Source organism: uncultured Oscillibacter sp., from assembly GCF_947654275.1.
Classification (GTDB): domain Bacteria; phylum Bacillota; class Clostridia; order Oscillospirales; family Oscillospiraceae; genus Oscillibacter.
This window is the reverse complement of record NZ_CANTJS010000003.1, coordinates 1-112314: the sequence shown is the minus strand read 5'-3', so window position 1 is coordinate 112314 and position 112314 is coordinate 1. Positions and strand designations below refer to the sequence as shown.

The 112314-nt window shown below is 62.5% G+C and carries 102 protein-coding genes and 1 other RNA gene; 48 read left to right on the top strand and 55 right to left on the bottom strand.

The window, feature by feature from the left end; genetic code table 11:
• Positions 1-74 precede the first annotated feature (74 nt).
• Positions 75-686 carry a DUF1643 domain-containing protein gene (locus Q0063_RS01780; protein ID WP_297870255.1) on the top strand — a complete coding sequence of 204 codons (612 nt, stop codon included), beginning with the start codon at positions 75-77 and terminating at the stop codon, positions 684-686.
• A gap of 113 nt (positions 687-799) precedes the next feature.
• Here Q0063_RS01780 and Q0063_RS01775 read toward each other — a convergent pair whose 3' ends face one another.
• The 6 genes from Q0063_RS01775 to Q0063_RS01750 form a co-directional block, all read right to left on the bottom strand.
• Positions 800-3229: a glycogen/starch/alpha-glucan phosphorylase gene (locus Q0063_RS01775; RefSeq protein ID WP_297870254.1), complete on the bottom strand. Its 2430-nt coding sequence runs from the start codon at positions 3227-3229 to the stop codon at positions 800-802.
• A gap of 9 nt (positions 3230-3238) precedes the next feature.
• Complete coding sequence (gene glgA / locus Q0063_RS01770; RefSeq protein ID WP_297870253.1) at positions 3239-5152, bottom strand: glycogen synthase GlgA; 1914 nt, start codon at positions 5150-5152, stop codon at positions 3239-3241.
• A 182-nt stretch (positions 5153-5334) separates the two neighbouring features.
• Positions 5335-6447 carry a glucose-1-phosphate adenylyltransferase subunit GlgD gene (glgD, locus tag Q0063_RS01765; RefSeq protein ID WP_297870252.1) on the bottom strand — a complete coding sequence of 371 codons (1113 nt, stop codon included), beginning with the start codon at positions 6445-6447 and terminating at the stop codon, positions 5335-5337.
• Positions 6444-7649, bottom strand: coding sequence for a glucose-1-phosphate adenylyltransferase (locus tag Q0063_RS01760; protein WP_297870251.1), 1206 nt, complete (start codon positions 7647-7649; stop codon positions 6444-6446). The genes glgD and Q0063_RS01760 overlap by 4 nt, the downstream gene beginning before the upstream one ends.
• 43 nt (positions 7650-7692) lie before the next feature.
• Entirely contained in the window at positions 7693-9981 is a 2289-nt protein-coding gene (gene glgB / locus Q0063_RS01755) for a 1,4-alpha-glucan branching protein GlgB (protein WP_297870250.1), read from the bottom strand.
• Positions 9959-10183, bottom strand: a complete 225-nt coding sequence (locus Q0063_RS01750; protein ID WP_297870249.1) for a hypothetical protein — start codon at positions 10181-10183, stop codon at positions 9959-9961. The genes glgB and Q0063_RS01750 overlap by 23 nt, the downstream gene beginning before the upstream one ends.
• Positions 10184-10527: 344 nt before the next feature.
• On the opposite strand from Q0063_RS01750, the gene Q0063_RS01745 reads away from it, so the two are divergent.
• The 4 genes from Q0063_RS01745 to Q0063_RS01730 all read left to right on the top strand — a co-directional run bounded on the left by Q0063_RS01745 (position 10528) and on the right by Q0063_RS01730 (position 13081).
• Entirely contained in the window at positions 10528-10848 is a 321-nt protein-coding gene (locus tag Q0063_RS01745; protein WP_297870248.1) for a hypothetical protein, read from the top strand.
• Between the two features lie 215 nt (positions 10849-11063).
• Positions 11064-11873, top strand: a complete 810-nt coding sequence (locus tag Q0063_RS01740) for a sulfite exporter TauE/SafE family protein (RefSeq protein ID WP_297870247.1) — start codon at positions 11064-11066, stop codon at positions 11871-11873.
• 166 nt (positions 11874-12039) lie between these two features.
• On the top strand, positions 12040-12522 hold the full coding sequence (locus Q0063_RS01735; protein ID WP_297870246.1) for an RNA polymerase sigma factor: 483 nt from the start codon (positions 12040-12042) through the stop codon (positions 12520-12522).
• Positions 12515-13081, top strand: a complete 567-nt coding sequence (locus tag Q0063_RS01730; RefSeq protein WP_297870245.1) for a hypothetical protein — start codon at positions 12515-12517, stop codon at positions 13079-13081. Before Q0063_RS01735 ends, Q0063_RS01730 begins: the two co-directional genes overlap by 8 nt.
• A 51-nt stretch (positions 13082-13132) precedes the next feature.
• Here the strand turns inward: Q0063_RS01730 and Q0063_RS01725 are convergent, their stop codons facing one another.
• Positions 13133-14821, bottom strand: a complete 1689-nt coding sequence (locus Q0063_RS01725; RefSeq protein ID WP_297870244.1) for a glutamine--tRNA ligase/YqeY domain fusion protein — start codon at positions 14819-14821, stop codon at positions 13133-13135.
• A gap of 194 nt (positions 14822-15015) precedes the next feature.
• On the opposite strand from Q0063_RS01725, the gene Q0063_RS01720 reads away from it, so the two are divergent.
• Positions 15016-15378 (top strand): hypothetical protein, encoded by a 363-nt coding sequence (locus tag Q0063_RS01720; protein ID WP_297870243.1) that lies wholly within the window; start codon positions 15016-15018, stop codon positions 15376-15378.
• Positions 15379-15483: 105 nt separating this feature from the next.
• Here the strand turns inward: Q0063_RS01720 and groL are convergent, their stop codons facing one another.
• From groL to Q0063_RS01680, 8 genes are all read right to left on the bottom strand, one after another.
• A complete protein-coding gene (gene groL / locus Q0063_RS01715) occupies positions 15484-17106 on the bottom strand; it encodes a chaperonin GroEL (protein WP_297870242.1) in 1623 nt (540 codons plus the stop codon).
• A gap of 299 nt (positions 17107-17405) precedes the next feature.
• Positions 17406-17690: a co-chaperone GroES gene (gene groES / locus Q0063_RS01710; RefSeq protein WP_297870241.1), complete on the bottom strand. Its 285-nt coding sequence runs from the start codon at positions 17688-17690 to the stop codon at positions 17406-17408.
• A gap of 166 nt (positions 17691-17856) precedes the next feature.
• Entirely contained in the window at positions 17857-18102 is a 246-nt protein-coding gene (locus tag Q0063_RS01705) for a DUF6514 family protein (protein WP_297870240.1), read from the bottom strand.
• A 97-nt stretch (positions 18103-18199) separates the two neighbouring features.
• Complete coding sequence (locus tag Q0063_RS01700; RefSeq protein WP_297870239.1) at positions 18200-18844, bottom strand: toprim domain-containing protein; 645 nt, start codon at positions 18842-18844, stop codon at positions 18200-18202.
• Positions 18841-19920, bottom strand: a complete 1080-nt coding sequence (gene holA, locus Q0063_RS01695) for a DNA polymerase III subunit delta (RefSeq protein WP_297870238.1) — start codon at positions 19918-19920, stop codon at positions 18841-18843. The genes Q0063_RS01700 and holA overlap by 4 nt, the downstream gene beginning before the upstream one ends.
• Positions 19921-19924: 4 nt before the next feature.
• Positions 19925-22168, bottom strand: a complete 2244-nt coding sequence (locus Q0063_RS01690) for a DNA internalization-related competence protein ComEC/Rec2 (RefSeq protein WP_297870237.1) — start codon at positions 22166-22168, stop codon at positions 19925-19927.
• Positions 22165-22395 carry a helix-turn-helix domain-containing protein gene (locus Q0063_RS01685; protein ID WP_297870236.1) on the bottom strand — a complete coding sequence of 77 codons (231 nt, stop codon included), beginning with the start codon at positions 22393-22395 and terminating at the stop codon, positions 22165-22167. Before Q0063_RS01685 ends, Q0063_RS01690 begins: the two co-directional genes overlap by 4 nt.
• An 88-nt stretch (positions 22396-22483) precedes the next feature.
• Positions 22484-22714: a helix-turn-helix domain-containing protein gene (locus Q0063_RS01680; RefSeq protein WP_297870235.1), complete on the bottom strand. Its 231-nt coding sequence runs from the start codon at positions 22712-22714 to the stop codon at positions 22484-22486.
• A 905-nt stretch (positions 22715-23619) separates the two neighbouring features.
• Between Q0063_RS01680 and Q0063_RS01675 the strand changes: the two genes are divergently transcribed.
• The 3 genes from Q0063_RS01675 to Q0063_RS01665 all read left to right on the top strand — a co-directional run bounded on the left by Q0063_RS01675 (position 23620) and on the right by Q0063_RS01665 (position 25889).
• Positions 23620-24624 (top strand): biotin--[acetyl-CoA-carboxylase] ligase, encoded by a 1005-nt coding sequence (locus Q0063_RS01675; RefSeq protein ID WP_297870234.1) that lies wholly within the window; start codon positions 23620-23622, stop codon positions 24622-24624.
• Positions 24625-24726: 102 nt separating this feature from the next.
• Positions 24727-25287, top strand: coding sequence for a chromate transporter (locus tag Q0063_RS01670; protein ID WP_297870233.1), 561 nt, complete (start codon positions 24727-24729; stop codon positions 25285-25287).
• Complete coding sequence (locus Q0063_RS01665) at positions 25284-25889, top strand: chromate transporter (protein ID WP_297870232.1); 606 nt, start codon at positions 25284-25286, stop codon at positions 25887-25889. Before Q0063_RS01670 ends, Q0063_RS01665 begins: the two co-directional genes overlap by 4 nt.
• Positions 25890-25962: 73 nt before the next feature.
• On the opposite strand, the gene obgE is transcribed toward Q0063_RS01665, so the two are convergent.
• Together obgE and Q0063_RS14675 are read right to left on the bottom strand one after the other, a co-directional pair.
• Positions 25963-27243 carry a GTPase ObgE gene (obgE, locus tag Q0063_RS01660; RefSeq protein WP_297870231.1) on the bottom strand — a complete coding sequence of 427 codons (1281 nt, stop codon included), beginning with the start codon at positions 27241-27243 and terminating at the stop codon, positions 25963-25965.
• A 336-nt stretch (positions 27244-27579) separates the two neighbouring features.
• Positions 27580-27792, bottom strand: coding sequence for a helix-turn-helix domain-containing protein (locus Q0063_RS14675; protein ID WP_367180311.1), 213 nt, complete (start codon positions 27790-27792; stop codon positions 27580-27582).
• A gap of 100 nt (positions 27793-27892) precedes the next feature.
• Between Q0063_RS14675 and Q0063_RS01655 the strand changes: the two genes are divergently transcribed.
• Positions 27893-28147, top strand: coding sequence for a DUF6809 family protein (locus tag Q0063_RS01655; RefSeq protein ID WP_297870230.1), 255 nt, complete (start codon positions 27893-27895; stop codon positions 28145-28147).
• A 364-nt stretch (positions 28148-28511) separates the two neighbouring features.
• Here the strand turns inward: Q0063_RS01655 and Q0063_RS01650 are convergent, their stop codons facing one another.
• The 5 genes from Q0063_RS01650 to Q0063_RS01630 form a co-directional block, all read right to left on the bottom strand.
• The gene (locus Q0063_RS01650) at positions 28512-28943 is read right to left on the bottom strand and encodes a hypothetical protein (RefSeq protein WP_297870229.1); all 432 of its coding nucleotides are present in this window, start codon (positions 28941-28943) and stop codon (positions 28512-28514) included.
• 66 nt (positions 28944-29009) lie between these two features.
• Complete coding sequence (gene rpmA / locus Q0063_RS01645) at positions 29010-29291, bottom strand: 50S ribosomal protein L27 (protein ID WP_297870228.1); 282 nt, start codon at positions 29289-29291, stop codon at positions 29010-29012.
• Positions 29292-29341: 50 nt separating this feature from the next.
• On the bottom strand, positions 29342-29674 hold the full coding sequence (locus Q0063_RS01640) for a ribosomal-processing cysteine protease Prp (RefSeq protein WP_297870227.1): 333 nt from the start codon (positions 29672-29674) through the stop codon (positions 29342-29344).
• A 2-nt stretch (positions 29675-29676) separates the two neighbouring features.
• Positions 29677-29988, bottom strand: a complete 312-nt coding sequence (gene rplU / locus Q0063_RS01635; RefSeq protein ID WP_297870226.1) for a 50S ribosomal protein L21 — start codon at positions 29986-29988, stop codon at positions 29677-29679.
• 354 nt (positions 29989-30342) lie between these two features.
• Positions 30343-30999: a hypothetical protein gene (locus tag Q0063_RS01630; protein ID WP_297870225.1), complete on the bottom strand. Its 657-nt coding sequence runs from the start codon at positions 30997-30999 to the stop codon at positions 30343-30345.
• Positions 31000-31172: 173 nt separating this feature from the next.
• Here Q0063_RS01630 and Q0063_RS01625 point away from each other — a divergent pair, with 173 nt between their 5' ends.
• Complete coding sequence (locus Q0063_RS01625) at positions 31173-31649, top strand: deaminase (RefSeq protein WP_297870224.1); 477 nt, start codon at positions 31173-31175, stop codon at positions 31647-31649.
• Between the two features lie 71 nt (positions 31650-31720).
• Entirely contained in the window at positions 31721-34060 is a 2340-nt protein-coding gene (locus Q0063_RS01620; protein ID WP_297870223.1) for a polysaccharide pyruvyl transferase family protein, read from the top strand.
• 58 nt (positions 34061-34118) lie between these two features.
• Here Q0063_RS01620 and Q0063_RS01615 read toward each other — a convergent pair whose 3' ends face one another.
• Positions 34119-35087 (bottom strand): C39 family peptidase, encoded by a 969-nt coding sequence (locus Q0063_RS01615; protein ID WP_297870222.1) that lies wholly within the window; start codon positions 35085-35087, stop codon positions 34119-34121.
• Positions 35088-35458: 371 nt separating this feature from the next.
• On the opposite strand from Q0063_RS01615, the gene Q0063_RS01610 reads away from it, so the two are divergent.
• A complete protein-coding gene (locus Q0063_RS01610) occupies positions 35459-37204 on the top strand; it encodes a DHH family phosphoesterase (protein ID WP_297870221.1) in 1746 nt (581 codons plus the stop codon).
• Positions 37205-37417: 213 nt separating this feature from the next.
• A complete protein-coding gene (locus Q0063_RS01605) occupies positions 37418-38350 on the top strand; it encodes a helix-turn-helix transcriptional regulator (protein WP_297870220.1) in 933 nt (310 codons plus the stop codon).
• Positions 38351-38388: 38 nt separating this feature from the next.
• On the opposite strand, the gene Q0063_RS01600 is transcribed toward Q0063_RS01605, so the two are convergent.
• The 6 genes from Q0063_RS01600 to Q0063_RS01575 all read right to left on the bottom strand — a co-directional run bounded on the left by Q0063_RS01600 (position 38389) and on the right by Q0063_RS01575 (position 43726).
• A complete protein-coding gene (locus Q0063_RS01600) occupies positions 38389-38712 on the bottom strand; it encodes a signal peptidase II (RefSeq protein WP_297870219.1) in 324 nt (107 codons plus the stop codon).
• Entirely contained in the window at positions 38594-39172 is a 579-nt protein-coding gene (locus tag Q0063_RS01595; RefSeq protein ID WP_297870218.1) for a signal peptidase II, read from the bottom strand. Before Q0063_RS01595 ends, Q0063_RS01600 begins: the two co-directional genes overlap by 119 nt.
• A complete protein-coding gene (locus tag Q0063_RS01590; protein WP_297870217.1) occupies positions 39166-41847 on the bottom strand; it encodes a translation factor GTPase family protein in 2682 nt (893 codons plus the stop codon). The genes Q0063_RS01595 and Q0063_RS01590 overlap by 7 nt, the downstream gene beginning before the upstream one ends.
• A gap of 76 nt (positions 41848-41923) precedes the next feature.
• Positions 41924-42652: a nitroreductase family protein gene (locus Q0063_RS01585; protein WP_297870216.1), complete on the bottom strand. Its 729-nt coding sequence runs from the start codon at positions 42650-42652 to the stop codon at positions 41924-41926.
• Between the two features lie 26 nt (positions 42653-42678).
• The gene (locus Q0063_RS01580; RefSeq protein WP_297870215.1) at positions 42679-43398 is read right to left on the bottom strand and encodes a heparan-alpha-glucosaminide N-acetyltransferase; all 720 of its coding nucleotides are present in this window, start codon (positions 43396-43398) and stop codon (positions 42679-42681) included.
• A gap of 73 nt (positions 43399-43471) precedes the next feature.
• Positions 43472-43726 (bottom strand): helix-turn-helix domain-containing protein, encoded by a 255-nt coding sequence (locus tag Q0063_RS01575; protein ID WP_297870214.1) that lies wholly within the window; start codon positions 43724-43726, stop codon positions 43472-43474.
• A 470-nt stretch (positions 43727-44196) separates the two neighbouring features.
• Between Q0063_RS01575 and Q0063_RS01570 the strand changes: the two genes are divergently transcribed.
• Complete coding sequence (locus tag Q0063_RS01570; protein WP_297870213.1) at positions 44197-46260, top strand: serine hydrolase; 2064 nt, start codon at positions 44197-44199, stop codon at positions 46258-46260.
• Positions 46261-46376: 116 nt separating this feature from the next.
• Here Q0063_RS01570 and Q0063_RS01565 read toward each other — a convergent pair whose 3' ends face one another.
• Together Q0063_RS01565 and Q0063_RS01560 are read right to left on the bottom strand one after the other, a co-directional pair.
• A complete protein-coding gene (locus tag Q0063_RS01565) occupies positions 46377-46571 on the bottom strand; it encodes a hypothetical protein (RefSeq protein ID WP_297870212.1) in 195 nt (64 codons plus the stop codon).
• Positions 46572-46783: 212 nt separating this feature from the next.
• Positions 46784-47698: a stalk domain-containing protein gene (locus tag Q0063_RS01560; RefSeq protein WP_297870211.1), complete on the bottom strand. Its 915-nt coding sequence runs from the start codon at positions 47696-47698 to the stop codon at positions 46784-46786.
• 299 nt (positions 47699-47997) lie between these two features.
• On the opposite strand from Q0063_RS01560, the gene Q0063_RS01555 reads away from it, so the two are divergent.
• A complete protein-coding gene (locus Q0063_RS01555; protein ID WP_297870210.1) occupies positions 47998-50067 on the top strand; it encodes an elongation factor G in 2070 nt (689 codons plus the stop codon).
• 107 nt (positions 50068-50174) lie between these two features.
• On the opposite strand, the gene Q0063_RS01550 is transcribed toward Q0063_RS01555, so the two are convergent.
• Positions 50175-51317 carry an S-layer homology domain-containing protein gene (locus Q0063_RS01550; RefSeq protein ID WP_297870209.1) on the bottom strand — a complete coding sequence of 381 codons (1143 nt, stop codon included), beginning with the start codon at positions 51315-51317 and terminating at the stop codon, positions 50175-50177.
• A gap of 539 nt (positions 51318-51856) precedes the next feature.
• Between Q0063_RS01550 and Q0063_RS01545 the strand changes: the two genes are divergently transcribed.
• Positions 51857-52402, top strand: coding sequence for an NADH peroxidase (locus Q0063_RS01545; RefSeq protein ID WP_297870208.1), 546 nt, complete (start codon positions 51857-51859; stop codon positions 52400-52402).
• Between the two features lie 124 nt (positions 52403-52526).
• Positions 52527-52682 (top strand): rubredoxin, encoded by a 156-nt coding sequence (locus Q0063_RS01540; protein WP_297870207.1) that lies wholly within the window; start codon positions 52527-52529, stop codon positions 52680-52682.
• Positions 52683-52756: 74 nt separating this feature from the next.
• On the opposite strand, the gene Q0063_RS01535 is transcribed toward Q0063_RS01540, so the two are convergent.
• Positions 52757-53641, bottom strand: a complete 885-nt coding sequence (locus tag Q0063_RS01535; RefSeq protein WP_297870206.1) for a hypothetical protein — start codon at positions 53639-53641, stop codon at positions 52757-52759.
• 169 nt (positions 53642-53810) lie between these two features.
• Here Q0063_RS01535 and Q0063_RS01530 point away from each other — a divergent pair, with 169 nt between their 5' ends.
• Complete coding sequence (locus Q0063_RS01530; RefSeq protein ID WP_297870205.1) at positions 53811-54158, top strand: helix-turn-helix domain-containing protein; 348 nt, start codon at positions 53811-53813, stop codon at positions 54156-54158.
• A gap of 26 nt (positions 54159-54184) precedes the next feature.
• On the opposite strand, the gene Q0063_RS01525 is transcribed toward Q0063_RS01530, so the two are convergent.
• Positions 54185-55192 (bottom strand): LacI family DNA-binding transcriptional regulator, encoded by a 1008-nt coding sequence (locus Q0063_RS01525; protein ID WP_297870204.1) that lies wholly within the window; start codon positions 55190-55192, stop codon positions 54185-54187.
• A 308-nt stretch (positions 55193-55500) separates the two neighbouring features.
• Between Q0063_RS01525 and gap the strand changes: the two genes are divergently transcribed.
• Positions 55501-56517, top strand: a complete 1017-nt coding sequence (gene gap / locus Q0063_RS01520; RefSeq protein ID WP_297870203.1) for a type I glyceraldehyde-3-phosphate dehydrogenase — start codon at positions 55501-55503, stop codon at positions 56515-56517.
• 169 nt (positions 56518-56686) lie between these two features.
• Here the strand turns inward: gap and Q0063_RS01515 are convergent, their stop codons facing one another.
• Positions 56687-56947: a hypothetical protein gene (locus tag Q0063_RS01515; protein ID WP_297870202.1), complete on the bottom strand. Its 261-nt coding sequence runs from the start codon at positions 56945-56947 to the stop codon at positions 56687-56689.
• Positions 56948-57032: 85 nt separating this feature from the next.
• Between Q0063_RS01515 and Q0063_RS01510 the strand changes: the two genes are divergently transcribed.
• The 7 genes from Q0063_RS01510 (at position 57033) to Q0063_RS01485 (ending at position 63045) form a co-directional block, all read left to right on the top strand.
• Positions 57033-57248: a helix-turn-helix transcriptional regulator gene (locus Q0063_RS01510; RefSeq protein ID WP_297870201.1), complete on the top strand. Its 216-nt coding sequence runs from the start codon at positions 57033-57035 to the stop codon at positions 57246-57248.
• A 103-nt stretch (positions 57249-57351) separates the two neighbouring features.
• An RNA gene (gene ffs, locus Q0063_RS01505) (signal recognition particle sRNA small type) lies at positions 57352-57451 on the top strand.
• A 333-nt stretch (positions 57452-57784) separates the two neighbouring features.
• On the top strand, positions 57785-59686 hold the full coding sequence (gene dnaX / locus Q0063_RS01500) for a DNA polymerase III subunit gamma/tau (protein WP_297870200.1): 1902 nt from the start codon (positions 57785-57787) through the stop codon (positions 59684-59686).
• Between the two features lie 30 nt (positions 59687-59716).
• Positions 59717-60085 (top strand): YbaB/EbfC family nucleoid-associated protein, encoded by a 369-nt coding sequence (locus Q0063_RS01495; RefSeq protein WP_297870199.1) that lies wholly within the window; start codon positions 59717-59719, stop codon positions 60083-60085.
• Between the two features lie 163 nt (positions 60086-60248).
• Positions 60249-60503: a PF20097 family protein gene (locus Q0063_RS14670; RefSeq protein WP_367180308.1), complete on the top strand. Its 255-nt coding sequence runs from the start codon at positions 60249-60251 to the stop codon at positions 60501-60503.
• 130 nt (positions 60504-60633) lie between these two features.
• Positions 60634-62484 (top strand): DUF4127 family protein, encoded by a 1851-nt coding sequence (locus Q0063_RS01490; protein ID WP_297870198.1) that lies wholly within the window; start codon positions 60634-60636, stop codon positions 62482-62484.
• A 12-nt stretch (positions 62485-62496) separates the two neighbouring features.
• Entirely contained in the window at positions 62497-63045 is a 549-nt protein-coding gene (locus Q0063_RS01485; RefSeq protein WP_297870197.1) for a hypothetical protein, read from the top strand.
• A gap of 65 nt (positions 63046-63110) precedes the next feature.
• Here Q0063_RS01485 and Q0063_RS01480 read toward each other — a convergent pair whose 3' ends face one another.
• Positions 63111-63860 carry a hypothetical protein gene (locus Q0063_RS01480; protein ID WP_297870196.1) on the bottom strand — a complete coding sequence of 250 codons (750 nt, stop codon included), beginning with the start codon at positions 63858-63860 and terminating at the stop codon, positions 63111-63113.
• A gap of 248 nt (positions 63861-64108) precedes the next feature.
• Here Q0063_RS01480 and Q0063_RS01475 point away from each other — a divergent pair, with 248 nt between their 5' ends.
• The 8 genes from Q0063_RS01475 to Q0063_RS01440 all read left to right on the top strand — a co-directional run bounded on the left by Q0063_RS01475 (position 64109) and on the right by Q0063_RS01440 (position 72579).
• Positions 64109-65173, top strand: coding sequence for an FAD:protein FMN transferase (locus Q0063_RS01475; RefSeq protein ID WP_297870195.1), 1065 nt, complete (start codon positions 64109-64111; stop codon positions 65171-65173).
• Complete coding sequence (locus tag Q0063_RS01470; protein ID WP_297870194.1) at positions 65151-65606, top strand: NusG domain II-containing protein; 456 nt, start codon at positions 65151-65153, stop codon at positions 65604-65606. Before Q0063_RS01475 ends, Q0063_RS01470 begins: the two co-directional genes overlap by 23 nt.
• Before the next feature lie 83 nt (positions 65607-65689).
• The gene (locus tag Q0063_RS01465) at positions 65690-66205 is read left to right on the top strand and encodes a Gx transporter family protein (RefSeq protein ID WP_297870193.1); all 516 of its coding nucleotides are present in this window, start codon (positions 65690-65692) and stop codon (positions 66203-66205) included.
• Between the two features lie 4 nt (positions 66206-66209).
• On the top strand, positions 66210-67289 hold the full coding sequence (locus Q0063_RS01460) for an AAA family ATPase (RefSeq protein WP_297870192.1): 1080 nt from the start codon (positions 66210-66212) through the stop codon (positions 67287-67289).
• On the top strand, positions 67286-68275 hold the full coding sequence (locus Q0063_RS01455) for a 2-hydroxyacid dehydrogenase (protein ID WP_297870191.1): 990 nt from the start codon (positions 67286-67288) through the stop codon (positions 68273-68275). Before Q0063_RS01460 ends, Q0063_RS01455 begins: the two co-directional genes overlap by 4 nt.
• Before the next feature lie 20 nt (positions 68276-68295).
• A complete protein-coding gene (locus tag Q0063_RS01450; protein ID WP_297870190.1) occupies positions 68296-68844 on the top strand; it encodes a DUF6652 family protein in 549 nt (182 codons plus the stop codon).
• 11 nt (positions 68845-68855) lie between these two features.
• Positions 68856-70700 (top strand): hypothetical protein, encoded by a 1845-nt coding sequence (locus tag Q0063_RS01445; RefSeq protein WP_297870189.1) that lies wholly within the window; start codon positions 68856-68858, stop codon positions 70698-70700.
• A 166-nt stretch (positions 70701-70866) separates the two neighbouring features.
• Positions 70867-72579, top strand: a complete 1713-nt coding sequence (locus Q0063_RS01440) for an S-layer homology domain-containing protein (protein ID WP_297870188.1) — start codon at positions 70867-70869, stop codon at positions 72577-72579.
• Positions 72580-73009: 430 nt separating this feature from the next.
• On the opposite strand, the gene nifJ is transcribed toward Q0063_RS01440, so the two are convergent.
• The 3 genes from nifJ to Q0063_RS01425 all read right to left on the bottom strand — a co-directional run bounded on the left by nifJ (position 73010) and on the right by Q0063_RS01425 (position 77448).
• The gene (gene nifJ / locus Q0063_RS01435; RefSeq protein ID WP_297870187.1) at positions 73010-76678 is read right to left on the bottom strand and encodes a pyruvate:ferredoxin (flavodoxin) oxidoreductase; all 3669 of its coding nucleotides are present in this window, start codon (positions 76676-76678) and stop codon (positions 73010-73012) included.
• Between the two features lie 178 nt (positions 76679-76856).
• On the bottom strand, positions 76857-77009 hold the full coding sequence (locus Q0063_RS01430) for a hypothetical protein (RefSeq protein WP_297870186.1): 153 nt from the start codon (positions 77007-77009) through the stop codon (positions 76857-76859).
• Positions 77010-77064: 55 nt separating this feature from the next.
• Entirely contained in the window at positions 77065-77448 is a 384-nt protein-coding gene (locus Q0063_RS01425) for a VOC family protein (RefSeq protein WP_297870185.1), read from the bottom strand.
• 314 nt (positions 77449-77762) lie between these two features.
• On the opposite strand from Q0063_RS01425, the gene Q0063_RS01420 reads away from it, so the two are divergent.
• Positions 77763-79280: a YifB family Mg chelatase-like AAA ATPase gene (locus tag Q0063_RS01420; RefSeq protein WP_297870184.1), complete on the top strand. Its 1518-nt coding sequence runs from the start codon at positions 77763-77765 to the stop codon at positions 79278-79280.
• A 146-nt stretch (positions 79281-79426) separates the two neighbouring features.
• On the opposite strand, the gene Q0063_RS01415 is transcribed toward Q0063_RS01420, so the two are convergent.
• The 8 genes from Q0063_RS01415 to Q0063_RS01380 form a co-directional block, all read right to left on the bottom strand.
• Complete coding sequence (locus Q0063_RS01415) at positions 79427-83584, bottom strand: DNA-directed RNA polymerase subunit beta' (protein ID WP_297870183.1); 4158 nt, start codon at positions 83582-83584, stop codon at positions 79427-79429.
• 92 nt (positions 83585-83676) lie between these two features.
• Positions 83677-87579, bottom strand: coding sequence for a DNA-directed RNA polymerase subunit beta (gene rpoB, locus Q0063_RS01410; RefSeq protein ID WP_297870182.1), 3903 nt, complete (start codon positions 87577-87579; stop codon positions 83677-83679).
• 429 nt (positions 87580-88008) lie between these two features.
• Positions 88009-88194, bottom strand: a complete 186-nt coding sequence (locus tag Q0063_RS01405) for a hypothetical protein (protein WP_297870181.1) — start codon at positions 88192-88194, stop codon at positions 88009-88011.
• Positions 88195-88476: 282 nt separating this feature from the next.
• Positions 88477-89052: a GNAT family N-acetyltransferase gene (locus tag Q0063_RS01400; protein ID WP_297870180.1), complete on the bottom strand. Its 576-nt coding sequence runs from the start codon at positions 89050-89052 to the stop codon at positions 88477-88479.
• Positions 89049-89714: an HAD family phosphatase gene (locus tag Q0063_RS01395; protein ID WP_297870179.1), complete on the bottom strand. Its 666-nt coding sequence runs from the start codon at positions 89712-89714 to the stop codon at positions 89049-89051. The genes Q0063_RS01400 and Q0063_RS01395 overlap by 4 nt, the downstream gene beginning before the upstream one ends.
• Positions 89715-89785: 71 nt before the next feature.
• Entirely contained in the window at positions 89786-90376 is a 591-nt protein-coding gene (locus Q0063_RS01390; RefSeq protein WP_297870178.1) for a nitroreductase family protein, read from the bottom strand.
• A gap of 4 nt (positions 90377-90380) precedes the next feature.
• Positions 90381-90887: a hypothetical protein gene (locus tag Q0063_RS01385; RefSeq protein WP_297870177.1), complete on the bottom strand. Its 507-nt coding sequence runs from the start codon at positions 90885-90887 to the stop codon at positions 90381-90383.
• A 103-nt stretch (positions 90888-90990) separates the two neighbouring features.
• The gene (locus Q0063_RS01380; RefSeq protein WP_297870176.1) at positions 90991-92067 is read right to left on the bottom strand and encodes a branched-chain amino acid aminotransferase; all 1077 of its coding nucleotides are present in this window, start codon (positions 92065-92067) and stop codon (positions 90991-90993) included.
• A 237-nt stretch (positions 92068-92304) separates the two neighbouring features.
• On the opposite strand from Q0063_RS01380, the gene Q0063_RS01375 reads away from it, so the two are divergent.
• A complete protein-coding gene (locus tag Q0063_RS01375; protein WP_297870175.1) occupies positions 92305-92760 on the top strand; it encodes a helix-turn-helix transcriptional regulator in 456 nt (151 codons plus the stop codon).
• A gap of 54 nt (positions 92761-92814) precedes the next feature.
• Here Q0063_RS01375 and Q0063_RS01370 read toward each other — a convergent pair whose 3' ends face one another.
• From Q0063_RS01370 to Q0063_RS01350, 5 genes are read right to left on the bottom strand one after another with little or no spacing between them, the layout of a single operon-like run.
• Entirely contained in the window at positions 92815-93357 is a 543-nt protein-coding gene (locus Q0063_RS01370; protein ID WP_297870174.1) for a 2-oxoacid:acceptor oxidoreductase family protein, read from the bottom strand.
• A 1-nt stretch (position 93358) separates the two neighbouring features.
• Positions 93359-94102: a thiamine pyrophosphate-dependent enzyme gene (locus Q0063_RS01365; protein ID WP_297870173.1), complete on the bottom strand. Its 744-nt coding sequence runs from the start codon at positions 94100-94102 to the stop codon at positions 93359-93361.
• A gap of 1 nt (position 94103) precedes the next feature.
• On the bottom strand, positions 94104-95171 hold the full coding sequence (locus Q0063_RS01360; RefSeq protein ID WP_297870172.1) for a 3-methyl-2-oxobutanoate dehydrogenase subunit VorB: 1068 nt from the start codon (positions 95169-95171) through the stop codon (positions 94104-94106).
• A gap of 15 nt (positions 95172-95186) precedes the next feature.
• Positions 95187-95396, bottom strand: a complete 210-nt coding sequence (locus Q0063_RS01355; protein WP_297870171.1) for a 4Fe-4S dicluster domain-containing protein — start codon at positions 95394-95396, stop codon at positions 95187-95189.
• 18 nt (positions 95397-95414) lie between these two features.
• Positions 95415-96095, bottom strand: a complete 681-nt coding sequence (locus tag Q0063_RS01350; RefSeq protein WP_297870170.1) for a hypothetical protein — start codon at positions 96093-96095, stop codon at positions 95415-95417.
• Between the two features lie 361 nt (positions 96096-96456).
• On the opposite strand from Q0063_RS01350, the gene Q0063_RS01345 reads away from it, so the two are divergent.
• The 6 genes from Q0063_RS01345 to Q0063_RS01320 all read left to right on the top strand — a co-directional run bounded on the left by Q0063_RS01345 (position 96457) and on the right by Q0063_RS01320 (position 104379).
• The gene (locus Q0063_RS01345) at positions 96457-97140 is read left to right on the top strand and encodes a FadR/GntR family transcriptional regulator (RefSeq protein WP_297870169.1); all 684 of its coding nucleotides are present in this window, start codon (positions 96457-96459) and stop codon (positions 97138-97140) included.
• Positions 97141-97411: 271 nt separating this feature from the next.
• A complete protein-coding gene (locus Q0063_RS01340) occupies positions 97412-97927 on the top strand; it encodes a hypothetical protein (protein WP_297870168.1) in 516 nt (171 codons plus the stop codon).
• Between the two features lie 56 nt (positions 97928-97983).
• Positions 97984-99720 carry a carbon starvation protein A gene (locus Q0063_RS01335; RefSeq protein WP_297870167.1) on the top strand — a complete coding sequence of 579 codons (1737 nt, stop codon included), beginning with the start codon at positions 97984-97986 and terminating at the stop codon, positions 99718-99720.
• A gap of 278 nt (positions 99721-99998) precedes the next feature.
• The gene (locus Q0063_RS01330) at positions 99999-100808 is read left to right on the top strand and encodes an ankyrin repeat domain-containing protein (RefSeq protein WP_297870166.1); all 810 of its coding nucleotides are present in this window, start codon (positions 99999-100001) and stop codon (positions 100806-100808) included.
• 661 nt (positions 100809-101469) lie between these two features.
• Positions 101470-102282 carry a ParB/RepB/Spo0J family partition protein gene (locus Q0063_RS01325; RefSeq protein ID WP_297870165.1) on the top strand — a complete coding sequence of 271 codons (813 nt, stop codon included), beginning with the start codon at positions 101470-101472 and terminating at the stop codon, positions 102280-102282.
• A 240-nt stretch (positions 102283-102522) separates the two neighbouring features.
• Positions 102523-104379, top strand: a complete 1857-nt coding sequence (locus Q0063_RS01320) for a VanW family protein (RefSeq protein ID WP_297870164.1) — start codon at positions 102523-102525, stop codon at positions 104377-104379.
• Between the two features lie 66 nt (positions 104380-104445).
• Here the strand turns inward: Q0063_RS01320 and Q0063_RS01315 are convergent, their stop codons facing one another.
• The 3 genes from Q0063_RS01315 to Q0063_RS01305 are packed head-to-tail and all read right to left on the bottom strand — an operon-like array spanning position 104446 to position 107445.
• The gene (locus Q0063_RS01315; protein WP_297870163.1) at positions 104446-105504 is read right to left on the bottom strand and encodes a hypothetical protein; all 1059 of its coding nucleotides are present in this window, start codon (positions 105502-105504) and stop codon (positions 104446-104448) included.
• Between the two features lie 15 nt (positions 105505-105519).
• Positions 105520-106524, bottom strand: a complete 1005-nt coding sequence (locus Q0063_RS01310) for an ATP-binding protein (RefSeq protein WP_297870162.1) — start codon at positions 106522-106524, stop codon at positions 105520-105522.
• A 6-nt stretch (positions 106525-106530) separates the two neighbouring features.
• A complete protein-coding gene (locus Q0063_RS01305; RefSeq protein WP_297870161.1) occupies positions 106531-107445 on the bottom strand; it encodes a DnaD domain-containing protein in 915 nt (304 codons plus the stop codon).
• A gap of 813 nt (positions 107446-108258) precedes the next feature.
• On the opposite strand from Q0063_RS01305, the gene Q0063_RS01300 reads away from it, so the two are divergent.
• From Q0063_RS01300 to Q0063_RS01280, 5 genes are read left to right on the top strand one after another with little or no spacing between them, the layout of a single operon-like run.
• Positions 108259-108591, top strand: coding sequence for a cell division protein ZapA (locus Q0063_RS01300; protein ID WP_297870160.1), 333 nt, complete (start codon positions 108259-108261; stop codon positions 108589-108591).
• Positions 108588-110651, top strand: coding sequence for a U32 family peptidase (locus Q0063_RS01295; RefSeq protein ID WP_297870159.1), 2064 nt, complete (start codon positions 108588-108590; stop codon positions 110649-110651). Before Q0063_RS01300 ends, Q0063_RS01295 begins: the two co-directional genes overlap by 4 nt.
• 50 nt (positions 110652-110701) lie before the next feature.
• A complete protein-coding gene (locus tag Q0063_RS01290) occupies positions 110702-111166 on the top strand; it encodes a hypothetical protein (RefSeq protein ID WP_297870158.1) in 465 nt (154 codons plus the stop codon).
• Positions 111167-111191: 25 nt separating this feature from the next.
• A complete protein-coding gene (locus tag Q0063_RS01285; RefSeq protein ID WP_297870157.1) occupies positions 111192-111617 on the top strand; it encodes a dUTP diphosphatase in 426 nt (141 codons plus the stop codon).
• 17 nt (positions 111618-111634) lie between these two features.
• Entirely contained in the window at positions 111635-112234 is a 600-nt protein-coding gene (locus Q0063_RS01280; RefSeq protein ID WP_297870156.1) for a nucleoside triphosphate pyrophosphatase, read from the top strand.
• Positions 112235-112314: the final 80 nt, after the last annotated feature.

Below are 112314 nucleotides of genomic sequence, written 5' to 3'. Positions count from 1 at the left end.
CTCATTCCTAATTCCTCATTCCTAATTCCTCATTCCTAATTCCTCATTCCTAATTGAAACGAAGGAGGTTTCCCATGCCCCACATTCCCCAAGGTCCCACCGCCGCCCTGGAGCTGGAGCGCTTTCAGCCCGCTCTGGAGGCCGCCCTGCTCCCCTCTCCGGATTACGACGCCGCCCGCTGGCTCTATGTCCCCAACACCTATTCGGAATACCGTTACATTCTGGGCACCCGCGGGAGAAAGCCCCTGATCTGCGTGGGCATCAATCCCTCCACCGCCGCGCCGGACGCCCTGGACCCCACCCTCCAGTCCGCCCAGCGCATCGCCCTGGCCAACGGCTACGACAGCTTCCTGATGTTCAATGTCTACGCCCAGCGGGCCACCCGGCCCGACGATATGGAACGGACCCTGAACCAAGACCTCCACGGGGAAAACCGGAAGGCCTTCCGCTATCTGCTGTCCCTGTCGGAGCGCCCCGCCGTCTGGGCCGCCTGGGGGAACATCATCGAAAAGCGGGACTATCTCATGGACTGCATGCGGGACTTCGCCGCTGACGGGCAGGCCGTTGGAGCCCGCTGGTTTACGGCGGGGCCCCCACTGAAATCCGGCCACCCCCACCATCCGCTCTATCTCAGGCGGGACACGCCCCTGCTGGACTTCGATATCCTGGCCTATCTGGCGCGCTGACGTTCCACGCACTTCCCGCGGTCCCGGACACGGCGCAAAAAGAAGCCTTCCGCTTTCGCGGAAGGCTCTTTTGATTTTGCTATTGATATACTGTTTTCCGGCCGGCAGCCGCCTTAACGGTGGGGCACGTGCCAGATATTGTCCGCGTACTCCGCAATGGAGCGGTCGGCGGCAAAGATGCCGCTGCGGGCAATGTTGTGCAGGCTCATGCGGTTCCACTGTTCGGGATCCGCATAGGTTTCCACCATCTTCCGCTCAGCATCGCAGTAGCTCTCGAAATCCGCCAGCAGCAGATATTCGTCGGCAGGACTGCCGCCCATTCCCTGAAGCAGGCGCTGATACAGGTCTTCGTAACGGACGCCGTCCCGGAACCCGGTGCGCAGGGCATCCATGGCCCGGCGGAGCCGTGCGTCCTTGTTGTAGTAGCGCTGGGGCACATAGCCCTCCCGCTTCAGCTGCTGCACCTCGTCGGCATGGAGGCCGAAGAGGAACATGTTTTCGTCTCCCAGAACACTGTGCATTTCCACGTTGGCACCGTCCAGGGTGCCGATGGTCAGCGCTCCGTTCATCATGAACTTCATATTGCCGGTACCGCTGGCTTCCTTTCCGGCCGTGGAAATCTGCTGGCTGACCTCGCTGGCGGGCATCAGAATCTCCGCCAGGGACACCCGGTAGTTCTCCAGGAACACCACCTGAAGTTTGTCCTTGCAGATGGGGTCATGGGCAATCTGGTCCGCCAGGGAGTTGATGAGGCGGATGATCCGCTTGGCCACCTCATAGCCCGGAGCGGCCTTGGCTCCGAAGAGGAAGGCCCGGGGCTGCTGAATGAAGCCGGGTTCGTCCTGGAGACGCTGATACAGGGCGATGATGTGCAGCACGTTCAGCAGCTGCCGCTTGTACTCGTGGAGACGCTTGGACTGCACATCGAAAATGGCGTCGGGGTTCAGAATCACGCCCCGGCTCTTCTTGGCGTGGGCCACAAAGGCCTTCTTGTTCTCATATTTGATTTCCGCCAGCCGCTTCAGCACGGTCTTGTCGTCGGCGTAGGCGTCCAGCTTCTGGAGAACGGAGGCGTCGGAGAGGTAGGCGTCGCCGCCGGTCAGCTCCTTGATGAGTCCGTCCAAACCGGGGTTGATCTCGCTGAGCCAGCGGCGGTGATCGATGCCGTTGGTCACGTTCTGGAACTTCCAGGGCTCCATCTGATAGGCGTTTTTAAACACGTCCTGCTTCAGAATGTCGGAGTGCAGGCCGCTGACGCCGTTGACCGCCATGCCGCCGGCAATGCAGAGGTTGGCCATCCGCACCTCGCCGTCCCAGATAATGGCCATGTTCTGGGTTTTGCCGGGGTCGTGGTAATAGGCCTCGACCTTTTTCTGCCAGCGGGCGGAAATCTCCTGGATAATCTGGTAAATCCGGGGCAGGCGGCGCTCCATCAGGGTCTGAGGCCAGCGCTCCAGCGCCTCGGCCAGAACGGTGTGGTTGGTATAGGCCACGGACTGCGTGGTGATGCTCCAGGCCTCGTCCCAGTCCATGCCCGTATCGTCAATGAGAATCCGCATCAGCTCCGGAATCACCAGAGTGGGATGGGTGTCGTTGATCTGGATGACGTTTTTCTCATGGAAGTTTTTCAGTGTTCCATAGGTATCCAGATGCTTGGCGGTGATGGACTGGATGGTGGCGGAGACAAAGAAATACTGCTGTTTCAGCCGGAGGGACTTGCCCTCCATGTGGTTGTCCTCGGGATAGAGAACCTTGGCAATGGCCTCGGCCATGGCCTGTTCCTCGGCAGCCTTCAGGTACTCGCCCCGGCCGAAGAGGCTCATATCCATAGCCTTGGTGGGCCGGGCGTCCCACAGACGCAGGACGTTCACATGGTCGGTGCCGTAGCCGGCAATCTCCATGTCATAGGGCACCGCCAGCACGGTGGTGGCGTTTTCGTTGACGGTGTGGAGGTAGCCGTCGGCCCAGAACTCCCGAATGGTGCCGCCAAAGGAGACCTGCTGTGCCTCGGCGGGCTTGGGCAGCAGCCAGGCGGCGCCCAGGTCCTTCCAGTGGTCGGGAAGCTCCACCTGCTGGCCCTCCACAATCTTCTGCTTGAACAGTCCCAGCTCATAGCAGATGGAATAGCCGGTGGCGGGAATCTCCAGTGTGGTCATGGAATCCAGATAACAGGCGGCCAGACGGCCCAGACCGCCGTTGCCCAGGGCGGCGTCAGGCTCCATCTCAAAGATGTCTCCAGACTTGAACCCCAGATGCTCCAGTGCTTCCTTCAGCTGGGGCAGGACCCCCAGGTTATAGGCGTTCTTCATCAGGCTCCGGCCCATCAGGAATTCCATGGACAGGTAATGGACCTGCTTTTTCTTGTTCTGGCGGGTCTTTTTCCGGGTCTCCACCTCCCGCAGAGCCATCACGTCCCGCAGGACCAGCGCACTGGCCCGCATCATCTCGCCGTCGGTGGCCTCCTCCGGCGCTTTGCCGAAGTTGGTCATCAGCTTGGCGTTCAGCGCCTCTTCCAGCGTCTTCGTCGTAAATGCTGTACTCATTCGTCTACCTTATTCCGCCGCTTTTTTCTTGGCGGTTCCTTTCTTCGCGGACTTTGCGCCGGTTTTCCCGGTCTTTTTGGAAGCCTTTTCCCCGGATTTCGCCGCGGATTTGGCGGTCTTGCGGGTCTTTTTGGGAGCTTCTTCCACAGGAGCGGTCTCTATGGGAGCTTCTTCCGCGGGAGCGGTCTCCACAGGAGTCTCTTCCACGGGGGCAGTCTCCACAGGAGTCTCTTCCACGGGGGCGGTCTCTACAGGGGCTTCTTCCACGGGGGCGGTCTCCACAGGAGTCTCTTCCACGGGAGCGGTCTCCACAGGAGTCTCTTCCACGGGGGCGGTCTCCACAGGAGTCTCTTCCACGGGAGCGGTCTCCACGGGAGTCTCCTCCACGGGCGCGGCCTCTACAGGGGCCGGGGCCTCCTCAAAAGGGTGGGCTTCCTCCTCGCCCCGGGCGGTGTCCACCCGGACCGTGTCCTTCCGGACGGGCCACTCAATGCCGGTGATGGTGGAATAAATCCGCAGATATTCCCGGGCGCTTCTGGCCCAGCTGAAGTCCCCGGACATGGCACGCTGGCGCAGACGGCCGAAGACGTCGGGATAATCCTTGTAGAGATAGACGGCTTCCCGGATGACGTGGAGCATGTCGCCGCTGGAGTAGTTGGCGAAGGAGAAGCCGTTGCCGGCGTCCCGCCAGGACTCGCAGGGCTGAACGGTGTCCCGCAGGCCGCCGGTCTCCCGGACGATGGGCACCGTGCCGTAGCGCATGGCGATCATCTGGCTCAGGCCGCAGGGCTCGCTCTTGGAGGGCATCAGGAACAGGTCCGCGCCGGCATAGATGGACATGGACAGCGCCTCGTTATAGTCCAGGTTCACGGACATCCGGCCGGGATACTGCTGGGCGGCCCAGTGGAAGAACTCCTCATAGCGCTGGTCGCCGGTGCCCAGAACCACCATCTGAATGGGCAGCTCCATCATATCGTGGAGCACCTCGCAGATCAGGTCCAGGCCCTTGTGGGACACCAGACGGCTGACAATGGCCACGATGGGCGTGTGGGGCTCCTGCCGCAGGCCCGTCATCCTCTGGAGCTCGGCCTTGCACTCGTCCTTGCCGGTCATATCCTCGGCAGAGAAGTTCTTTTTGATGTGTCCGTCGGTTCTGGGGTCATAGAGCTTCATATCAATGCCGTTGAGCACGCCATAGAGCTTGTTGGAGCACCGGCGCATAATGCTTTCCATGCGGTGGGCAAAGAAGGGCATTTTCAGCTCATTGGCATAGGTGGGAGACACGGCGTTCACCGCGTCGGAACAGAGGATGGCGCCCTTGAGCAGGTTCACATCCCCGTCCATCAGGATGGTGCCGTCATCGGCCCAGCCGTGATCCAGACCGAAGAGGTCCCCCAGGACAAAGGGATTGTAGCGGCCCTGATACTCGATGTTATGAATGGTCAGCACCGTCCGGATGGAGCGGTAGCGGTCTTCCCGAACGCCGTCGTCCTTCAGGTAGATAGGCACCAGGGCGGACTGCCAATCGTTGCAGTGAATCACCTCGGGCCAGAATTTGAGGTGGTCCAGCATCCGGACCACGGCCCGGGAGAAGAAGCCGAAGCGCTCGCCGTCGTCGGCCTGGCCATAGAGCGCGCCCCGGTTGAAGTACTGCTCATTGTCCAGGAAATACCAGGTCACGCCGTCCTGCTCCAGAGAGAACAGGCCGCAGTAGCTGTGCCGCCAGGCCATGTCCACGTAATCATAGCACTCGAATTTCAGCTTGTCGCCGAACCGGGCGCGGACCCGGTCGTACAGAGGCAGGATCACAGCCACCTCGGCGCCCTGTTCCGCCAGGGCGGGAGGCAGGGAACCCGCCACATCCGCAAGCCCGCCGGTTTTGCAGAAGGGAACGGCTTCGCTGGTCACATACAGAATTTTCATACACTTAACTCCTTTTTACAGCTCCCCCGGCCCCGGGCAACCCCTGGAAAAACCGGGCTTGTCAAACAGTCAGGGAACGTTGTCAGTGCGGTGATTCCTATATTATACCAAATCATGGAGGCCGGGTCAATCCGGCCTTTCAATCAGAAAAGGGGGACGAGGCCGCCCCCCTTTTATTGAAATTACACCTTACTGCCCTTGGAGAGGACGATGGGATAGGTGGCATGGCCCATTAAGGTGCGTCCCTCCAGGACCTCCACGTCCTTGTCGGCAATGATATAGCTCAGCTGAGCATCCTTGCGGATGACGCATTCCTTGAAAATCACGCAGTTGCGCACCACCGCGCCGCTCTCCACCGTCACGCCGGGGAAGAGGATGGAATTCTCCACCACGCCCTCGATGGAGCAGCCGTCTCCGAACAGGGAGTTAACGCACCGTCCGTCCGCGCCCACATAGGTGGAGCTGAGGTCGGCGTTCTTGGCCCGGATGGGCCGGCGGGCGTTGAAGAGGTCCGCACGGATGGCGGGGTCCAGCAGCTGCATGCTGCGGTCATAATACTCCTGCACGGAGCGGATCTGCGCGGCATAGCCCTTCCAGATGTAGCTCTGAATCTTCAGCGTGTCCCGCCGGGCCTGGAGCACGTCGGCGCGCCAGCTGATCTGATCCTTGGCGGCGCAGTCGTCCACCAGCTCCAGCAGCAGCTTCTTGGACACGATGTAGGTGCCCAGGCCCCGGAGGCCCCTGGGGGTATGGGGATGGATGAAGACCTCCGTAATCCGGCCGCCCTCGCCCACCTGGAAATAGGTCCCGTCCTCGGTCATGAAGCTGTCGTTGGCGCAGACCACCGTGATGTCCGCACCGGACTTCACGTGGCTCTCATAAATCTCCTGTACGGGCAGGTTCGCCACCAGGTCGCCGTCCATCATCACCACATAGTCCTGGCGGATGCCCTCCAGATAGCTGCGCACCGCGGTCATGGCCTCGATATGGCCCCGATAGGGCATAGCGCCCCAGTCGCCTCTGTAGTTGAAGGGGGGCAGCAGCCGCAGGCCGCCGCGCTTGCGGGAGAGATCCCAGTCCTTGCCGGTGCCCAGATGGTCCAGCAGGCTCTGATAATGCCCATGGAGAATGATGCCCACGTCGGTGGCCCCGGCGTTCACCAGGTTGGACAGGGCGAAGTCCACCGCCCGGAACCGCCCGCCGAAGGGGATGGAGGCGGAGGAGCGGATGGAGCCCAGCTCCTGAAGGTCCCCGCGGCGCTCATAGGCGAAAATGATTCCATGCAGTCCTTTCATTTGGACACCTCCTCACCTTTGCTGTTCAGCATGATGCCGGCCTTGACCGCTCTGCCCTCGGGCAGCTCGCACTGAGGCGCCAGAACCGTCAGCCCCCAGCCCTCAGGCGTGTTCTCCGGCGTGCCGCCCACGTGGCAGTCTCTGCCGATTCTGCAATTCTCACCCAGGATGGCGTATTCCACCACCGCGCCCGGCTCCACAACCACGCCGGGGAAGAGGACGGAATAGCGGACCGCGGCGCCCTCGCCCACCGTCACATTGGGGGAGAGCACGGAATTCTCCACAGTTCCCTCCAGAACGCTGCCCCGGTTCATGGCGCTGTGGGTCACTCTGGACCCCGCGCCCAGGAAGGCCGGCGGCGCGCTGACGGACCGGGCATAGATGGGCCAGGACTGGTCCCGCAGGTCCAGGCCGGACTCAGGCGCCAGCATATCCATGTTGGCGTCCCACAGGGATTCCAGGGTGCCCACGTCCTTCCAATAGCCGTCAAACCGGTAGGCGGCCATCCGCTCCTGATTGTTCAGCATATTGGGAATGATGTTTTTGCCGAAATCGTTCTCGGAACCGGGGTCCGCCTCGTCCTCGGTGAGGTACTGGCGCAGGGCCTTCCAGGAAAAGACGTAGATGCCCATGGAGGCCAGATTGCTCTTGGGCTCCTTGGGTTTTTCCGCGAACTCGGTAATCATGTCGTCGTCGTTCACGCTCATGATGCCGAAGCGGGGCGCCTCGGCCCAGGGCACCTCCATCACGGAGATGGTGCAGGCGGCATTGGCCTCCTTATGGCGGGCCACCATCTTGGAATAGTCCATCTTGTAGATGTGGTCGCCGGAGAGAATCACCACATACTCCGGGTCATACATGTCGATAAAGCCGATATTCTGGTAGATGGCGTTGGCCGTGCCCTTGTACCAGGTGCCGCCCTTGCTGCCCTGATAGGGGGGCAGAATGTGGACGCCGCCGCTGGACCCGTCCAGGTCCCAGGGCTGGCCGCTGCCGATATAGCCGTTCAGCTCCAGGGGGCGGTACTGGGTCAGCACGCCCACCGTGTCGATGCCGGAGTTGGTGCAGTTGGACAGGGGAAAGTCAATGATGCGGTACTTGCCGCCGAAGGGTACGGCGGGCTTTGCCATGTCTCCGGTGAGGACGTACAGACGGCTGCCCTGTCCTCCGGCCAGCAGCATGGCCACACATTCTTTCTTCATGTTTTCGCTCCTTTGACTGTTTTTTCGCCTCGATCTGTTCGCTTCAGCTTTTTTTCACTCTGGACTTGATCGCCTTGGGACTCTCCTTTTCTCGCGCGCTCTCCTTCTCTCTCGCGCCTTCCTTCCCTTCCTCTTCCTTCTTCTCTGCCTTGGGTTTCCTTCCTCTTTTTTTCACGGCCGACGTGCTCTGCTCCAGGGGGGATTCCTGTTCCGCCTTGGGCTTCCGGCCCCTTCTTTTGGCGGGCCCGGCCTCTCCGGCGTCCCTGCTCTCCCCGGCTTTCTCGACCTTTTCGACCTTTTCGACCTTCTCGACCTTTTCAGTCTCCCCGGCCCTGGCGGCCTTGGGGCTCCGGATGGATTTCAGGACCTGGGCCGCCTTTTGGCCTACGGACGCCTTGGCCGTCTCGCTCTCCTCCGCTTCGGTCTCCGCGGCCTTTTTCGATTTTCTGGGCTTGGGAAGGGTTCCCTCACCCCGGAGGAACACCGCGCCGAAGGCGGGAATCTTAATGGCGACGGACTGATCCCTGCCGTGGGACTCCACTGCCTCCACCGTCACGGGCTCCTCATCACCGAAGCCGTCGCCGCCGTAGACCGCCGCGTCGGTATTGAAAATCGGGCGGTACTGGCGGTGGGCGGGAACGCCCAGGCGGTAACCCTCGTAAGTATTGGGGGAGAAGTTCACCGCGCAGAGGATATCCCGGCCCTTTTTATCTTTCCGCAGGAAGACCACCACGTTGTTGTGGTTGTCGTCCACCACCAGCCACTCAAAGCCCTCCCAGCTGAAATCCACCTCCCAGAGGGCGGGTTCCTTTTTGTAGAAGGCGTTGGCATCCTTGAAGAAGCGGTGGAGCTTCTGATTGGAGTCGTTCTCCAGCAGATACCAGTCCAGCTGCTCCTTGTCGTTCCACTCGTGCCACTGGCCCAGCTCCGCGCCCATGAAGAGCAGCTTCTTGCCGGGGTGGGCCAGAAGGTAGGCGTAGAAGCCCCGAGTGCAGCGGAGCTGATTTTCATAGTCTCCCGGCATCTTGCCCACCACGGAGCCCTTCATGTGGACCACCTCGTCGTGGGAGATGGGCAGCACAAAATTCTCCGAAAAGGCGTACATCATGGAGAAGGTGATGTCCTTATGATGGTGCTGGCGGAAGAAGGGGTCCAGCTTCAGGTAGTGGCACATGTCGTTCATCCAGCCCATATTCCACTTGAGGTTGAAGCCCAGACCGCCGACGTCGGCGGGACGGCTGACCATGGGCCAGGCGGTGGATTCCTCGGCAATCATCATCACGCCGGGCTTCACGCCGAAGGCAATGGTGTTGAGCTCCCGGAGGAAGTCGATGGCCTCCAGATTCTCGTGTCCGCCGTATTTGTTGGGGCTCCACGCGCCGCCCTGGCGGTCATAGTCCAGATAGAGCATGGAGGCCACGGCGTCCACCCGGAGTCCGTCGATGTGGCACTCCTCCAGCCAGAACCGGGCGGAGGAGAACAGGAAGCTCTTCACCTCGGGGCGGCCGTAGTCAAAGACCCGGGTGCCCCAGGAGGCGTGCTCCCATTTGTTGGGGTCGCTGTACTCATAGCAGCAGCCGCCGTCAAACTGATAGAGACCGTGGGCGTCCTTGCAGAAATGAGAGGGCACCCAGTCCAGAATCACGGCGATGCCGTTTTTGTGCATGTGGTTCACGAACCACATGAAGTCCTTGGGCGTGCCGTACCGGGACGTGGGAGCGAACCAGCCGGTGGCCTGATAGCCCCAGGACCCGTCAAAGGGATGCTCCAGCACCGGCATCAGCTCGATGGCGGTATAGCCCATCTCTTTGACATAGGCGCCCAGCTCCACGGCAAGGTCCTTGTAATCGTAGAAATCGCCGTTTTCCCGCTTCTTCCAGGAGCCCAGATGGACCTCGTAGATATTCAGCGGGGAATCATAGACCTGGTGCTTGGCCTGTTTGGCCTGAAAAGCCGCGTCCGTCCACTTGAAGCCCTGGATATCATAGAGCTTGCTGGCGGTGTCCGGACGTGTTTCGCTGTGGAAGCCATAGGGGTCCGCCTTCAGGCGGGTCTCCCCGTCCACGCCGGTCACGGCATATTTATAGGCCGCGTATTCCGTCAAACCGGGGATAAATCCCTCCCAGATCTCGCCCTTGCGGACCAGGCGGTGTTCCCCGGTCTTCCAGTTGTTGAAGTCTCCGACCACAGATACCATCTGGGCATGGGGCGCCCAGACCCGGAAGCCCCAGCCCTTCACGCCGCGCTTTTCCGTGGGGTGCGCGCCGAAGTACCGCCAGCCGTCCGTCAGAGCGCCGGAATGGAACCGTTCAGTGGGATTGTTTTTTGCCATAAGTCAACCTCCGTGCAGAGCCGGCCGGCAGAAGAACCGGGAAACGGAGGGCCGTCCCGCCGAAATCCATCTGTCCGCGCCGCGCCGCTTTTGCGGCGAGCGGCCCGCCAATTTCCAGCGCCCTCCCCGGCGCTGTTTTCCGCCCCGCGCCCCTGCGGCGCGGCAGGCTTTTTGTCATTCCTTCCAAATTATTCTTTATCATTATACTTCTTCCTGAAAATACCGTCAAGGATGGACCTGTCGAAAAAACGAGGGCAGTTTTAGTGCAATCCTCCAAATTCAACAGCAAATAGACGGTTTTTTGTCCATTTCCAACAAAATGAGCCCTTAGGTCTAAAAATATTCCTCATTTCTATTTTCAAATCTGCCGGCAAAGGTAAACGATTTTCTGAGATCATACCGCTCTTTTCTTAAATTCGCGGAAGAGGGACCAGGAAAGAGGCACTTGACAGCGTCCGCGATTCCGTCCATAATGATGCCCACAAAGGCGGCGGACAGGCTTTGGAGAAGCCGCCGCAAAAGAACAGTGGAAAAGGAGACAGCGTTATGCAATATCTGATTTTAGCCGTCCTGATTTACCTCGTCATTTACATGCTTGACTTCAAGGGCTACCGGAGAGACGGAAAGCGGTGGCCAAAAATCATAGAGCTGGAACAGTATCTCAGAAAACACGGCCTGCGGCGCAATGCTTCCGAGTATCGCAAGCTGCGGAAGGACGCCCGGAAGAAAGCGAACCTTGCAAGAAATCTCGACGCCTTCGAACAGAGCCTGTGGGAAATCGAGGACAGAAACTACAGCGCGCGAAGGACGCAGGAGTCGCTGAACGAGCTGAACAAGCGGCTGTTTGACCTTCAGATGCGGCTCTAAGAGCCTGATTAAAATCCATCGAAACGCCGTCTCTGGGCATCTTTTTCCGCCGATGCTGCGTTGGTTTGACTTGAAATCTGCCAGGATTCCTGCGTCAAACCGCCTTGCCCGACAAAAAAATCTGCCCCAATCCGGCACTCCGCCGGATTTTAAACAGGCTCTTAGGGGACGCCGTCCCCCATTGTTCAAAGATTTTAAAACCGGGAGGACCGCGCATGGAATTTCTCACATCCGCCGCCCTGGACGGCTTCCCTCTGTGGGTTGTGCTGCTGATTTGCCTGGGGGTGTTTCTGGCGTCCTTCATGGACGCCATTGCCGGGGGCGGCGGCGTCATCTCCGCCCCCACTCACCTGATTGCCTTCGGTGATCTCCCGGCGTCCTACGCCCTGGGCACCAACAAGGTTTCCGCCTGTCTGGGCACCCTGTTCTCCACCGCCCGGTTCATCAAAAACGGCTATGTCAGCTGGCCCCTCTTCGGTCCCTCCATCGCCTTTTCCCTGGCGGGGTCCACGGCGGGGACCTGGCTCCAGCACCGGACGCCGGACGCGGTGCTGAAATACATGCTGCTCCTGGTCCTGCCGGCGGTGGCCTTCCTCACCCTCCGGAATCACGACTGGCCAGACGAGCCGGGGGACATCGACCCCGTCCGGCAGAAGCTCATCGTTTGGTCCGCCGCCTTTTTCATCGGCGGCTACGATGGGTATTACGGCCCCGGCACCGGGACCTTCCTGATGATTCTCTTCATCCGGGCCGCCAGGCTGGACACCCGCCACGCCGCCGGCGGCGTGAAGGTCATCAATCTGGCCTCCAACCTGGGCAGTCTGGCGGTCCAGCTGAAAACGGGCTATGTGTTTCTGGGGGTGGGCCTCACCGCCTCTGTGGCCTCCATCGCCGGGCACTACCTGGGGTCCGGGCTGGCTATTAAAAACGGCAGCAGAATCGTCCGGCCCACCGTCATCATTGTGCTGCTTCTGCTGACGGTGAAAATCGGCAGCGAGCTGCTGTTTCCGGAGTTCTGGGGATAGGCGGCCATGTTTCAAAAAAGGAGCCCTCAGGGGCTCCTTTTTTGAAACATGGCCGGAAAAATTTTTCCCAAATTTTCAGGATGCTGAGATTTTTTGCCCCGCTGATGGATATTCCCTGTAGAAAGGCCTTTCAACCCAAGCCCAAAACAAGCGAGGTGAAGCGCGTGTGACGGATCAGGCATTTCAGGCGGCGGTGGAGCGCTATGCCGACACGGTGTTCCGGCTGGCATACAGTTATCTGAAAAACCGGGCCGACGCGGAGGACGTGATGCAGGAAGCCCTGCTGAAGCTCTATACCGAAGCCAGAACCTTTGAGACCCCGGACCATGAAAAGCACTGGCTGCTCCGGGTGGCCGTGAACGAATGCAGGCGGCTGCTCCGCTCCCCCTGGAGGAGGCGGACCGGCCCTCTGGAGGAGGCGGGGGAGACGGCGGTCTTTGACCGCCCCGCCCAGACAGAGCTGTTCCGGCAGGTGATGTCTCTGCCCCCCAAATACCGGGCGGCGGTATATCTCCACTATTACGAGGGCCACCCCGTCAAGGAGACTGCCGCTCTGCTGGGGACCAACACGTCCACCGTTCAGACCTGGCTGATGCGGGCCCGGGGACAGCTGCAAACAAAACTGAAGGAGGCAGAAGCCTATGATTGACGAGAAACTTTACCGTGAGACATTTTCCCGGCTCCGGGCCTCCGACGAGGCAAAACAGGAGGTTATCATGCGTACTGCTGACATGAATGAAAAGAAGACCCGCCGGCCCCTGAGGGCCCTGAGAGCCGCGGCCATCGCCGCCATGCTCACCGTGGCCCTGGCGGTCACCGCCAACGCCGCCAGCAACGGCGCGCTGTTTGAGAACCTGCGCATCGTCTGGCAGAACGACTCTCAGCTCATGCTGGAGGACAATCAGGGAAATCAGGTGCTGGTCTCCGGCGTCTTCGCGGACGCGGAGCTCCGGGACGGAAAGCTGATGCTGACGGTGGACGGCACGGAAACCGACATCACCCAGGAGATTGAGGAACACGGCGCGTACAACTCCACCGTGAAAACCGCCGACGGCCGGGATGTGGACGTCACTGTCACCGGCACCCTGGAGGACTGCGAAGTTCAGCTGTCTTCCAGGGATGGGGACACGGAGTATCACGTGGCCGCGGAGAGCTCCGCTGCCGCGGAAAGCTACACCAGCGTCGTTACCACCACCGTCACGGATTAAGCGAAAACCGCCGGAGGGCCAAGCCCTCCGGCGGTTCCTCAATATCCGGACTTATTTCTTGAAGCTGTCCTTCAGGCTGACGCTGCGGTTGAACACCAGGTGTCCCGGGGCGCTGTCCCGGCTGTCCAGGCAGAAATAGCCCTGCCGCAGAAACTGGAAATTGGCCGGGGCCTTCGCCTCCGCCAGAGAGGCCTCCACCTTGCAGCCGGTGAGAATCTCCAGAGAACGTGGGTTCAGGCACTCCAGGAAATCCTTGTCGGCGGCGTCGGGGTTCTCGTCGGAAAAAAGATTGTCATACAGGCGCACCTCTGCGTCCGCCGCGTCGGCGGCGTTGACCCAGTGGATGGTGGCCCCCTTCACCTTCCGGCCGTCGGCAGGGTCGCCGCCCCGGCTGTCCGGGTCGTACTCACAGAGGATCTCCATCACATTCCCCGCCTCATCCTTCACGCAGCCGGTGCAGCGGATGAGATAGGCTCCCTTCAGGCGGCACTCCGGGCCGCCGGGATAGAGCCGCTTATACTTGGGCACCGGAGTCTCCAGAAAGTCGCTGGCCTCCACCCAGAGGGTCCGGGAAAAGCTGACTTCCCGGGTGCCGGCGGCGGGGTCCACCGGGTTGTTCTCCACCGTGACGGTCTCCGTCTTCCCCTCGGGATAGTTGGTAACCGTCAGCCTCACAGGCTGCAAAACGGCCATGACCCGTTCCGCCGAGGCGTTCAGGTCCTCCCGCAGGCAGTGCTCCAAAAATCCGTATTCCACCACGTTGGCGGACTTGGCCACGCCGATGCGCTCGCAGAAGTTCCGGATGGACCGGGGCGTGTAGCCCCGGCGGCGGAGACCGCAGAGGGTTGGCATCCGGGGATCGTCCCAGCCGGAGACCCGGCCCTCCTCCACCAGGCGGCGAAGCTTGCGCTTGCTCATCACGGTGTGGTCGATTCCCAGCCGCGCGAACTCAATCTGGCGGGGTCTGGCAGGCAGCTCACAGTTCTGAATCACCCAGTCGTAAAGGGGCCGGTGGGCCTCAAATTCCAGGGAGCAGAGACTGTGGGTTACTCCCTCCAGAGCATCCTGAATGGGGTGGGCGAAGTCATACATGGGGTAAATGCACCACTTCGTTCCGTGGCGGTGGTGGGGCAGATGGTTAATCCGGTAGAGCACCGGGTCCCGCATGTTGAAATTGCCGCTGGCCAGGTCAATTTTCGCCCGGAGGGTCATGGTTCCGTCGGCAAACTCCCCGGCCCGCATCCGCCGGAACAGGTCCAGGCTCTCCTCAATGGGCCGGTCCCGGTAGGGGCTCCGGGCAGGAACGCCGATGCCGCCCCGGTATTCCTTGAATTCCTCCGGCGTCAGCTGGCAGACGTAGGCCAGGCCCTTTTTAATCAGGCCCTCCGCCTGGCGGTAATCCTCCTCAAAATAATCGGACCCGTAGAAGAAGCGGTCCCCCCAGTCGAAGCCCAGCCAATGGATGTCCTCCTTGATGGCCTCCACAAACTCCTCGTCCTCCTTGGTGGGGTTGGTGTCGTCCATCCGGAGGTTGCAGAGACCGCCGTATTTTTCGGCGGTGCCGAAGTCGATGGTCAGGGCCTTGCAGTGGCCGATGTGGAGATAGCCGTTGGGCTCGGGGGGGAAGCGGGTGTGAACGGTCATGCCCTCGAACTGCCCGCCGGGGGCGATGTCCTCGTCAATGAAAGCATGGATAAAGTTCCGGCTCTCGGTTTCCGGCGCTCTGATTTCGTCTGCCATAGCAGCGTCCTCCCACTGTTCAATAAAATGACACTTTATTATACAAGACCGGCGGAGGGATTGCAAGGGGAAGTTTCAAGCGGGGAATGTCCCGCCGGAGCCGGCCGGTGAAACGGATTGACTTCCCCCGGGCCCCGTGGTATAGTTGACGCCGTCAGAAACATCATCGGATGAAAGCATGGGAGGGATTCGGGATGCAGGAACCCGTTCTGAAAATACAAACATTAGGCGCGCCGCCAGAGGGCTTTGAATGCGATGCTTTTCCCGGAGACGAGGGCTTTCCTCCTGATGAAATCCTCAATTTGTGGGAGGACTATCAGGACGCGGCAGACTCCATCACCCGGCCGGTTACATGGGAGGAGGCGGAGATTCTGATAAAATGCTGTCCCACAGATCACATGGCGGGAATTGAATGGACCATTCTGCACAGCATCGAAAGCGTTTTCAAGCCTGAGGCGGCAGAGGACTTCCGGGCCCTGATTGAGACCTGCAACTCGGACATGATGAAGACCATGCTGCTGGAACGGCTTCAAAATTATATCAGCAGCAGGAAATGACCGCTTTCAGTATACCGGCGGCCCGCTCTCGGAGAGAACCGCCGCCCGGAGGCGCAAGAAAGCCGCAGGCCCTTGGGCCTGCGGCTTTGTGTCGCTGATATGCGCTTAGTACATGCCGCCCATATCGGGGGCCGCGGGAGCGGGAGCGGGGGGCTCGGGCTTGTCGGCCACCAGGGACTCGGTGGTCAGCACCATGCCGGCCACAGACGCGGCGTTCTCCAGAGCGCTCCGGGTCACCTTGGCGGGGTCGATGATGCCGGCGGCTACCATGTCGCAGTACTCCTCCTTATAGGCGTCGAACCCAAAGCCCTTCTCGGAGGAACGGACCTTCTCCAGAATCACGGAGCCGTCCAGACCGGCGTTGGCGGCGATCTGACGGATAGGGGCCTCCAGCGCCTTGGCAATGATGCGTGCGCCGGTCTTCTCGTCGCCCTCCAGCTTCTCCACCAGGGCTTCCACGGCGGGAACCACGTTGACGAAGATGGTGCCGCCGCCGGCGACCACGCCCTCCTCAACAGCGGCCCGAGTAGCGTTCAGGGCGTCCTCGATGCGGAGCTTCTTTTCCTTCATCTCGGTCTCGGTGGCCGCGCCCACCTTGATGACGGCCACGCCGCCGGCCAGCTTGGCCAGACGCTCCTGGAGCTTCTCCTTGTCATAGTCGCTGGTGGTGTTGGCAATCTGAGAGCGGATTTGAGCGATCCGGTCCTTGATGGCCTGGGAATCGCCGTCGCCGTCCACGATGGTGGTGTTTTCCTTGGTGACCTTTACCTGACGGGCATGGCCCAGCATGGAGAAGTCGGCATTCTTCAGCTCCAGACCCACTTCCTCGCTGACCACGGTGCCGCCGGTGAGGGTGGCGATATCCTGAAGCATCTCCTTGCGGCGGTCGCCGAAGCCGGGAGCCTTGACGCAGACCACGTTCAGCACGCCCCGCAGACGGTTGACAATCAGGGTGCTCAGGGCCTCGCCCTCCACGTCCTCGGCCACGATGACCAGCTTCTTGCCGGACTGAAGCATCCCTTCCAGCAGGTCCTTGATATCGGTAATCAGGGAAATCTTCTTGTCGGTAATCAGGATATAGGCGTCGTCAATGACGGCCTCCATCTTTTCCATGTCGGTGGCCATATAGGGGGTGATATAGCCCCGGTCAAACTGCATGCCCTCGACCACCTCGCTGTAGGTCTCGGCGGTCTTGGACTCCTCAATGGTGATGACGCCGTCGGAGGAGACTTTTTCCATGGCGTCGGCAATCAGGCTGCCGATTTCCTCGTCGCCGGAGGACACAGCGCCTACCCGGGCGATGTCCTTGGAGCCGTCCACGGTCTTGGCCTGAGCCTTGACCTCACTGACCGCGGCCTCCACGGCCTTGGCCATGCCCTTCTTCACCACGATGGGGTTGGCGCCGGCGGCCAGGTTCTTCAGACCCTCCTGAATCATGGCCTGGGCCAGCAGGGTGGCGGTGGTGGTGCCATCGCCGGCCACGTCGTTGGTCTTGGTGGAAACTTCCTTGACCAGCTGTGCGCCCATGTTCTCAAAGGGATCGTCCAGTTCGATTTCCTTGGCGATGGTCACACCGTCGTTGGTAATCAGGGGAGAGCCGTATTTCTTGTCCAGAACCACGTTCCGGCCCTTGGGGCCCAGGGTGATTTTGACGGTATCGGCCAGAGAATTGACGCCGGTCTCCAGGGCCTTGCGGGCCTCGTCGCCGCGCTTGATAAGCTTAGACATATTGCATCTACCTCCAAATTTTTCTTAAAGAGGGGATTCATCCCCCCTTTCCCCGTTTCAGGGGACGCCGCATCCCTAAGCGGCAGAGCCGCCAAGGGCTGCGCTGTAGATTCTCCCTCACCAGTGACATCGGTCACTGGCGCCGCCGCCCCAGGCGGCTGGGGTCTCGGTATTTTCGCCACGCACATGTCGCGGCGAAAATAATTTCATTTTATTTCTCCGCTTCAGCGGAGAAACCAGGGGCAAGCCCCTTGGAACCCCGCCGCCTGCCGAACAAACGGCGAAGTCCCCCTTGATGTTTACTCGACGATGGCCAGAATGTCGTTCTGACGCACCACGGTGTATTCCACGTCCTCCAGGGTAACCTTGGTTCCGGCATACTGGCTGGTGATGACCTTGTCGCCGGGCTTCACCGTCATGGTGACCTCCTTGCCGTCCACAGTGCCGCCGGGGCCCACGGAAATGACTTCCGCCCAGGCGGGCTTTTCCTTGGCGGAGCCGGTGAGGATCAGGCCGCTCTTGGTGACCTCCTCCGCCTCTTCCACCTTCAGGATGACACGATCTGCCAGCGGGGTGAGTTTCATGGGAAATTCCTCCTTAAAATATAAAAATTTTTAAGAAATAACAATTCGCACTGTTAGCACTCGTTGTCCCGGAGTGCTAACAGTGCTATCATAGTACAGTCTTTTCGGTTTGTAAAGGGGTAACGGAGGAAAAGTTATGAAGAATTTGTAAATGTTGACGGTACACTCAGGCCAGCAGCCAGTCGTCCACCACATCCCGAAGGGCCACAGGCGTCACCTGGCCCCGAATCAGCCCGTCCAGAAGGCCCTGGACCCGCTGGCGGGACGTCGTGATGCCGGAGACCGCCGCCTGTTCCCCGCCCAGCTCCGCCTGAACGCCGTAGAGCGGGCCTGCGGCGGATTCCTCCGTCAGCAGATAATAGCGCAGTGCCGCGTCTTTGCATCTGGATTCCCCTGCCAAACGTCTCTTCATGCCGGCTGCCTCCCATTTGTATCTCAAGATACGGTCAGCATACCACCCGGACGCCGAAAACTCTGTCGAAATTTGTCGAATCCCTGCCGGAAAGGAATCAGGCTTCCTCCAGCTCCGCCAGCGCCGCTTCCAGCTCCTCCCGGCTGTAGAGAAGGTTCAGGGCCTCCAGAAGCCCGTTGGCGTTCAGATGCTCCGGCAGCTCCAGCCGCTTCAGCAGGGCCTGCCGTCTGACGGCGCTGCCCGTTCCGCCGCTGAGCCCCAGGGCAAACAGGTCCGCCTTACTCAACTTTTTGGCTTCCGCTTTTTTTGTTTCCGCCGTTCCGGCGGCCTGCTCCCCGGAAATCTTTTCCGGTCCGGCATCCTCGAAGGTGGCGCCCGCCCGGCGGAGGACCTCCAGCAGCACCGCGGGACTCATGCCCTCCACGCCCAGTTTGCCCTCCCGTCCGGGGCGGCGCTTGCGGCGCTCTTTGCCCCGGACGTCGGGAATATAGGCCTGCTTCACCCGGTCCCCGGGCAGAGCGCCCTTGAGGTAGTTCCGGATGACGAAGCCCGCGCCGTCGCTGTCCGTCAGGACAATCAGCCCCCGCTTTTCCGCCAGCCGCCGGAGAAAGGCCAGCTTCTCCCGGTCGTTGAACACGCCGAAGCCCCCCAGGGTGATGATGGGGGCGTCCACCGTCTGGGCCAGTGTGTTTTTGTCATAGCGGCCTTCCACCACGATGGCCTCCCGGATTTTCACCTTCATGTTCGGCTCGCCCCCAATCGCGCCAGCAGCAGCTTCAGTTCCTCCCCGCTGTCCACGCCCCTCTGGCTCTTCATCCGCCGGTCCAGCACCTGGCACATCTTCACCGCCCCGGCGCACCACTCCGCGTCCGCCCGCCGGGCGGCGGACATCAGGCGGCTGGCCTGGGACTCATATTTCATGTCCCACAGGTCCATCAGCCAATACTTGTCCCGTCCGCTGTCCAGACCAATCCGGGCGGTCCAGATCCGCCGGAGCTGGTTCCCCAGGGCCCCCAGGATGCGGATGGGCTCCGTCTGGGCCTTCAGCAGGTCTCCCAGAATGGACGCCGCCTTGTCGTAGTCCTCCCGGAGCACCGCGTCCGACAGCTTGAACACCTCCGCCGACAGCACCGGAGACGCCACATCGTCAATGTCCTTCTGGGTGACGGCGGGCCCCCTGGCATAGGTGGCAATCTTGGCGATTTCCTGCACCAGTCCCGTCATATGGTTTCCGCAGAGGAACACCAGATACTCCGCCGTCTGCCGGTCGATCTCCTTCCCCTGCTCCCGGAAGTGGCGGCTGACCCAGCCGGTCAGGGCGGCCCCCTCCGTCAGCTGGAATTCCACCGCCTCCACATGGGCCTCCAGGGCCCTGCACAGCTTTTTCATGGTCCGGTCTGGCTTGTATTTGACGGTGTTGTAGACAAACACCACGCAGCAGTAGGGCGGCACGTCCTCCAGAAAGGCAATCAGCTTCTCCCGCTGGTCCCCCGGCAGCTTGAACAGGTCCAGGTCGGTCACTTCCACATAGGTCCGCTCTGCCATCATGGGCATGGCCTCCGCCATGTCCGCCAGCTCCTGGATATTCAGGCCCTTCCCCTCCACGATGTGGCAGTTGAAGTCCTCACAGCCGGCGGGAATCAGCTGCTTCTTCAGCCGTCCCAGATAATACTCCCGCAGATAGCTCTCCTCGCCGTAAAAGATATAGGCGGTTCCGATGGTTCCGGCGGAGATGTCCGCCTTGAGCTTCAGAAAGGCCTGGTTTTCCTTTTTCTCTTTTTTTCTTCCCTTTGTGCTTTTTGTGCTTTTGGCCGCCATGGCGTCATTCCTCCAGATTCCAGGATAGGCGGACGGTTCCCATCCGGTCCGTCCGGCAGACCGTGCAGCCCTGCCGGGCCAGCCGGGTCAGAACCTCCTCCGCGGGGTGGCCATAGGTATTGCTGCCCACGCTGATGCAGACCGTCTCCGGCGAGACCGCGTCCAGCAGGGCCTGAGAGGTGGCGGAACGGGAGCCGTGATGCCCCGCCGTCATGCCCTCCACCTCCGGCAGCTCCCAGCGCTCCAGCAGCCGCCGTTCCGTGGCGGCGTCCATGTCGCCGGTGATGAGGAAATCCCGGTCCCCCACGGAGACCAGAACGGTCAGACCCCTTTCGTTGCTCTCCCCCTCCCCCAGAGGCGGAAAGACCGTCAGCGTCCCCTTGCCGAAGGGCAGGCGCTCCCGCTCCGTCACCATGCGGAGTGCCCCGGCCTCCGCCGTCCCCAGGACGGCCTCCTGCCCTGCTTCTCCCTCCGGAGCCAGCAGGGCTTCCGCATCCAGCCGGGCCAGCAGGCCGGGCACGCCGGAGACATGGTCGCTGTCCCAGTGGGTGAGGCAGAGATAGTCCAGCTTCCCGCAGCCCATGGCCCGGAGCCGGTGGGCAGCGGTCTCCCCGGCGTCCCTCCAGCTGTTGGCGCTGCCGCAGTCCACCAGGGCATAGTCCCCGCCGGAGGCCAGAATCACGCTCTGCCCCTGGCCCACGTCCAGCACCAGAACCTCCAGGTCTCCGCCGTACCGCTCTGCCCCCAGCCTGACCGTCAGCGCCAGGGTCAGAACCGCCAGAGCCGCCGCCAGACTATACGCCCGCCGCCGCGCTCCTCTCCGCCTCATCAGGAGAACGGCGGCAAAGAGCAGATAGACGTAAATCAGCCAGTATTTCATATACGGGTTGGCAAAATACACCCCCTGATGAGGAACCTTGGACAGCAGTCCCGCCACGGAAAGAATATACCGCGTCAGAAGCGCCGCAGGCCAGGCCAGCAGGCGGCCCAGAGGCGGGCAGACCAGTCCGGCCAGCGCGGCCAGCAGTCCGAAGCAGAAGGTCCCGGAGGCCGCCGGCAGGCAGAGCAGACTGCTGAGGGGCGTCAGCAGGGAGAGAAAGCCGAAATACCAGGCGGAGAGAGGCGCGGCAAACACCAGGGCCCCGCAGGTAACCGACAGGGAGCCCCACACCCCCCGCAGCGGGGCCCGGCCCGCCCACTTTTCCGGCATGGCGGCACTGAGCCGGGGCGTCAGCCACAGAATTCCCGTCATGGCGGCAAAGGACAGCTGGAGACTCACCGAGGCGGCGGCGAAGGGATTCGCCAGCAGAATCAGCAGCAACGCCGCCAGCAGGGCGGTGGGTCCGTCGCTCTCCCGCCGGAAGAGGGGCCCCGCCAGCAGCAGCGCCAGCATCATGCAGGCCCGCACCGCCGAGGGGCTGCATCCCGCCATCAGCACATAAAAGACCAGCAGGGGCACGGCGCAGGCAAACAGAGCCCGCCGCCGGTGCCGCCCGATGAGAAGGGAGACTGGGGCCAGCAGCATGGCGCAGTGCATCCCGGACACCGCCAGAATGTGGCTGAGGCCCGCCTCGCCCAGGGCGGCGGAGGCCGCTTCCGACAGTCCGGAGCGGTCCCCGGTGAGAATGCCGGCCAGAAAACCGGCGGCGTCCCCCTCAAACAGCAGGCTCAGCTCCGCCCGCAGAGCCCGGCCCGCCCGGAGAGGCAGCCACCGCCAGCCGCCCGAGGTCCCCGGTCCGGCCTGGGGCGCGTCCCCGCCGTAGACCAGGAGGAACACGCCTCTGGAGGTAAAGGCGGAGATGTCCTCGTCCCGGACACGGGCGGCGCTTTGGAGGCGGACGGGTCCGGTGAGGGTCTGGCCCGGCTCCAGCTCCAGCAGCTCCCGGCCGCCGTAATAGACCGCTTTACCGGGAACGCCCTCCAGCCGCACCGTCGCCCGGGCCCCGAAATCGCTCTCCTCCGGCAGGTCCAGAAGGGTCACGGTGCGGATTCCGTCCTCTTCCTCCAGACAGGCCTCCGCCGCCTGCTGCACCTGGCGGACATACAGCCAGTCATAGCCCAGCCCTATGGCCAGCGCCGCCAGAAACGCCACCGCCCGCCGCCGTCTCTCCCAGGGCAGGGCCAGCGCCAAAAACGCCAGCCCCAGGGCCGCAAAGGCGCAGAACAGCCCCCGGTCTCCCGGCAGTCCGTACCGGGCCAGGAACACGCCGCCGGAAAAGCCCCCGGCGAACCAGGCCAGCCGCCTCACCGCCGCCGGGAGGGCGCGGGAGGCGTGGGGTCGTCGGTGCGGCCCAGGAGATAGTCGGTGCTGACCTGATAGTATTCCGCCAGCTTGATCACTGCCCAGGTGGGAATCTCCCGGACGCCCTTTTCATAACGCCAGTAGACATTGCGGCCCATGTTGAGGTAGTCCGCAATGGCAATCTGTGTCTTGTCATGGTCCACGCGTAAATCTTCAATCCGCTGGAAGTGCATAGCATCACCTCGGAATCATGCTACCAAACGGTAGCATTCCCGTTGCTATTCTCATCCATACGGATTCACTTCCGCGTGGGACACACTTCTATCGCCGCTTCAGCGGAGACGGCTGAGCAGGGTCATCGGTGCGGCCCAGAAGGTAGTCGGTGCTGACTTTGTAGAAATCCGCCAGCCTGTCCACCACCCACACCGGTGTTTCCCGTTCCCCCGACTCATAACGACGGTAAACGCTGCGGTGCATATTCAAATAGTCGGCAACCTTTTGCTGAGAGAGGTCATGGTCCTCCCGCAGGTCCCGCATACGCCTGAGCTCCATATCACATCACCCCAAAAATGCTACCAAACGGAGTCATCCGCCGAATGATATTGTGCCCATGTGAGGCCAGCCCATGTAGTATATCACAGACTTGTCAAAAAAGCTATCACAAACAATGTCCTTGCCGGCAGAGCCATGACGATGGCCGAATTTCACGCTGATGCGCAATCCGCTTTCGCAGGAACCACTGCCATGGGGGCTCACTCCCGTAAGGACCGCTTTCGCGGGGAACCAGAGAGGCCTTGCCTCTCTGGACTCTCCACCAGGGGGAGCGCCCCCTGGAACCCCCCAATAATTGACAGCGGGGGACGAGGGACGCGCAAGAATTGCTGATGGCTTATGACGAAAGTCTTCAGCCCGCGGCTCAGTGCAAGCGGGGTTTTGGCGATTATCGAATGGACTTCCCTTTCTTTCCGCTGCCGCTGATGCGGTGGTAACCGAAAGAGAAAACGGTAAACAGGAAGACCGGTAGAAGAGCCGGGTAAGCGGCAGCGGGGAGAGAGGGACAGGCCTTGCGTCAACCTCCAAAGCCCCCGCCCGCACCACGCGGCGGGCTGGAGACTTTCGTAAAAAACGGAAGCAGCTCTTGCGGCAAGCGGTTTTTCTCTTTTGGACCGTGCACGGCCCGTTTTCTCTTTTTGGCGCAACCAAAAAGAGAAGATGGGGGAAAGCGGCGAAGCGCCGCCGGTGGCGGAGCAAGCAAGCCGCTTTCGAGGAAGCGGCACGATTTGCGGCCTTTCGGAACCGCAAATCGTATCGCCGCGACGGTGGTCTGCAATGGACAAGCTGACATGTCAGCTGTTGTCTCCTCCGCCCAAAATCCCCGGTTTACACACAGGAAAAAATATGCTATACTACACACGCTGTTTTTCAGAGGCTTTTTTTGCCGGAAGGGAGGGACCCGCATGAGCCGGAAACAGATTCTGGAGCTGCTGCGAAGCGAAGAGGGCTTCCTCTCCGGCCAGGAGCTGAGCCGCCGTCTGGGGCTGAGCCGGGCGGCGGTGTGGAAGGCGGTGGAGGCCCTGCGGAGGGACGGATATGAAATCGAGGCCCGGACGGGTCTGGGCTACCGCCTGTCCGCCGCGCCGGACGTGCTGACGGAGGCGGAAATCCGAAGCCGCCTGGGCCCCACGGAGACGGTGGGCCGGACGCTGTGCTGTCTGGAGCAGGTGGACTCCACCAACAACTACGCCAAGCAGCTGGCCCAGCAGGGGGCCCCGGACGGCACGGCGGTGCTGGCGGAGAGCCAGACGGCGGGCCGGGGGCGGATGGACCGCTCCTTTCAGTCCCCCAGGGGGGAAGGCATCTACCTGTCCGTCCTGCTGCGGCCCCAGGTGGCGCCGGAGCGCCTGCCGCCGGTGACGGCTCTGGCGGGGGTGGCGGTGTGCGCCGCCGTGGAGCGGGTCTGCGGCGTGAGGCCCGGGCTGAAATGGCCCAACGACCCGGTGTTAAACGGGAAAAAGCTCTGCGGCATCCTGACAGAGGTCTCTCTGGAGGCGGAGACGGGGCGGCTCCAGTCCCTGGTGCTGGGCATCGGCGTCAACGTCCTTCAAAGGGCGGAATCCTTCTCGCCGGAGGTCCGGGAGGTGGCCACCTCTCTGCTCCAGGCGCTGGGAAGGCCGGTGTCCCGGCCCCTGCTGGCGGCGGCGCTGCTGGAGGAGCTGGACCGGATGAACCGGGATCTCCGCGCCGGAGACCTGTCGGAGTGGCTGGCGGCCTACCGCCGGGACTGCGTGAACCTGGGCAGGACCGTTCAGCTGATTCCCTTCGGCGGCGGGGAGCGGGAGACAGCGGAGGCCGTGGATATCGACGGGGAATTCAGCCTGGTGGTCCGCCTGCCGGACGGCGGCGTCAAAAAAGTCCGCTCCGGAGAGGTGTCCGTCCGGGGCCTGTACGGCTACACGGAATAAGGTCAGGAATGCCGGGCCGCCTTCCCGGCCCGCGATCTCATTCCTGATTCTTAATTCCTAATTTCTCATTCCTAATTCCTAATTCTAACAGGGGGTTTTGCTATGGAAAGCAAAAAAGGCTCCGGGGGTCTCTGGAGCTTATTCTGGACCTTCGCGAAAATGGGGGTCATGACCTTCGGCGGCGGCATGGCTATGCTGCCCATCCTCCAAAGGGAGGTTGTGGACAATAAGGGCTGGGCCACCGAAGAGGAGCTGACGGATTACTACGCCATAGGCCAGTGCACACCCGGCATCATCGCCGTCAATACGGCCACCTTCATCGGCCAGAAGTGCGGCGGCATGATGGGGGGCATCATGGCAACGCTGGGCGTGGTGTTCCCCTCTGTGGTCATCATCTCCATTCTGGCGGGACTGATTTCCAACTTCGCGGACCTGGCCTGGGTGAAGAACGCCTTTGCCGGCATTCAGGTCTGTGTCTGCGTGCTGATTTTCAACGCGGTGATGAAGCTGCTGAAAAAGTCCGTGGTGGATAAGCGCACCGCCGTGATTTTCCTGCTGGTGCTGGCAGGGGGCCTGTTCCTGAAGCTGTCCCCGGTGTGGTTCGTCATCGCCGCAGCTCTGGCGGGCATTCTCTTGAAGAATCTGGAGGCGAAGCAGGCATGATTTATTTACAGCTTTTCTGGGAATTTTTCAAAACCGGCCTCTTCGCCGTAGGCGGCGGCATGGCCACCCTGCCCTTTCTCCAGGCCATCGGAGAATCCACGGGCTGGTACACCTACACCGATCTGATGAACATGCTGGCGGTATCCGAGTCCACCCCCGGCCCCATCGGCATCAATATGGCCACCTATGTGGGCTTCACGGCGGCGGGCATCCCCGGGGCCGTCATCGCCACTCTGGGCGAGGTGACCCCCTCCATCATCGTGATTCTGATTGTGGCGGCGGTGCTCCAGAGCTTCCGGAACAACAAATACGTGGACCGGGCCTTTTACGGGCTCCGTCCCGCCTCCACGGGGCTGATCGGCGCGGCCTGCGTGTCGGTAATCCTGGAGGTGCTGACCGGCGTGCGGCTGGCGCTTCTCACCGGCATTGTCAAGGCCCCCGTCCTCAGCGGGGAAAGCCTTCTGAACATACCGGGGCTGCTGCTGGCGGCGGCGCTGATCGTGCTGACCAATTATGTGCCCAAGGTGAAGAATCTGCACCCCATTGTCTTCATCGGCCTGTCCGCCGCGGTGGGGGTTGTATTCCGCTTCGCGGGAGCATGACGGGAGAGTGGAGCGTTAAGATAAAAAAAGGAGATCATGTCCCTCATCGGGGCATGGTCTCCTTCCTTTTCTCTCACCTTTGGTAGTCGAATTCAAATCCGTCGATGGAAACGGTGTCCCCGTCGGCTATGCCCATCTCCTCCAGCCGCTGGAACAGGCCCGCCTCCCGGAGCATCCGGTCGAACCACATGCGGCTCTCGTAGTCGGAGAAATTGACGTTGGCAATGAGCCGCTGAATCCAGGGCCCGCCCACGAGCCAGACGCCGTCCTCGTGCTGAATCTCCGGCGGCGCGGAGGCGTCCAGCGCCGGGGGCTTTGGAACGTACTCCGGTTCGTACACGGCCACAGGGGGCAGGGTGGACAGCCGTTCCGCCGCCAGGCCGACCAGCTCCCGGGTCCCCTGGTGGGTCGCGGCGGAGAGCTGGACCAGGGGATAGCCCAGGGCCTCCACATGGGCCCGGAGGGCCTCCAGCAGGGCGGGGTCCTCCATCACGTCGGTCTTGTTGGCGGCCACAATCTGTGGCCGCTCCGCAAGCTCCGGGCTGTAGCGCTTCAGCTCCTCGTTGATGGCGTCGAAATCCGCCACAGGGTCCCGGCCCTCGCAGCCGGACACGTCCACCACATGAATCAGCAGGCGGCAGCGGTCGACGTGCCGCAGGAAGTCGTGTCCCAGGCCCGCCCCCTCGCTGGCGCCCTCGATGATGCCGGGAATGTCCGCCATGACGAAGCTGACGCCCTCATCCACCCAGACCACGCCCAGGTTGGGGAAGAGGGTGGTAAAATGGTAGTTGGCAATCTTGGGCCGGGCCTTGGTGACCACGCTGAGGAGGGTGGATTTGCCCACGTTGGGGAAGCCCACCAGACCCACGTCCGCCAGCAGCTTCAGTTCCAATATGACCTCGTGGCTCTCGCCGGGAAGGCCCGCCTTGGCGAAGCGGGGAACCTGCCGGGTGGGGGTGGCGAAATGGCTGTTGCCCCAGCCGCCGCGGCCGCCGCGGCAGAGGACAAAGGGCTCGCTGGAGCTCATGTCCGCCATGATCTCGTTGGTCTCGGCGTCCCGGACCAGGGTGCCCCGGGGAACCCGGATCACCAGGTCCTCGCCGTTTTTGCCGAATTTCCGCTTGCCCTGACCGTCCATGCCGTTGGGCGCGGTGTATTTGCGCTTGTAGCGGAAGTCCATCAGTGTGGACATATTATCGTCCACCTGAAGGATGATGGACCCGCCCCGGCCGCCGTCTCCGCCGTCGGGTCCGCCGGCTGCCACATACTTCTCCCGGTGGAACGACACAACGCCGTTTCCGCCGCTGCCCGCCCGGACGGTGATGCGGGCCTTATCTACAAATCCTGATGCCATAGATTCTCCTTCTTCCCCCGTTGGGGGGGCTTTTACTCGCCCTTCGGGCGGGGTAGACTGGATGCTGGCCGGTCCAATGTATCCCCGTTTTCCCGGGGAACCACTGCCGTGGGGCCGCCTTCCGGCGGGACCGCTTTCGCGGGGAGCGCTCCCGCGTGGGGCCAAAGGGGCCAGCCCCTTTGGAATCCCCGTCAGGGGGGACACCCCCCTGAATCCCCCCGATAACGGGGGATTTTACAGCGTGGTCCCGTTTCCCACGCCGCCGGTTTTTGACGCAAGTCATCGGGCCGGGGGGTGGCAGTTGTCGAATGGCCTGCCGTCCTCTGCCGGCCTGACTCAAAGCGGCAGCGGCTCCAAACCCGCCAGCTGATCCAGAGTTACGTTGTAGAATTTCGCGAAGGCGCAAAGGACCGACAAGCCCGGTTCCCGCTGGCCGGTTTCATAGCGCCGGTAAGAGCTATAGGAAATGTTACATTTTACAGCTACAAGCTCCGCACTGAAATGATGGCTCTTTCGTAGTGTGAACAAATTTTCTGAGAAATCACTCATAGTTTCTCCCTCACCTATTGACAGACCGACTTGGCCCGGGTATAATGTCTTTACGGATTAGTCCAAACGGAAAACCCCAAATAGAAAGCCGGCTGATTTTATGGAAGCTCTTCTTCATACGCTATACTTCTATGCCCAGGAAAACCAGGTTTTCCGCCGCCTCCAGACGCCGGAATACCGGCGGGCCGTCTCCGAGACAGAGGAAAGCTGGGAGGCATTCCGGTCCACGCTGACAGCGGAGCAGGGTGAACGGCTGGACGCGCTTTTGTCACAGAACGAAGAGATCGCGCATTTAGAGGATGAAGCGTCCTTTTGCTGTGCCCTCTCCATGGGTATCGCGTTGGGCCGCCTGTAAAACGGCCAGTGCGGCGGCAGCGAAAAGAGAGGAACAGGCCATTCGTCAACCGCCCCCCGCCTGCGGCGGGCCGCCCCACCTCCCGCATGAGGTAATCCAGGGCCGGTTCCACGGTCTCCACCCCCATCCGGGCCATGACGCACAGGGTTCCGTCCCGGACGGTCACGGGATAAATCACGTCCCCCGCCTTCAGGCTGGCGATGGACGGCATCGCCGTGTGAGGACCGCCGTAGACAACGGACAGGGGCCCGCCGTCCCCGGCCCGCTCCAGGCGCCGGATATGTTCCCTGGACCAGTAGGTCATATAGCCCGCCATAAAAACCGCCCCTTTCTCCCGCTATTGTACAGGACCGGGGGAGATTCGTCAACCACGGCTGCTGATGAGAAACAGCCCCAGCCCGCAGACGGCCATACCGGCCGCCTGCCGGAGGGTGACGGTCTCCTGATACACGGCCACGCCCACCAGAAGCAGCACGCAGGCGAGAATGATATTCGCGGTCAGAGAACACAGGGACACTGGCCAGCCCGCCCTGTAAGCGGCCACATAGCCGAATTCAAGGCCGGTTATTGCGCCGCCCAGTATCAGAGACGCCCAGTTCAACTGACCCAGCGCCGCCGGAAGGTTCCTCTCGGGGCTGGTCAGGAGGAACAGCGTCAGCGACACCCCGGCGGCCGCCAGGTAGGTGACGCAGAGGGACGCGAAGGGATTGGCCTGACCGGGAATGGCCTTGGTACAGATATTGTATAGCGTATTAGACGCCACAATTATGGCGATGGGCCAGATCAGATACAGCATTTCAAACCGCCTCCCCGAACAGAAAGAGGTCCGGACCTGCGTCCGGACCTCGTCTCATAAAAATGCTCACTCAGCCTCGTAAACAGAGACCTGCTTGCGGTCCTTGCCCAGCCGCTCAAAACGGACCGTGCCGCTGGCGGTGGCAAAGAGGGTGTCGTCGCTGCCGCGGCCCACGTTCACGCCGGGGTGAATGTGGGTGCCGCGCTGGCGGACCAGGATGTTGCCGGCCAGAACAAACTGACCGTCAGCCCGCTTGGGTCCCAGGCGCTTGGCCTTGGAGTCCCGGCCGTTCTTGGTGGAGCCGCCGCCCTTCTTGTGGGCGAAGAACTGTAATCCAATGTGAATCATGTCAGGAACCATCCTTTCTTGAGAGATTTTCAGATGGAGAGGAGGACCCTTCAGTCCGCCTCCAGAACTTCAATGTTTTCGGGATACTCGTCGTGGAGCATGGTGAAATAGAGCATCAGCCCTGTCAGAAGAGACTGGCAGGTGCTCTCCGCCGCCGCATCCAGCCCGCCGGGCAGACGCAGGGAAATCAACGCCCGGGCTTCGTCCACCTTCACCGCCGCCGCAAGGCCCAGCACGTCGTTGACGGTGGCCTCTACCAGGGTGACGGCCGCGCCGATGGACGCGCAGAGAAGATCCTTCCCCGCGTCATCCCAGCCGCTGTGGCCCTCGGCGTCAAAGCCGGTGATCCGGCCCTGTTCCGTGTGGAATGTGACGCTGGTCATGCTCAGACGGAAATCTTGCCGATTTCAACCTTGGTGTAGGGCTGACGGTGGCCCTGACGCTTGCGGTAGCCCTTTTTAGGGTTATACTTGAAGATGCGGATTTTCTTGCCCTTGCCGTTTTTGACAATTTTGGCCTCCACGGAGGCGCCGGCCACAGTGGGAGCGCCAAAGGTGGCCTTCTCGCCGTCCAGAATGGCCAGGACCTGGTCAAACTTCACGGTGTCGCCGGCCTCGTTGGGCAGCTTCTCGATGAAAACCACGTCGCCCTCGGCCACCTTGTACTGCTTGCCGCCGGTTACGATGATTGCGTTCATTTGCGTTTCAACTCCTTCATTACGGGCTCGCTGTCGGGGGCGGCGTTTTCCTGCATTCCTGCATTCCTGCATTCCTGCATTCCTGCACTCCTGCACTCCTGCACTCCTGCACTCCTGCACTCCTGCACTCCTGCCGGAGCACGCACTTTTACAAACCCATTCAAAGCGGCTTCCCTAGTATATCAGCGAAAATCGGGCTTGTCAATGGGGTTTGGAAGGTTTTTCTGCCTTTTTTGCTTTTTTGTTTTTTCATTTTTGCCGGCTTTGCCGGTTTCAAGAGAGGATTCTGCTTCCTCCGCGCAAATAAAGCCCTGACAGACTGAATATTGCGGTGCTCTCTGATTGCCGGAGTCTTTAAAAATCCGGACCGGGCTGGAATTCCTCTGTCACGTTGATGTACACACCGCCGGATTTCCGATACATCCGCTGATTGGTTCGGGGGCTGCTTAAAGGCCCCAGCTCAGGCCGGTAGCTTCCTGTTTTAATGTAATCAAATGTTTCCATCCATTCTTCAATAAATGTATCTCTTCCGGAATACAGGCAGGTCTTTAAGCCCCTCGTATGCGCGTAGGCGGAGTACAGCACCAATTCCTTGCGCTCCGAAAGCGTACCCCGCCCCTCCCCTAAAAAGCACACGCAGGATGCCGCTCTCCAGTACAAATCCAGCATTTTCCGGTAATTTTCTAACAATGGATAACCGTAATCTGGCCTTTGCAGTTCCGGGTAATGACAGTTTTCGCAGTGATTCCGGCAGCCGGATATATAAATGCAGAGTGATCTTTCGTCGGGAACTTCGCGATGGCTCAGCCCGAATTCAACGTAATACAACATCTTTTTTCTCCCGCATGGGTTCTGCTGTCTTAAACGAAAGGAAGGTTTAAGCGGCGGCTGAGCTTCGGCCTTGATGAACACCGCTCTGTCACTGCCATCATAGCACCCACACAAAGCCGGTTCAACCCCTTTTCGCAAAGCCGGCGGCGCGCCTGGCAGGTCCCGTTTTTTGGAAGGCATCCTGCCGCCCTTTTTCTTGCCAAACCGCCGTTTCTGTGTTAAAATAGACAAGCCGGAGGCCCGGCGAAGGCGTGGAATTGGAAGTTCGTGAGAAAACCGCCCTCCGGGCCGGCCGGACGGCGTGCGGCGGTTATGAATACAGACTCTAAAAAGCCGGAAAAGGAGAGATGTCTATGGAGCGCATCAGCAAGGAAAACTACTATCTGGACATTGCCGAAACCGTTCTGGAGCGGGCCACCTGCCTGCGCCGGGTCTACGGAGCCATCATCGTCACCAACGACGAAATCATCTCCACCGGCTACAACGGGGCCCCCAGGGGCCGGGCCAACTGCTCAGAGCTGGGCTACTGCTCCCGGGAGGCGCTCCAGGTGCCCAGAGGCCAGCGCTACGAGCTCTGCCGCAGCGTCCACGCCGAGGCCAACGCCATCATCTCCGCCTCCCGCCGGGACATGGCCGGCGGAACGCTGTACCTGGTGGGCCGGGACGCCCAGACCGGCGAGCTGCTGGGGGACGCCACCTCCTGCGCCATGTGCCGGAGAATGGTCATCAACGCGGGGCTGGCCCGGGTGGTCATCCGGCGGACCAGAACGGAGTTTGACGTGGTGATGGTCTCCGACTGGATTGCCGAGGACGACGCCGCGGGCGGCTGAGCCCTGTCAGCGCATAGATTCCGCCGGAGACCCGGCGGGGCCCGGACACCGGGAGAAAGGAAGGGGCTTCTTTGAACGCGGGACTTGTCACCTTTTACCATATTCATCACTACGGGGCGCTGCTCCAGGCGGCGGCGACCCAGAGGGCCGTGGAGGCCCTGGGGGGCAGCTGTGAGATTGTCGATTATTTTGTCAACCAGGACAACCGGCTCTTCCGCCCCCCCGTCCGGCCTGCCGCGGCGGCGTCAGACGCCCATACCGCCCTGCATTACCGGGCGCTGCGGGACCGCTGGCGGCGGTTCGAGGCCTTTTCCCGGGCCCACCTCCGCATCAGTCCCCGCCGCTTCCAAAGTCTGGAGGAGCTGCGGGAGGCGGACCTGCCCTATGACGTCATCCTCTCCGGCAGCGACCAGATCTGGAACCCCCTGATTTTTCCGGACCGGCGCTTTGACCCCGTATTCTTCGGGGCCTTCTCCGGCTGCCGGAAGATTGCTTACGCCCCTTCCTTCGGCCTGCCCCGGATTCCCCCGGAGATGGAAGAGGAGCTGCGGACCTATCTCTCTGCCTTCACCCATCTCTCCGCCCGTGAGGCCCAGGGCCGGGATATCATCCGGGACCTGACGGGGCGGAAGGTTCCGGTGGTGCTGGACCCCACCCTGCTGCTGACGGCGGACCAGTGGTCCGCCATGGCGGAGCGGGTCCGCCGGAAGGACGGCGGCTATATCCTCTGCTACTGCGTCAGCGCCCCTGGGGCCCTGACCCCCTATCTCCGGCAGCTGGCGGCGGTGACAGGGCTGCCGGTGGTGCAGCTCTGCGGAGCCCGGAGGAAGGCGCACCCCAGGGCCCGGCTGGTGCTGGACGCCGGTCCGGCGGAGTTCCTGGACTGGTTCCGCGGGGCGTCTTACGTCTGCACCAACTCCTTCCACGGCACGGTATTTTCCATCCAGTTTCAAAAGCCCTTCTTCGCCAGCCTCTCCCCCTCGGAGCTGGCGGAGCCGGAGCGCTCCCGGACCTTCAGCCTGCTGGACCGGCTGGGTCTGACGGACCGGATTGTGGGCCGGGGAAGCACCGCCGGTCTTCTGGAGCCCGTCGGCTGGGACGGCGCAAACGTCCGGCTGGAGGCCGCCCGGCGGGATTCCCTGGCCTATCTGAAGGCCGCGCTGGAAAATGCGCCGCCGGAGGGGGACTGCCAGGGCACGGAGTCCCGGGGAGAAGAACCGTCTCAGAAAAAGCGTCCGGCGGCGGAGGCGGACAAGCTGGCGGGAGAGGGCAGCTGCACCGGCTGCACCGCCTGTCAGGCCATCTGCCCCCGGGACGCCATCTCTATGGTCCGGGACCGGGAGGGCTTTTCCCGGCCCAGGGTGGACCCGTCAAAGTGCGTGGACTGCGGCCTCTGCACCGCCGTCTGCCCCGCCCTGCATCCGGCCGCCCCCGAAGACCGGTCCCTTCCCGCGGCCTTTGCCGCCTGGAACAGGGACGGCGAAATCCGGCGGGACTCCACCTCCGGCGGCGTGTTCTCCGCCCTGGCGGAGGACGTACTGGAGGGCGGCGGCGTGGTGTTCGGCGCGGCCCTGGACGGGAAGCAGCACCTGCACCACATCGCCTGCTTCCGGAAGGAGGACCTCTGGCGTCTCCGGGGGGCCAAGTATGTTCAAAGCGACCTGGGAGACATCTTCCGGGAAGTCAAAAAGTGCCTGGAAACCCGGCCCGTCCTGTTTTCCGGAACCCCCTGCCAGGTGGACGGGCTCTACCGCTATTTGGGCCGCCGGCCGGAAAACCTCATCACCTGCGACCTGGTCTGCCAGGGGGTCCCCTCCCCCGGCGTGTGGGAGGACATGGCCCGGCTGATCGAGGCGCGGAAGGGCCGGGACCTTCAGACCGTGCGCTTCCGCAACAAGGTGGAGGGCTGGAAAAACAGCCACTTTACCGCTGTCTTTGAGGGCGGCGGCGTGGACAGCCGTCCCCTGTTCAGCACGGAGTATGGCCGGGCCTTCGGCCGGGCGCTGTTCCTGCGGCCCTGCTGCTACCGCTGTCCCTATGCCGGCCTGAACCGGCCCGGGGACTTCACCCTGGGGGATTTCTGGGGGCTGGCCCCCGGCGAGCTGCCGGAGCAGCAGGTCTGGGGCGTCAGCCTCCTGCTGGTGAACACCGCCCAGGGCAGCCATATGTTCGACCGTCTCCCTCTGGGCCGGAAGCCCTTCCCTGTGGAGCGGGCCATCGCCGGGAATCCCCGTTTGGCCTCCCCCATCGCCCAGCCCGCCGACCGCTGCGCCTTTTTCGCCGCCTATGCCCTGGAGCCCTTTGAAAAGGTTCTGCGGGACTACTGCGCCCTGCCTCCCCTGCCGGTGCGGGCGGCCTCAAGGGTCCTCTCGCCGGAGGTCAAGGCAAGGCTCAAAAAGCTGCTGAAGTGAACAGAGACAGAAACGCCCTTCCATACAATAGTATGGAAGGGCGTTTTGGCTTCTGCATCTATTCGTGGACTTCGCCGGCTCTGGACAGAATCCACAGCGGCGCGCCGTTGGTCCGGCTGGGGGACAGCTCCTCCAGAATGAGGGACAAATCCCAGGGAATCAGGCTCCGTTCCCGGCTGGCGGGGTCCGCCACCAGAATCTCACCCCCCAGGGTCACGCCCCGGAGGAGGATGAAGTGGCCCCCCCTGGTAAAGTGGCCGTCGGTCATCAGCGCCACCGCCAGGTCCCCCCCGGCCAGGCGGGCATAGAGGGCGTCCTCATCCAGCAGCGCCGGGTCCAGGGGCTCGCAGATCAGGCCGTAAGCCTCCGCCACGCCCTGAACGATGGAGAGATAGGAACCGTGGCTTCTGCACCAGTAGCCCCGCTTGACGCAGAGCCTGGCCATGTCCTCCGGGTCCACGGTTGTCTCCGTCAGGGTGGACACCGCCATGGCCATGGCGGTGGGGCCGCAGCCGTGGCTGCTGAGGGGGTCGCTGCCGTATTTCTGGCCGGACCGGGCCTCGTCGGTCTGGTTGAAGTAAACCACGTCCACGCCGCCGCCGGTGAGGTATTCCAAGCCGTCCTCCCGGGCCTCCAGGTCGCTGATGAGGGGGTCCAGCATGGAATAGGGCGGGGCGATGTCCGGCTGCTCCAGCTGCGTGGAGAGGGCCTCCTCCTCCGGCTGGGGCTCGGGGGGGCGGTTCAGCTCCTCCAGCTTCAGCCGCAGGGTCTCCCCGGTCTCCCGGACCCCTGTCCACAGGGCTTCCCCGGCCTCACAGGCCCAGTCCCAGACCGCGCCCCCCGCCAGAGCGGCGGCGGCGGCCCCCCGGCGGACCGGCGCGGTGACCTCCTCGTACAGCTCCGGTTCCATAGCCCGGCAGGCCAGCAGCTCCGCCCCGACGACGCAGACCATAGCCAGCAGCAGCACCGCCGCGGTGCGGAACCGGCGGCGGGGCGGTCTGGGGGATGAATTGTTGGAGTCGGCCATGGCATTTCTCCTGTTCCAAGACGGCGGTAAGGCGTTTCAAACAAAATTGAATTGATTATACCACGAAAACAGGCGTCTGTACAGAGCTTTGGGCATTCCCTTTTCTGGAAGCCCTCTTCCACACCAACGCGCCAAGCCCCCGAACTCCCGTATCCGAAGCCGGCGGTGGCCCGGAAACCCCGTCCCCGGGAAGACGGACCGGCCCCCGGGTCCCGCCTTCTGCTGAAACGGATAAAAGGACGCGCCCCGGGGCGTTTGCGGACTTGACACCCTCTGCGGCGGCTGATAAAATGGGTATCATTTTCGCCCGACGGCCGGGTTCGGAAGGCCGGGGACCTGGGGGCGGAGACCGCGAAAGGGGACGTTTTGAATTGAAGCTGGCGGATCTGCTGAACTATGATGAAATTATAATCCAGTGCCATGACAACCCGGACGCGGACGCCATTGCCAGCGGCTTTGCTCTTTGGGAATTCCTGGACAGCCGGGGGAAGCATCCCCACCTTGTATACGGAGGGGACCGGCCCATTTCCAAGCCCGACGTAAAACTGATGTGCGACCTGTGCCGGATTCATCTGAACTACCTGCCGGAATTCAGAAAATCCAGGCGGGCCCCCAAAGCCCCGGAGCTGCTGATTACCGTGGACTGCCAGCCGGGGAACAGCAACGTCGCCGCCCTGGAGGCGAAGCAGACGGCGGTGATTGACCATCACAAGGTCTTCGACCCGGCGCGGCAGACACCGCTGTGGGAAATCCGGGACTATAACGCCTGCTGCACCATTGTATGGGACCTGCTGCGGGAGGCGGGCTGCGCCTCCCTGACCAGGGAGCTCTCCACGGCGCTGTACTTCGGGCTGTACATGGACACCGTCTATTTCCAGGACCTGAGCCACCCCGTGGATCTGGAGATGAAAAACGCCCTGGAGTTCGACCGGACCATTTTCGACCAGCTGAAATCCTCCAACCTCTCTCTGGACGACCTGATTATCTGCGGTCAGGCGCTGTCCAACCCCCACTACAGCGCCGAATACCGCTTCGCGGTGGCGGAAGCGCCCTCCTGCGACCCCAATCTGCTGGGCGTCATCAGCGATATGATGATGGGCGTGCAGTCCGTGGACGTGTGCATCTCCTATTGCCTCCTGCCGAAATACGCCAAAATCTCCGTCCGCAGCCACGAGCCCAATATTCCGGCGGACCAGCTGGCGGAGTGGGTAAGCCGGGACATCGGTGAATACGGCGGACGGGGCGAGAGCGTGGCCGGGGGCAAGCTGTTCCGAAAAGAGCTGGAGCAATACTGCCGGAATGACTGCTGGGACGGTCTGAGCGGCGCTGCCGGCCGGCTGATTTACAGCCGGATCACCTCTTATTACGAAGCCCTGCTTCGGCTGGGCGTGGGCGAATTCCGGAGCGAGGAAAAAGGCGGAACGGAGAACCTGTTCGAGCTGCTGGCCCGCCGGGCGGAGCTGGGGGAACCGCAGTCCCAGTACCGTCTGGGAACCCTCTATGCCCAGGGCAGGGAGGTCCCCCAGGACTGGACCCGGGCCGCCGCCCTGTACGCCCAGGCGGCGGAGGGCGGAAACGCCGCCGCCCAGCACAGTCTGGGTCTCTGCTATGCCTACGGCAGAGGCGTGAACCGGGACTGGGCCCAGGCCTTCCGGCTGTATGCCCAGGCGGCGGAACAGAATTACGCCGCGGCCCAGAAGGAGCTGGGCGTCTGCTATGCCAAGGGCCGGGGCGTCTCCCAGGATTGGCGTCTGGCCGCCGTCTGGTACCGCAGGGCGGCGGAAAACGGAAACGCGCAGGCACAGTACAATCTGGCCCAGCGCTACTACAGAGGCGAGGGCGTGGAGCAGTCCCTGACGCTGGCGGCCAGCTGGTTCGGCAAGGCCGCCCGGCAGGGATACGGCTGGGCCCAGTACCGGCTGGGGAAGTGCTATGCCCGGGGGGACGGCGTTTCCCAGGACTGGAAGGAAGCCTTTTACTGGTATGAGCAGGCGGCGGAGCAGGGCGTCCAGGAGGCCAGGGCCAGGCTGATTGACTGTCTGGAAAACGGCCGTCCGGGGGTGCCCAGGGACCCGGCCCGGGCCGCCTATTGGCGGGGCCTCCGCCAGAAGCCCTGACCGTCTCCCTTCCGCCGGATTCCCTGCGGCGGGCCGTCCTTCCCGGCCTGTCAGGAAGCGTCCGCGGGAAAACCTCAGGAGTCTCTTTCCTGCCGGACTCCGAAAACATGGCCGCAACAAATCGTTGCGGCCTTTTTTTGCTGTTTTTTGCGAAAATTGCTTGGAAAAGCGCCGGTCTTCTGCTATCCTGACGGACAGAAAGGATGTGCTGTGATGGAAGGACCCAACATCTATGAGAGCTTCGGCCTCCGGCTCTCCGCCCTGCGGCGGGAGCGGGGCCTGTCCCAGCAGGCTTTGGCGCACGCCCTGTCCGTCACCCGGCAGGCGGTGAGCAACTGGGAGCGCGGACAGACCACGCCGGACCTGGGCACGATGGAAGCCCTCTGCCGGCTCCTGAATGTGGACTGGAACCGGCTCTGCGGCGGAGAGCCTCTCCCGGCCCGGCGGCGGCTTCCCGTTCCGGCACTAGCGGCAGGGGCGGCGCTGCTGGTTCTGGCCGCCGCCCTGTTCCCCCGGACCCCGCCGGCTGGCGGGGAGTCCTCCGCCTCCTGGGACGGCTATCGGGGCCAGGTGCTGCGCTCTCATTTGACCACGGTCACTGAGTCGGGCCCCGACGGCCCCCGGAAGCAGGCGGCCCGGGCGCTGGCGGAGCTGCTGGCGTCCCTGGACGGCGAGGGGCCGGTCCCTCTGACGCCGGAGCTGCGGCAGGCCTTTGATCTGGCGGCGGAGGCCTGCGCATTCCTCTTTCTGCCCGCCTGCGAGGAGGGCGTTTTCGAGGACCGGGACGACGTGCTCACCTGGCTCTACCGGGGTCTTTCCCGGGGCGGCCCCATGACGGAGGAACAGACGGACCGGTGGCTGTCGGCCTGGTTCGGCGCCTCCGTCCGGTGGACCCACGGCTCCACGGAGCACTATACTCTGGAGGACGGCCGGTATTGGCCGGAAAGCGCCTGGGGCGGGTCCTGCGCCTATACCCTGGAGGCGCTGGAGCGCCGGGAGGACGGCGGCTTTTGGGCCCGGCTGGGGCTTTCGGAGACAGACGGAACCGGAGCCCCTCTGCCGGAACGAACGCTGACGCTGTCGCTGACCGCGGAGGAGGGACAGATCTGTTTTTCCTCCGTTGCCTGGGAGGAACCCGCCGAATAGACAGAGAGAGCTCCACGGAGCTCTCTTTTCCTGCCGCCTCACCGGCGCTTCCGCCGCATCAGCAGGGCCAGCCCTCCGGCGAGAATGGCGAAGTCCGCCAGATTGAACACATAGCGGTTCAGAGGCCGGGGGGCCCGGGGAAAACGGACATAGTCATAGACCCGGCCCCGGCGAAGCCGCTCCCGGAGGTTGCTGAGACCGCCCCCCAGCGCCAGGCCCGCCCCTACGGGACACCGCCTCCGGTCACACCAGAGCACCGCCAGAACTGCGCCGGAGGCGGTGGACAAAACCCGCTCCGGTATGGGCAGCCCGAAGGCCGCCCCCGGGTTCCACAGCGCCGTCAGCCGGACCCGGCCCCCCAAAAATTCCGTCTCCCGGCGGCTGGTCCGGTCCAGATACCGGCGGGCGGCGGCGCAGCCGCCCCATCAGCAGGGCCAGCCCTCCGGCGAGAATGGCGAAGTCCGCCAGATTGAACACATAGCGGTTCAGAGGCCGGGGGGCCCGGGGAAAACGGACATAGTCATAGACCCGGCCCCGGCGAAGCCGCTCCCGGAGGTTGCTGAGACCGCCCCCCAGCGCCAGGCCCGCCCCTACGGGACACCGCCTCCGGTCACACCAGAGCACCGCCAGAACTGCGCCGGAGGCGGTGGACAAAACCCGCTCCGGTATGGGCAGCCCGAAGGCCGCCCCCGGGTTCCACAGCGCCGTCAGCCGGACCCGGCCCCCCAAAAATTCCGTCTCCCGGCGGCTGGTCCGGTCCAGATACCGGCGGGCGGCCACGCAGCCGCCCCATACGGCCAGCGCGGCGCAGACAGTCAGCATGGTTCATTCCTCCTCTTCGTTTTCCGCTCCTCCGCCCGCTCCATGGCGGAACGGAGGGCCCCGGCGGTCCAGGACCGGCTGTTGTTCCGGGCCAGGGCCCCGGCAATCTGCCCCTGCACCTGCTCCAGCTCCTCCCGGAAGGCGGAGGCGGAGACCCGCAGAGCCCCGTGGCCCAATATAATCAGCTGCTCCGGCCCGTCGGAGGTGGCCACCTTCACCCGGTGCTCCCTGCCAATCTCATAGGTGGCCCGCTCGATATAGGCGTCCGCCGTCTCCGCCTCCCTGGTGTAGACCACATGGATGTTGTGGTACTTCTCCACGGAGCCCAGGCCGCCCCGGACCTTATAGGCGTCAAAGACGGCGATGACGTGGCACTTCTGATAGCCCTGGTAGTTGCACAGCAGGTCGCACAGGGCTTTCCGGGCGGCGTCCAGGCTGTCCCGGGCCATGCTCTTCAGCTCGTCCCAGGCGAAAATGATGTTGTACCCGTCCACCAGCAGATATTCCGGCCCCGACGCCTGCCGCCGGATGGGAACTTTTCCCCCCGCCTCCCCGGCGGCGGAGACGGGCCGCCTGGGCGGCTTCGGCGGCAGGAAGTCCCGGCGCTTCACCTGTCCGTAGGTCCGCTCAAAAATGGCCTGGAGCTCCCTGTCCTGCTCAATGGTTCCGGCATAGGAGCCGGACCGCCGGCTCCGGGGCCCGGCCTCCTCCTCCGGCTCCTGCCGGTTCAGCCGGAGGCCGCTGTCCACATGGGCGCAGGCGGGGACCTCGCTCCACTTCACCGTATAGCCCGCTCCCCGGGCGCAGAACACGGAGTCCGGCGTGTTCTCCACGTCCCGCTCCGGGTCATAGCCCATGGCGGCAATCACCGCCTCCGCGCCGGCGCAGGGGCGGAAGCCGTCGGGCCGGAGGCTCAGGCGGCCCTGGCCCCTGGTATAGGCCGCCGTCTCCCTGGCGTAGTCCCGCAGGGCCGCCACCGGGGCGGCTCCGGCGAGGACGGCCTCCTCCCCCAGAGTCTCCGGCGGCTCCGTTTCGCCGCCCATCTGCTGGATATCGCTGAGGGCCCGGCCCAGCTGGGCCCCGGGCAGCTCCAGCCGGAAGGCGTACCAGGGTTCCAGCAGGACGCTCTCCGCCCCCATCAGCCCCTGCCGGACGGCCCGGTAGGTGGCCTGGCGGAAGTCGCCGCCCTCGGTGTGCTTCTCGTGGGCCCGTCCCGCCGTCAGGGTAATCCGCATGTCGGTGATGGGGGACCCGGTGAGGACCCCCAGATGGGACTTCTCCCACAGATGGGTCAGGACCAGGCGCTGCCAATGGCCGTCCAGCTGGTCTTCGGGGCAGACGGAGCCAAAGCGGAGTCCGCTGCCCCGGGGCAGGGGCTCCAGAAGCAGGTGCACCTCGGCATAGTGCCGCAGGGGCTCGAAGTGGCCCACGCCCTCCACGGGGGCGGCGATGGTCTCCCGGTACACCACCTGCCCCACGCCGAAGGAGGCCTCCATGCCGAAGCGCTCCCGCAGCCGCCGCCCCAGAATTTCGGTCTGGACCTCCCCCATCAGCTGGACCCGGAGCTCCTTTGCCCCCTCGTTCCACACCACATGGAGCAAGGGGTCCTCCTCCTCCAAAAGCCGGAGATTCCGCAGGGCCGAGGAGGGGTCCAGGTCCGTTTCCACCCGGTAGGTCAGAACCGGCTCCAGCACCGGCACGGTCCAGGCGCTCTCGCAGCCCAGACCCTGGCCGGGCACGGTGCGGCTCAGCCCCGTCACCGCCGCCACCGTTCCGGCGGGAATCTGCTCCGCCGTGCGGAATTTCGCCCCGGAGTAAATGCGGATCTGGTCCGCCTTCTCCTCCCAGACCTGGTCCTCCGGTATGTCGGGGCGGCGGTTGGTCAGGGGGGCCTTGACCCGGAGGACGCCGCCGGTAACCTTCAGATAGGTGAGCCGGGTCCCCCGCTCGTCCCGGGCCACCTTGAAGACCCGCGCGCCAAATTCCTTGGGGTAGGTCCGAAGAGGCGCGAAGCGCTCCAGGGCGGACACAAATTCCTCCACCCCCTCCAGCCGCAGGGCAGACCCGAAGAAGCAGGGGAACAGCTTCCGCCCGGCAATCAGGGCCGTCAGGCTCTCATCCGGCATCCGTCCCGTCTCCAGATACTCCTCCAAAACGGCCTCGTCGCAGACGGCGGCCTCCTCCGCCAGGTCCCCGGCGGGCAGGGAGAAATCCGTGCATCCGCCGCTCAGCCGCTGCTTCAGCTCCGCCAGAAGCGCCTCCCGCCGGTCCGGTCCCGCCAGGTCCATCTTGTTTATGAACAGGAATACCGGCACGCCGTAGCCCTCCAGCAGCCGCCACAGGGTCCGGGTATGGGCCTGGACGCCGTCGCTGCCGCTGACGACCAGAACGGCGCAGTCCAGCACCTGCAAAACCCGCTCCGCCTCAGCGGAGAAATCCACATGGCCGGGGGTATCCAGCAGGGTGACGGACAGGTCCCCCAATTCCAGCTCCGCCTGCTTGGAAAAAATGGTGATGCCCCGCTCCCGCTCCATGGCGTCGGTGTCCAGAAAGGCGTCCTGATGGTCCACCCGGCCCAGACGGCGGATGGCCCCGCTGTGATACAAAAGGGCCTCGGACAGCGTGGTTTTCCCCGCGTCCACGTGGGCCAGAATGCCCATGACCAGTTTCTTCATCTCCGCTCCAGCTTCCTCAAAATTTCAGGTTTTTTCCCGGTCTCGCTCCGGGGACCGGACTTTCGTACCCGCTTCCTCACTCCGGGCCCGCCGCCCAGGCAAACCGCTCCCGGCCCGCTCCCAGCTCGAAGTGATACTTCCCGATGCCCAGATCCACGCCGGAAAACGCGCCGTTGTCACAGGTCATGAAGACCCGCGCCCCGCTTCCTTCCCGCGCGTCGCTTCCTTCCCGCGCGCTGCTTCCCTCTCGCGTTCCACTTCCCCGAATCGTAAAGGCCTGCCTGTTCAGGGCCGTGGGAGCCAGCAGAACCGCCTCCACCCCCGCCGCAAACCAGTCAGGCCACTCGCCGTCATAGGCGGCGATCTCCTCCGGCCTCCTGGATTTGTGGGGCTTCCCCTGGCTCGCGCCGTAGCCCACGGCGATCAGACCCAGGAGCCTTTCCCCCTCCGGGACGTGCTTCCCCACGCCGCTCCGGCTGTAGGTGCCTCCCACCCACCAGGTATTCAGGCCCAGCGTCTGGGCAAAGAGCGTCAGGTCCGCGCCGCTGTACCCCACGGCCTCGCCGGTCTCCGGCCGGTCCGGCCCCGTCAGGACGATGTAGTTCCGCACCCCTTTCGCCAGAACCAGACGCAGCAGGGGGCCGAAGGCGTCCCCGCTGTCCGTCACCAGCTTCAGGGAGAGGCCCCGGGCCTGATTATGGGTCTGAATCCGCCGGGTCAGCCGGTCCCGGACCTCCTCCGGGAGCCTTTGGTCCGTATAGCGGCGGACGGTGTGCCGCAGCCGCATTGCCTCCTGCATGGTCATATCAAAACAGCCTCCTTGTGTTGTGCTCAGCGGAACAGGACGGACAGGACTCCGTAGACAACGGGCTGGTGGAGCATGTAAATCAGCAGAGACCGCCGTCCCATGGCCGCCGCCAGAGGAATCCGCCGGGTTTCCCGCCCCTCCGGCGGATGGAGCCGAAAGAGAAAATACCCCGTCAGGAAGAGGAACAGCCACGGCAGCAGGGAAAAGTAGTCCGTGGAAAAGAAGTCCGCCGGGGGAAATCCCAGGAAGGCGGTGAGGCGGTTCCGGTACAGCCCTTCCGGCAGGCGGAGCAGCCGCAGCCCCTCAAAGCCCAGACAGCCGCTGTTGACATTCCGGAGGAGCAGGAACAGCGAAAAGCTCCCCGCCAGTCCCGCCCGGGCGGGAAGCCGGGACAGCAGCGGCGCCAGCCCCCACAGCAGAATGGAGGCGCTCCCCAGCAGGGTCAGCACGCCGAACTGCACCAGATTTCCCGGCATGAACAGCCAGGTGGCGGCGGTGACAAGGGCGCCGCAGGCAAACACCGTCAGTCCCCGCCGCAGCTGCCGCCGCCCCAGGGACCAGCAGTAGCCCGAGAGCAGAATGAAGGTCCAGCAGATGCTTTGCTGCCAGACATAGGCCCCCATGCCCCGATACCAGGGCCAGTCGGCGCCGAATATATACACCATGTCCCAGGCGGCGTGATAGAGAATCATGCTGGCCAGGGCACAGCCCCGGACGGCGTCCAGCGTTTGACGGCGCTCCACGGCAAAGCCTCCTTTCCGGCATTTTGCACCCATCATCGTATTCTTTCCCTTCCGGCGGAAAACTCCCCCGGACCTATTGGCCCCCGGTGTCTGATTTCACCAGCCAGTCCATGGAAACGCCCAGGACCTTTGCGAAGACCATCAGCTCATAATCGGTTACAAAGCGGTCCCCCGTCTCAATCTTGCTGATGGCCTCCCGCTCAATCGTGACGCCGTTGACCTGCATACGGGCGGCCAGGTCCGCCTGGGACAGCCGCATGGCCGTCCTCGCCCGGTGAATACAGTCGCCGGAGACATTTTTCGCTCCGTCAAAATCGTATATTTTCAAGACGCCGCCCTCCATTTCCCGGGGAGTGTCCCATCCGGAGTTTTTTTGTTTTTTGTTTTTTTTGCTTTTTTGCATGTTTGCATTTGCATAAGATTTCCTGCATAAAATTTCCTGCGGGGGCCTGTCCCGGCCCCTCTGCCGGAAGCCCGGCATCGCCGGAAGAAGGAGCGCACACAGGAGCCCGCCTCTGCAGGCGTTGCCGCAGGCGCAAGGCAGGACACGCCCGCTTCCTGAATTTCCTTGACAATACCATGTTCCCGGAGTAATATTGTAATAAAGATTTACAGTTTGTAAGAAAACAAAACAGAAAACCGCCGCAGGCTGTAAAATCATACGCCACCGCCGGAAGAAGGACTGAAAATTTACAAAATGTACTTGACATTCCCCCTGGTGGAAGGTGTACCCTGACAGGGTGCCAAGAGGAACCCGAGATTGGACGGAAAGAACGGAAAGAAAGGAACGAAGAAACCATGAAGCAAACACGGCAATTCATGAAAAGGTCCGCGGCTCTGCTGCTGGCTCTGGCGCTGTGCCTGAGCCTGTCGGTTTCCGCCCTGGCGGCGGAGCAGCAGGAGGAAAAATCCCTGGAGGAAACAGCCCGGGAGGCCGCCGCCGCCGCCATGACCTACGGCGAGGCCGCCAGCATCAGCTGGGCGGTGTGGAACGGCAAGATTGTGGAGCAGGGCGCTCTGGCAGCCAACGGCGGGGCCGCCGCGACGGACGGCGTTTACTGCATCGGCTCCGTCAGCAAGATGTACACCACGGCGGCGGTGATGCGCCTGGCCCAGGACGGGAAACTGGACCTGGACAAGCCCGTCACCACCTATCTGCCGGACTTCAAAATGGCGGACGGGCGGTACAAGGATATCACCGTGCGGATGCTGCTGAATCACTCCTCGGGCCTCATGGGCTCTTCCATGGGCAGCGGGCTGCTGTTTGACGATTCCAGCACCCAGGCCACCGATCAGCTGCTGGAGCGCCTGTCCCGCCAGCGGCTCAAGGCGGACCCGGGGGCCTACAGCGTCTACTGCAACGACGGCTTCACCCTGGCGGAGCTGGTGGCGGAGGCAGTGTCCGGGCAGGAGCTGATGGACTATGTGAGAACCACCTTCCTGAACCCCGCCGGACTGACCCATACCTATGCCCCCGGCGACGAGTTCGGCGGACAGGCCCCCATCTATCACGCCGGCGATGACCGGCCCCTGCCCATGGACTGTCTGGGCGTGGTGGGCACCGGCGGCATCTACGCCACGGCGGAGGATCTGGCGGTCTTCGGCGGCTGGCTGGCGGGACCGGGGGAGCTGAACGAGGCTTCTCTGGAAGCCATGGCCCAGCCGGAGTATCAAAAGGGCCTCTGGCCCGATGAGGATGCGCCGGACGCCCTGGCCTTCGGCCTGGGCTGGGACAGCGTGGAGTGGTTCCCCTTCCATCAGAACGGCATCACCGCTCTGGTAAAGGGCGGCGACACCCAGTATTACCACGCCGCCCTCGTGGTCCTGCCGGAGCACAACATGACGGCGGCGGTGCTGAGCTCCGGCGGCGTGTCCACTTACAATGAGATGGCCGCCTCTCAGATGCTGATTGCCGCACTGAGGGAAAAGGGCGTGACGGTGGACGAAACCGCTCCCGCCCTGCCGGAGGCCAAGCCCGCCGCCATGCCCGAAGAGCTGCTGGAGAACGCGGGATACTACGGGTCCCTGCTCCCCTACAAGGTGGACCTGACAAAGGACGGCACCCTGACCATGGGCTACCTGGGCATGGAGGTTCCCCCGCAGACCTTCACTTACCATGACGACGGCACTTTCCGGGACCAGACCGGCACCGCCCTTCTGAAATTCGTGAAGGAGTCCAACGGGCAGACCTATCTCTATCAGCGGGCCTTCTCCCAGCTCCCCGGCCTGGGCGGCCTGGGCACCTCCAATTACGCCGCCGTGAAGCTGCCGGAGAATCCGGTCTCCCCGGAGCTTCAGGCCCAGTGGGACGCCTTTGTGAACCATACAAGCCTTCTCCCCATGAACGAGCGGTACAGCTCCCAGGTCTATCTGGCCATCAGCGGCGCTCCCGCCACGGAGACCGTGACAGAAACCGCCCCGGGCTATGAGGGCGCTTTGAAAATCGCGGGTGAGAACCGCCTGGAATACGTGGTGCAGATCCCCGGCAACGTGGGCCGGGACGGCAGCGACACCGAGCTCCGCCGGGATGAGAAGGGCGTCCTCTGGACCTACTCCTCCAACGGAACCGTCTGCATGGAGGAATCCGCCGTGCCCGACCTCTCCACCGGAAAGGACAACCGCGCCCGCTGCACCATTCAGCCCGACGGCTATGCCCGCTGGTACGGCGTGGGAGATAACGCCGCCGGGAAGACCATGACGGTGCAGCTGCCGGAGAACGCCGGTTTCTGGGTCTATGACGGGGACATGAAGCTCACCGCCTCCTCCGTGCTCTGGGGCGACCGCTCCGCAGAGCTGCCGGAGGACGGCCTCCTCGTCTTCGCCGGGGACCCCGGCGCGGTGTTCCAGCTGACATTCCAATAACTGAATCCCCCGCTCTCAGCCGCCGGGCCAAGACAAAAGCCCCCTTCTTTTCAGAAGGGGGCTTTTCCGCCGCCGGAAAACCAGCGTTTTGCCGGACCGGTTTTCAGGCGTGCCGGCTATTGCAGCAGACCGTCCACACAGGCACGCATCTCCTGTTTGGACTGGGCCGACCGGGCCCGCCGGATCAGGGCCTCCTGCTCCTCCGCCGGAAGAGCGGCAAAGCGCTCCATAGCGGCGGGTGACCGGGCCATGGCCGCGCCCAGGCCCTGGGGCAGCTCCATGTCCGAGGACAGCTCTTGTGTCTCGCGCATCTTCCTTCACCTCCTGGACAGCTTGCCCGGAATCCGGGAAATGATACGCCCAAAACCTGTATTTACAACCGCTGAACGCTGTCTGGACGGCTTTTTTCCGCCATACCGCGTCGATTTCCTTTGGAATCTGTCAGGATTGCCGCGAAAAAGTTCCTTGTCTGACAGGAAAATTTCCCGCCCATCCAGCATCCCACGGCTATGAATGCAGGCTCTTATTTGACAAAATACACGTTCAGCCAATAGCAGAGGTCCGAAGCGGGGAGATAGGTCACGCCCTGCTCCAGGACGCAGGGGCTCTCGAGGCCCGCCTCGCCCAGGGCCGTCATGACGGTGTCCGTCCCCGGCTTGGCGGTGAGAACGGTCTCGCCCTCCCGGCTCACCACCACGCCCAGCTCCTTGTCCCAGCGCACGTCATAGCCGGCGGCCTCCGCCACCGCCCGGACGGGCATCAGGCCCTCCGGCTTACCTTTGACAGACAGGGCCTCGTTGTTGAAGAGCACGGTTCCGTCCTCCCGGCAGGAGGCGAAGCCCCGATAGGAATAGGCAAACACCAGCACCTTTTCCGCCTTGCCTTCCGCGTCCTTCCAGACCAGCGCCCGGGCGCCGGGAATCAGGTCCGCCTGGCTCACAATCTGCCTGGTCAGCCAGGGGCTGTAAGCGGTCTTCTCTGTGACCTCCAGGGTCCCGCCGTCCCGTGTGGGGAAGCGGGCCGCCCCGTCTCCGCCGGGAGCGGGGACCACGGCCTCACCGGCAATCTCCACATACTCCGGCGCGGCGGCGTCCGCGGGAATGTTGCCCACGGCCACAATGGCGCTGGCCTGGGGCGGCAGGCTCAGGGCCATGGCGGGGCTGACCCAGACATACAGGGTGTCGCCCTCCTTGATGGTCTCAGGGTCCAGGGGCAGGCCCGTGACGGCGTCCACCACCGGGGCGTCTCCCAGGTGGACCACCACTTCGTTCATGGGGTCGTCCGGATTGTCGTTTTTCAGCAGAATTCCCTCGCCTTCCCAGGGGGAGACCTGGCCCCAGACCCGGGTGGGCGCGGGGGTCTCCACCGCTGCGGCGGTGAGACACAGTGCGGCGGCGCAGACCGCCAGAAGCAGGATCTGTTTCAGCAGTTTTTTCATCTTCATTCTCCTCTGTCGACCAAATTTTCAAACATGTGCCGGAGCAGGCTCCGGGTTTGCGTTTATATAGACGGAGGAGCCACGAAAAAAGTTCCATCATATTATCGGAATGGAAAAAGTTTTTTGGATTTCCGGCAGAACTGCTGAAAATCCCTTTGCTTTTTCTCACCTCCCGCTTAAAATGTGTAACCTGCCAAAATTTCTGTTGTATTTGGCGGCGGAACGTTGTATAATTCATATATTGGACGCTTGCGGCTCCCCGCCGCACGGTGCAGTATACAATAAGGAGTGGAACGACCATGAGCTATTCAGTACAGAACATCCGCAACGTCTGTCTGCTGGGCCACAGCGGCAGCGGTAAAACCGCCCTGGCGGAGAGCCTTCTTTATATGACCGGCGCCATTGACCGGATGGGCCGCGCCGCCGACGGAAACACCGTCTGCGACTATGACCCCGAGGAGGTCAAGCGCCAGATTTCCCTCTCCGCCTCCGTGGCGCCCCTGGACTACAAGGGCAGCCGCATCAATCTGATGGACACCCCCGGCGCGTTTGACTTCGCCGGCGAGGCCATGGCCGCCCTCCGGGCCGCCGACGCCGCCATCATCGTCTGCTCCGCCAAGGACGGTATATCCGTGGGTCTGGAAAAGGCATGGAAATACTGCGAGGAGCGGAACATGCCCCGCTTCATCTACATCTCCAAAACCGATGAGGACAACAGTGACTACAACGCCACCTTTGATGCCCTGCGGGAGCGCTTCGGCAAGAAAATCGCCCCGGTGGTGGTGCCCATCTGGGACGCCGGCAAAAAAGTCACCGGCATCATTGATGTGCTGAACAAGCGGGCCTATGAGATGCAGAAGCTCAAAAGAGTGGAAATTGAGCTGCCCGCCGATAAAGTGGACGTCATCACCGAGTTTAACGACGCGCTGAAGGAATCCGTGGCGGAGACCAGCGAGGAGCTGATGGAAAAATTCTTCGGCGGCGAGGACTTCACCTATGCCGAGATGATCCAGGGCCTGCGGCAGGGCGTCCGGGAGCTGAGCCTGTTCCCCGTTCTCTGCGGCTCCGCCATCAACTGCCTGGGCTCCCTGATGCTGATGGACAACATCGTGGACCTGCTGCCCAACCCTGTGGAAGGCAACTACCACAAGGCCACCAAGGCCGACGGCGAGACCGAGGAGTTCGTGGTCTCCCCCGGCGGCGTGCCCACTGCCTTTGTTTTCAAAACCATCTCCGACCAGTACGGAAAGTACTCCTTTGTCAAGGTGCTCTCCGGCGCCATTACGCCGGACATGCCCATGGTCAACGCCCGCACCGGCGACAAGGTGAAGCTGGGCCGGCTCTACACCATCCGGGGCAAGAAAAACACCGAGGTCAAGGAACTGGTCTGCGGCGACATCGGCGCCATTGCCAAAATGGACATCAAGACCGGGGACACCCTCTGCGACGAGCGGAAGGTCGTCACCCTCAAGCCCATTCCCTTTGCCGAGCCCTGCTACTCCGTGGCCATCGTCCCCAAGACCCGGGGCCAGGAGGACAAGATTGCCCAGGGTCTCTCCCGCCTCAACGAGGAGGACCCCACCTTTACCGTGACCAACAACGCCGAAACCCGCCAGATGGTGATTTCCGGCGCCGGCGACATGCAGATGGACGTGCTGGTGAGCAAGCTGAAAAGCCGCTTCAACGTGGAATCCGAGCTGAAGCCTACCCGTGTCCCCTACCGTGAGAAAATCCGCAAGACCGTCCAGAAGCAGGGCCGCCACAAGAAGCAGACCGGCGGCAGCGGCCAGTTCGGCGACGTGTGGGTCCGCTTCGAGTACAACCCCGAGCAGGAGGACATGGTCTTCGCCGAGGAGGTCTTCGGCGGCTCCGTGCCCCGGAACTTCTTCCCGGCTGTTGAGAAGGGCCTCCGGGAGGCCTGCCTCCACGGTCCTCTGGCCGGCTATCCCCTGGTGAACCTGAAGGCCGTTCTGTACGACGGCTCCTATCACCCGGTGGACTCCTCCGAAATCGCCTTCAAGACCGCCGCCCAGCTGGCCTACAAGGCCGCCATGCCCGAGGCCAACCCCGTGCTGCTGGAGCCCATCGGCGAGCTGAAGGTCACCGTGCCCGAGAGCTACGCCGGCGCGGTCATGGGCGACGTCTCCAAGCGCCGGGGCACCCCCATGGGCATGGACCCCCTGGGCGACGGCACCCAGCTGATCACCGCCGAGGTCCCCATGGCCGAGATGGGCAGCTACGCCATTGATCTCCGGGCCATGACCCAGAGCCGGGGCTCCTTCACCTTCCACTTCGTCCGCTATCAGGACTGCCCGCCCGACGCCCAGGCGAAGGCCATTGCCGAGGCCAAGGCCATGGCGGAGCAATAAGCGTCCCCAGGGGTTCTTTCCCCGGACGACCCAGGCCCTTTGAAAAGGCCTTGCGCCCAGGCTTCAGCAAAGGACCCGCTCCCAGGAGGAGCGGGTCCTTTTTCGAGTTATTTGCTGGCGCGGTAGAGGAAGGTGACAATCTGGCCCCGGGTACAGGTTTTGTCAGGGGAAAAGGTGGTCGGGGTCGTTCCTTTGGTAATACCCTGTTCCACCGCCCAGGAAACCGCCTGCGCGTAGTTTGCGCCGGAAGGGACATCCGCGAACACGGCGGATTTTGTGGGAGCGGGCCTGCCCGCCGCTATCCACATGAGCACCACCGCTATGGCGCGGGTGCAGGGAAATCCGAGATCCCCGTCGTCAAGGTTCAGGGAATTGGCCCACGCGCCGACAGCAGCCCGTTCGTTCTCATTGCCCGCTCCGTTCTCCGCCCGGTACAGGAAGGTCAGGATATGGGAGATGGTGCAGGTGTCCCCGGGGCCGAAGGAGGATGCAGTTTTGCCCTTGGTGATGTCCTGCTTCACCGCCCAGTCAATGGCGGCCCTGAAGGGGGAATCGGCGGGGACGTCGGTGAAGCCGGCGGAGGCGGCGGAGACCGCCGGGGGCTCAGAAACTTCCGCCCCGGGGCCGGGCGCTATGCGCACATAACAAGCCTGACGAAAATAAAGGCTTTGGTCATAAGAGTTCTCCTGCTCATAAGCCGGATATCCGTCGTAAATCATACCAGAGCCCGTATCATCAAAATACTCCTCTTCTCCGGACAGCAGCGTGAGGGGATAGCTGTCCCCGGCTTCCTCTCCGCCCGTCAGGACCAGACCATCTCGAAGGGCAAGCGTGATCCCCCGGCCATAGGATAGGGGCTTATCCAGAGCCCCATCGGGTGAGAGCTCCAATTGGCCGCCGCCCTCAAATGTGATGCTGTGGGATTCATAATTTAAGCCTTCGCGCCTGTCCCCGTAAAAGGACATCCGATGAAGAAAGTTCTTGCTGCCGTTCGCCAACTCAATCACCATATCCTGCGTGGGTGCGCCCGCGAGGAAATTTCCGGTAAACCCGTTCAGCGTCAGTTTGCTCCCGCTCCAGCTCCAGCCGTTTCCACTTTGCGGAGCACCTGGCCAGAGTAAGGCGGTCCCCTTACCAAGTCCGACCCCATCCGCTGTCAGCATCATAGGCCCCGGCTCGTCTGCTAAAACGGGAACAGCCAGCCCCACACACAGGACTAACGCCATGAAAAATGCCACGACTTTTTTCATACTTTTTCCTCTTTTCCTCAAAATTTCCGGCGAACGGGACCCCGGCCAGACAGGGAAGGGAACAGCTCAGGAGGCAAAAACTCCCCACCCGGCCGGCGTCCGCCGGAAACACAAAAGCGGCGCCGAGTTTTGTAACCCAGCGCCGCTTAAAATCCATGCGAACGCACGGCCTTAAAACCCATCCCCCACTTGCACTTGCAAAAATCCGGCGGAATGGATATAATAGGCCCGTGGTGCAATTCATCATTGCTGTGCTGAGTGCCCGTTCACTCGTACAGGGCCGCGGGGTGTTGCTACCACCCTGCGGCCTGCCGCATTTTATGTTTCCGCTTCCTATTTTACCCGATACATCCAGAAAATGCAAGCGCTTTTCCGAAAGTTTGAACAAACGGTGAAATCTCGCGTATTTTTTCAAAATGTCGCATTTGCAACTAGCAGTTTCCCGGACTTCCTGTTATACTGATACCAGTTCAGCAAACAGGGAAAAAATCCCAAAATCCGATGAGTCGGTTTTTTAAATTTTAAGGAGGATCATCTATATGAAAAAGTGGGTTTGCCAGGTATGCGGTTATGTGTTCGAGGGCGAGAATCCCCCCGAGAAGTGCCCCCAGTGCGGTGTTCCCGCCTCTAAGTTCACCGAGCAGAAGAGCGGCGAGCTGACCTGGGCCGCCGAGCACGTGGTGGGCGTGGCCAAGGGCGTGGACCAGGAGATTCTGGACGGCCTGCGCGCCAATTTCGAAGGCGAATGCTCCGAGGTAGGCATGTATCTGGCTATGGCCCGGGTCGCCTTCCGGGAGGGCTATCCCGAGATCGGCCTGTACTGGGAGAAGGCCGCCTATGAGGAGGCCGAGCACGCCGCCAAGTTCGCGGAGCTGCTGGGCGAGGTTGTGACCGATTCCACCAAGAAGAACTTGGAAATGCGGGTTGAGGCCGAGAACGGCGCTACCGCCGGCAAGATGGCCATTGCCAAGAAGGCCAAGGAGCTGGGTCTGGACGCCATCCACGACACCGTCCATGAGATGGCCCGGGACGAGGCCCGCCACGGCAAGGCGTTCAAGGGTCTGCTGGAGCGGTATTTCGGCTGATTCAACCGACGGAAATCCAAATGCAAGCCAGCAAGGCGTTTGCGTTTGGGAGAGGACGAGCATCGAAGTGAATGCGCCTTTATGCTTGCGCAAAGGCGACCGATACGAAGATTGTGAGGACGATATGGACAAGTATGTATGCCCCTGCGGCTACGTCTATGATCCCGCCGTGGGCGATCCCGACAACGGCGTTGCCCCCGGTACTCCCTGGGAGCAGGTTCCCGAGGATTGGGTCTGCCCCACCTGCGAGATGGGCAAGGACGTATTCGAAAAGGAATAAGCGCATAGCAACAGGCGGAGCCGAAAGGCTCCGCCCGTTTTGCGCATTTCATGGCGGCCATGACCGCCGGCCTTTTATTCGGAAAAGCGTATGGAATTGGTGACGGTTTCACAGAGGGTAAAAAACTCCTCCTGGGCCGTATCCTCGGGCACAGAGATTACCAAGACCAACTTTATAATGCCGCCATCATCCACAAAGCCTCCATAGTTTTTATATCTGTATCCCATCTCCGTATCGAGTTCCCCAAAGAAATCGTATGCCGCGATATAGGAAAAACCATAACTTTCAGGCGTGGAAAAGCTGTCCAGCAAATCAAATGTCTGATACATCTCACTCCAGCTGGTAATTTCGTCTGCCAGGTCCAGAGTTTCAAAATCTTCATACAAAATAGCAGTATCTTTTCCCGCCAAACGAACGATTTCCTCAGCCCTGCTCAAAGAAGATATCCGAGAACACATCAATACAACAGCGCTGTCCTCGGTACTTATACCATAACTTACTTCATCTTCCGCAACCACCTTGGCTTCCCCCTCCGTGCCGAAAGCCACGGGGCAGTCAAACGCAATGCCAAAGAAGGGGATTTCATGGGTTTGGCACTCAATGGCCTCCTCCTTCACCGGCACGTCCACCACCGCCGGCACATCCTCCTTTGCCGGCGCGTCCTCTTCCTTCACTGGCGCGTCCACCACCGCCGGCACATCCTCCTTTTCCGGCACGTCCTCTGCCGTCGGCGCGTCCTCTTTGTTCTCTGCCGGCTCCGAGCTTTCACTGGCTGGTCTCCGCTCTGCCGGCGGTTCTGTTTCCGCCCCCCACATCAGCCCGCCTGAAAGCATAACCACGCTCAGCAGCATCCCAACCACCGGCGGAACCTTGGATTCCCAGTTTCGGATGCGGACAACCAGCCAGATCAAATACCCGATAACGCCGGCGGCCCCGGTCAAGGTCAGCAGTCCTCCCATTTTATGCGCTCCTTCTTCCCATTTTTAGATTTCACCTTTTCGCCGCAAGGCTTCGGTGGAATGCACACTACTATAGCACAACTATAAGTTGTTTTCAAGCCCATTTAACAACAAAAGGGATTTATATTTTACACCCTTTGGTTGTTATGATATTTCCGGGGTGATTCACGTGGTAAAAAATCTGCGGAAGCTGCGGCTGAGAATGGGCGTCAGCCAGCAGCAGCTTGCGGATGTAATCGGGACCAGTCAGCAGTCCATCAACAAATATGAAAACCATAACGTGGAGCCGGACATTGCCGCCCTTGTAAAACTGGCGGATTATTTTGGGGTAAGCCTGGACGATTTGGTGGGCCGCGCCCCGGCGGCGGACCGCCGCCTCCCGGAGGATCTGGAGCTGTCCCGCGAGGAGACGGCCCTGGTCCGGGATTACCGAACCCTGTCGAAGGAGGAAAAAAGCAGCATCCTGCTGGTGCTGAAAAACTATCTGAGGAACAGGAAAAAACCGCCGGAACCCTGATGTTCCAGCGGCTTTTTGCAAATGGCTTACGGTTGGCCGGCTTCGCCCTCCCCGCAGGGCCGGTATTCCGACGTCAGCACCCGTTCCAGCACCGGTGCGTCCGGCTTCTCGATGCGGCGGAGAATCTGTTCCCCCGCCGTCCGGCCCAGCTCCTCCACGGGCTGGATAATGCGGTCCACCTGGTCATAATAAAGATCGTAAGATTGGATATTATAATCTACGAAGCTGACCAGAGACAGGTCCCGTCCCGGCAGCAGGCCCTTTTTCCGCAGATAGGACAGGGACACCGACGCCATCAGACCCTGACAGATGACAATGCCGTCGCAGTTCTGCTCCAGCAGGGCGTCCAGACAGCGGGGGGCCCCGGCTTCCATGGAATCCCCGTACTGAATCAGGCCGGGGTCCATGGTCAGCCCGCAGTCCGCCGCCGCCTCTCTGTAGGCGGAAATCCGCTCCCTGGTGGTGGACAGCCGGGGAATGCCGCCGATGATGCCCACCCTGCGGCAGCCCCTGGCCGCCAGGCGGCAGACGCTGCGGTAAATAGGCTGAAAATTGGAGACGCAGACGGACGCATACTTTTTTTCCTCAAAGGTCCGGTCCACCAGCACCACCGGGAACCCGGCGGGCACCAGCCTGTCCAGCCGCTCAAAGCTCTCCATGGTGCTGGCCACCAGCAGCCCGTCCACCAGACCCGCCGTGAGGATGCGGATGCTGCTCTCCTCCCGCTCCATGCTCTCTTTGGTGTTGGCAATAATCAGGTGGTAGCCCTGGGCGGAAAGGCAGGTCTCCACGGACTCAATCATGGTGGCGAAAAACTTGTTGGAGATGTCCGGCACAATGAAGCCGATGGTTTTCTTCTTGCCGGTGCGGAAGCTCCGGGCGGAGGCGTCCGGCGTATAGCCCAGTTCCGCAATGGCGCGGTAGACCCGGTCCTTGGTTTCGGCGGAGACATACCGCGTATTGTTAATGGTGTGGGAGACGGTGGCAGTGGAAACTCCTGCCAGCCGGGCCACGTCGCTGATGGTTACTTTCATGCTGTCTGCCCTTTGCGTAACTATAAATTTGTTGCGTAATTCGAGTGTCTTTACAAGTATAGGACAGCACGGAACATCCGTCAAGGTCTTTTCCGGCCTTTTCCCCTTCACGGCGGAGAAAACCACGCAAATTTTTAAGGATTTATTATAAAATTTTCACAATCGGGGCCGCTGATTGTTATTTGAAATGACAATTGCCAAAAACTTCACAGCGTGGTACGATATCCCATGAAAACAGCAGAGAAACGCTTACGCAATCGTTTATACGGCACGCTCACGTGCCCGAGTATTGAAAGGAGTAAATTATCATGAAAGCGAAAATCGGTATCAATGGATTTGGCCGCATTGGCCGCGTTGTCTTCCGCGCCGCTCTGGGCCGTGACGATGTTGAGGTCGCCGCTATCAACGATCCCTTTATGAATCCGGAGTATATGGCCTACATGCTGAGATATGACAGCGTGCACGGCCGTTTCAACGGGGAAATCACCTACACGGACGACGCCCTGGTCATCAACGGCAAGGAGTTCAAGGTCTTCACCGCTATGGACGTCAAGGACATTCCCTGGGCCTCCGTGGGCGCTGAGTATATCTGCGAGTGCACCGGCAAGCACCTGAGCAAGGACCTCTGCAAGGGCCACATCGACGCCGGCGCCAAGCACGTCGTCATGGGCGCTCCCTCCAAGGACGACACCCCGATGTTCGTCATGGGCGTCAACAATCAGAAATACACCTCTGACATGACCTATGTTTCCAACGCCTCCTGCACCACCAACTGCCTCTCCCCCATCGCCAAGGTTCTGAACGAGAAGTTCGGCATCATTGAGGGCCTGATGACCACCGTCCACTCCGTCACTCCCACCCAGAAGCTGCTGGACGGCCCCTCCATGAAGGACTGGCGCGGCGGCCGTGCCGCCACCGGCAACATCATCCCCTCCTCCACCGGCGCCGCCAAGGCCGTGGGCAAGGTCATTCCCGAGCTGAACGGCAAGCTGACCGGCATCTCCATGCGCGTCCCCACTCTGGACGTGTCCGTGGTGGACCTGACCGTCCGTTTGGAGAAGCCCGCTTCCTATGAGGACATCTGCAAGGCCATGAAGGAAGCCAGCGAAGGCGAGCTGAAGGGCGTTCTGGGCTATACCGACGAGGATGTTGTTTCCTCCGACTTCCTGGGCGATCCCCGCACCTCTATCTTCGACAAGAAGGCCGGCCTGTCTCTGACCGACAACTTCGTGAAGGTCGTTTCCTGGTACGACAACGAGTGGGGCTATGCCAACAAGATGGTGGAGCTCATTGCTTATATGTTCTCTGTGGACAGCAAGCAGTAATTCACAAGCCAACCCGCCCGCCGGAGCTCCGGCGGGCGGGTTTTTGATTTCCGGCGGCGTGGATTTTCGCAGTCTGATTGCTATTTGACACCGCCCTCTCCCCATCCCGTCATTTCCTTGATGCGTCCCGGCGGAATGAACATGCTGCGGATTTGGAGATTTTTCAGCCTCACCAATCATGCCGCGCTGTTCCAAGTCCTCTGGATTCAAATTCGGTTACAATCCGCTCGATCCGCCAGAAACAGTTCGGGTCCTCCGCCGTATCATCATCTAAAACCCGGCGTATTTCCTCCAACGCCTGCACGGCCTCCGATTCCGCTGTCTGGAAAAGCGCCTCCAGACGCCCCTCCTCTTTTAAGAACTTGATTACTTCATACCCAATCGCCTGAGCCATCAGACGTTCCAGAACAGACCATTCCACATTTTTCACCCCCTCCCGCATTATACCCGATATCTCGGGTATATTCAATATAAATCAGGGAAAATATAATAGAAATCACAAGGAGGTGCTTCTTGTGATTTCATACCGTCCCCTTTGGGAGACCATGCGAAAGAAGAATGTGACCACCTACACGCTGATTAAGGACTATCATTTCAGCAAGGGGACGTTGGACGCATTGAAGCACGAGCGGAACATCTCCACCGCCACATTGGATGATATCTGCCGGATTCTGGATTGCAGGGTAGATGAGGTATTGGTCTATCTGCCGGATGGGTCTCGGAAGGCATGAAGGGAAGAATTGCAAAAGAGTTTATCCCGGAGTGAAATTTCCTGTTGCCATTTGGGAAAGAATATAGTAAAATAACAAAAGCAGTCCTCCGCAGGCAGCTGCGGAGCCGGTCTCGCGCAATGGATGCCCGCGAACCATGTCAGGCGGGGAACCGAGCAGCATTAAGCGGGATGTTTCATGTGCCGTGAGGGCGCCGGCTCCGCAGCTGCGTACGGAGGATTTTTTTGTGCCGCGCCTCGCAATCGACCTGTGTTTCAGCCTGTCCCGCGCGCACGAAAGCCGGCCTTTGCGAAAGTCTGACCTCATCTTGTGCCGCGCTTTTTTAGTGTCGCGCATCGCAATCGACCTGTGTTTCAGCCTGTCCCACGCGGGCAGGGGACATTTCTCAGTGAGATTCCATTCTTAATTCCTAACTCCTAACTCCTAATTCCTCATTCCTAATTGAGGCCGTGTCCGCGCGGTCCGGCTTCCGGGACCGCCTGGCTCCGGCGCGGCGCAAAAAATTCCTCATTCCTAATTCCTGAAGAGGTGATCCGGTGTATCAGGCACTCTATCGAACATGGCGGCCCAAAACCTTTTCCGACGTCATCGGCCAGGAGCACATCACCGAAAATCTCCGCCGTCAGGTGGCCGAGGGCCGAACCTCCCACGCCTATCTCTTCACCGGCACCCGAGGCACCGGCAAGACCACCTGCGCCAAAATTCTGGCCAAGGCCGTGAACTGTGAGCACCCTGTCGACGGGGACCCCTGCTGTCAATGCCCTTCCTGTCTGGGCATTGAGAAGGGGGATTTCCTGGACGTCTGGGAGCTGGACGCCGCCTCCAACAACGGCGTGGACCAGGTCCGGGAGCTGCGGAGCAAGGCCATTTACTCCCCTGCTCAGGTGAAAAAGCGGGTCTACATCATCGACGAGGTCCACATGCTCACCGACGCGGCCTTCAACGCCCTGCTGAAAATTCTGGAGGAGCCGCCGGAGCACCTGATGTTCATTCTGGCCACCACGGAGCTCCACAAGGTCCTGCCCACCGTCCTCTCCCGGTGCCAGCGCTATTCCTTCCGCCGCATTCCGCCTCAGGCCATCGCGCAGAGGCTGCTGTATGTGGCCGGACAGGAGCATATCCAGCTGACCGCCGACGGCGCGGAGCTCCTCAGCCGCCTGTCGGACGGAGCCCTCCGGGACGGCCTGAGCCTGCTGGACCAGTGCGCCGCCAGCGAGGGCGTCGTCGACAGCGCCGCCGTGCTGGAGGTGCTGGGCCTGGCGGGGAATCTCCAGACCGCCCGGCTGATGGAGCACATTCTGAACCGGGATCCCCAGTCGGCCCTGCTGCTGCTGGACCAGCTCTACAGCGGCGGAAAGGACATGGGAGCGGTTCTCTCCGAGCTCTCCACCCTCACCCGGGACCTGCTGCTGCGGAAGACCGCCCCTGAAGGCGGCGGCGCGCTGCTGTCCGGCGGCTATGACGCCGCCGCTCTGGACCGGCTCAGCCGGAAGGCGGCGGGAAACCGCTTCCTTTATATCGCCTCCACCCTCCAGCAGGCGGCGGCGGAGCTCTACAACAGCGCCAACCGCCGCACGGACACGGAGCTCTGCCTGCTCCGCCTGTGCGACGAAAGCCTCTCCGGGGACCTGTCGGCCCTGGACGCCCGCATTCAGCGGCTGGAGGACCGCCTTGCCGCCCGGGCACAGCTGGCCGTTTCCTCCCCGGCGGAACCGCCGCCCCCTGTCCATTCCCGGGACGAGGCCCCGCCCCTGTCGGAAAGGCCGGGAAAGGCGGAAAGAACGGAAAGAACTAAAAAACCCCCGGCAGACGGCCCCCGGAGGGTCCATGACAGCCTGGACGAGGAGCTGCCCCCCCTGCCGGAGGAGCCCCCGCCGCCTCCCGAGGAGGAGGACCGGAAGATTTATGACGTCCCGGAGGAGCCTCTCCCCAAGGCGTCCTTCATGCCGGAAGCCCCTCCGCCGCCGGAAGCTCCGCCGTCTCCCCGGGAGGCGGACCGGAGCATTCAGGACATGCCGGAGGAGCCCCTTCCAAAGGCCTCTCCAGCGCCGGAGCCCCCGCCGCCGAAACGCCCGGACTCCCCGCCGTCCGGCGGCAAGGCCTCCGCTCCGCCCCTCCAGCTGGAGGCAAACTGGTGGCGGACCCTGACGGATATCTGCAAGAACCGCCTGCCGCCTATGTACAGCTCCTTCCTGACCATGTGCGGCGGCGTTTTCTCGGACGGCCTGCTGACCGTCTACGCCCCGGACGAGGTAACCCTGGGGCGGCTGGACAACGACCGGGTGCGGAGCATTCTGGGGGAGGAGCTGGAGAAGCTGGCCGCCGCGCCGGAGCGCATCCTTTTTCAGGAGGGCGCGCCCCCCAGCGCGGACCCGGAGGAAAACCGGAAACGGCTGCTGCAGTTCGGCAGTCAATATGAAAATATCCACATTGATTAAAACGCAAACGCACAGAAAGGAGAAACGATTATGGGTTACAGCGCACGCCGCGGCTTCAGCAGCGGCAGCATGAAAGCCACCGGCGCACAGCGTCAGGCGGAGGTCCAGCAGAAAATCGCCCAGATGCAGGAGGCGATGAACACCGCTCAGGAGGAGGTGGAGGCCCGCACCTTCACCGCCAGCGTCGGCGGCGGCGCGGTGGAGGCCGTGGCGAACGGCAAAAAAGAGGTGGTCTCCCTCTCCATCAAGCCCGAAGCCGTGGACCCGGAGGACGTGGAAATGCTTCAGGACCTGGTGGTCTCCGCAGTCAACGAGGCCCTGCGCCAGGCCGGGGAGGCCATGGATGCAGCCATGGACAGCGTGACCGGCGGGCTGAATCTGGGCGGCTTCGGCCTTTAAACCCTTCAGGAATTAGGAATGAGGAATTGACTGGTTCAGAATTCCTGGTTCCTAATTTCTTGTTTTTCAGGCCCGGTTTCTTTTCGTGTTCCCGCCCCCCTTGGGGCCGAAAACACAAGAGTATCCCTGATATCAGAAACGCCAAAACGGAGGAGATTATTCCATGAACTGCCCCAATTGCGGTAGCACAATGGAGCCAGGCTCTGTGTATTCCCCTCGCGGCTACCTGTTTTGGACCCCCGAACAGAGAGACTTTAAAAATTTCCAACGCCCCAAAGACACCGTCCGTCTGCGTCCCATCGGAGACAACTCCACGTCCGCTTTTTCGCCCAAGTCCCTCTCCGCGCTCCCCTGGTATTCCGGTTCAATCTGCCGTAACTGCGGCACCATACTGTTTTCCTTTGAAACCCAGGAATAACCGCTTGTCACAAAGCCCGGTTTCTTTTCGTGTTCCCGCCCCGCGGTGAGCGGGAAGCACAAGGGTATCCCTGATATCAGGAGCACAAAAGCGAATCGGGACATTTTTTACAGGATAGAAAGAGGTTTTGATGAAAAAACGTTTTCTTTCGCTGCTGCTGGCCCTTTTGACCCTGACGGGCTGCGGCGCGGTGCGGACAGAACCGGAACCGGACGCCTCCGGAGACGGGAGCGGAAAAACTGTGGCCTATGTGCCTCTGGACGACCGGCCGGATAACGTGGAGCGGGTGGTATATCTGGCGGAGTCCCTGGGCTATGCCCTGACCATGCCGGACCGGGACCTGTACCGCACCGCCCTGGACGGTCAGCCACTCAACGAGAACGGCACCCAGTACGGCGACCGGGCAAAGCTCTTCCAGTGGGTGCTGGACCAGGAGGCGACGGGCTGCGACCGTTATATTCTCTCCCTGGACCAGCTTCTTTACGGGGGACTGGTCAGCTCCCGGGATTTATCCCCGGAGGCCTGTGTCCTCCCCCTGCCGGAGGGCGGCTCCGTCCACGTCTCCCAGCTGCTGGAAAACCTGCTGGCGGTGCTGGCGGAGGACCCGGACAATGTGGTCTGGCTGCTGGATTCCGTCATGCGGCTGGCCAATGTCACCGTGGGCTATCAGGGGGCCCGTCTGGAGCACTACAACTGGATGCGGGCCTTTGGGGCCCAGCCTCGGGAGACACTGGCGGAGACGGATCTGACCATCGAAAACGTTCTGGAAACCTACTGGCGGGGCCCCGGCGGGGCGGACCCCTACGACGGGGCGGCCCGGCAGATGGAGGCGGTCAGCGCAGATGACTATTTCCAGCCCCAGCGCTTTGTCTCCCAGTTCATCCAGTCCCGGGAACAGAAGCTCCGCCTTTCCGACGAGGTCCAGCGGATTTTGAGCCAGCCGGGCCACGAGGGATTCCGGCTTCTCATCGGCATCGACGATTCCTCTCTGGAGGACTGCATTCAGAAAAATGAAATTGCCTACCTGCGCAGGGGGCTCCGGACCGGCGCAGACGGGGAAGCCCTGGACTGGCTCCTCTCCGGGGTGGACGACCTGGCCTTTAAGGCGGTGGCCCGGATGTATCTGGATGAGTCCGATTCCCGTGTCCCGTGGAGCGGCACGGCGGCGGTGCGGTATTTCGGCGGCGCCGAGGACCGGCCCGCCTGTGACTACGATTTCCAGCCCCTCACCGAAATCATGGCGGAGCACTTCGCCTTCTTCCGCCTGACGGACCAGTCCTCTAACCATCTGTCCGCCGGTTTGCAGATTCTGGTGCTGACCCAGCCCGTTGAAGAGGGGCAGAAGAAGGCCTACTACACCGAGCTGATTCAGGCCCTTCAGGACAACCGGGCGAACCAGCGGCCCACCGTCCTCATCGACGCCAGCAACGGGACTTACGGTACTGCCTTCCACCAGGCCCTGACGAAGGAATGCGAATTGGGCTGGCTCCTCAGCTACGCGGGATTTTTGGACATGGCCATTGTCACCGGCACCGCCCTGAGCCACGGCGCGGCCCGGTATGCCGCCCTGAATCGCGGGGCCGTGACGGACTCCATGGACCGGGCCTGGGCCCGGACTCTGGCGGACAGCGTGGTCAAGGATTTCTGCTACAAGAACATCGTCCGGAACGATCTGCTGACCTACATCCGGAACGATCTGGCAGGGGACCCCAACAACTTCTGGGTTCCCGATATCGACCGGGCCGCCATTCAGACCCGGCTGGAGACCGGCATGGACGCCGCCGCCGGGGACGTCCTCCGGAATCTGGAGCGGAGCAACTTCGCCGTCTCTCTGGAGCCCTATGAGGAACGGGGCTGGGGCGGCACGGCTCTGGAGGACTACCGCTTCCCCTGGGACCGGGCCTTTGAGATCGGCATGGATATTCAGCTGGGGGCCTTCACCGAGCCCCATAAAAAGGTGATGGGGCTGTACGTGCAGTGACGGAGGGATGAGATGCTGGAGCTGAGCGCTTACATCGGCCACGCCAAACAGCGAAAAAAGCCGGATATCTCCCTGAGCGGGTGGCTGGAGGCCTTTGTGGGCCATTACTATGTGTCCGGCGAGGGGGGCAGCAATCGGGACTTCCACTGGCTGGCCGTCTACTGTGACCCCGCTGTGGACGACCTGACGGAGGCGGTAGAGACGACGCCCGCCAACCTCACGGCCTGCGTCTCCTCCGGGTATGAATGGGCCTTTGTGCTGGAGGCGCGTCTCCAGACCTTCCGGGAGCACACGGCGGATTACGGCATGGTCTATATCCCTCTGGCTTCTTTTGAACAGGAGCTGCTGCAATGCGCCTGCCCGGAGACCCTGCCGGAGCCCTTTTCCAGGCTCCTCTGGATTGACGACGGTTTTCTGGACGACGAGACCCTCCCCTTTGACTTCCACCTCTTTTCCCTGATTGACGAGGGGGTTCCCTATCTGAACCCCCGGCATTTCTCCGCCGCCCGTCTGATGGAGCTCACAGGGGGCGGGGGCTCTTGGCTCGTCCGGCACAGCTGAAGCAAAAAACAGGGAACCCCCGCCGTCCCGAAGGACAGCGGGGGTTTTTTTGATTGCTTTCGGCCTTACAGCAGCTTCACCGTGTAATACACCGCCAGGGCGAATGCCACCACGCCCAGGCACCACATGGCATAATAGGCGGCGGTCGCACTGAACAGCGCCACCAGAATGGTCAGGGCGGAGAGGCCTCCGGCGACGTAAATGGGAAGGACGTCGGCATTGGTGGGCAGCAGCATGCCCAGCTTCCCCTGCTTCGCCAGCCACACCAGAGCCGCCACCGCCAGCAGGTAAATCACCGCAATGATGCGGACGGGCGTCCCCAGGGCTATGCTGCCAATCAGCTTCCGGCAGACCCAGACCACAATCAGGGAGGCGCAGAGAATGGTAATCGACACGGAGCACTCCCGGTCATACAGCGCCCAGAGGATGCTGAGCACCATGGTCACCGGAACCACCACGCTGAGAAGGGTCACGGCAGAGCTCTCATACATCCGGATCAGAATGCTGCCCGCGGCAAAAAACGCGCCCAGAGCCCCCAGGGCCCAGCCGAATACGCGCTTTCCGGCGTCCTTCTTCCAAAGCACGCTGAGGGCCACGCCCGCCAGCAGCGCAGCAACGCCCGCCCCGGCGAATACCTTCAGCCGCTCGTGCCAGAGAAGGGCCTCGTCAATATAGCCGTTGATATAATACCGGCGGACCGCCCAGAGGAACACCTCCGCGATACACCCGGCCACAAAAAAGATCATTCCGCCGGTGAGGGCATCATCCCGCTTGATGGATTTGGCTTTGTTTTTGTTATTCGGATTCTTTGCCATTTATCAAGACCTCCAAGGTGATAATTTCTTTGGAAAACAACCGGCGGAAAGACGGCCCCGCCGACACGCTTTAATAGTATATCAGACTTTTTTTTCTTTTGCAAGGGCAACATCCCGCATCTTCGCATTTTTTCGCGGAAAGCTCCAATTTCCCCGTTGAGATGCGGCGTGAGCCGTGATATACTAAGGGTTAACGACAAAAAAGGAGGCTTTGCCCCGCTGGAGCAGAGCGGAAAAGGATTTTTGCTATGAAAGGTCGCATCTTTTGTCTCTGGACGGCGCTGCTTCTGGCGCTGACCGGCTGCGCCATGACGCCGGCGGACCCGGACACGGCCCGGGAGAGCATTCAGGTCATCGCCATGGACACCGCCATGCTCATCACCACCTACGGCGAACGCTCCCCCGCCGCCGCCTACGCCTGCGAGGACGCCATCCGGGAGCTGGAAGCCCTGTTCTCCCGGACGGACCCGGACAGCGCCGTGTCCCGGCTCAACGCCGCCGGCTCTCTGGAGCTGAGCGAGGAGGAAACGGAGCTGGCCGGCATCCTGCGTCAGGCGGGGCGGTACTATGAGCAGACCGGCGGGGCCTTTGACATCACCGTGGCCCCGGTGGTCTCCGCCTGGGGCTTTACCACTGACAGCTTCCAGGTCCCGGCACAATCGGAGCTGGACCGGCTTCTCCCTCTGGTGGACGGCTCCGCCGTGACCGTGGAGGACCGGGCCGCCGCCCTGGGGCCGGGGCAGTCCATCGACCTGGGGGCCATTGCCAAGGGCTACGCCGCCGGGCGGCTCTGCACCGTCTTCAACGAGTACGAGGTGCCCAGAGCTCTGGCGGACCTGGGGGGCAACGTCCTGGCCTGGGGAGACCGCCCCGACGGGACCCCCTGGCGGGTGGGCATTCAGGACCCGGCCCATCCCGATGACAAGGAGGCCCTGGTGGGCGTGCTGGAGCTGGCGGACGCCTTCGCCGTTACCTCCGGCAGCTATCAGCGTTATTTTGAGCAGGACGGGAAGCGGTATCACCACATCATCGACCCCGCCACAGGAAAACCGGCGGACAGCGGCCTCACCTCCGTCACGGTGGCGGCGGGCACGGAGGCCGGAAACGGCGCCATGTGCGATGCCTATTCCACCGCCCTCTTTACCATGGGGGAGGAGAAGGCCCTGGAGTTCTGGCGGAGCCAGGAAAACGGGGCGCTGTTCAGCATGGTGCTGGTGACGGAGGACGGGCGGGTGGTAGTGGCCGATCAAATCGGGCGCTTCGCCTTCACCCCCAACGAGGACAGCGGCTATGTCTATGAGACGGTCTCCTGAGCTCCGGCCCACGGTCTGGGACGGCCTCACGGCGCTGGCGGTGCTTTTGCTTGCCCTGGGGCTGGCCTTCTTCCAGTGGCGGGGCGGCGGAGAGAGCGGGGAGCTGACGGCGGTGGTCACCATCGACGGGGAGGAGGCGGACCGCTTCGCCCCGGCGGAGCTGCTGAACGCCCCCCGGACCTATACCCACAACGGCTATACCCTGGAGGTGGTTCTTGGGGTCGATTATGAGAACCCGCCGCTCAATGCCCTGCCCCCCGTCGGAACGTCGGGAATCTGCGTGGCGGTCTCCGACTGCCCCACACGGGACTGCGTCCGCACCGGCATCATCTCCCGCGGCGGCCAGAGCATCGTCTGCCTTCCCGCCCGGGTCATCATCCGGCTGGAGGGCGGAGCGGCGGACCCGGACGCTCCGGACGCGGTCCTGGGATAATCAGGAATGGGGGGTTCGGAATGAGGAATTTTCCGCCGCCTCAGTATTCCTGATTTCTCATTCCTGGTTTTAAGGAGGGAATCATGCGGCTGACTACCAAGCAGTTAACAACCTGTGCCCTGCTGACGGCCCTGGCCCTGGCCCTGAGCTGTCTGGAAAACCTCTTTCCCCTCTCCCTGGCCATTCCGCTGCCGGGGGTAAAGCTGGGGCTTGCCAACATTGTGACCCTCTTTGCCCTCTATGTGCTGGGGCCTGTTCAGGCGCTGATGATCTTATTTTCCCGGTGCTTTCTGGGGGCCCTCTTTGCCGGAAACATGAACGCCGTGCTCTATTCCCTTCTGGGCGGGTTCTCGGCTATGGCGGCGATGATCGCCTTGTCCCACAGCCGGCGGCTGTCCATCTACGGGGTATCCATCGGCGGGGCGGCGGCCCACAGCTGCGGCCAGATCGCCGCCGCTGTGCTGACGCTGGGGAATGGGGCTCCCCTCTATTATCTGCCGGTTCTGCTGGGGGTATCCCTGTTTAGCGGCACGTTGACCGGGTTGGCGACAGCCTGCCTCTTTCAGGGGCTGGCCCATACCGATTTGCTGAAAGGATAAAGATATGGACAAACGGGACAAAAAAGACGAAATCATCCTCCAGCAGCTGGAGGTCATCCAGACCCTGACGGAACACAATCTCCGCCGGATGGGGTCCGACTTCTGGGGCCCGTCTCCGGCCTCCGCCGGAACGCCGCCTTCGCCCCATGAGGAGAAGAAGGAGCCCCCTTCGGCAGAACCCGCCGGGGCCGCGGAAGCGCCCGCCCGGCAGGAGGAAGCGCCCCCTGAGAAGCTGGAGGACCTGCAAAAGGAGCTGGACAGCTACATCGGATTGGCGGCGGTGAAAAAGGAGGTCAGGAACCTCATCAACCTGGCTTCTGTCCATCAAATGCGGAAGGAAAACAACCTCCCGGCGGCGGAGCTGTCTCTGCACATGGTGTTCTCCGGCAATCCCGGCACCGGCAAAACCACCATCGCACGGCTGATGGCCCGGATCTACCACAGCCTGGGCATTCTCTCCAAGGGGCAGCTGGTGGAGGTGGACCGCAGCGGACTGGTGGCGGGGTATGTGGGCCAGACCGCCCTGAAAACCGGCAAGGTCATCGAAAAAGCCCTGGGGGGCGTGCTGTTCATCGACGAGGCTTACGCCCTCAACGGCCGGTCGGACAACGACTTCGGTCAGGAGGCCATTGACACGCTGTTGAAGGCCATGGAGGACCACCGGGACGATCTGGTGGTCATCGCCGCCGGGTACGACGGGCTGATGGATGACTTCGTCCGCTCCAATCCGGGACTTGAATCCCGGTTCAACCGCTTCCTCCACTTTGACGACTACAGCCCCGACGAGCTGCTGGCCATTTTCCGGATGCAGTGCGGAAAGGGCTGCTATGAGCTGGACGAAGACGGGGAGGAGGCCCTGAAGCAGCTTCTGGAGCGGGAGAGCAGGGAGCATTCCGTCTCCTTCGGCAACGCCCGGGGGGTGCGGAATATCTTTGAAAAGCTGCTGGTCATTCAGGCCAACCGCCTGGCGGGCCTGCCCTCCGTCAGCCGGGAGGACCTGACCCGCATCACCGCCGACGACGTAAAAACGGCCTCCGGCGCTCCGGAGGAGCCCCGGAAAAAATCTCAGGAGGACCCCGCATGAAGGTACTGGTTGCTACTCCGAAATTCCGTTACGACACCTTCGCCCCGGATACCCCGGCCTTCCGGGCGGCGGAGCTGATTTTCTGCGACCGCCGGGGCACGGAGGCGGACTGGCTGGCGGCGGCGGGAGACGCGGAGGCCATTTTTGTCTCTCCCATCACTCCCATCCGGGAGTCCCTGATCTCCCGGATGCCCAACCTGAAACTGATTCACAGCGAGGGCGTGGGCTTTGACCTGATTGACCTGGAGACCGCCCGGAAGCGGGGCATTTACGTCTGCAATAACGCCGGGTGCAACGCCGGGCCGGTGGCGGAACAGGCGGTGATGATGATGACCATGCTCCTCCGCCGGACCCTGTGGGGCCACCGGATGGTCCTGGAGGGCCGGCAGGGGGAGGCGGTGCCCGCCCTGGAACGGAACGTGCCGGAGGACCTGGCCAGCTCCACCGTCGGCCTGGTGGGCTTCGGTACCATTGGCCGGGCCACGGCGGAGCGCCTGCGGGTCAACGGCAGCAAGCTCTGCTACTGGTCCCCTCACCGCCGGGACCCGGCCACGGAGGCGGCTTTTGACATGGAATACCTGTCCCTCCACCAGCTGGCGGAGCGCAGCCACATCGTCAGCCTCCACATCCCCGCCAACCGGGAGACGGAGGGGCTCATCGGCCGGGACTTTTTCAGCCATATGCGGCCCGGCTCCTATCTGGTGAACACCGCCCGGGGCGGCCTCATTGACAACGAGGCCCTGGGAGAGGCCCTGCGCTCCGGCCGTCTGGCGGGAGCGGCCTTTGACAACTACGTCCCCGAGCCGGTGCCGGCGGACCATCCTTTGGTACTGCTGGCCCGGGAGTTCCCGGACCGGATTCTCCTCTGCCCCCATCAGGCGGGCATCACCCAGACCGCTTTCCGGAACGTGTACCGGATGCTCTTTGAGAACCTGGGGGAGCTGATGGCGGGACGGCGGCCTCAGCGGATTGTCAACGGCCTTTGAGGGGCCAGGGAGGGCGCTTCATGAAAACCGCGCGGCTTTTTCTCGCCGGCATGTACCTGCATCTTGCCCTCAGCGTGGCCGTCCCCGCCGGCATCCCCCTTCTGGCGGGCCAAGGAGACGGCTGGAACGGCCTGTGCACCGGACTGCTGCTGCTCTATCTGGCGGCGGTCCTGCTGGTGCAGCTGGCCGGCTGGGCCTGCGCCCTCTCCGCCCGGCGGGCGGCAAAGCGGGGAGAGGAGGACCTTCTGCGGACCTGGTGGCTCTTTCTGAAGCTGTGTTCCATCCCCTTTTACATCCTGAATGTTCTCTGGAGCCTCTTTGTCTGGGGCCTGTTCCTCCTGGCCTCCCGGGGCATCCTTCTGGCCCTGCTGCCGGTTTCCTTTGCAGTCACCTGTCTGATGGCGGTCCAGACCGGACTGGTGGGCCTCTGCTATCTCCGGCTCCAAAAACGGCAGGGGAGGCCGGTCTCCGGCCTTCATACGGTCTGCCAGCTGCTGCCGGTGCTGGACGTAATCAGCACCCTTCTGCTGGTCCGCCGCCTGCGCCATTCCCCTTATCCACCCCATTGAAGGAGTATGCTATGCGAACCATTTCCAGATTCCTGATTGTTCTTGCCCTGCTGCCGGCTCTGCTGGCGCCGGCCCGGGCGGCGGACAGCCGTTATCCGGAGAAGGAACACCTGCCGGTGGACTACGCCGACATGGACGCCTCCGGCTTTGACGAAACGAAGCTCCAGGCCGCCCTGACGGCCCTGGAAGAGCTGTGCGCCTCCCCCCAGGGCCAGGAGGAAGATGTCCGAACCCAGGCCCAGGACCTCTACGATGAGATTCTGACGGAGCTGAACGTTCTGTCCACTCAGTCCTCCCTGATTGGGATTGCCTATGACGCCCAGGCCGCGGGCCCCAGCGCGGAGGCGGCGGCTCAGGCGGCGGAGCACATCGCCACCCAGAGCGACCGGCTCTTTGACCGCGTCTATTCCGTCCTGGCCCTGCTGGCGGACACGCCCTATTGGGACATCATCGACGCCGAGGCCGGCGAGGGCGCCGCGGAGGCCCTCCGGGACTACGAGCCCCTGACGGAGAAGGAGACCGCCCTGTATCAGGAGGAAACCCGGCTGACCCTGGAATATGACCAGATTATGGCCCGGGCCGATCTCTCGGAGGAGGAGCGGGCCCGGCAGGCCGGGGAGCTCTACCGCCAGTTGGTTCAGCTGCGGACGCAGATTGCCGTGATGAACGGCTATGAAAACTACGCCGAGTACTCCTATGAGGTGGAATACAGCCGGGATTACAGCGTACAGCGGGCCCAGTCTCTGCAAAAGGCCGTCAAGGCATACATCGTGCCCCTCAGTGAACAGGTTCTGGACCGCGTGGGCAGCCGGGAGCTTCGGGAGCTGTCCCGGCGGAGCCGGGCCGATGGAGAACAGATTCTGGACGACATCCAGCCCTTCATCCGCCGCCTGGACCCGGAGCTTGGCCGTACCTTCGACTTTATGCGGGACCATCACCTCTACGACATCGAGGCCAGTGACTCCAAGCTTCCCACCGGCTACACCATCGGCCTGCCGGCCTATGGTTCCGCCTTCATCTTCAACAGCCCCTACGGAACCTGTCAGGACTACAGCGACACCGTCCACGAATTCGGCCATTTCAACGAGACCTTCCACGCGGCCACCCACGAGCTTTGGGCGGGCTTTAACATCGACGTGGGAGAAATCCACTCCCAGACGCTGGAGCTGCTGTTTACCTCCTGTGCGGACCAGGTGTTTGGAGAGGAATACGGCGATACCTACGCGACGGTGATTCTCTCCAACATTCTGGATTCCGTCCTGGAGGGCTGCATGTACGACGAGTTCCAGACGGCTGTCTATCAGGACCCGGACATGAGTCTGGAGGATATCAACCGCCTGTTCAAGCAGGTCTCGGAGCAGTACGGCTACGTCTATGCAAAGGACCAGGAGGAAAGCGCCGCTTGGGTGGAGGTCTCCCACAACTTCCAGAATCCCCTGTACTACATCAGCTACGCCACTTCCGCCCTCTCCTCTCTGGACCTGTGGCTCCGGGCTCAGGAGGACTGGGACGAGGCAGTGGACCTCTACATGGACCTGACCGCCCTCTCCCTGGATGTTCCCTACCGGGCGGCCATCCGGTATGTGGGCCTGACGGACATCTTCCGCCGCGGGGCGGTGGAGGAGCTGGCGGAACGGCTGGAGGCCCATCTGGACCGGCCTGAGTCCCACTCCTTTCTGCTGTTCATTGCGGCGGCGGCCGTTCTGGCGGTCTTCGTCCTCATCCTCTGGGCCCTGATTATGCTGGTCAGCACGGTGGTTCTCCGTGTCATCATCAGCCGTCACTGCCAGAGGGTCCTGGAGGACTGCCGGGCCGCCGCCCGGGGGAACGATGCGCCTCACGATCCCGGCGGCTGAGTCCAAAAGCGCATACAGCAGGCCCCGGAGAATCCTCCGGGGCCTGCTTTTTTTCGGTACGGCTGAAGAATTTCCGCCGGTTCCGCCGTATAAAAAAGAGGGCTTGACTTTTCAGCTCTTCGGTTGTACTATTGTATTATTCGATTAGCAAAGGAGAGGAATCATCATGAAGCACACTCTGTTCCGGCGGGTCCTGGGGCTCTGCCTGGCGGCACTGCTGATTATTCCGGCTATGGCGGCGGAGCCGCTGAAGGCCGGACAGCGGCAGGAGGACCTGGACTTTCTCTATGAAAAGGTTCTGCTGGAGGCCCATCCGAACGCCTTCGCCAACACGCCGGAATCCGAATTCCTGGCCCTGAAGGCGGAGATTGAAGCCCGGCTGGAAACCGAGAGCGACACGGAATTCCTGCTGGATCTCATGCGCCTGACGTCCCTGACGGGGGACTCCCACACCTCGGTCTCCGTAGGAGGCGCGGCGAGCTTCCGGGCCTATCCCTTCGCCATGGTCTGGCGGGGAGAAAGCTGGTATCTCTCGGCGGCAAAGCCGGAGGACCGGGACCTGCTGTGCCAGGAGGTGACGGCGCTGGCGGGAAAGCCAGTGGCGGAGGTCGTGGAAACCTTCGGCACGCTGTTTTCCTCCGACAACCCGGTCCATCTCCGGCGGCAGTTCCGGCAGGCCTGCAATGTGGCGGACATCTATGAGTACCTGGGACTGGTGAAGGCCGGGGAGCCCCTGACCGTCACCCTGAAGAACGGCAAAACCCTTCGTCTGGAGCCCATGGATATGGAGGCCATGAACAAGCTGGAGATTGCCCTCATCTCCGAGCTCATCAAGGGCCAGCCGGAGACGGCGGCGGCGGACGCCAATTACCTGGCCAAGGCCCTGACGGATTCCGTCTACTATATCCAGTACAATGTCTGCCGGGAGGCGGAGGATCTTCCCATGGAGGACTTCGCCGCCGCCGTGGCCAAGGACCTGGCGGCAGGGGACTATGACCGGGTGCTGCTGGACCTCCGCTATAACGGCGGCGGGTCCGACGGGGTCATCTGGCCTTTGTTTGAGGTGCTGCGGAAGGCCATGGACAACGGCGTCACGCTGGTGGGACTCATCGGAGAGGCCACTTTCTCCTCTGCCCTGATTAACGCCGTAGAAATCCAGGAGATGGGCGGCGTTCTGGCCGGGGAGGCCGCCGGGGGCAGCGTCTGCCACTTCGGCGCAGTGCATACCTTCACCCTGCCCAATTCCAAGGTCCGGGGACAGGTGTCCAGCAAATACCTGGATCTGAACACCCTGCTGGACGCGGCGGCGGGCCGGGGCGTGGAGGCTTTGCAGCCGGACATTTTGGTTTACCAGACTCTGGAAGATACGCTGGCCGGGAAGGATACCCTTGTGGAGGCCTGCCTCTCCGCTCCGGACCAGCAGCTGACGCCCGCCAACCACTACGACGCACCGCTGACAAGGGGCCGGTTGATCGGGCAGCTGTATGAGGCCTGCGGAAGTCCTGCGGTGGAAATCGGAGAGGAACTGCCCTTTGCCGACAGCTTCGGCATTGAGTGGTATCTCCCCGCCCTGGCCTGGGCCAAGGAAGCGAAAATTACCCTGGGCGCGGCGGACGGGACCTTCTCCGCCGCCCGGCCCATCACCTGGAAAGAAGCCTCCGCGTTTTTGACCCGTGCCGCCGATGTACTGAACCTGGAAGCCGCCCCCGGTCATCGTTCCGGCCCCATCCCGGCGGCGCTGGCTCAGGGCGGCAGCCAGGAGGCTGTGACCCGGGCCTGGGACCTGGGACTGCTTCCGGCGGACGCGGATTTTGCCCAGGGCCTCACCCGGAGCCAGGGGGAAGAGCTGGCTGCCGGGCTGAAAGCCCTGCTTGATTGAATGGCCGGCACTGAGGGAATGGCCTGACCAGGGGGGTCAGGCCCCAGGCTGTCGAAAAAGTATTTTCGACAGCCTGTGCAAGTTTTCAGAACCCGTGAGAAGTTCTGAAAACTTTTGATTGAAAACGAAAGGAACCCCTGATGGGTTCCTTTCGTAGCTATCTTCCTTTCCGACACTTTTACAAATACTGTTTTTTGACAAGCTGTGGCCTGACCAAGGGGTCAGGCCCTACAACGAAAATACTCCGGCCTGCCGGTCATCTGAAGAATTTCGCTCCAGCTTCCAACCATTCTTTCACACAAAAGAGGACCACGGGCAATGCCCGTGGTCCTCTCTTTCATTCAGAATCTTTCTGCGCTCCTGCGCTCCGGCCTTCGCCGCCCGCAGGGGTGAAGCTGTTCACAGGAAACGGAGCGGACTTTGCAGCGCCTCAGTCGGCGTACAGCTCCTTGAGCTTCAGCAGGTGCTGATAGCGGTCCATAGCCGCCTTCTCGTTGCGCTGGAACAGCTCGCTGGCCCGGTCGGGGAACTCGCGGGTCAGGCGGCTGTAGCGGGCCTCGTTCATCAGGAACTCCTGATATCCGCCTGCGGGCTCCTTGGAATCCAGGGTGAACTTGGCGCCCTCGGCAGCCGGGTTGAAGCGGAACAGGTTCCAGTAGCCGCACTCCACGGCCTTCTTCATTTCGGCCTGGCAGTTCATCATGCCGCCCTTGATGCTGTGCATCTCGCAGGGGGAGTAGGCGATGATCAGGGACGGGCCGGGATAGGCCTCGGCCTCCTGAATGGCCTTGAGGGTCTGGGCGGGATTGGCGCCCATGGCGATCTGAGCGACGTACACATAGCCGTAGCTCATGGCGATTTCCGCCAGGGACTTCTTCTTGATCTCCTTGCCGGCGGCGGCAAACTGAGCCACCTGGCCGATGTTGGAGGACTTGGAGGCCTGGCCGCCGGTGTTGGAATAGACCTCGGTGTCGAACACGAAGATGTTCACATCATTGCCGGAGGCAAGGACATGGTCCACACCGCCGAAGCCGATGTCATAGGCCCAGCCGTCGCCGCCGAAGATCCACAGGGACTTCTTGGACAGGTATTCCTTATCCTTCAAAATCTCCAGGCAGAGCTTGCAGGCGTCGCAGTCGCAGTACTTCGCGCCGCTGTCCTTCAGCTCCTTGGCGTGAGCCTGGAACTTGGGCAGCTGGTCGCCGAAGACCTTGGCGGCCTCGGGGCTGCCGGTGAAGGCAACGATATCGTCCACGGTCATGACGCTCTCTTCCAGGAGCTTCACATACTCGCGGGTTGCCTCGGCGTTGGCCTTGCCGTCTTCCATGGTATCCAGCCACTTCTGAGCGGCGTCCTTCAGTCCCTGATAGGCGTGAGGCACCGCAATGAGCTGCTTCGTCAGGTCCGCCAGACGGTCCCGGATGGCCTTCTGACCCAGATACATACCCAGGCCGTGCTCGGCGTTGTCCTCGAACAGGGAGTTGGACCAGGCGGGGCCGTGGCCTTCCGCGTTGGTGCAGTAGGGAGAGGTGGCCGCAGGACCGCCCCAGATGGAGGAGCAGCCGGTAGCGTTGGAAATATACATCCGGTCACCGAAGAGCTGGGTAACGAGACGGGCATAGCTGGTCTCGGCGCAGCCGGCGCAGGAGCCGGAGAATTCCAGCAGAGGCTTGTGGAACTGGCTGCCGGGCACCGTGTTGTCCTGGAGGTCCTTCTTCTCGGTGACCTCGGCCACACAGTAGTTGAAGACCTCCTGCTGAGCGGACTCCTGCTCCTGGGGAGCCATCTTCAGGGCTTTTTCGCCCTTCTTGCCCGGGCAGACGCCCACGCAGACGCCGCAGCCCATGCAGTCCAGAGGAGACACGGCGATGGTGAACTTATAGCCCTTGCCCTTGCCGGTCTTGTCGACAACCTTGGCGGCGGCGGGAAGCTTGGCGGCTTCCTCCTCCGTCATGGCGTAGGGACGGATGGTGGCATGGGGGCAGACATAGGCGCACTGGTTGCACTGGATGCAGTTCTCGGGCATCCAGGTGGGAACGGACACCGCCACGCCCCGCTTCTCATAGGCGGCAGCGCCCAGCTGGAACTGACCGTCCACGTGCTTGACGAAGGCGGAGACGGGGAGGCTGTCGCCGTCCATCTTGCCCACGGGATTCAGAATGGTCTTGACCTGCTCCACCAGCTCGGGACGGCCGGTGAGGACGGTGGTGTCGGGGGCGTCCTGGGCATCGGCCCAGTCGGCGGGAACCTCGAACTTTTTGTAGGCGGTAGCGCCGGCGTCAATGGCCTTGTGGTTCATATCCACCACGTCCTGTCCCTTTTTCAGGTAGGAGTGGGTAGCGGCGTCCTTCATATACTGGATGGCCTCGGCCTCAGGCATCACCTTGGCCAGGGAGAAGAACGCAGACTGGAGGATGGTGTTGGTCCGCTTGCCCATGCCGATTTCCCGGGCCAGGTCAATGGCGTTGATGGTATAGACCTGGATATTGTGGGCGGCAATATAGCGTTTCGCCACGGCGGGCATGTGCTTGTTGACCTCTTCATCGGTCCACTGGCAGTTGATGAGGAAGGTGCCGCCGTCCTTCACGTCCCGAACCATGGGGAAGGCCTTGACGATATAGGCGGGCACATGGCAGGCCACGAAGTCGGCCTTGTTGATATAATAGGGGGACCGGATGGCCTTGTCGCCGAAGCGCAGGTGACTGACGGTAACGCCGCCGGTCTTCTTGGAGTCGTACTGGAAGTACGCCTGGACATATTTGTCGGTGTGGTCACCGATAATTTTAATGGAGTTTTTGTTGGCGCCCACGGTTCCGTCGCCGCCCAGACCCCAGAACTTGCACTCGATGGTGCCCTCTGCGGCGGTGTTGGGGGCGGGCTTCTCCTCGAGGGACAGGTTGGTGACGTCGTCCACGATGCCAATGGTAAACTGGCGCTTGGGCTCGGCCTTGGTGAGCTCCTCATAGACGGCGAAGACGCTGGCGGGCGGGGTATCCTTGCTGCCCAGACCGTAGCGGCCGCCGATCACCTTGATGTCGGTTCTGCCGGCGTTGGCCAGAGAGCTGACCACGTCCATATACAGAGGCTCGCCCAGGGAGCCGGGCTCCTTGGTGCGGTCCAGAACGGCAATGCTCTTGCAGGTGGCGGGGATGGCCGCCAGGAGCTTCTCAGCCTTCCAGGGGCGGTACAGGCGGACCTTGATGAGGCCGACCTTCTCGCCGTGAGCGTTCATATAGTCGATGACTTCCTCGGCCACGTCGCAGATGGAGCCCATGGCGATGATGACCCGCTCGGCGTCGGCGGCGCCGTAGTAGTTGAAGAGCTGATAGTCGGTGCCCAACTTGGCGTTGACTTTGGCCATGTATTTCTCCACCACGTCGGGCAGCGCGTCGTAGTAGGGGTTGCAGGCCTCGCGGTGCTGGAAGAAGATGTCGCCGTTCTCGTGAGAGCCCCGCATGTTGGGCCGCTCAGGATTCAGGGCGTGCTTGCGGAAGGCGTCCACGGCCTCCATGTCGCACATCTCTTTCAGATCGTCATAGTCCCACACGGCCACCTTCTGAATCTCGTGAGAGGTCCGGAAGCCGTCGAAGAAGTTCACGAAGGGAACGCGGCCCTCGATGGCGGCCAGATGGGCCACGGGGGAGAGGTCCATGACCTCCTGCACATTGCCCTCAGCCAGCATGGCGAAGCCGGTCTGGCGGCAGGCCATGACGTCGGAGTGGTCGCCGAAGATGTTCAGCGCGTGGCTGGACACGGTCCGGGCGGACACATGGAACACGCAGGGCAGCAGCTCGCCGGCGATTTTGTACATGTTGGGAATCATCAGCAGCAGGCCCTGGGAAGCGGTGTAGGTGGTGGTCATCGCGCCGGCGGCCAGAGAGCCGTGAACGGTGCCGGAGGCGCCCGCCTCAGACTGCATCTCCACCACCTTCACGGTGGTGCCGAAAATGTTTTTCTGACCGGCGGCAGACCACTGATCCACCAGGTCCGCCATGGGGGAAGACGGGGTGATGGGATAGATCCCCGCCACCTCGGTAAACGCATAGCTGACATATGCCGCCGCGTTGTTACCGTCCATGGACTTGAACTTTCTTGCCATAAACTTACCTCCTGTAAATTCGCCGCCTGAGGCGGCATCTCTCCAAGACAGGAAATCCGGTCTCTCTCCCCGCCGAATCTCCATGCTCTGTCATTATATCACGAGATCTTTTTGCTGTAAACCGGCACTTTGTTATTTTTTGCACAAATTTTCCCGGGGATTCTTGACGGCCGAAGCGTCAGGGAACGTCCGGCACATAAAATCCCCAGACGCAGCTGCTGAACTCCCCGGCGGCGAAATAGTCAAATATACGGACGCCGAACAGGGTCACGCTCCCCTCCGTGCCGCCGGTCTCATACCTCCACCGGATTTCTTCTGAGTCTTTGCGCATGTTCATTCCTCCTCCGGCCTCTTCCAGGACGCCGCCGGCATACACCCGGCCCTTTTCAGACGGTTATTTCAATCTGATTGCCCTCCACTCCGATGACGCAGCTCTCATAATAGCCGTCTCCGGTGACGCGGGGGCCGCTGAGCACCTCATATCCGTCCTCTCTCAGCCGCCGCGTCAGCGCGTCCACGGCCTCCCTGCCTCCGGCGGAAAAGGCGAGATGGATGTACCCCGTGCGGGCCAGGTCCTTCTCCCGATCCGTCATTCCGGGGCGGCTCATCAGCTCCAGCCGCGCCCCTCCATCAAAGGACAGAAAACAGGAGCGGAAGTCCGTTGTGGGGTTGTAGTACCCTGCGCCGGCCTCCGCTCCCAGATACCTGACGAAAAACGCCTTCGCGGCCTCCAGGTCCTGCACATACATGGCGGCATGCTCGATCTTCATGGCATATACCCTCCTGCATAGATGATTCTGCCGGGATTCTATCACAAGAGCCCCGCGGGACTCAAGAGGCTTTTGCTCTCGGGAGCGTCCATTCACGCATTTTATAACAGGGACGCCATGTAGGGAAGGGGCTCTGTCCCCTCCCGTTCTTCCGGGCTCTCCATGCTTTCGGGGGACGGGACAGAGCCCGCCCCCTGCATAAAATCTCCGAAAAGGACACTCCCAATTTCTCCACTTTCCATTTTCCGCCCTTTGTAGTATAATGCTTCATACAGAAAAGAGCGGCCCCGGGCCGCAGGCGGGAGGTTTCGATTATGGTTGTCACCGTGCGTTCCCTTGGCTTAAACGGCGTGGCCGGCTACGCCGTCAGCGCCGAGTGCTTTTTGTCCGGAGGCCTGCCCGCCTTCGACGTGGTGGGCCTGCCCGACGCCGCCGTCCGGGAGGCCCGGGAGCGGGTCCGGGCGGCGGTGAAGAACGCCGGGGCCAAATTCCCCGTCAGCCGCATCACGGTGAACCTGGCTCCGGCGGGGCAGAAGAAGGCAGGGACGCTCTACGACCTGCCGATTTTCGTGGGCCTGCTGGCCGCCGCCGGGGACCTGCCCGTCCCGGAGGAGGACGCGGCCTTTATCGGGGAGCTGTCCCTGACCGGGGCCCTGCGCCGGGTAAACGGAGCCCTGCCCATGGCCCTGGCGGCGGAGCGGGCGGGCATCCGGACCCTCTTCGTCCCGGCGGAGAACGCCGCCGAGGCCAGCCTTGCCCAGGGGCTGACGGTCTACGGCGTGCCGGACGTCGTCTCTCTGTCCGCCCATCTCCGGGGAGAACAGCGTCTGACCCCCGCTCCGGTGTGGACGCCGGAGGAGGACGAGGCGGGACTTTTGGACCTGCGGGACGTCATGGGGCAGGAGAATGTGAAACGGGCATTGGAAATCGCCGCCGCCGGGGGACACAATCTGCTGATGATCGGCTCTCCCGGCGCAGGCAAATCCATGCTGGCCAAGCGCCTGCCCTCCATCCTGCCGGCCCTCAGCCGGGAGGAGGCCCTGGCCGTCTCCGGCGTGTGGTCCGTGGCAGGTCTGACGGACCCCGGACACCCGCTGCTGACCCGCCGGCCCTTCCGCAGTCCCCATCACTCCACTTCCGCCTCCGCCCTGGCGGGAGGCGGCCCCGCCATGCGGCCCGGCGAGATCTCCCTGGCCCACAACGGCGTCCTGTTCCTGGACGAGCTGCCGGAGTTCCGCCGGGACGTGCTGGAGGTCCTCCGCCAGCCCCTGGAGGACGGAGAGGTCACCGTGGCCCGGGCCGGGGGCACCCTGCGGCTTCCCGCCCGGTTCCAGCTGATCTGCGCCATGAATCCCTGCCGCTGCGGCTGGCGGGGCCACCCGGACCGCCAGTGCACCTGCTCTGACCGGGACCGGGCCCGGTATGTGGAGAAAATTTCCGGCCCCCTGCTGGACCGCATTGATCTCCATGTCACCGTCCCCTCCGTGGAATACGAGGCCATGCGCCGCCGGGATACCCCGGAGTCCTCAGCGGAGGTCAAGGCCCGGGTGGACGCCGCCCGGGCCATTCAGTCCCGGCGTCTGTCGGACTCCGCCGCGGCCTGCAACGCCCAGATTCCCCCCTCCGAAATGGCGGCGTTCTGCTCCCTGGACGCCGCCGGGGAGGCTTTGATGAAAAACGCCTTCCAGCGGCTGGGCCTCACCGCCCGGTCTCACGACCGCATCCTCCGGGTGGCCCGGACCATCGCTGACCTGGAGGGGGAGGCGGACATCGGCGCAGCCCATCTGGCTGAGGCCATCCAGTACCGGAACACGGATATTCTCAGGGGATAATTCCCGGCAGAGCTCCGCCCCAGGCCCGCCATTCACAGCGGGGGGAGAGAGAGATGGGCGTTTTCCCCCCAAGAGGGAAAAGGAAACCCTCCGGTTTAAGCCCGCAAAAAAACAGAGGTTCCTTTCGGAACCTCTGTTTTTCGGTTTTACTGGGCCATCGCAGGAACTTCCTCCTCGTTGGCAGGGGCGTCCGCTGTCTCGGGAATCAATTCCTCGGCGGCATTGTGGTAGGCCTGAAGGCCCGTGCCCGCGGGAATCAGCTTGCCGATGATGACATTCTCCTTCAGACCCGTCAGACGGTCGCTCTTGCCCTTGATGGCGGCCTCCGTCAGAACCTTGGTGGTCTCCTGGAAGGAGGCGGCGGAGAGGAAGGAGTCCGTAGCCAAAGAGGCCTTGGTAATGCCCATCAGCAGCTGCGTGCCCGAAGCGGGACGGAGGGGCTCGCCGCTCTCCTGCCGTTCGCCGTTGGCGTTACGGCGGGCAATCTCCTCGTTGGCGGCATCCAGCTCCAGAACATCCACCATAGAGCCGTCCAGCAGACTGGTGTCTCCCGCGTCCTCCAGGCGGACCTTCCGCATCATCTGGCGGACGATGACCTCAATGTGTTTGTCGTTGATATCTACGCCCTGCTGGCGGTACACCCGCAGGACCTCCTGAATCAGGTAGTTATACACCGCGTCGGCGCCCCGGATGCGGAGCACGTCATGGGGGTTCAGCGCGCCGTAGGTCAGCTGGCGGCCGGCCTCAATGACGTCGCCGTCCTTCACCTGGAGACCCGTGTGGGGCACGGCGTAAGTCCGGGTGTCTCCGTCGGGGGCGGTGACAATGATGTTCAGCAGGCTGCCCTTGGTGGCTTCCTCAAATTTGACCGTGCCGCCGATTTCCGCCAGAGTTGCCATACGCTTGGGCTTCCGGGCCTCGAACAGCTCCTCGACACGGGGAAGACCCTGGGTGATGTCGCCGCCGGCAATGCCGCCCGTGTGGAAGGTACGCATGGTCAGCTGGGTGCCGGGCTCACCGATGGACTGAGCCGCGATGATGCCCACGGCCTCGCCGGGGCCTACGGGCTGCTGGGTGGCCAGGTTCATGCCGTAGCACTTGGCGCACACGCCGCTGGGGGCCTTGCAGGTCAGGACGGTGCGAATCATCACCGTGGGCTTTTTGCCCGCCTCGGGACCGTCGGGATCAAACTCGCAGCGGTCGCCGGGGTTCTCCTGGACCCATCTGCGGCTCTCCAGAAGCCGGGCTTCCTCCTCGCCCTTCATCATCACATGATTGGAAATCAGCACCTCGCCGGTTCCGGCGTCCACCACATCGCCCACCAGGAAGCGGCCCCGGAGCCGGTCGGCCAGACGCTCGATGGTCTGTCCGTTCTCCTCGATTTCGGAGACCTTGATGCCGTGGCTGACTCCGCAGTCCTCCTCCCGGATGATAACCTCCTGGGAGACGTCCACCATGCGGCGGGTCAGATAGCCGGAGTCGGCGGTCCGCAGGGCGGTGTCCGCCAGGCCCTTCCGGGCGCCGCGGCTGGAAATGAAATACTCCAGCGCCGTCAGGCCCTCCCGGTAGTTGGCCTTGATGGGAATTTCGATGGTCCGGCCGGCGGTGTTGGCGATCAGGCCCCGCATGCCCGCCAGCTGGCGAATCTGCTTCATGGAGCCTCGGGCGCCGGAGTCCGCCATCATGAAGATGGGGTTGTAGCGGTCCAGGTTCTTCTGCAGGGCGTTGGAAACGTCGTCAGTGGTCTTCTCCCAGGACGCGACCACCTGCTTATAGCGCTCCTGGTCGGTCATAAAGCCCATCTTGTACTGCGCTTCGATGTCCAGAACCTTCTGCTCCGTATCCCGGACCATGTCGTACTTCTTGGGAGGAATGGTCATATCCGCGATGGACACGGTAATGGCGGCCTGGGTGGAATATTTATAGCCGGTGGCCTTGATGGCGTCCAGCACCTCGGCGGCCATGGTGAAGCCGTGCTTGTTGATGGTCCGGTCCACGATCCGGCCCAGCTGGTCCTTGCCGCAGGTCTCGGTAATCTCGTAGTCGCAGACGTGGGCGGGGTCGCTCCGGTCCACATAGCCCAGGTCCTGGGGGATGTTGTGGTTGAAGATAATCCGGCCCGGGGTGATCTCCACCACCCGGGTGTACTCCGCGCCGTCCACGGTCTGGGTCCGGCGGACCAGAATGGGGCAGTGGGGGCCAATGACGCCCTCGTTGTAGGCCATAAGGGCCTCGTCCTCGTTGGCGTACATATGCAGGGGCTTGTAAGCCGCTTTTTTCTTTTCAGTCAGCTCCTCCATGGGGGCGAAGGAACCGGCATACGGGGCGGCGGTCTCCTTGGTCTTCTTGCTTTCTTCCTCAAAGTCCTTGATCGCCTTAATGGCCTTATCCAGAACCGCATTGGCGGCTTTCAGCTTCTCCGGCAGGGGGCCGTTCTCCGCCTCCTTGGCCCGGCGGGCCTCGTCCAGGGCCTCCGCCGCCATGGCGGAGATCTTCTCGGCCTTGCCGGCGGCCTCGCCGGCGGACTGGAGCACCCGCCTCAGCTCGCTTTCCCTGGTCTTGCCGTCTTCTTTGGCTTTTTTGGCCGCTTCAATGGCTTTATTTCCCTTTTGGATGGCCTCGTTGGCCTTACCGACGATTCCGTTCATTTTCCCGACGGTTTCATTAACGGCCAGGAAATCGTCGGCGCTTACAACGCTCCCGGTGGTCAGGTCCGTGTCGCCGGCGTCCTGGCACCAGATTTCCTCCGCGCCCTTCTCGGCCGCGCCCATACGGTCCATGGTCAGGTAATAGCTGCCCAGCACCATGTCCTGTGTGGGGACGGTGACGGGGCCGCCGTCCTGGGGACGGAGCAGGTTATTGGCGGAGAGCATCAGGATACGGGCCTCGGCCTGGGCCTCGGCGGAGAGGGGCACGTGAATGGCCATCTGGTCGCCGTCGAAGTCGGCGTTGAAGGCCGTGCAGTTCAGAGGATGGAGCTTCAGGGCCCGGCCGTCCACCAGCACCGGTTCAAAGGCCTGGATGCCCAGACGGTGCAGGGTGGGAGCCCGGTTCAGCATGACGGGGTGGTCCTTGATGATGACGTCCAGAGCGTCCCAGACCTCCGTCTCGCCCTTATCCACTTTTTTCTTGGCGGATTTAATGTTGTTGGCTGTACCGTCTTCCACCAGTTTTTTCATGATGAAGGGACGGAACAGCTCCACGGCCATCTCCTTGGGCACGCCGCACTGATAAATTTTCAGCTCGGGGCCTACCACGATAACAGACCGGCCGGAGTAGTCCACCCGCTTGCCCAGAAGGTTCTGGCGGAACCGGCCCTGCTTGCCCTTCAAAAGGTCGGACAGGGATTTCAGCGCCCGGTTGTTGGCGCCGGTGACGGCCCGGCCCCGGCGGCCGTTGTCAATCAGCGCGTCCACGGCCTCCTGAAGCATCCGCTTTTCGTTGCGGACAATGATATCCGGGGCGTTGAGCTGAATGAGCCGCTTCAGGCGGTTGTTCCGGTTGATGACCCGGCGGTAGAGATCGTTGAGGTCGGAGGTGGCAAACCGGCCGCCGTCCAGCTGGACCATGGGCCGCAGCTCCGGCGGAATCACGGGCAGCACGTCAATAATCATCCACTCCGGCTTGTTGCCGGAGAGACGGAAGGCGTCCACCACCTCCAGCCGTTTGACGATGCGGGCCTTCTTCTGGCCGGAAGAGCCCTTGAGCTCGGCGTGGAGCTGGGCGGAAAGGGCGTCCAGGTCCACATCCGCCAGCAGCTGCTTCACGGCCTCGGCTCCCATGCCGGCCTGGAAATCGTCCTCGTACTTCTCCCGATAGTCCCTGTATTCCTTTTCGGAGAGAATCTGATTGCGGCTCAGGGGCGTCTCGCCGGGGTCGGTGACAATATAGTTGGCAAAATACAGCACCTTTTCCAGAATCCGGGGGCTGATGTCCAGCAGCAGGCCCATCCGGGAGGGGATGCCCTTGAAATACCAGATGTGGCTGACGGGGGTGGCCAGCTCGATGTGGCCCATCCGCTCCCGGCGGACCTTGGCCCGGGTGACCTCCACGCCGCAGCGGTCGCAGATTTTGCCCTTGTAGCGGATTTTCTTATATTTTCCGCAGTGGCATTCCCAGTCCTTTGTGGGTCCGAAAATGCGCTCGCAGAACAGCCCGTCCCGCTCAGGCTTCAGAGTGCGGTAGTTGATGGTTTCCGGCTTCTTCACCTCGCCATAGGACCAGGCGCGGATCTGCTCCGGAGAGGCCATGCCAATTTTGATGGCGTCGAAGGCAATGTTATTGCCGGTATTGTTTTCGCCCATAGTGCGCGTTCCTCCTTCAATGCTCCGGATTCTGTCGTTGGGACTCTGGCTTGCCGCCTGCCGCCCCGGCCTTCGCCGGGGCGGAGAGGCGCTCACTCATTGTCTTCTTCGTCATCGCTGTAATCGGCGCCGATATCCGCGCCGGCGTCCTCGGGGGCGTCTTCAATATCAAAGCCGGATTCCTGGAGTTCCGCCTCCATCTCCTCGGTAACAGACCGCTGGCGGTCGTCCTCCGCGTCCATCCGGGCCAGGTTGAAGGTGTCCATGGCGTCCTCGTCCTCCCGGAGCTCAATGGCGTTGCCCTCGGCGTCCAGCACCTGGATGTCCAGGCACAGGGACTGCAGCTCCTTCACCAGCACCTTGAAGGACTCCGGCACGCCGGGCTGGGGCACGTTGTGTCCCTTGACAATGGCCTCATAGGTGCGGACACGGCCTGTCACGTCGTCGGACTTCACCGTCAGGATTTCCTGGAGGGTGTAGGCCGCGCCGTAGGCCTCCAGGGCCCAGACCTCCATCTCGCCGAAGCGCTGGCCGCCGAACTGGGCCTTGCCGCCCAGGGGCTGCTGGGTCACCAGGGAGTAGGGGCCGGTGGAACGGGCGTGAATCTTGTCGTCCACCAGGTGGTGGAGCTTGAGGAAGTAGACATAGCCCACGGTAACGGGGTTGTCGAAGCGCTCGCCGGTGCGTCCGTCGTACAGGACGCTCTTGCCGTCGGCAATCTGAAGAACGCCCTCGCTCTGCCACTTCTCCAGCTGCGCGGTATCCGCCAGCTCCTCTTCCGTCAGGGGACGGATGCCGCCCTCCTCCAGAAGACTGAACCGCTTGCTCTTTCCGCCGATGCTCAGGGGCTCGCCCATCTCCACCGTGCGGAACATGCCGCCCTCGGCCAGCATGGCGGTGATATCCTCTTCCCGGGCCCCGTCAAAAATGGGGGTGGCCACCTTGCAGCCCAGGGCATGGGCGGCGCAGCCCAGATGGACCTCCAGCACCTGGCCGATGTTCATACGGGAGGGCACGCCCAGGGGATTCAGAACGATATCAAGGGGCGTGCCGTCGGGGAGGAAGGGCATATCCTCCTGGGGCAGCACCCGGGAGACCACGCCCTTGTTGCCGTGGCGGCCGGCCATCTTGTCGCCCACCTGAATCTTCCGCCGCTGGGCGATGTAGACCCGGACCACCATGTTCACTCCGGGGCCCAGCTCGTCGCCGCCCTCACGGGTGAAGACCTTGGTGTCCAGCACAATGCCGCTCTCGCCGTGGGGAACCTTCAGGGAGGTGTCCCGGACCTCCCGGGCCTTCTCACCGAAAATGGCCCGAAGAAGGCGCTCCTCGGCTGTGAGGTCGGTCTCGCCCTTAGGCGTGACCTTGCCCACCAGGATGTCCCCGGCCTTGACCTCGGCGCCTACCCGGATGATGCCGTTTTCGTCCAGGTCCTTCATGGCGTCCTCGCCCACGTTGGGGATATCCCGTGTAATCTCCTCGGGACCCAGCTTGGTGTCCCGGGCGTCAATCTCGAACTCCTCGATGTGAATGGAGGTATAGAGGTCTTCCCGGACCAGGCGCTCGTTCAGAAGCACGGCGTCCTCGTAGTTATAGCCCTCCCAGGTCATGAAGCCCACCAGGATGTTCCGGCCCAGGGCAATCTCGCCCTGTTCGGTGGCGGGGCCGTCCGCCAGAACCGTGGGATCAACAGGCTGGCCGTCGGGGCCCACGCCCCGGCCATGGACCCGCTCGCCCACCTCCACAATGGGCCGCTGGTTGATGCAGGTGGTGTGGTTGGAGCGGAGGAACTTGATGAGCTTGTAGCTCTTCTTTTCGCCCCGGATGGAGGCGGGATTGGACTCGCTGCTGTCATACTGCACCGTGACATGGCGGGCGTCCAGGTCTGTGACCACGCCGTCGCCCTCCGCCAGGACCACAATCTCGGAGTCCACGCAGATTTTGTGCTCCATGCCGGTGCCCACGATGGGGGCCTCGGGCCGGAGCAGAGGCACGGCCTGACGCTGCATGTTGGCGCCCATCAGGGCCCGGTTGGCGTCGTCGTTGGGGAGGAAGGGAATCATGGCGGTGGCGATGGAGACCATCATCCGGGGGCTGACGTCAATGAAGTCAATCAGCTCCCGGTCCACGTCCACAATCTCGTCCCGGTGCCGTCCGGTGATACGGGCGTTGACGAGGCAGCCGTTTTCGTCCACGGGCTCCGCCGCCTGGCCGACAATGAAGTTATCCTCTTCGTCGGCGGTCATATAGGTGATGGTGTCCGCCACCTTTCCGGTGGCCTTGTCCACCGCCCGGTAGGGCGCTTCGATGAAGCCGTATTCATTGATGCGGGCGTAAGTTGCCAGATAGGAGATCAGGCCGATGTTGGGACCTTCCGGGGTCTCAATGGGGCACATGCGGCCATAGTGGCTGTAGTGCACGTCCCGGACCTCCATGTTGGCCCGCTCCCGGGAGAGGCCGCCGGGGCCCAGGGCGGAAAGACGGCGCTTGTGGGTCAGCTCCGCCAGGGGGTTGGTCTGGTCCATGAACTGGCTCAGGGGGCTGGAGCCGAAGAACTCCTTGATGGCCGCAGTGACGGGGCGGATGTTGATGAGGCTCTGGGGGGTGACAATGTCCATATCCTGGATGGTCATGCGCTCCCGAATCACCCGCTCCATCCGGGAGAAGCCGATGCGGAACTGGTTTTGCAGCAGCTCGCCCACGCAGCGCAGGCGGCGGTTGCCCAGGTGGTCGATGTCGTCCTTGACGGAAATGCCCCGGGCCAGGCCGTTCATATAGTTGATGGAGGTGAGAATGTCGTCCACCAGAATGTGTTTGGGCACCAGGGCGTCCTTGTGGAGCTTGATCTGGTCGATCAGCTCCTCGCCGCTGTACTGGCCCAGCAGCTCCTGGAGCACGGCGTAGCGCACCCGCTCCTTGATGCCGCAGGTCTCCAGGGGGTCGAAGTCCACATAGCGGCTCATGTCGCACATGCCGTTGGAGGTCACGCGCAGGGGCGTGCCGTCCACGTCGATGGTGACGTCGCAGACGCCTGCGGCGTCCAGCAGCCGGGCGTCCTCCTTGCTCAGCAGATGGCCCTCCTCAAAGAGGATTTCGCCGGTGGCGGGGTCCGCCGCCGGGTAGACCAGCTTCCGGCCGGTGACGCGCTGCCACAGGGACAGCTTTTTGTTGAACTTGTACCGGCCCACCACGGACAGGTCATACCGCCGGGGGTCGAAGAAAAGGTTGTTCACCAGGGTCTCGCTGGCCTCCACCGTGGGGGGCTCGCCGGGACGCAGCCGCCGGTAAATCTCCAGCATGGCGTCCTCATAGCTCTTGCAGGGGTCCTTTTCCAGTGTGGCCGTGACCCGGGGATCGTCTCCGAAGCGGTCCAGAATGTCCTGGTCTGTTTTCAGGCCCACAGCCCGGAGCAGGCAGGTGACGGGGAGCTTGCGGTTTTTGTCGATGCGGACCCAAAACAGCTCGTTGGCGTCGGTCTCATACTCCAGCCACGCGCCCCGCTGGGGGATGACCTGGGAGGTGAGGATGGGCATGTCGGTCTTGATGTCGGTCTCATACCCGTAATACACGCCGGGGGACCGGACAATCTGGGAAACCACGACACGTTCCGCGCCGTTGATGACGAAGGTGCCGGAGTGGGTCATCAGGGGAAAGTCTCCCATGAAGATGTCCTGCTCCTTGATTTCCTCGGTCTCCTTGTTCCGCAGGCGGACCTTGACCTTCAGAGGGGCGGCATAGGTGGCGTCCCGGGCCTTGCACTCCTCCACGTCATACTTGGGATCGTCGTCCATCCGGTAGTCGATAAAGGTCAGCTCCAGGTTGCCCTGATAGTCCGCGATTGCCCCTACGTCGGCAAATACCTCCCGCAGGCCGGTGTCCAGAAACTCCTGATAGGAATTTTTCTGAATCTCCAGCAGGTTCGGCATGGGAACGACTTCCTCGTACCGGGCAAAGTTTTTCCGGGGGGTCTTTCCGTAATATTTTTCTTTGGCCATCGTCACATTCACCTTTCTTCCGCCCCGTCCCGACAGGCGGGGGGCAAAGCTGGCCGCCGGCCGGCGGCGAAAAAGTGGGAGTCCGCAAGTAGGATACGCCAGGCGCCGTTGTTAAAAATGCTCTTTCCCGCTCTTGCATTCTTCTGGGAAATGTGCTATCCTGTTCTCAGGATGAAAAGTGGAAGGGTATCCCTCCAGATTGTATAAGCAGTTTATTTTACCATGGCATTCCAGGAATGTCAAGGGTTTTTTGCACGTATTTCTGCCTGTATTTTCGTCCACAAATTTAAATTTTTCAGCCGTCCGGTTTTTCCGGCGGACCCGCGGCCCAGACCGGAAGGGCCGCTTTTTTGTTTCCTTCCCGGACGGCCCGATTTATGACGAAAAGCCCCTGTCCTGACGGACAGGGGCTTTTCCGCTCACGCCGCTTCAGGCATACAGCTCCTCGTCGGCGTAATCGTCATATTCAGAGCTGAATCTCTGGCGCAGACGGTTTCTCATGCCGCAGCAGCCCACGCTCAGGTCGTGCCATCCGCCAATCAGCAGGCAGACAACAGCGGCGAAGGCCAGGCTGGCGCCGATGATCTTCATAACCATACTCGCGGTTTTGCTCATAGCAAGATCCTCCTGTTTTTCATATTTGAGTTCATGCAGAAACTATGATACACCATTTTGAAGAATTTTACAAGGGTTTTCTTGGTGCGGGGAGTGTCCAAACGCGCATTTTATTCGGAAGAAGGTACAGGGGGCGGGCCTCTGCGCCCGCCCGTCTCCCAATGGTGCTGGGCTTCCGGCAGACGGGCCATGTATTCCGGAGACAAATTCAGAACTTGGCGGTTCCCGGGGGCCAAGACAGAGCCCGGCCCCTACAGATGGTTTACACAGGCCGGCCCGTTTTCAGTCCCCCGCAGGCTTCAAGGAGCCGGTTTTTCCCAACGTCCCCGCGTCCGCACTGTCTTCCGGCAGGCGGAGGACCGCATAGCGGTCATGGGGCATGTCGATGCCCCGATAGTGCTTGACCCAGCTGTCCCGGACCGTCATGCCCAGCCGGACAGCCACTTTTTGGGAGGCGGTATTTGTATCTCGGATGATGGAGCAGACCTCCCCGGCGTCCAGGGTCTCGAAGGCGTACCGCTTGCAGGCCGCGGCGGCCTCCAGGGCGTAGCCCCGATGCCAGTGAGTCCGCTGGAGCAGGTAGCCAATTTCCAGCACCTCCCGGCCCTTCCAGGGCTGCATCGTCAGTCCGCACTGTCCAATCATCTCCCCGGTCTCCTTCAGGTCCGCCGCCCACAGGCCGAAGCCCCACTTCCGGTAACGGGCCGTCTGCCGTTCCAGCCATTCCCAGGCCTCCGCGCCGCTGAACGCCCCTCCGTAGGCGTACATGGCTTTTTCGTCCTGCAAAATCCTGCACAGTGCCGGATAGTCAGCCGGCGTCAGCTCCCGGAGAATCAGCCGTTCTGTCTCCAGAATCACAGGGGCCTCCCTCCGCCGTCCGCCTGAAACATCTCCAGGAAGGATTCTATGTAATAATCCGACAGCCGCCGGACCTCCTCCTGCTCCGGCTCCGAGGGGTCATACACCGCCGCCACCCGGAAGCCCGCCGCCTTGGCGGTGCGGACGGCGTGAATGGCGTCCTCGAACACCACGGTGTCCTTCTTGTTGGACCGCAGCCGCCGCAGAGCCCGCTCGTAAATCTCCGGGCCCTCCCGCTTGCTCTGGCCCGCCTCCCGGCTGGTAATCATGCCCCGGAAATAGTCCTCGATGCCGGCGCAGCGCAGGGCGGCCTCCGCCAGGGGCCTGTCCGTGGCGGTGGCTATATACATCCAGACCCCTTCCATTTTCAGCAGGGAGAGGAATTCCACCACGCCGGGCTTGGGCCGCACCTCATGGCGGTAAAAATGCTCAATCTGGTCCCAGACCTCCGCCACCAGCTCCTCCACCGTGCCGGGAAGGCCGCAGACCTCCTTGCAGTAGGCGGTGCCCTCCCACAGGCCCAGGGCCGCCACCCTCAAATCCAGCTCCGGCGGGGGCTCCGCCCCGTGGCTCCGGGCCAGCCTGCCTCCCAGACTCCGCCACATGCCCATGGAGTCCAGCAGAGTGCCGTCCATATCAAAAATCGCGCTTTGCAGTCTCATCGCCCTTCGCTTCCTTTCCTCACGTTGCTGAATGATGATTCTACCATACTTCCTCCGAAATGACAAGGCGCTTACGTCCGCCACTCCGTCACGGTCTCCACAGGCTTCCGGGGCCGGGGCGGCGGATTTTCGGCGGCATAGCCCACCGCCAGAGCCGCCAGCAGCCCGCCCTTTGCATTCAGCCACTCCGTCAGCTCCTGATATGCGAAAAAGACGTCGCAAATCCACAGGCTGCCCAGACCCAGCTCCGCCGCCGCCAGGGTCATATTCTCCAGCGCCGCGCCGGCGGACTGGATGTTGCACAGCTCAAAAATACGCTCCTCCGGCGTCAGCGGGGCGTAGAGGTCCAGTCCCAGGGGATTGAGGACGAAGATCACCGCCGGGGCCTGTTCCATGATCTCCCGGGTCCGTTCCGCCCCGGCCAGATGCTGCCGGCTGTCCGGCAGAAGCGGCGCGGTTTTCTCCCGCTCCAGTCCCGCCTTCATCACCGCCAGCATCTCCGCCTTCGCCTGCCCCGTGACCACCACGAAGCGCCAGGGCTGCCGGTTTTTGGAGGATGGGGCCAGGGTCCCCGCTCTCAGAATTTCCTCCAGCAGCTCCCGGGACACCGGCCTGTCCTCATATGCCCGGATGCTCCGCCTCTGCTCCATTGCCTCTATCATCTCTTCATCCTCCCGTTTTCTGCCGGACTGCATAGAAGAAAAAAACCGCCGCCAGCCCCAGCGCCGCCAGCAGGCACCACAGCAGGTCCCGTTTCAGATACTCGTCCCGGCGTGAGGGCGGAGCCAGGCAGAGAATCAGCACCTGAAGGACCAGAAACGCCGCCGTGTCCAGACAGGCCAGGCCGTTGAGGACCTCCATCAGCGCCGAACGGGGGGCGGCCTTCGGCAGGGAATTATAGGGATAGGCGATGATCCCCAGCAGGAGAAAAATTCCCAAAAACCACTTCCAGCTCCTCCGGCTGAACCCGCTCAGCCGGTCATAGAGGCGGCGGTTCCGCCACTGGCGGTCCCGCTCCGCCGCCTGGGCCCTCCGCCGCGCCTCCAGCAGCGCCGTCAGGGCCTCCCGCTCCGGCGGCAAAAGAGGGCGCTTTTTAATAAGGGTCCCGGCGGTGCCGAAGTCGCCCCGGAGAATCAGGCTCTCTATCTTTTCGTAATCCAGACCCTTCTTCACCCTGTTTCCTCCCTTTGGGTCCCGTTTCCTCCGCCCCCGCCGGACGGGGAAAGCGGGGGAATCCCGCCGGACTCCCCCGCTTTTTCTCATAAAACGCCGGTTCTCAGCCCTTGCACACAGGCACGGTCCAGCCCTTGGTGTCGGCAATCTTGCCCCACTGGATGCCGGTCATGGTGTCATAGAGCTTCTGGGTGATGGGCCCGATCTTTCCGTCGCTGATAAAGACCTTTTCGCCCTTCCAGTCCAGCTCCTTGACGGGGGAGACCACGGCGGCGGTGCCGGTGCCGAAGACCTCCTCCAGCCGGCCTTCCCGGCCGGCCTTCATCACATCGGCAATGTCCAGAGGTCCCTCCACGACCTCATAGCCCCAGTCCTTCAGCAACTCGATGCAGCTGCGGCGGGTGACGCCGGGGAGCACGGTGCCGGTGCAGGCCGCCGTGTAGATTTTCCCGTCAATCTTGAACATGATGTTCATGCTGCCGACTTCCTCGACGTATTTCTTCTCAACGCCGTCCAGCCATAGCACCTGAGCAAAGCCCTTCTGCTCCGCCAGCTCGCCGGCCTTGATGGACGCGGCGTAGTTGCCGCCGCACTTGGTGAAGCCCGTCAGGCCCGGGGCGGCCCGGATGTACTCGTCTTCCACGTAGATGCGGACGGGGTTGATGCCCTCGGCGTAATAAGCTCCGGAGGGGGCGCAGATGATGGCGAACAGATAGTGCTTGCTGGCGTGAACGCCCAGTCCCACGTCGGTGGCGAAGACGAAGGGCCGGATGTACAGGGAAGCGCCGTCAATATGAGGCACCCAGTCCTTTTCCAGCGCCACCAGCGCCTTCACGGCCTGGACAAAATCATCCACGGGAATGGTGGGAATGCACATCCGGTCGGAGGAGTCCTGCATCCGCTGGCCGTTGCACTCCGGGCGGAAGAGCTGGATGTCGTTGCCGGCGGTGCGGTAGGCCTTCATGCCCTCAAACAGCTCCTGGGCATAGTGGAACACCACCGTGGCGGGGTCCATGGGGAAGGGACCATAGGGGACAATGCGGGGGTCGTGCCAGCCCTGGCCCTCTGTGTAGTCCATCAGGAACATATGGTCCGTAAAAATCTTGCCGAAGCCCAGCTTTGTTTCGTCGGCGGGTTTCGCCTTGGGGGCGCTGGTCCTGGTGATTTTGATATCCAACATGATGAATCTCTCCTCTTCCATAAATATCTATAGGCGTCTCCGCCCCGCCGGGCAGGGCAGGGAACCGCCCGGTTTTTTGCTTTAAATGATTATATGCCCCCGTCCCGGCAAAGTCAATGTTTTTCTCCGCCGGGGGAATTGCCGGGAAAACGGGCGGAATTGCAAGGTCTTTTTGGTGGTGCTTCCGCCCCGGGTATGTTATGCTGTCAGCAGAACTGAACGAAGGAGGCATGTCCCATGAATTTAGGCGAAAGTCTGTTTAACGCCAGGAAGAGCAGGGGGCTGACCCAGGAGGAGGCCGCCGGGAAGCTGGGCGTCAGCCGGCAGACCGTTTCCAAGTGGGAGATGGGGGAAACCCTGCCGGATATCCGGCAGGCAAAGCGTCTGGCGGTGCTGTACGGCGTTTCCCTGGACGAGCTGATTGACTTCGACGTCAGCGTGCGGGAGATTCAGGACGTCATCGACCGGACCACGGAGGAGGTCTCCGCCAAAATCGACTGGACCAAGGCGTGGAGCCGGCAGTATCCCATTCTCGGGCGCTACCGGGACGAGGTGGACGTCTCCCGGTATGAGACGCCCCTGCTCCGCCTGCTGGACGAGCTGGAAGCGGACTGCCGTTACAGCGCGCTGGACGCCTTCCTGGTCCTCAAGGACATTCTGGGCGGGCTCTGGAATCAGAAGAACAGCCGGTGAAAGCAGGCAGGGGAGGGCCGCGGAAGTCCCTCCCCTGTCTGTTTACTTTGCGTCTCAGGCGGGCTTCCCGCACTCCATGCCTCTGCGCAGAGCCTCCAGATTCAGGGGGACCAGCTTGGCCTTCTTGCCGGTGAACATCTCGGCAATCATGGTCTCGATGGTCTCCTGCTTCAGCGCTCCGGTGGCAGCCACGTAGGCCCCCAGCATGACCATGTTGGCAACCTTGGCGTTGCCCAGCTCCGCAGCGATCTCGTCACAGGGGACGTAAACCGCCTGGACGTCCTCCCGGCGCACCTTGTCCGGAATGATGCTGCTGTTGACAAACACCGTGCCCCCGGGGGCGGCGGAGGACTCAAACTTCGCCAGGGCCGCCCGGTTCATGGCGATGACTTCGCTGGGCCGCTCCACCAACGGCGCACCGATCCGCTCGTCGCTGATGATGACCGTGCAGTTGGCGGTGCCGCCCCGCATCTCCGGGCCGTAGGAGGGGACCCAGGACGCTTCCAGATCTTCCGCCACGGCGGCTTCCACCAGGTTCTTCCCGATGGACATGACGCCCTGACCGCCGAAGCCGGAGAGAATCACTTCCTTTTTCATCTTATTTCGCCTCCGTATCCTTGATGACGCCTAGGGGATAGTAAGCGGCCATGTTCTCCATCAGCCAGCGGTTGGACTCGTCAATCTCCATGCCCCAGTTGGTGGGGCAGGCCGCCAGCACCTCGATGAAGGTGAACCCATCCCCGGCCATCTGCCTTTCAAAGGCCTTTTTCAGAGCCTTTTTGGTCTTGTTCAGGTGGGGAATATCTGTGACGCAGACCCGCTCGGCGTAGACGCAGCCCTCCAGCGTGGCCAGCATCTCGGCCACCCGGATGGGCATGCCCGCCTGTTCCCTAGTTCGGCCCAGGGGGGCGGTGGTGGCCCTCTGTCCGATGAGGGTGGTGGGGGCCATCTGGCCGCCGGTCATGCCGTAAATGGCGTTGTTGATAAAGATGGTGGTGAATTTCTCCCCCCGCATGGCGGCGTGGACAATCTCCGCCGCGCCGATGGAGGCCAGGTCTCCGTCGCCCTGGTAGGTGAAAACGGGCTGGTCCGGATGGGTCCGCTTCACGGCGGTGGCTACGGCAGGAGCCCGGCCATGGGCGGCCTCGATGGTGTCGAAGGAGAAATAATTGCCCGCGAAGACAGCGCAGCCCACCGGGCAGATGCCGATGGCGGTGTCCAGAGCGTTCATCTCCTCCAGCACCTCGCCAATCAGCTTATGTACAATGCCGTGGGCGCAGCCGGGGCAGTAGTGGAGTTCCGTATCCTGGAGACCCTTGGTTTTCTGATAAATCGTCGTCATATCATTTGACCTCCTTCCAGGCTTCCAGAGCCGCCTGCTCCACCTCGGACACATGGGGGATGGCGCCGCCGCAGCGGCCGTAGAACTTCACGGGCTTCCGCTCGGCAACGGCCAGGTTCACGTCGTCCAGCATCTGGCCCAGGCTCATCTCCACCGTCAGGAAGGTCTTCACCCGCTCCAATCCGGCAATCTCCCGCAGGCGCGCGTAGGGATAGGGCCACAGGGTAACGGGGCGGAACACGCCGGCCTTCACGCCCTGTCTGCGCAGATTCTCCGCCGCCGTCTGGGCCACCCGGGAGGGGGTGCCGTAGGCCACGATGACCAGCTCGGCGTCGTCCAGCATGATTTCCTCCCAGCGGCACTCGTTCCGCTCCATCTCGGCGGTCTTTTTCGCCAGCTCCAGGTTATGGGCCTCGCAGGCGGGGGCGTCAATCAGCAGGGAGGTGACGAAATTGCTGTGGTCCCGGCCCCTCCGGCCGGAGGCGGCCCAGGTCTTTTCAGGCAGCTCCCTGGGGGTGCGCTCCTTCCAGACAATGGGCTCCATCATCTGTCCGATGAGGCCGTCCGCCAGCAGAATCACGGGGTTGCGGTACTGGTCGGCAATATCAAAGGCCTCCTGCGTCAGGTCCACGGCCTCCTGAATATTGGCGGGGGCCAGAACCACCGTGCGGTAATCGCCGTTGCCGCCGCCCCGGGTGGCCTGGAAGTAATCCCCCTGGGCGGGCTGGATGGACCCCAGGCCGGGGCCGCCCCGCATGACGTTCACCACCACGGCGGGCAGCTGGCAGGCGGCCATATAGCTGATGCCCTCCTGCTTCAGGCTGACGCCGGGAGAGGAGGAGGAGGTCATGGCCCGGACGCCGGAGGCCGCCGCGCCGTAGACCATGTTGACGGCGGCCAGCTCGGATTCGGCCTGGACAAACACGCCGCCGCTCTGGGGCATATGGAGGGACATGTACTCGGGAATCTCATTCTGCGGGGTGATGGGATAGCCGAAGAAGCAGCGGCAGCCAGCCCGGATAGCGGCCTCGGCAATGGCCTCGCTGCCCTTCCAGATTTCTCTTTTCATGGGACGCGGCTCCTTTCAGTCTTTTTGGATGGTGATGATGGAATCGGGGCACATCTTCGCACAGCTGGCACAGCCGATGCAGGCGGCTTCGTCCGTGCAGGTCACAGGGTGGTAGCCCTTCACGTTGGTGCCGCCGTCCAGGGCCAGAATATGCTTGGGGCAGACGCTAACGCAGAGTCCGCAGCCCTTGCAGCGGTCCTGGCGGAAGGTGAGATGGATCGCCATGGTGTACTGTCTCCTTTCTTATTCCCAGGGTTTTTTCATGCGGATGGCAATGGCAAACACAGGTTCTTTCAAACCAGCAAGCTCCGGGACGAAACGCGCCTCCGCCACATGGCAGAGGAGGGGAATCCCCGTCTCCCTGGAGACGGCCCCGCCCAGCTCCGCCCCGGCGCGGATCTCCTCCGGGGTGGTCTCCCCGCAGAGGTGGGTATTGTTCACAAGACCGGTGCAGGTCAGGCCGGTCATCGCCTCAATGCCCCGGAGACAGGCAATGGTCTGCTCCGCCGTCCGGACCTCGGGGCGGTTGGCGTTCAGAACGTACAGCAGCTGATAGTCCTCTTTCAGCAGCCTGGGTCGGAACCGGGCCAGCACCCGGGCCCCGGAGGGGTCGCCCCCCACGTCCAGCACGCCCCGGACGCTCCGGTCCTCCAGCACGGTGTGAAGCTCCGCCGGAAGGGCGGGCACATCCGCATCGGCCAGGGCCCGGGGCGTGGCCACCAGCCGGACCCCCGCCTCCTCCAGCAGGTCCCGGCGCTCCCGGCTCCGGAAATAGGGGTTCACAATGTCCAGGTCCGCCAGCATCACCCGTTCCCCTCCGGCGGCCAGCGCCAGGGCCAGGTTCACGGCGAATTCCGTCTTTCCCGTTCCATAGTGGCCGGTGACTACGGTCACCCGGTGGGAACAGCACTCCGCGGCAGTCAAGTCAGACGCCTCCTTTTCCTCCGGCTCCCCTTCGCGTCCCCCGGAACAGGGGCGCTCCGCAAATCCCACAGGGCCCGAAAAAATATGTTGTCTTATTTCATCTTTTGTTGTATGATGTCATTGTACACTGCGGAACATATGATGTCAAGGGCTTCTTGTCTTTTTCTCAAGATGAGTATATGATACAGTCAGCACAGTTAAAAACCGGCACATACCGGCTTTCAAGCGGCGGCCGGAATGCCGTCCGGATTTTCCTGTGTGCTGACTGAGGATTCCGCCGCAGGGCCGGTTTGCGGCCTGTGCGGTGATGACAGGGGCCGCCGCGGCTCTGCCCGGCCCCGCCGGAGGATGGAGGAGCATCATGATGGAGAACAGACGCGCAAAGCTGTCGGAGCAGACCTCCGACCGCCTGTATGAATGGATTGTGGAGGAAAAGCGCTATCCCCCTGGCAGCAAGCTGCCCAACGAAAACGAGCTCAGCGAGGCCCTGTCCGTCAGCCGCACCACCCTGCGGGAGGCCATTTCCTTCCTGGTGGCCCAGGGCGTGCTGGAAATCCGCCGGGGGAAGGGCACCTTTGTGTCGGAGGACCTGCCCGACCCGGGGATGGACCTCTCCGCCCTGGCGGGCATCCGTTCCCGGGTCCGGGCCAAGGACCTTTTTGAAATGCGGTTGATTTTCGAGCCCGCCACCGTGGCCCTGGCCTGCCAGCGGGCCAGCGACGAGGAGCTGGAGCAGATTCTGAACAAGGCCCGCCGGGTGGAGCAGGCCGCCGCCCAGGGAGGCGACTGGCCCCTGGCGGACCAGGAATTCCACTGGGCCATCATCCGGGCCTCTCACAACGAGTATATGCGCCGCCTCTATCCCATCATCAACGGAGCTGTAGACGAAATCATGCAGATTGCCCAAAACCGCCAGCACATGCAGGACATCGCCCTCAGCGACAATCTCATGATTCTGGACTTCCTGCTCCAGCGGGACGAGGCCGGCGCCCGCCACGCCATGAGCATCCATATCAAGCACCTGATTAACACCCTGCGTGATTGAACTTTCTGTAAGGCCGCTGAAATTTTTGCTTTTTTGCACAAATTTCAGCGGCATTTTTCGTTTATATCGTCAACTACTTCTGCGTCAACCCCCGGTTTTCTTTGCCGAATCTCACAAAACAGCGGGTTTATTCACAAATTGTACACAAATTTCCTCAGACCCTCTTAACAAACCCGCTGTGAAGGTGTATAATGCAGACGCATCCAAAAGCCTGCGGCGGCGCGCCCCGAAGCGGGGAACGCCCTTCTGCCGGGGCAGAAAGGCGGACCCTATGGAGGAGCTCACCCCTCAGTCATGTCTGGAAACCCTGCTGAACGCCTATTCCCACCAATACGATATCACCCGCGGCGTAACGGCGGAGGGGGGCAGCTTCCCCGCCATGGCCCATTTCTTCCTGCGGGATGAGCATTACCTTGTCCGGCGGGATAAGCAGTTTTACGCCACCGAGCAGCACGATTATACCTACTTTTATACCGCGGACCGCCTGGACGCCGGGGAGGCCCGGGCCCTGGCGGACCTGACTCTGAAAACGGGCCTGTCCCAAATCAAGCCCCACAAGGAGCATATGAGCTCCTACGTGACCCTGGTCATTCTGGCGGGGACCATTGACCCGGAGGCGAAGAAGCTGCTGAAGCGGACCCGCTTCCACAAGAATTTCAGGCTGTCGCTCCATGGCTGGATGGAGTATCACATAGCCGCAATGGAATGTTCCACAAGAACGTTCTTCTCCAATCCAGCCGGGAGGGGAGCCCGCAAAACCCTGGAGGCGAATTTCGCCCCCAAATGAACCTGGAGGCGGTCCGCCTCCGAAACCAAGACTCATAAAAGAGGGAGAGTGTTTTCATGAACGGATTGGTACTTCTGATTATCAGCGTCGCTGTGCTGGTCTGCGGCTATATCTTCTATGGCCGCTGGCTGTGCAAGCAGTGGGGCGTCGGTGAGCTTGACAAGCCCACCCCGGCCCACACCCTGGAGGACGGCATTGACTATGTCCCCGCCAAGGCCCCCATTCTGATGGGACATCACTTCTCGTCCATCGCCGGCGCGGGCCCCATCACCGGCCCCATCGGCGCCGCCGGCTTCGGCTGGCTGGCCTGCACCCTGTGGATTCTCGTGGGCGGCATTTTCTTCGGCGGCGTCCATGACTTCGGCGCCCTGTTCGCCTCTGTCCGCCACGACGGCAAATCCATCGGTGAGATTATTTCCACCAACATGAGCAAGCGGGCCAAGATGCTGTTCCTGATCTTCGCCTACCTGACTCTGATCCTGGTGGTGGCGGCCTTCGCCTCCATCGTGGCCGGCACCTTCGGCGCCACCTTCACCGAGGCCGGCGCCGTGGACCTGGCGGCCTCTCAGGCCAACGCCCGGGTGGCTATGGTCTCCCTGCTGTTCATCCTGATCGCCATTGTCTTCGGCTTCCTGGTGTACCGCCGGAACGCCCCCATGAGCGTGGCCAGCGTCATCGGTGTCATTGCCATTGTGGCGATCATCGCCATCGGCATGAACTTCCACCCCATTTACCTGAGCAAGGACGCCTGGATGTGGATCTGCGGCGCTTACATCGCCGTGGCCTCCGTCACCCCCGTGTGGATTCTCCTCCAGCCCCGTGACTATCTTTCCAGCTTCCTGCTGTACGCCATGCTGGCTCTGGCCGTGGTGGGCGTGGTGCTGGCCCGGCCCGACATGGGCAGCATGGCCACCGTCAACACCTTTGTTGTGACCAACCCCGACACCGGCGCAGGCAACCCCATTTTCCCCGTGCTGTTCACCACCATCGCCTGCGGCGCAATCTCCGGCTTCCACTCCCTGGTCTCCTCCGGCACCACCTCCAAGCAGCTGGATAAGGAGTCCGACGCGAAGCCCATCGCCTACGGCGGCATGCTTCTGGAGTGCGTCCTGGCGATTCTGACCCTGTGCGCCGTGGCTTATGCCTACAGCTGGAACGCCGCCAACCCCGACGCCACCCTCAGCGGCGCCACCGCCATCTTCGGCGGCGGCCTGGCCCACATGATTGACGACTCCATCCCCGGCACCTACAATATCCTGTACACCCTGCTGGTGCTGACCTACTCCGCCTTCTGCCTGACCTCCCTGGACACCGCCACCCGTCTGGCCCGGTTCATGTTCCAGGAATTCTGGCTGGACTCCAGCAAGGGCGAGACCCCGGAGAACGTCACCGGCTACAAGAAAATTCTCTCCAACATGTATGTCTCCACCGCCATCACCGTGGTGCTGGGCGTGGTGCTGGGCCTGAACGGCTATGAGAAGATCTGGGCTCTGTTCGGCTCCGCCAACCAGCTGCTGGCGGGCCTGGGCCTGCTGGCCGTGGCTACCTGGCTGGGCAACATCGGCAAGAACAACAAGATGTTCCTGATTCCCATGGGATTCATGATCTTCGTCACCATCTGCTCTCTGCTGATCAACACCAAAAACCAGATGGCTCTGATCTCCGCCGGCGGCGCGGACTGGGGCCCCTATGTCCAGGCCATTCTGGGCGTGCTGCTGGTGGTCCTGGCCGTCATCCTGGCCATCGAGGGCGTCGCCACCATTGCCCATCCCAAGCAGAACCAGAAGGCGTAATCCGCAAAAGCCGGTTTTCCGGTCTTCCGCAGACATCCCATAGAGAAGGCCCGGCGCGAAGCTCGCGCCGGGCCTTCTCTTATCAGATACCCCGGAGATCGGGGACGCCGGGCCGTCAATCCCGCCATGTCCATCTCGTCAGAGTGGCACAGGCCGGAAGAGCGGCGGGCCAAACGGCTTCCATCATATCCACATCAGGGCTTAAAAATGAACGTAGACTGTCCCCTGCGGCAGTGGTATACTTTTCCCACAGCCATTCAGCAAAAGGAGGACCTGCCATGAAAAAGCTGTTTACCATGATTCGCCGGGGCAATCTGGAGGAGGTCGCGGCCATTCTGGACAGAAAACCCGACCTGATCTCCTGCCTTGCCAAAGCCCCGCCCAAGAAGGACGACGGCCAATCCCCCCTGATGGTAGCCATCAAGAGCGACAACCTGGAGGTAGCCCACCTGCTCCTGGACCGGGGGGCGGACGTGAACTTTGCCGACGCCGTCAACCCCTATGGCAGCAATTTCGGCGCTCCTATATGGTACGACGCCATTGGCCAGTGCTTTATGCGGGCGGGGCATACGGTGGGCCCCGGCCCGGAGCGCAGTAAGGGCTACTTCCTGCTTCTCCGCCGCCTGCTGGACATGGGCATGGACCCCAACCAGCAGACCTCCCACGGTCTTACCGCCTGGCAGCACGCCCTGGAGGAGTACGACCAGTTTGCCCGCAAGTCCTATCCCAGCTACTACGTGGAGGAGAGCAAGCAGGGGAACCGCCAGCTGCGGGAGATGCTCAAGGCGGTGCTGGACGAGCTTCTGAAACACGGGGCGGACATCCACGATTTCAGACCGCCCAACAAGGACGGTCTGCCCAGCAGTTCGGTGATCCTGCGGAATATGGAGGAGGGCCGGGAGCTGCTGGACGGCCTGTATGGCCTGGACCCGGATTCCAGCGCCTTCAAGCCCTACACTATGAAGTACCGGGGAAAGGAACGGCTCGTCACGCCCTACTACACCGTGGAGGACTACCGCCAGCAGTACGAGATCAAATGGCGGGAGCTGGAACCGGTGCTTCGGGCCTACTATAGTCACCGCAGTTGAAAAGAAGCATCCGCTTCTTTTCAACAAGCGCGGCGATGATTCGCCGCGCAGGCCGCAAAACGGCCTTGCGGTGGACTTCATAGCCGGCACAGGGGGCCTTACCCGTCAGCGGCTCCGCCGCTGCTTGAAAATCGGTATCTGCCGATTTTCAACTGTGCCGGCTATATAAAAAGACGCCCTGAGTTCCCAATTTTGGGGGGATTTCATCCTTTGGGTGCAGGGTCCCATTCGGAGGGTTTATGCGGGGGCCTCCGCGCCGCCCTTTTGTCTCCCTTTGTAGGGGCCGCCCCCTTGGGCGGCCCGATGTGAGGCCCTTGTACCAGCGGGCCGCCGAGGGCGGCGGCCCCTATATCATGGTCCTGTTATAAAATGCGTGAATGGACATGCCCGGAAGCAGAGGCCTGTCCAAAGCGAAGATTTTATGTAGGGGCCGGGCTCTGTCCCGGCCCGGTTCCCGAAAGCATAGAGGAAAAACGGGCGGGCACAGAGGCCCGCCCCTACAGGTGTTACCGTAGGGGTCAGGCTTCAATCCTGCCCCTTCTTTCTGAATAAAATGCGTAAACGGACACGCCCTGTCCCCTATTTCCGGCCTCCGACAGATTTCCTATGGATTTTCGCCAACCATCCTGTAAAATAGGACAAATTGGAAGGAGGCGGTCCCATGGGGGCACAGGAAGAAAAGCGGGTGCTGCGGCTGGATGTGTCGTCCATCCGCCCCAATCCCCGTCAGCCCCGGCGCATGTTCGACGAGGCGGGCCTGCGGGAGCTGGCGGCGTCCATCCGCCGCCACGGCATCCTCCAGCCCCTGACGGTCCGCCGTCAGACAGGCGGCTGGGAGCTGGTGGCGGGAGAAAGGCGGCTGCGGGCCGCCCGGCTGGCGGGACTGGATACGGTTCCCTGCATCGAGGCGGAGGTGGACGAACGGGAATCCGCCCTGCTGGCGCTGGTGGAAAATTTACAGCGGCAGGACCTCCATTATTTTGAGGAGGCCGCCGCCATTGCCGACTACCTCCGCCGCTCCGGAGCCACCCAGGAGGAAGCAGCGGCCCAGCTGGGCCGGTCCCCCTCCGCCGTAGCCAACAAGCTGCGGCTTCTGCGGCTCTCTCCCGCCTGTCAGGCCCTGCTGCTGGAAACGGGCCTGACCGAGCGCCATGCCCGGGCCCTTCTGCGGCTGGAGGACAACGAGGAACGTCTTGCCGCCGCCCGGCACGCCGCCCGGCACCATCTCAATGTGGCCCAGACGGAGCAGTACATCGAGCGCCGCTTGGCGGAGCTCCAGTCCACCCCCTCCAGCCGGCGGCGGACCTACATCATCAAGGACGTTCGCCTGTTCCTCAACTCCGTGGACCGGGGCCTCCGCATCATGCAGGAAGCGGGGGTCTGCGCCTCCTGCCGCCGGGAGGACACGGAGGAGGACATTCTGCTGACCATCCGCATTCCCCGCCGGGGCGCTTCCGCGCCGGAAAAAACATAGGCGGAGCCCTGCGCGTCCCCGGTGCTCTATTGCAAAATTCCCTCCCCTTACCCGCTTTCCCCCGCGAAGGAGCCGGCGGCTTCCGTTGACGCCGCCGGCCGGCGCGGAAACAAAAAAACCTTGTTACTGGATTGTAACCGATTTTTTGACGAAACTGTGCTAGAATATAGTTTCAGGACCGCGGCCCCTTGTGTGTGGCGGCCGCGCCGAGAACCAAACGGCAGCAGGAGGGACTTCTTCGTGACAACCAATGAAGTCAAAGCATCCAACGCAGGCGGGACGCGCCTGCGGAAGGGCGGCGGCGGAAGCGCCGTGTTTGCAGCCCTGGGACTGACGGCGGCCATTCTGGCCGGGGCTTACGGCGGCGTCAGCGCCTATGCCCATACCCTGGATACATTTTATCCCCATCATACCATCAACGACGTGGACGTAGGGGGCCTTACGGTGGACGAGGCCGGCGCGGTTCTGGCGGAGCAGCTCCCCCGGCAGCAGCTGGAAATCACCGTGAGCCGCCCGGTGGACAGCGCCTGGCCCGAGGGGGCGGACGCCCCTGTCTCCGTCACCCTGGAGGAACTGGGCTACACCGCGGAGCGCTGCCCCGACATCGCCCGGCGGTGCTATGACCAGCAGCGCCAGGGCAGCGTCCTGGGGGCGGGACTGCGCTTTCTCAGCGCCGCCACCTCCATTTCTCAGGACCGGCTGACTCTGGAGGACCGGGACGAGGCCGTTTTCAGTGAGACGGCAGAGCGTCTGGAAAAGGAACTGAGTATGGAGCCCCTGGACGGCTCCTATGAGGTGGACGGCGCTTCTCTCACCATCACCAAGGCCGCCGACGGCCGGGACGTGAAGGCGGAGGACATCCGGGAGGCTCTGGAGCAGAAAATCCAGCTGGCCCGCCCTCTGCTCGAGGGTTCGGCCCTGGTGAACTGCGCCCGGCGGAACGCCAAGGCCATCACCGCCCAGGCCGTTCATGACGCGGTTTCCGGCGAGGTAAAAAACGCCGGCTATGACGCCGCCACCGGGACCATCATCCCCGAGCAGGTGGGTGCGGATTTCAACGTGTCCGCCGCCCAGAAGGCTCTGAACAACGCCGCCCCCGGGGAAACCATCACGGTTCAGGCGGACATTCAATACCCCTCCGTCACAGCGGAGGTTCTGAAGGACGTGCTGTTCCGGGATCTTCTGGGAGAGTGCACCACCCACGTCGGCGGCAGCGCCGCCCGGATCAGCAACGTTCGCCTGGCCTCCTCCGCCTTTAACGGGACGGTGATGAACAGCGGCGACGTCTTTTCCTATAACGAAACCGTGGGCCAGCGGACGGCGGCCAAGGGCTACAAGCCCGCTCCCGCCTATGTGCAGGGGGAGACGGTGGACGAAATCGGCGGCGGCGTCTGCCAGCCCTCTTCCACCCTGTATTATGCCTGTCTCCTGTCCAACATGGAAATTACCGAGCGCTATGCCCACCGCTATATTCCCGCCTACATCACCCGGGGCATGGACGCCACGGTCTCCTGGGGCGGACCGGACTACAAGTTTACCAACAATACGGATTATCCCATTAAAATTGTAGCCACCTACTCCAAGAACTACCTCACCGTCCAGCTCTGGGGAACCAAGACCAGTGACACCACCGTGAAGATGACCTATGAAACCCTGTCCACCACGCCCTTTGAGGAGGTGGAGCAGGTGGATCCCACCCTGGCCCCCGGCGCACGGACGGTGAAGGTCACCCCCTACACCGGCTATAAGGTCCGGACCTACCGGAACGTCTACGCCGGAGACGGCACCCTGATTTCCAGCAAATTTGAAGCCACCAGCGATTATAAGTCCCGGAACCGGGTGGTCCTGGTGGGACCCGAGGCGGAGGAGACCGGAGGCGGCGCCGTCATCCCCGGCACGCCTGCCGACACGACGCCGGTCACACCCCCGACGCCCGCCAATCCCTCCGTCACCACGCCCACGGAGCCCCCGGTTACGGAGCCGGGCACCGAGGTAACCGGCCCGGCGGAGATTCCCGCCACGCCCCCGGCGGAGCCGGAGCCGCCGGTTGAGGAACCCTCTGTGCCGGTGATTGTGGTGCCGGAGGGCGGGGAATAATCCCCTTTCAACCCCTTCAAAAGCAGGGACCTGCGCCTTTTAAGACGCAGGTCCCTGTTTTGTCCTCTATTTCTTTCTGCCCTTGCTGTCTTCAAAGCCCGCCAGCCTGGAAAAAGCCCGGTGCGCCTTTTTCACAAAGTCCTCCGGCAGATCTCTCTGTTCACAGCGCCAGCACAGGGGCACATCGTCAAAGGGCAGAAAATAGGGAAAGCGGTATAAATATACCTCTCTGGCGGTTCGTTCCTCGTCCCGGTAGTCCGGGGATTTGTTGAAGGCGTCAAACCGGAGCGCCGCCCCGCAGCCCCGCACCTCGTCCACCACATGAAAGGAGAGCACATAATAGCCGTTATTTTCGTTCCCCTTCCGCAGGCGCTGGCCGGCGGCGGAGGCCATCACATGCTTCTGTTTCAGAAGAGCGCCCGAAAATATGGAAAAGTCCAGGTCCTCACGTTCTCCCTTCTCCTCCCACGGCTCCGCCCTGTGCTCCAGACGCTCCAAAAGCTCCTGACAGTGCCTGCACAGCCTTTTTCGCCTGTGGGCCGTTGTCAAAAAGGCTTTGTCATCAAATCCCATGAACAGATACATGAAATCCAGCCATTCAAAGTGCCGACAGGCGTCATAGCCCCGGTCAAAAAGCCGGTCATACTCCCTGCCCTCCAGCAGCGCCAGAGCCGTATCCCTGTCCGCCTCCACCGCCTCCGCCACGGCGTCGGGGCATATCGTCAGCGTGCTGATATCATGGCGGTTCTCCAAAAACGCCGCCATCACATCTCCCGGCGTCCAGCCCAGCGTCCTCAAGAGCCGGACGCTCTCCGTCTGCGGAATGTTCAAAAACTGTTCCCGGGAGCACACAAACCGGAGCAGGGCGGAATACCGGCCTTTCGGCGTCTGGATATGGGGATAGATGGAATCCCAGTAAGCCCTCACACTGGGGCTGACGTCATACAGCGCGTCCCAGGCATGGACCCGCTGGTCATAGGCAAAGCTGTACTGCTCCCCCGCCCGCATCTCCTGTTTCTGCTTTTTGTAATGCCCTTTCAGCTGCCATTCAATTTGAGAAACACGTTCGGAAACGTCCTCGCCCCGGCAGATTGCCCCGCATATCTCCTCTGATTTCAGATACATCCTGTTCCCCCGCTTTCATCCGCGCCGTTCCCGCAGCTTTTTCAGCTTCCGGATGTCCTCGCCAAAGAAGGGCAGGACCTGATACTCCCCTTCCAGCCGGGAGGCTATCTGAGGGGAATACCGCCGGGCAATCTCCGGAATTTTCAGGTTGGTGCTGACAATCGTGGCGCGCTTTTCCAGCAATCGGGTGTTGAGGACGGTGTACAGGGCGCTGGAGACAAAGGGAGTCGCCGTCTCCGTGCCCAGGTCGTCCAGAATCAGCAGATCGCACTCCAGCACCCGCCGGACGTCGGCCTCCACCGCCTCCCCCCTGTCCCGGCCAAACTTCCGGTCCTCAAACCGCTCGAAAATGCGGCCGGCAGTATCGTAGACCACGGACCAGCCATCCCCGCTGACCTCCCGGGCAATGGCGGCGGAGAGGAAGGTCTTCCCCAGGCCGGGGTCTCCTGTCAGCAGCAGGCTGCCGCTGCCGGGGCCGAAGCCGGCGGCATAGCGGCGGCAGGCCCGGCCCACCCAGTCCATATTCTCCCGGGGGGAGATGCCCAGCTCCGGGTTTTCCTCCTGGTCGTACCACTCCAGGGAAAAGGTCTCGAAGCTCTGGCTTCCCAGGTCCAGCATCCGGCTCAGCTCCTTCTGCTGCTCCCGGGCGCAGTAGCGCTTCAGACAGCGGCACATCACGCCGCCCCGGTAGCCCGTGTCGCCGCAGAGGGGGCAGGCGGGAACCTCCTCCAGGCAGTCCGCCGGCAGGCCCATCCGCTCCAGCAGCGCGGTCCGCTCCGCCTGGAGCCCCAGATTCTCCCGCCGCAGGGACTCCACCGCCGGGCGGGGGTTCTGCCCCTTCCGCAGGGCCTGGGCAATCAGACGGCCCATGGTGCTGTGGAGCTCCGCGTCAATCTCCCGCAGGCGGGGCTGGCGGCGGTAAATGTGTTCCCTCCGGTCCTGAAAGCGCTCCTGCCGCTGCCGCCGGTCCTCCTCAAAATGCCGGAGCGCCCGGCGCAGTATCTTTCCATCGTAGGCCATCTGGTGTTACACCCCTTCGTCCCGGCGCTGTATGTACTCCCGCATCCAGCCCATATCGCGGCCGGCGGAGGCCGTCTGCTGCCGCACGGCGGGCCGGTCCCGCTCCTCAATCTCGCTCAGCGTATGAAGCCCGGCTTCGTGCCAGCGCTTCAGGATGCCGTTGCAGTAGGGCCACTTCAGTTCGTGGCACTTCAGCACCGTCTTGTCATAGGCCAGGGCCACCGCCTCCGGCGGGAAGCCCATCTCCTGCCAGGCGTTCAGATATCGCTCCTCAGACGCCGCCGGGAGCCTGTCCCCCAGACCCAGGACCCGCATATACTGGGGCAGCATCCCCTGCCGCTCCGCGTATTTCCGGAGATATTCCGACGCCGCCGCCTGATTGTCAATTCCCTGGCGGGCCCAGGCATAGCCCTCCTTCTCAATCTGGCGGAGGGTGGGCCGCCGGCCCTCTCCGTAGCGCCGGGCCACCCGCTCGGCGCAGTGGCACACCAGAAGATAAATCACGTCGGCAGGCAGACCCAGGTAGTCATAGAGTCCCAGCAGGGCGCCGGTCTCCGGAGTGGTCAGCTTCTTCCCCAGCCGCCGTTCCACCTCGGCGGTGAGTCCGGCGAATTCCGCCTCCTGGGTCAGCCGCTGGATAATATCGGCGCTCTGATACTCCGGTTTCTGCTCGGCGGGCTCCAGAACCGCCTCCGGGGCCACCAGGCCCAGCTCCCGCAGGGTGTTTTCCGCCGCCTCAATCCGGGGCCTGTCCCAGCGGAGCTCCCCCGCCAGGGACCGGGGCGGCACGGTCCCATGCCGCCGCAGAAGGGCCAGGTACAGCAGCGCCGCGTCCCCGTCCCCCCGGTCCAGAAGACGCCCCAGCGCCTGAGCGGTAAGGGTGACGCTCTCATTGGCCGTGTGAACCAGAATATTCGCCATAGGCCCTCCCTTTCTGTAATTTATGTCTCAAATTCTACAATTCGTACTTAATTTTTCCTTGGATTGCGTGCGTCTATTCTACACGAATTTTTTAGAAAGGGCAAGAGGCGATTCCCGGCGGGGAGTGTCCGTTCCCGCATTTTATAGCAGAACCATGATATAGGGGCCGCTGCCCCCGGCGGCCCGCCAATACAGGGGGCTCACATCGGGCCGCCCAAGGGGGCAGCCTTCTGCGGGTGCTGTGCCCCGTCTTTTAGAGCCTGTTTAAAATCCATCGAAACGCCGTCTCTGGGCATCTTTTTCCGCCGATGCTGCGTTGGTTTGACTTGAAATCCGCCAGGATTCCTGCGTCAAACCGCCTTGCCCGACAATTGGATAGCCGTTGGCGGCTCTGCCGCCTTACGGATATCACATGCCCATTGGGTAAAAAATCTGCCCCAATCCGGCACTCCGCCGGATTTTAAACAGGCTCTTAGGGCTCCGGCACTCCCGGGGAAATGGCCTGGTCTGGGGACCAGGCCCCACAGGGTGTTCTGCCGATCGTTCTTCCGGGCTCTCCACGCTTTCGGGAGACGGGCCGGGACAGCCCCTGCCGCGAAAATCTCCCAATGGGACGCTCCCATTCCGGCGGGAACGGGGCTCCGGCGGTCCTTTGGGCGGGACAAACCCCCTGCCGGAGCTCAAATGAAGCCTAAAAATGTAAATTTTCTCAAAACCCACAAATTTTTCTGGCACTGCCCTGACGGGTGTGTTATACTGTCCACAGTTATCATAGGCGGGTTGCGCCCGCCGGGGTCAAAGGAGGGGTTTTTCATGGCAAACCGTGTGGTCGTCACAATCTGCGGAGAGGAATATACCTTTGTAGCCGAAGAATCCGCCGCCTATATGCAGAAGGTGGGCTCTTATGTAAGTGAGAAAATGGACGAGGTCCTGAACAGCACCCGGGTGGGCCGGGCCGACGCCGCTGTCCTGACTGCCGTCAATATTGCCGACGAGCTCTTTAAGGCCCAGGTTTCCGCCGAACAGCTGCGGGGCCAGATCAAAGGCTATCTGGATGAGGCCGGCAAGGCGCAGAGCCAGGTCAGCGAGCTGAAGCGGGAAATCCTCCGCCTTCAGCAGCGGCTGGACAGCCGGAAATCCTCATGAAGCCGGAGCTGCTGGCCCCCGCCGGCTCCCCCGAGGCCCTTCGGGCTGCGGTGGACCAGGGCGCCGGGGCGGTCTATCTGGGCTGGGGCGCCTTCAACGCCCGCCGGGGCGCCGCCAACTTCAGCGAGGAGGAATTCGCCGGAGCCCTGGCGGACTGCCACGCCCAGGGGACTCGAGTATTTCTGACGCTGAACATCCTGCTCAGCGACCGGGAGCTGCCCCAGGCCCTGGAAACCGCCCGCGCCGCCGCCCGGCTGGGCGTGGACGCGGTGCTGGTGCAGGACTGGGGGCTTTTTGACCTGCTGCGCCGGACTCTGCCGGACCTGCCCCTCCATGCCAGCACCCAGATGAGCATTTTCACCGCCGGAGGAGCCAATGAGCTGGCCGCCGACGGCTGTGAGCGGATTGTACTGGCCCGGGAGTGCTCCAAAGAGGACGTCGCCGCCATATGCGCAGGCTGTCCGGCGGAGATTGAGGTCTTTGTCCACGGGGCCCTGTGCATGTGCTACTCCGGCCAGTGCGCCATGAGCGCCCTGGTGGGGGGCCGCTCCGGAAACCGGGGCCGCTGCGCCCAGCCCTGCCGCCTGCCCTACGGCGTCAACCAGCCGGCAGGCAGCAAGCGTCCCCTGAGCCTAAAGGATTCCTGCATGGCGGACCATCTCCAGGAGCTGGCCGGTCTGGGTGTGGCCTGCCTGAAAATTGAGGGGCGAATGCGCCGCCCCGGCTATGTGGCCGCCGTAACGGATATTTACCGCCGTCTTCTGGACGAGGAGCGGGGCCCCAGCCTGGAGGAGCGGGAGATTTTGGAACGGGCCTTTTCCCGCTCCGGCTTTACAGACGCCTATTGGCACGGGAAAAAGGGCCCCCAGATGCTGGGCTTTCGCCCTGAGAACGCCGCCGGGGCTCCGGCATACAGCCCGCCCCGGCAGACCGCCGGCCGCATCCCCGTCCGCTTCACCTGCCGGGTGGTGGCGGGGAGCCCCTGCCTGCTGACGGCGTCGGACGAGGCGGAACACAGCGTCACCGTCGCCGGTGCCGTGCCGGAGCCCGCCCGGACCCGCTCCCTGACGGAGGAGGACCTGGCCGCCCGGCTGGCCAAGACCGGCGGCACTCCCTACCGTCTCATGGGAACGGAAATTTCTCTGGACCCGGGCCTCTCCCTCTCCGCCGGGGCAGTCAACGCCCTGCGACGGGACGGCCTGACGGCTCTCACCGCCGCGCGGACCGCTCCGCCCCCAAGGCGGGAGCTGCCTGTGCCGCCTCTGCCGGACAGGGACCACGCATCGGATGCCCCCACGCTCACCGTCTCCGTCACCAATGCCGCCCAGCTCACCGGCGGGCTGCTGGACCTGGGGCCCAGCCGGGTCTGCGTCCCTCTGGAGCTGCTGGCGGACTGGTCCGCCCTGCCGGCGGGAGACACGGAGTGGTGCGCCATTCTCCCCCGGGTCTGGCGGGACCGGGACGAACCCATGCTCCGGCGCTGGCTGGACACGGCCCGCGCCTTAGGCGTCACCCGCCTTCTTCTGGGGAATTTGGGCCACCTCTCCCTGATTCGGGACGGGGGATGGGAGCGCTTTGACGCCGACTATGGTCTCAACGTCTTCAACAGCCGTTCTCTGGACTATCTCCGGGGCAAGGGCTTTGCCTCCGCCTGTCTCTCCTTTGAGCTGCGCTTTGCCCAGATTCGGGACATGCGGAAAATTCTGCCCGCCGAGGCCATTGTCTATGGCCGCCTGCCTCTGATGATTACGGAAAACTGCCTGATTCAAAACAGCGTGGGCTGCCGTTGCGACCGGCCCAATTTCCTCAACGACCGCACCGGGGCCTCCTTCCCTCTCCTTCCCGCCTTCGGCCACCGGACGGAAATCCAGAACAGCCGGACCCTCTGGCTGGCGGACCTGCCGGACTGGAGGCGGCTGGGGCTCCGCTGTGCCCGCCTCCGCTTCACCACGGAGACCCCGGAGGAATGCGTCCGGGTGTTCCGGGCCTATTTGGGTCAGGGGGACGTCACCCCGCCGGAGGGCTTCACCCGGGGGCTGTATCAGCGGGGCGTGGAGTGATTGTAAATCGTAGTTTTTGAATCGAAAAATACAAAAAGGAGATGCCAGTCATGAGCTTTGCCGATAATCTGCGTGGGATGGCCGCTCAAAAAAGACAAGCCGACCAGTCTGCCGAAGCTGCCCGTCTTGCTCAAATTGAAAAAAGCTGGCCCCTTGTCACAGAATATTTTTATAAAAACATTAAATGCTGGTGCGTCATACATGCAAAGAATGGAGATACCGGCCTCAGTTATTCCTTTTCTAAGTTTATTCGCCAATTTCACGATGACTTATCTTCGTTTGATACTTATAATCGCTTTGTCGAGGAAACTGATTGGAAGCTAACATGGGAAAACTTCCTTCTTCTTCAAAACTTTAATAAAGTCTATCACGGGCTTCTCCCCGAACGGTATGCAGAGGATTGCGTCCATCAAATTACCGTACTTATTCAGGTAGAGGGGCTGCATGTAAGAGCTTGGACGGTTGGGGTGAAGGATAGCTACTATTTTGATGTAGGCCTTGATATCTCGTGGTAAAATCAACCCTGTCAGGAGAATACAAATGGAAATCAAAGTCAAATATTTTACAGATGGTATCGAAGAACTGGCCTGCGTCCCCGGCTCCGACTGGGTAGATCTGCGCTGTGCCGAGGAAACCGTTCTGAAGGCCGGGGAATACCGGCTCATCCCTCTGGGCATTGCCGTGGCCCTGCCGGAGGGATACGAGGCCCACGTGGTGCCCCGGAGCTCCACCTTCCGGAACTACGGCATTTTACAGACCAATTCCATGGGCGTGGTGGACGGCTCCTACTGCGGAGACGGGGACCAATGGCGGTGGCCGGTCTACGCCACCCGGGACACGGTCATTCCCAAAAACACCCGTATTTGTCAGTTCCGCGTTGTGGAGAACCAGCCGCCCCTGACCTTCCTCCGCGTGGAGCGGCTGGAGAATCCGGACCGGGGGGGCTTCGGCTCCACCGGACGCTGAAAAGGAGGCTTTTGAATATGCCTCAGATTGTTTTGGCCTCCGGCTCCCCCCGCCGGCGGGAGCTGCTGGAGCGCATCGGCGTCACGGATTTCATTGTCCGGGTGCCTGACGTGGAGGAATCCGTCCCCGAGGGGCTGACCCCGGAGAAAACGGTGGCCTGTATCTCCCGGGAAAAGGCGGAGGCCGCCGCCCGGCTCTGCGGGCCGGAGGATATCATTATCACCGCCGACACCATGGTATTCCTGGAGCACCGCCGTCTGGGCAAGCCCCACAGCGAGGCGGAGGCTCTGGAGATGCTGACGGCCCTCCAGGGACGGCGGCATACCGTCTGCACCGGCGTCACGGTGCGGCAGGGAGACCGTTCCATCACCGAGTCGGAGACCACCGGCGTCTATTTCCGTCCCGCCTCTCAGGGGGAGCTGCTGGCCTACATCGCCACCGGCGAGCCCATGGATAAGGCCGGGGCCTACGGCGTCCAGAGCAAGGGGGCCCTGCTGGTGGAGCGGCTGGACGGGGACTTTTTCAACGTCATGGGTCTGCCGGTGCTCCGTCTCAGCCGGATGCTCCAGCGCTTCGGCGTCTGTTTGCTGGCGCCCCCTCCAGACGCGCCCTCCTGACAGAGGGATTCCTGATTCCTAATCCCCTGATTCCTAATCCCCTGATTCCTAATCCCCTGATTCCTAATCCCCTGATTCCT

Bases quoted from the DNA above. Each gene is read 5' to 3' on its own strand.
- Q0063_RS01780 (WP_297870255.1), top strand. From the start codon at position 75: ATGCCCCACATTCCCCAAGGTCCCACCGCCGCCCTGGAGCTGGAGCGC.
- Q0063_RS01775 (WP_297870254.1), bottom strand. From the start codon at position 3,229: ATGAGTACAGCATTTACGACGAAGACGCTGGAAGAGGCGCTGAACGCC.
- glgA (WP_297870253.1), bottom strand. From the start codon at position 5,152: ATGAAAATTCTGTATGTGACCAGCGAAGCCGTTCCCTTCTGCAAAACC.
- glgD (WP_297870252.1), bottom strand. From the start codon at position 6,447: ATGAAAGGACTGCATGGAATCATTTTCGCCTATGAGCGCCGCGGGGAC.
- Q0063_RS01760 (WP_297870251.1), bottom strand. From the start codon at position 7,649: ATGAAGAAAGAATGTGTGGCCATGCTGCTGGCCGGAGGACAGGGCAGC.
- glgB (WP_297870250.1), bottom strand. From the start codon at position 9,981: ATGGCAAAAAACAATCCCACTGAACGGTTCCATTCCGGCGCTCTGACG.
- Q0063_RS01750 (WP_297870249.1), bottom strand. From the start codon at position 10,183: ATGATAAAGAATAATTTGGAAGGAATGACAAAAAGCCTGCCGCGCCGC.
- Q0063_RS01745 (WP_297870248.1), top strand. From the start codon at position 10,528: ATGCAATATCTGATTTTAGCCGTCCTGATTTACCTCGTCATTTACATG.
- Q0063_RS01740 (WP_297870247.1), top strand. From the start codon at position 11,064: ATGGAATTTCTCACATCCGCCGCCCTGGACGGCTTCCCTCTGTGGGTT.
- Q0063_RS01730 (WP_297870245.1), top strand. From the start codon at position 12,515: ATGATTGACGAGAAACTTTACCGTGAGACATTTTCCCGGCTCCGGGCC.
- Q0063_RS01725 (WP_297870244.1), bottom strand. From the start codon at position 14,821: ATGGCAGACGAAATCAGAGCGCCGGAAACCGAGAGCCGGAACTTTATC.
- Q0063_RS01720 (WP_297870243.1), top strand. From the start codon at position 15,016: ATGCAGGAACCCGTTCTGAAAATACAAACATTAGGCGCGCCGCCAGAG.
- groL (WP_297870242.1), bottom strand. From the start codon at position 17,106: ATGTCTAAGCTTATCAAGCGCGGCGACGAGGCCCGCAAGGCCCTGGAG.
- groES (WP_297870241.1), bottom strand. From the start codon at position 17,690: ATGAAACTCACCCCGCTGGCAGATCGTGTCATCCTGAAGGTGGAAGAG.
- Q0063_RS01705 (WP_297870240.1), bottom strand. From the start codon at position 18,102: ATGAAGAGACGTTTGGCAGGGGAATCCAGATGCAAAGACGCGGCACTG.
- Q0063_RS01700 (WP_297870239.1), bottom strand. From the start codon at position 18,844: ATGAAGGTGAAAATCCGGGAGGCCATCGTGGTGGAAGGCCGCTATGAC.
- holA (WP_297870238.1), bottom strand. From the start codon at position 19,920: ATGGCGGCCAAAAGCACAAAAAGCACAAAGGGAAGAAAAAAAGAGAAA.
- Q0063_RS01685 (WP_297870236.1), bottom strand. From the start codon at position 22,395: ATGCACTTCCAGCGGATTGAAGATTTACGCGTGGACCATGACAAGACA.
- Q0063_RS01680 (WP_297870235.1), bottom strand. From the start codon at position 22,714: ATGGAGCTCAGGCGTATGCGGGACCTGCGGGAGGACCATGACCTCTCT.
- Q0063_RS01675 (WP_297870234.1), top strand. From the start codon at position 23,620: ATGAGCCGGAAACAGATTCTGGAGCTGCTGCGAAGCGAAGAGGGCTTC.
- Q0063_RS01670 (WP_297870233.1), top strand. From the start codon at position 24,727: ATGGAAAGCAAAAAAGGCTCCGGGGGTCTCTGGAGCTTATTCTGGACC.
- Q0063_RS01665 (WP_297870232.1), top strand. From the start codon at position 25,284: ATGATTTATTTACAGCTTTTCTGGGAATTTTTCAAAACCGGCCTCTTC.
- obgE (WP_297870231.1), bottom strand. From the start codon at position 27,243: ATGGCATCAGGATTTGTAGATAAGGCCCGCATCACCGTCCGGGCGGGC.
- Q0063_RS14675 (WP_367180311.1), bottom strand. From the start codon at position 27,792: ATGAGTGATTTCTCAGAAAATTTGTTCACACTACGAAAGAGCCATCAT.
- Q0063_RS01655 (WP_297870230.1), top strand. From the start codon at position 27,893: ATGGAAGCTCTTCTTCATACGCTATACTTCTATGCCCAGGAAAACCAG.
- Q0063_RS01650 (WP_297870229.1), bottom strand. From the start codon at position 28,943: ATGCTGTATCTGATCTGGCCCATCGCCATAATTGTGGCGTCTAATACG.
- rpmA (WP_297870228.1), bottom strand. From the start codon at position 29,291: ATGATTCACATTGGATTACAGTTCTTCGCCCACAAGAAGGGCGGCGGC.
- Q0063_RS01640 (WP_297870227.1), bottom strand. From the start codon at position 29,674: ATGACCAGCGTCACATTCCACACGGAACAGGGCCGGATCACCGGCTTT.
- rplU (WP_297870226.1), bottom strand. From the start codon at position 29,988: ATGAACGCAATCATCGTAACCGGCGGCAAGCAGTACAAGGTGGCCGAG.
- Q0063_RS01630 (WP_297870225.1), bottom strand. From the start codon at position 30,999: ATGCCTTCCAAAAAACGGGACCTGCCAGGCGCGCCGCCGGCTTTGCGA.
- Q0063_RS01625 (WP_297870224.1), top strand. From the start codon at position 31,173: ATGGAGCGCATCAGCAAGGAAAACTACTATCTGGACATTGCCGAAACC.
- Q0063_RS01615 (WP_297870222.1), bottom strand. From the start codon at position 35,087: ATGGCCGACTCCAACAATTCATCCCCCAGACCGCCCCGCCGCCGGTTC.
- Q0063_RS01605 (WP_297870220.1), top strand. From the start codon at position 37,418: ATGGAAGGACCCAACATCTATGAGAGCTTCGGCCTCCGGCTCTCCGCC.
- Q0063_RS01595 (WP_297870218.1), bottom strand. From the start codon at position 39,172: ATGCTGACTGTCTGCGCCGCGCTGGCCGTATGGGGCGGCTGCGTGGCC.
- Q0063_RS01590 (WP_297870217.1), bottom strand. From the start codon at position 41,847: ATGAAGAAACTGGTCATGGGCATTCTGGCCCACGTGGACGCGGGGAAA.
- Q0063_RS01585 (WP_297870216.1), bottom strand. From the start codon at position 42,652: ATGACCATGCAGGAGGCAATGCGGCTGCGGCACACCGTCCGCCGCTAT.
- Q0063_RS01570 (WP_297870213.1), top strand. From the start codon at position 44,197: ATGAAGCAAACACGGCAATTCATGAAAAGGTCCGCGGCTCTGCTGCTG.
- Q0063_RS01565 (WP_297870212.1), bottom strand. From the start codon at position 46,571: ATGCGCGAGACACAAGAGCTGTCCTCGGACATGGAGCTGCCCCAGGGC.
- Q0063_RS01560 (WP_297870211.1), bottom strand. From the start codon at position 47,698: ATGAAAAAACTGCTGAAACAGATCCTGCTTCTGGCGGTCTGCGCCGCC.
- Q0063_RS01555 (WP_297870210.1), top strand. From the start codon at position 47,998: ATGAGCTATTCAGTACAGAACATCCGCAACGTCTGTCTGCTGGGCCAC.
- Q0063_RS01550 (WP_297870209.1), bottom strand. From the start codon at position 51,317: ATGAAAAAAGTCGTGGCATTTTTCATGGCGTTAGTCCTGTGTGTGGGG.
- Q0063_RS01545 (WP_297870208.1), top strand. From the start codon at position 51,857: ATGAAAAAGTGGGTTTGCCAGGTATGCGGTTATGTGTTCGAGGGCGAG.
- Q0063_RS01540 (WP_297870207.1), top strand. From the start codon at position 52,527: ATGGACAAGTATGTATGCCCCTGCGGCTACGTCTATGATCCCGCCGTG.
- Q0063_RS01535 (WP_297870206.1), bottom strand. From the start codon at position 53,641: ATGGGAGGACTGCTGACCTTGACCGGGGCCGCCGGCGTTATCGGGTAT.
- Q0063_RS01525 (WP_297870204.1), bottom strand. From the start codon at position 55,192: ATGAAAGTAACCATCAGCGACGTGGCCCGGCTGGCAGGAGTTTCCACT.
- gap (WP_297870203.1), top strand. From the start codon at position 55,501: ATGAAAGCGAAAATCGGTATCAATGGATTTGGCCGCATTGGCCGCGTT.
- Q0063_RS01495 (WP_297870199.1), top strand. From the start codon at position 59,717: ATGGGTTACAGCGCACGCCGCGGCTTCAGCAGCGGCAGCATGAAAGCC.
- Q0063_RS14670 (WP_367180308.1), top strand. From the start codon at position 60,249: ATGAACTGCCCCAATTGCGGTAGCACAATGGAGCCAGGCTCTGTGTAT.
- Q0063_RS01490 (WP_297870198.1), top strand. From the start codon at position 60,634: ATGAAAAAACGTTTTCTTTCGCTGCTGCTGGCCCTTTTGACCCTGACG.
- Q0063_RS01485 (WP_297870197.1), top strand. From the start codon at position 62,497: ATGCTGGAGCTGAGCGCTTACATCGGCCACGCCAAACAGCGAAAAAAG.
- Q0063_RS01480 (WP_297870196.1), bottom strand. From the start codon at position 63,860: ATGGCAAAGAATCCGAATAACAAAAACAAAGCCAAATCCATCAAGCGG.
- Q0063_RS01475 (WP_297870195.1), top strand. From the start codon at position 64,109: ATGAAAGGTCGCATCTTTTGTCTCTGGACGGCGCTGCTTCTGGCGCTG.
- Q0063_RS01470 (WP_297870194.1), top strand. From the start codon at position 65,151: ATGTCTATGAGACGGTCTCCTGAGCTCCGGCCCACGGTCTGGGACGGC.
- Q0063_RS01465 (WP_297870193.1), top strand. From the start codon at position 65,690: ATGCGGCTGACTACCAAGCAGTTAACAACCTGTGCCCTGCTGACGGCC.
- Q0063_RS01460 (WP_297870192.1), top strand. From the start codon at position 66,210: ATGGACAAACGGGACAAAAAAGACGAAATCATCCTCCAGCAGCTGGAG.
- Q0063_RS01455 (WP_297870191.1), top strand. From the start codon at position 67,286: ATGAAGGTACTGGTTGCTACTCCGAAATTCCGTTACGACACCTTCGCC.
- Q0063_RS01450 (WP_297870190.1), top strand. From the start codon at position 68,296: ATGAAAACCGCGCGGCTTTTTCTCGCCGGCATGTACCTGCATCTTGCC.
- Q0063_RS01445 (WP_297870189.1), top strand. From the start codon at position 68,856: ATGCGAACCATTTCCAGATTCCTGATTGTTCTTGCCCTGCTGCCGGCT.
- Q0063_RS01440 (WP_297870188.1), top strand. From the start codon at position 70,867: ATGAAGCACACTCTGTTCCGGCGGGTCCTGGGGCTCTGCCTGGCGGCA.
- nifJ (WP_297870187.1), bottom strand. From the start codon at position 76,678: ATGGCAAGAAAGTTCAAGTCCATGGACGGTAACAACGCGGCGGCATAT.
- Q0063_RS01430 (WP_297870186.1), bottom strand. From the start codon at position 77,009: ATGCGCAAAGACTCAGAAGAAATCCGGTGGAGGTATGAGACCGGCGGC.
- Q0063_RS01425 (WP_297870185.1), bottom strand. From the start codon at position 77,448: ATGAAGATCGAGCATGCCGCCATGTATGTGCAGGACCTGGAGGCCGCG.
- Q0063_RS01420 (WP_297870184.1), top strand. From the start codon at position 77,763: ATGGTTGTCACCGTGCGTTCCCTTGGCTTAAACGGCGTGGCCGGCTAC.
- Q0063_RS01415 (WP_297870183.1), bottom strand. From the start codon at position 83,584: ATGGGCGAAAACAATACCGGCAATAACATTGCCTTCGACGCCATCAAA.
- rpoB (WP_297870182.1), bottom strand. From the start codon at position 87,579: ATGGCCAAAGAAAAATATTACGGAAAGACCCCCCGGAAAAACTTTGCC.
- Q0063_RS01405 (WP_297870181.1), bottom strand. From the start codon at position 88,194: ATGAGCAAAACCGCGAGTATGGTTATGAAGATCATCGGCGCCAGCCTG.
- Q0063_RS01395 (WP_297870179.1), bottom strand. From the start codon at position 89,714: ATGAGACTGCAAAGCGCGATTTTTGATATGGACGGCACTCTGCTGGAC.
- Q0063_RS01390 (WP_297870178.1), bottom strand. From the start codon at position 90,376: ATGATAGAGGCAATGGAGCAGAGGCGGAGCATCCGGGCATATGAGGAC.
- Q0063_RS01380 (WP_297870176.1), bottom strand. From the start codon at position 92,067: ATGTTGGATATCAAAATCACCAGGACCAGCGCCCCCAAGGCGAAACCC.
- Q0063_RS01375 (WP_297870175.1), top strand. From the start codon at position 92,305: ATGAATTTAGGCGAAAGTCTGTTTAACGCCAGGAAGAGCAGGGGGCTG.
- Q0063_RS01370 (WP_297870174.1), bottom strand. From the start codon at position 93,357: ATGAAAAAGGAAGTGATTCTCTCCGGCTTCGGCGGTCAGGGCGTCATG.
- Q0063_RS01365 (WP_297870173.1), bottom strand. From the start codon at position 94,102: ATGACGACGATTTATCAGAAAACCAAGGGTCTCCAGGATACGGAACTC.
- Q0063_RS01360 (WP_297870172.1), bottom strand. From the start codon at position 95,171: ATGAAAAGAGAAATCTGGAAGGGCAGCGAGGCCATTGCCGAGGCCGCT.
- Q0063_RS01355 (WP_297870171.1), bottom strand. From the start codon at position 95,396: ATGGCGATCCATCTCACCTTCCGCCAGGACCGCTGCAAGGGCTGCGGA.
- Q0063_RS01345 (WP_297870169.1), top strand. From the start codon at position 96,457: ATGATGGAGAACAGACGCGCAAAGCTGTCGGAGCAGACCTCCGACCGC.
- Q0063_RS01340 (WP_297870168.1), top strand. From the start codon at position 97,412: ATGGAGGAGCTCACCCCTCAGTCATGTCTGGAAACCCTGCTGAACGCC.
- Q0063_RS01335 (WP_297870167.1), top strand. From the start codon at position 97,984: ATGAACGGATTGGTACTTCTGATTATCAGCGTCGCTGTGCTGGTCTGC.
- Q0063_RS01330 (WP_297870166.1), top strand. From the start codon at position 99,999: ATGAAAAAGCTGTTTACCATGATTCGCCGGGGCAATCTGGAGGAGGTC.
- Q0063_RS01325 (WP_297870165.1), top strand. From the start codon at position 101,470: ATGGGGGCACAGGAAGAAAAGCGGGTGCTGCGGCTGGATGTGTCGTCC.
- Q0063_RS01315 (WP_297870163.1), bottom strand. From the start codon at position 105,504: ATGTATCTGAAATCAGAGGAGATATGCGGGGCAATCTGCCGGGGCGAG.
- Q0063_RS01310 (WP_297870162.1), bottom strand. From the start codon at position 106,524: ATGGCCTACGATGGAAAGATACTGCGCCGGGCGCTCCGGCATTTTGAG.
- Q0063_RS01305 (WP_297870161.1), bottom strand. From the start codon at position 107,445: ATGGCGAATATTCTGGTTCACACGGCCAATGAGAGCGTCACCCTTACC.
- Q0063_RS01300 (WP_297870160.1), top strand. From the start codon at position 108,259: ATGGCAAACCGTGTGGTCGTCACAATCTGCGGAGAGGAATATACCTTT.
- Q0063_RS01295 (WP_297870159.1), top strand. From the start codon at position 108,588: ATGAAGCCGGAGCTGCTGGCCCCCGCCGGCTCCCCCGAGGCCCTTCGG.
- Q0063_RS01290 (WP_297870158.1), top strand. From the start codon at position 110,702: ATGAGCTTTGCCGATAATCTGCGTGGGATGGCCGCTCAAAAAAGACAA.
- Q0063_RS01285 (WP_297870157.1), top strand. From the start codon at position 111,192: ATGGAAATCAAAGTCAAATATTTTACAGATGGTATCGAAGAACTGGCC.
- Q0063_RS01280 (WP_297870156.1), top strand. From the start codon at position 111,635: ATGCCTCAGATTGTTTTGGCCTCCGGCTCCCCCCGCCGGCGGGAGCTG.